General features: G+C 63.1%; 109 protein-coding genes, 2 tRNA genes and 10 pseudogenes (2 of these 121 only partly in view). 73 read left to right on the top strand and 48 right to left on the bottom strand.

From position 1 onward, the window contains the following. Positions 1 to 24: the end of a polyphosphate kinase 1 gene (ppk1, locus tag LY284_RS02230; RefSeq protein ID WP_045450840.1), read on the top strand. 2,040 nt of this gene lie to the left of the window's left edge; 24 of the gene's 2,064 nt are visible here — the last part of the coding sequence; its start codon lies beyond the left edge, outside the window; it ends in the stop codon at positions 22 to 24. 666 nt (positions 25 to 690) lie between these two features. On the opposite strand, the gene phoR is transcribed toward ppk1, so the two are convergent. The 11 genes from phoR to LY284_RS02175 all read right to left on the bottom strand — a co-directional run bounded on the left by phoR (position 691) and on the right by LY284_RS02175 (position 12,926). Continuing rightward, a complete protein-coding gene (phoR, locus tag LY284_RS02225) occupies positions 691 to 2,004 on the bottom strand; it encodes a phosphate regulon sensor histidine kinase PhoR (RefSeq protein WP_014191910.1) in 1,314 nt (437 codons plus the stop codon). A 48-nt stretch (positions 2,005 to 2,052) separates the two neighbouring features. Continuing rightward, positions 2,053 to 2,754, bottom strand: coding sequence for a phosphate regulon transcriptional regulator PhoB (gene phoB / locus LY284_RS02220; protein ID WP_008342029.1), 702 nt, complete (start codon positions 2,752 to 2,754; stop codon positions 2,053 to 2,055). A 50-nt stretch (positions 2,755 to 2,804) separates the two neighbouring features. After that, a complete protein-coding gene (gene phoU, locus LY284_RS02215; RefSeq protein ID WP_014191912.1) occupies positions 2,805 to 3,509 on the bottom strand; it encodes a phosphate signaling complex protein PhoU in 705 nt (234 codons plus the stop codon). A gap of 40 nt (positions 3,510 to 3,549) precedes the next feature. Further along, positions 3,550 to 4,410 (bottom strand): phosphate ABC transporter ATP-binding protein PstB, encoded by an 861-nt coding sequence (gene pstB / locus LY284_RS02210; RefSeq protein ID WP_014191913.1) that lies wholly within the window; start codon positions 4,408 to 4,410, stop codon positions 3,550 to 3,552. A 15-nt stretch (positions 4,411 to 4,425) separates the two neighbouring features. Beyond that, a complete protein-coding gene (gene pstA, locus LY284_RS02205) occupies positions 4,426 to 5,313 on the bottom strand; it encodes a phosphate ABC transporter permease PstA (RefSeq protein ID WP_014191914.1) in 888 nt (295 codons plus the stop codon). Then, positions 5,313 to 6,296, bottom strand: coding sequence for a phosphate ABC transporter permease PstC (gene pstC, locus LY284_RS02200; protein WP_041730542.1), 984 nt, complete (start codon positions 6,294 to 6,296; stop codon positions 5,313 to 5,315). The genes pstA and pstC overlap by 1 nt, the downstream gene beginning before the upstream one ends. A 130-nt stretch (positions 6,297 to 6,426) precedes the next feature. Next, a complete protein-coding gene (pstS, locus tag LY284_RS02195; RefSeq protein ID WP_233384190.1) occupies positions 6,427 to 7,458 on the bottom strand; it encodes a phosphate ABC transporter substrate-binding protein PstS in 1,032 nt (343 codons plus the stop codon). A 209-nt stretch (positions 7,459 to 7,667) separates the two neighbouring features. After that, the gene (gene glmM, locus LY284_RS02190) at positions 7,668 to 9,029 is read right to left on the bottom strand and encodes a phosphoglucosamine mutase (protein ID WP_053568511.1); all 1,362 of its coding nucleotides are present in this window, start codon (positions 9,027 to 9,029) and stop codon (positions 7,668 to 7,670) included. A 120-nt stretch (positions 9,030 to 9,149) separates the two neighbouring features. Further along, entirely contained in the window at positions 9,150 to 10,034 is an 885-nt protein-coding gene (folP, locus tag LY284_RS02185) for a dihydropteroate synthase (RefSeq protein WP_014191918.1), read from the bottom strand. Positions 10,035 to 10,192: 158 nt separating this feature from the next. Further along, positions 10,193 to 12,079 carry an ATP-dependent zinc metalloprotease FtsH gene (gene ftsH / locus LY284_RS02180; protein ID WP_014191919.1) on the bottom strand — a complete coding sequence of 629 codons (1,887 nt, stop codon included), beginning with the start codon at positions 12,077 to 12,079 and terminating at the stop codon, positions 10,193 to 10,195. Positions 12,080 to 12,263: 184 nt separating this feature from the next. Then, complete coding sequence (locus LY284_RS02175; RefSeq protein WP_014191920.1) at positions 12,264 to 12,926, bottom strand: RlmE family RNA methyltransferase; 663 nt, start codon at positions 12,924 to 12,926, stop codon at positions 12,264 to 12,266. A gap of 303 nt (positions 12,927 to 13,229) precedes the next feature. On the opposite strand from LY284_RS02175, the gene LY284_RS02170 reads away from it, so the two are divergent. Then, entirely contained in the window at positions 13,230 to 13,769 is a 540-nt protein-coding gene (locus LY284_RS02170; protein WP_014191921.1) for a YhbY family RNA-binding protein, read from the top strand. Positions 13,770 to 13,840: 71 nt separating this feature from the next. Here LY284_RS02170 and LY284_RS02165 read toward each other — a convergent pair whose 3' ends face one another. The 7 genes from LY284_RS02165 to gloB form a co-directional block, all read right to left on the bottom strand. Then, positions 13,841 to 14,356 (bottom strand): DUF4149 domain-containing protein, encoded by a 516-nt coding sequence (locus tag LY284_RS02165; protein ID WP_014191922.1) that lies wholly within the window; start codon positions 14,354 to 14,356, stop codon positions 13,841 to 13,843. After that, positions 14,356 to 14,832: a transcription elongation factor GreA gene (gene greA / locus LY284_RS02160; protein WP_014191923.1), complete on the bottom strand. Its 477-nt coding sequence runs from the start codon at positions 14,830 to 14,832 to the stop codon at positions 14,356 to 14,358. Before greA ends, LY284_RS02165 begins: the two co-directional genes overlap by 1 nt. Positions 14,833 to 14,944: 112 nt before the next feature. After that, on the bottom strand, positions 14,945 to 18,199 hold the full coding sequence (gene carB / locus LY284_RS02155; protein WP_014191924.1) for a carbamoyl-phosphate synthase large subunit: 3,255 nt from the start codon (positions 18,197 to 18,199) through the stop codon (positions 14,945 to 14,947). Positions 18,200 to 18,235: 36 nt separating this feature from the next. Next, positions 18,236 to 19,378, bottom strand: a complete 1,143-nt coding sequence (gene carA / locus LY284_RS02150) for a glutamine-hydrolyzing carbamoyl-phosphate synthase small subunit (protein ID WP_014191925.1) — start codon at positions 19,376 to 19,378, stop codon at positions 18,236 to 18,238. A gap of 343 nt (positions 19,379 to 19,721) precedes the next feature. Continuing rightward, entirely contained in the window at positions 19,722 to 20,966 is a 1,245-nt protein-coding gene (locus tag LY284_RS02145; RefSeq protein WP_233384187.1) for a nitrate/nitrite transporter, read from the bottom strand. Between the two features lie 126 nt (positions 20,967 to 21,092). Further along, complete coding sequence (locus tag LY284_RS02140) at positions 21,093 to 22,733, bottom strand: transglycosylase SLT domain-containing protein (RefSeq protein ID WP_014191927.1); 1,641 nt, start codon at positions 22,731 to 22,733, stop codon at positions 21,093 to 21,095. Positions 22,734 to 22,893: 160 nt separating this feature from the next. Beyond that, entirely contained in the window at positions 22,894 to 23,730 is an 837-nt protein-coding gene (gene gloB / locus LY284_RS02135) for a hydroxyacylglutathione hydrolase (protein WP_014191928.1), read from the bottom strand. A 39-nt stretch (positions 23,731 to 23,769) separates the two neighbouring features. On the opposite strand from gloB, the gene LY284_RS02130 reads away from it, so the two are divergent. From LY284_RS02130 to LY284_RS02115, 4 genes are all read left to right on the top strand, one after another. Continuing rightward, positions 23,770 to 24,603 carry a class I SAM-dependent methyltransferase gene (locus LY284_RS02130; RefSeq protein WP_014191929.1) on the top strand — a complete coding sequence of 278 codons (834 nt, stop codon included), beginning with the start codon at positions 23,770 to 23,772 and terminating at the stop codon, positions 24,601 to 24,603. Further along, positions 24,603 to 25,064, top strand: coding sequence for a ribonuclease HI (gene rnhA / locus LY284_RS02125; protein WP_014191930.1), 462 nt, complete (start codon positions 24,603 to 24,605; stop codon positions 25,062 to 25,064). Before LY284_RS02130 ends, rnhA begins: the two co-directional genes overlap by 1 nt. 30 nt (positions 25,065 to 25,094) lie before the next feature. Then, complete coding sequence (gene dnaQ / locus LY284_RS02120; protein ID WP_014191931.1) at positions 25,095 to 25,832, top strand: DNA polymerase III subunit epsilon; 738 nt, start codon at positions 25,095 to 25,097, stop codon at positions 25,830 to 25,832. A gap of 68 nt (positions 25,833 to 25,900) precedes the next feature. Next, positions 25,901 to 25,975 (top strand) — tRNA-Val (locus LY284_RS02115). Between the two features lie 106 nt (positions 25,976 to 26,081). Here the strand turns inward: LY284_RS02115 and LY284_RS02110 are convergent. From LY284_RS02110 to LY284_RS02100, 3 genes are all read right to left on the bottom strand, one after another. After that, the gene (locus LY284_RS02110; RefSeq protein WP_041730544.1) at positions 26,082 to 26,555 is read right to left on the bottom strand and encodes a DUF2214 family protein; all 474 of its coding nucleotides are present in this window, start codon (positions 26,553 to 26,555) and stop codon (positions 26,082 to 26,084) included. Positions 26,556 to 26,619: 64 nt separating this feature from the next. Further along, on the bottom strand, positions 26,620 to 27,450 hold the full coding sequence (locus LY284_RS02105) for a hypothetical protein (protein WP_014191933.1): 831 nt from the start codon (positions 27,448 to 27,450) through the stop codon (positions 26,620 to 26,622). Positions 27,451 to 27,670: 220 nt separating this feature from the next. After that, a complete protein-coding gene (locus LY284_RS02100) occupies positions 27,671 to 28,735 on the bottom strand; it encodes a glycosyltransferase family 4 protein (protein WP_014191934.1) in 1,065 nt (354 codons plus the stop codon). 840 nt (positions 28,736 to 29,575) lie between these two features. Between LY284_RS02100 and LY284_RS02095 the strand changes: the two genes are divergently transcribed. Further along, positions 29,576 to 31,456, top strand: a complete 1,881-nt coding sequence (locus tag LY284_RS02095) for an ABC transporter ATP-binding protein (protein WP_014191935.1) — start codon at positions 29,576 to 29,578, stop codon at positions 31,454 to 31,456. A 50-nt stretch (positions 31,457 to 31,506) separates the two neighbouring features. On the opposite strand, the gene otsA is transcribed toward LY284_RS02095, so the two are convergent. Next, a complete protein-coding gene (gene otsA / locus LY284_RS02090) occupies positions 31,507 to 32,886 on the bottom strand; it encodes an alpha,alpha-trehalose-phosphate synthase (UDP-forming) (protein ID WP_014191936.1) in 1,380 nt (459 codons plus the stop codon). Then, entirely contained in the window at positions 32,883 to 33,635 is a 753-nt protein-coding gene (gene otsB / locus LY284_RS02085) for a trehalose-phosphatase (protein ID WP_014191937.1), read from the bottom strand. The genes otsA and otsB overlap by 4 nt, the downstream gene beginning before the upstream one ends. Positions 33,636 to 33,913: 278 nt before the next feature. Here otsB and LY284_RS02080 point away from each other — a divergent pair, with 278 nt between their 5' ends. Together LY284_RS02080 and LY284_RS02075 are read left to right on the top strand one after the other, a co-directional pair. Next, positions 33,914 to 34,552 (top strand): SCO family protein, encoded by a 639-nt coding sequence (locus LY284_RS02080; protein WP_014191938.1) that lies wholly within the window; start codon positions 33,914 to 33,916, stop codon positions 34,550 to 34,552. 2 nt (positions 34,553 to 34,554) lie between these two features. Then, positions 34,555 to 35,421, top strand: a complete 867-nt coding sequence (locus tag LY284_RS02075) for a cytochrome c oxidase assembly protein (protein WP_014191939.1) — start codon at positions 34,555 to 34,557, stop codon at positions 35,419 to 35,421. Here LY284_RS02075 and LY284_RS02070 read toward each other — a convergent pair. Further along, positions 35,416 to 35,910: a GNAT family N-acetyltransferase gene (locus tag LY284_RS02070; protein ID WP_014191940.1), complete on the bottom strand. Its 495-nt coding sequence runs from the start codon at positions 35,908 to 35,910 to the stop codon at positions 35,416 to 35,418. The genes LY284_RS02075 and LY284_RS02070 overlap by 6 nt on opposite strands. 139 nt (positions 35,911 to 36,049) lie before the next feature. Beyond that, a tRNA-Cys gene (locus LY284_RS02065) sits at positions 36,050 to 36,123 on the bottom strand. Between the two features lie 869 nt (positions 36,124 to 36,992). Between LY284_RS02065 and LY284_RS02060 the strand changes: the two genes are divergently transcribed. From LY284_RS02060 to LY284_RS01775, 58 genes and pseudogenes are all read left to right on the top strand, one after another. Then, complete coding sequence (locus LY284_RS02060; protein WP_028690967.1) at positions 36,993 to 37,745, top strand: hypothetical protein; 753 nt, start codon at positions 36,993 to 36,995, stop codon at positions 37,743 to 37,745. A gap of 118 nt (positions 37,746 to 37,863) precedes the next feature. Beyond that, positions 37,864 to 38,076 carry an AlpA family transcriptional regulator gene (locus tag LY284_RS02055; RefSeq protein WP_009459729.1) on the top strand — a complete coding sequence of 71 codons (213 nt, stop codon included), beginning with the start codon at positions 37,864 to 37,866 and terminating at the stop codon, positions 38,074 to 38,076. A gap of 42 nt (positions 38,077 to 38,118) precedes the next feature. Beyond that, complete coding sequence (locus tag LY284_RS02050; RefSeq protein WP_028690966.1) at positions 38,119 to 38,994, top strand: ParA family protein; 876 nt, start codon at positions 38,119 to 38,121, stop codon at positions 38,992 to 38,994. Continuing rightward, positions 38,978 to 39,226 carry a hypothetical protein gene (locus LY284_RS02045; protein WP_019726333.1) on the top strand — a complete coding sequence of 83 codons (249 nt, stop codon included), beginning with the start codon at positions 38,978 to 38,980 and terminating at the stop codon, positions 39,224 to 39,226. Before LY284_RS02050 ends, LY284_RS02045 begins: the two co-directional genes overlap by 17 nt. After that, the gene (locus LY284_RS02040; protein ID WP_028690965.1) at positions 39,219 to 40,877 is read left to right on the top strand and encodes a ParB family protein; all 1,659 of its coding nucleotides are present in this window, start codon (positions 39,219 to 39,221) and stop codon (positions 40,875 to 40,877) included. Before LY284_RS02045 ends, LY284_RS02040 begins: the two co-directional genes overlap by 8 nt. A 15-nt stretch (positions 40,878 to 40,892) precedes the next feature. Continuing rightward, the gene (locus tag LY284_RS02035) at positions 40,893 to 41,453 is read left to right on the top strand and encodes a DUF2857 domain-containing protein (protein WP_023093474.1); all 561 of its coding nucleotides are present in this window, start codon (positions 40,893 to 40,895) and stop codon (positions 41,451 to 41,453) included. Between the two features lie 3 nt (positions 41,454 to 41,456). Continuing rightward, a complete protein-coding gene (locus tag LY284_RS02030; RefSeq protein WP_028690964.1) occupies positions 41,457 to 42,689 on the top strand; it encodes an STY4528 family pathogenicity island replication protein in 1,233 nt (410 codons plus the stop codon). A 318-nt stretch (positions 42,690 to 43,007) separates the two neighbouring features. Further along, positions 43,008 to 43,787 (top strand): PFL_4669 family integrating conjugative element protein, encoded by a 780-nt coding sequence (locus tag LY284_RS02025; RefSeq protein WP_028690963.1) that lies wholly within the window; start codon positions 43,008 to 43,010, stop codon positions 43,785 to 43,787. Continuing rightward, positions 43,784 to 44,311, top strand: a complete 528-nt coding sequence (locus tag LY284_RS02020) for a DUF3158 family protein (protein WP_028690962.1) — start codon at positions 43,784 to 43,786, stop codon at positions 44,309 to 44,311. Before LY284_RS02025 ends, LY284_RS02020 begins: the two co-directional genes overlap by 4 nt. Before the next feature lie 73 nt (positions 44,312 to 44,384). Continuing rightward, positions 44,385 to 44,825 carry a single-stranded DNA-binding protein gene (locus LY284_RS02015; protein ID WP_028690961.1) on the top strand — a complete coding sequence of 147 codons (441 nt, stop codon included), beginning with the start codon at positions 44,385 to 44,387 and terminating at the stop codon, positions 44,823 to 44,825. Positions 44,826 to 45,108: 283 nt separating this feature from the next. Further along, on the top strand, positions 45,109 to 47,121 hold the full coding sequence (locus LY284_RS02010; RefSeq protein ID WP_028690960.1) for a DNA topoisomerase III: 2,013 nt from the start codon (positions 45,109 to 45,111) through the stop codon (positions 47,119 to 47,121). A 519-nt stretch (positions 47,122 to 47,640) separates the two neighbouring features. Further along, entirely contained in the window at positions 47,641 to 49,248 is a 1,608-nt protein-coding gene (locus LY284_RS02005) for a DNA cytosine methyltransferase (protein WP_023103930.1), read from the top strand. A gap of 242 nt (positions 49,249 to 49,490) precedes the next feature. Then, positions 49,491 to 50,048, top strand: coding sequence for a hypothetical protein (locus tag LY284_RS02000; protein ID WP_023103929.1), 558 nt, complete (start codon positions 49,491 to 49,493; stop codon positions 50,046 to 50,048). Between the two features lie 330 nt (positions 50,049 to 50,378). After that, a complete protein-coding gene (locus LY284_RS01995; protein ID WP_003290186.1) occupies positions 50,379 to 50,591 on the top strand; it encodes a hypothetical protein in 213 nt (70 codons plus the stop codon). Between the two features lie 21 nt (positions 50,592 to 50,612). After that, a complete protein-coding gene (locus tag LY284_RS01990) occupies positions 50,613 to 51,005 on the top strand; it encodes a hypothetical protein (protein ID WP_017512401.1) in 393 nt (130 codons plus the stop codon). Between the two features lie 173 nt (positions 51,006 to 51,178). Continuing rightward, positions 51,179 to 51,865, top strand: a complete 687-nt coding sequence (locus LY284_RS01985; protein WP_017512402.1) for a hypothetical protein — start codon at positions 51,179 to 51,181, stop codon at positions 51,863 to 51,865. A gap of 80 nt (positions 51,866 to 51,945) precedes the next feature. Beyond that, entirely contained in the window at positions 51,946 to 52,683 is a 738-nt protein-coding gene (locus LY284_RS01980; protein WP_017512403.1) for a hypothetical protein, read from the top strand. Positions 52,684 to 52,780: 97 nt separating this feature from the next. Beyond that, a complete protein-coding gene (locus tag LY284_RS01975) occupies positions 52,781 to 53,059 on the top strand; it encodes a hypothetical protein (RefSeq protein WP_009459701.1) in 279 nt (92 codons plus the stop codon). A gap of 289 nt (positions 53,060 to 53,348) precedes the next feature. Next, positions 53,349 to 54,161, top strand: a complete 813-nt coding sequence (locus tag LY284_RS01970) for a hypothetical protein (RefSeq protein WP_023103925.1) — start codon at positions 53,349 to 53,351, stop codon at positions 54,159 to 54,161. Between the two features lie 124 nt (positions 54,162 to 54,285). Next, the gene (locus LY284_RS01965) at positions 54,286 to 54,639 is read left to right on the top strand and encodes a DUF3085 domain-containing protein (RefSeq protein ID WP_009459699.1); all 354 of its coding nucleotides are present in this window, start codon (positions 54,286 to 54,288) and stop codon (positions 54,637 to 54,639) included. Positions 54,640 to 55,007: 368 nt separating this feature from the next. Continuing rightward, on the top strand, positions 55,008 to 55,925 hold the full coding sequence (locus tag LY284_RS01960) for a DUF3577 domain-containing protein (RefSeq protein ID WP_023103924.1): 918 nt from the start codon (positions 55,008 to 55,010) through the stop codon (positions 55,923 to 55,925). Between the two features lie 57 nt (positions 55,926 to 55,982). Continuing rightward, positions 55,983 to 56,672, top strand: coding sequence for a DUF3275 family protein (locus tag LY284_RS01955; RefSeq protein WP_023103923.1), 690 nt, complete (start codon positions 55,983 to 55,985; stop codon positions 56,670 to 56,672). 94 nt (positions 56,673 to 56,766) lie between these two features. Continuing rightward, entirely contained in the window at positions 56,767 to 57,090 is a 324-nt protein-coding gene (locus LY284_RS01950) for a hypothetical protein (RefSeq protein ID WP_023103922.1), read from the top strand. A gap of 101 nt (positions 57,091 to 57,191) precedes the next feature. Further along, a complete protein-coding gene (locus tag LY284_RS01945) occupies positions 57,192 to 57,599 on the top strand; it encodes a hypothetical protein (protein WP_153164368.1) in 408 nt (135 codons plus the stop codon). 16 nt (positions 57,600 to 57,615) lie between these two features. After that, positions 57,616 to 57,876 carry a hypothetical protein gene (locus LY284_RS01940; protein WP_023103920.1) on the top strand — a complete coding sequence of 87 codons (261 nt, stop codon included), beginning with the start codon at positions 57,616 to 57,618 and terminating at the stop codon, positions 57,874 to 57,876. A gap of 78 nt (positions 57,877 to 57,954) precedes the next feature. After that, the gene (locus tag LY284_RS01935) at positions 57,955 to 58,602 is read left to right on the top strand and encodes a hypothetical protein (RefSeq protein WP_023103919.1); all 648 of its coding nucleotides are present in this window, start codon (positions 57,955 to 57,957) and stop codon (positions 58,600 to 58,602) included. A gap of 38 nt (positions 58,603 to 58,640) precedes the next feature. Further along, on the top strand, positions 58,641 to 59,774 hold the full coding sequence (locus LY284_RS01930) for a DUF6094 domain-containing protein (RefSeq protein WP_254912518.1): 1,134 nt from the start codon (positions 58,641 to 58,643) through the stop codon (positions 59,772 to 59,774). Between the two features lie 50 nt (positions 59,775 to 59,824). Beyond that, positions 59,825 to 60,097 carry a methyltransferase gene (locus LY284_RS01925; RefSeq protein WP_309243175.1) on the top strand — a complete coding sequence of 91 codons (273 nt, stop codon included), beginning with the start codon at positions 59,825 to 59,827 and terminating at the stop codon, positions 60,095 to 60,097. A 10-nt stretch (positions 60,098 to 60,107) separates the two neighbouring features. After that, positions 60,108 to 60,623, top strand: a complete 516-nt coding sequence (locus tag LY284_RS01920) for a transposase (RefSeq protein WP_080443120.1) — start codon at positions 60,108 to 60,110, stop codon at positions 60,621 to 60,623. After that, on the top strand, positions 60,604 to 60,954 hold the full coding sequence (gene tnpB, locus LY284_RS01915; protein ID WP_012250655.1) for an IS66 family insertion sequence element accessory protein TnpB: 351 nt from the start codon (positions 60,604 to 60,606) through the stop codon (positions 60,952 to 60,954). The genes LY284_RS01920 and tnpB (LY284_RS01915) overlap by 20 nt, the downstream gene beginning before the upstream one ends. Positions 60,955 to 61,050: 96 nt before the next feature. Next, a pseudogene (locus LY284_RS01910) lies at positions 61,051 to 62,635 on the top strand (IS66 family transposase). A gap of 41 nt (positions 62,636 to 62,676) precedes the next feature. Continuing rightward, positions 62,677 to 62,769 (top strand): annotated as a pseudogene (locus tag LY284_RS01905) (methyltransferase); the annotation flags it as partial. A gap of 90 nt (positions 62,770 to 62,859) precedes the next feature. Beyond that, complete coding sequence (locus tag LY284_RS01900) at positions 62,860 to 63,165, top strand: hypothetical protein (RefSeq protein WP_023103916.1); 306 nt, start codon at positions 62,860 to 62,862, stop codon at positions 63,163 to 63,165. A 135-nt stretch (positions 63,166 to 63,300) separates the two neighbouring features. Continuing rightward, positions 63,301 to 65,580, top strand: a complete 2,280-nt coding sequence (locus tag LY284_RS01895; protein WP_028690958.1) for a helicase-related protein — start codon at positions 63,301 to 63,303, stop codon at positions 65,578 to 65,580. 113 nt (positions 65,581 to 65,693) lie between these two features. Next, positions 65,694 to 66,563: a hypothetical protein gene (locus tag LY284_RS01890; protein WP_028690957.1), complete on the top strand. Its 870-nt coding sequence runs from the start codon at positions 65,694 to 65,696 to the stop codon at positions 66,561 to 66,563. A gap of 160 nt (positions 66,564 to 66,723) precedes the next feature. After that, a complete protein-coding gene (locus tag LY284_RS01885; RefSeq protein ID WP_028690956.1) occupies positions 66,724 to 67,323 on the top strand; it encodes a PilL N-terminal domain-containing protein in 600 nt (199 codons plus the stop codon). Continuing rightward, a complete protein-coding gene (locus tag LY284_RS01880; RefSeq protein WP_023103912.1) occupies positions 67,320 to 67,961 on the top strand; it encodes a hypothetical protein in 642 nt (213 codons plus the stop codon). Before LY284_RS01885 ends, LY284_RS01880 begins: the two co-directional genes overlap by 4 nt. 14 nt (positions 67,962 to 67,975) lie before the next feature. After that, the gene (locus LY284_RS01875) at positions 67,976 to 68,701 is read left to right on the top strand and encodes a TIGR03759 family integrating conjugative element protein (RefSeq protein ID WP_042862846.1); all 726 of its coding nucleotides are present in this window, start codon (positions 67,976 to 67,978) and stop codon (positions 68,699 to 68,701) included. Next, positions 68,683 to 69,288, top strand: coding sequence for a transglycosylase SLT domain-containing protein (locus LY284_RS01870; protein WP_028690955.1), 606 nt, complete (start codon positions 68,683 to 68,685; stop codon positions 69,286 to 69,288). Before LY284_RS01875 ends, LY284_RS01870 begins: the two co-directional genes overlap by 19 nt. Next, the gene (locus tag LY284_RS01865) at positions 69,285 to 69,824 is read left to right on the top strand and encodes an integrating conjugative element protein (protein ID WP_017515759.1); all 540 of its coding nucleotides are present in this window, start codon (positions 69,285 to 69,287) and stop codon (positions 69,822 to 69,824) included. The genes LY284_RS01870 and LY284_RS01865 overlap by 4 nt, the downstream gene beginning before the upstream one ends. Before the next feature lie 4 nt (positions 69,825 to 69,828). Continuing rightward, entirely contained in the window at positions 69,829 to 72,018 is a 2,190-nt protein-coding gene (gene traD, locus LY284_RS01860; RefSeq protein WP_023103909.1) for a type IV conjugative transfer system coupling protein TraD, read from the top strand. Further along, positions 72,015 to 72,764 (top strand): TIGR03747 family integrating conjugative element membrane protein, encoded by a 750-nt coding sequence (locus LY284_RS01855; protein WP_023103908.1) that lies wholly within the window; start codon positions 72,015 to 72,017, stop codon positions 72,762 to 72,764. Before traD ends, LY284_RS01855 begins: the two co-directional genes overlap by 4 nt. Before the next feature lie 98 nt (positions 72,765 to 72,862). After that, positions 72,863 to 73,246 (top strand): RAQPRD family integrative conjugative element protein, encoded by a 384-nt coding sequence (locus LY284_RS01850; protein WP_023465080.1) that lies wholly within the window; start codon positions 72,863 to 72,865, stop codon positions 73,244 to 73,246. Then, positions 73,243 to 73,476 (top strand): TIGR03758 family integrating conjugative element protein, encoded by a 234-nt coding sequence (locus LY284_RS01845; RefSeq protein WP_009459672.1) that lies wholly within the window; start codon positions 73,243 to 73,245, stop codon positions 73,474 to 73,476. The genes LY284_RS01850 and LY284_RS01845 overlap by 4 nt, the downstream gene beginning before the upstream one ends. 16 nt (positions 73,477 to 73,492) lie before the next feature. Then, a complete protein-coding gene (locus LY284_RS01840) occupies positions 73,493 to 73,852 on the top strand; it encodes a TIGR03745 family integrating conjugative element membrane protein (RefSeq protein WP_023103906.1) in 360 nt (119 codons plus the stop codon). A gap of 12 nt (positions 73,853 to 73,864) precedes the next feature. Next, the gene (locus tag LY284_RS01835; protein WP_023103905.1) at positions 73,865 to 74,263 is read left to right on the top strand and encodes a TIGR03750 family conjugal transfer protein; all 399 of its coding nucleotides are present in this window, start codon (positions 73,865 to 73,867) and stop codon (positions 74,261 to 74,263) included. Beyond that, positions 74,260 to 74,949, top strand: coding sequence for a PFL_4703 family integrating conjugative element protein (locus LY284_RS01830; RefSeq protein ID WP_023835765.1), 690 nt, complete (start codon positions 74,260 to 74,262; stop codon positions 74,947 to 74,949). The genes LY284_RS01835 and LY284_RS01830 overlap by 4 nt, the downstream gene beginning before the upstream one ends. Continuing rightward, positions 74,946 to 75,872, top strand: coding sequence for a TIGR03749 family integrating conjugative element protein (locus LY284_RS01825; protein ID WP_023103903.1), 927 nt, complete (start codon positions 74,946 to 74,948; stop codon positions 75,870 to 75,872). The genes LY284_RS01830 and LY284_RS01825 overlap by 4 nt, the downstream gene beginning before the upstream one ends. After that, the gene (locus LY284_RS01820; RefSeq protein ID WP_017515583.1) at positions 75,862 to 77,292 is read left to right on the top strand and encodes a TIGR03752 family integrating conjugative element protein; all 1,431 of its coding nucleotides are present in this window, start codon (positions 75,862 to 75,864) and stop codon (positions 77,290 to 77,292) included. Before LY284_RS01825 ends, LY284_RS01820 begins: the two co-directional genes overlap by 11 nt. Further along, positions 77,273 to 77,713, top strand: coding sequence for a TIGR03751 family conjugal transfer lipoprotein (locus LY284_RS01815; RefSeq protein ID WP_023103901.1), 441 nt, complete (start codon positions 77,273 to 77,275; stop codon positions 77,711 to 77,713). Before LY284_RS01820 ends, LY284_RS01815 begins: the two co-directional genes overlap by 20 nt. Continuing rightward, the gene (locus LY284_RS01810; protein ID WP_023103900.1) at positions 77,713 to 80,580 is read left to right on the top strand and encodes a conjugative transfer ATPase; all 2,868 of its coding nucleotides are present in this window, start codon (positions 77,713 to 77,715) and stop codon (positions 80,578 to 80,580) included. The genes LY284_RS01815 and LY284_RS01810 overlap by 1 nt, the downstream gene beginning before the upstream one ends. A gap of 13 nt (positions 80,581 to 80,593) precedes the next feature. Then, a complete protein-coding gene (locus LY284_RS01805) occupies positions 80,594 to 81,358 on the top strand; it encodes a DsbA family protein (protein WP_028690954.1) in 765 nt (254 codons plus the stop codon). A gap of 178 nt (positions 81,359 to 81,536) precedes the next feature. Then, a complete protein-coding gene (gene radC, locus LY284_RS01800; protein WP_023103898.1) occupies positions 81,537 to 82,031 on the top strand; it encodes a DNA repair protein RadC in 495 nt (164 codons plus the stop codon). Positions 82,032 to 82,192: 161 nt separating this feature from the next. Then, the gene (locus LY284_RS01795; protein WP_017514119.1) at positions 82,193 to 82,639 is read left to right on the top strand and encodes a TIGR03757 family integrating conjugative element protein; all 447 of its coding nucleotides are present in this window, start codon (positions 82,193 to 82,195) and stop codon (positions 82,637 to 82,639) included. Next, on the top strand, positions 82,636 to 83,583 hold the full coding sequence (locus LY284_RS01790) for a TIGR03756 family integrating conjugative element protein (protein ID WP_023103897.1): 948 nt from the start codon (positions 82,636 to 82,638) through the stop codon (positions 83,581 to 83,583). The genes LY284_RS01795 and LY284_RS01790 overlap by 4 nt, the downstream gene beginning before the upstream one ends. A 9-nt stretch (positions 83,584 to 83,592) precedes the next feature. Further along, positions 83,593 to 84,987, top strand: coding sequence for an integrating conjugative element protein (locus tag LY284_RS01785; protein WP_023103896.1), 1,395 nt, complete (start codon positions 83,593 to 83,595; stop codon positions 84,985 to 84,987). Then, complete coding sequence (locus LY284_RS01780) at positions 84,984 to 85,340, top strand: hypothetical protein (RefSeq protein WP_017516006.1); 357 nt, start codon at positions 84,984 to 84,986, stop codon at positions 85,338 to 85,340. Before LY284_RS01785 ends, LY284_RS01780 begins: the two co-directional genes overlap by 4 nt. Positions 85,341 to 85,355: 15 nt before the next feature. Then, entirely contained in the window at positions 85,356 to 86,876 is a 1,521-nt protein-coding gene (locus tag LY284_RS01775; protein WP_028698647.1) for a conjugal transfer protein TraG N-terminal domain-containing protein, read from the top strand. Positions 86,877 to 86,908: 32 nt separating this feature from the next. Here LY284_RS01775 and LY284_RS01770 read toward each other — a convergent pair. The 9 genes and pseudogenes from LY284_RS01770 to qac all read right to left on the bottom strand — a co-directional run. After that, a pseudogene (locus LY284_RS01770) lies at positions 86,909 to 89,104 on the bottom strand (Tn3 family transposase); the annotation flags it as partial. Between the two features lie 55 nt (positions 89,105 to 89,159). Further along, positions 89,160 to 89,924 (bottom strand): IS6-like element IS6100 family transposase, encoded by a 765-nt coding sequence (locus tag LY284_RS01765; protein WP_001389365.1) that lies wholly within the window; start codon positions 89,922 to 89,924, stop codon positions 89,160 to 89,162. A gap of 506 nt (positions 89,925 to 90,430) precedes the next feature. Beyond that, entirely contained in the window at positions 90,431 to 90,931 is a 501-nt protein-coding gene (locus tag LY284_RS01755) for a GNAT family N-acetyltransferase (RefSeq protein WP_000376623.1), read from the bottom strand. A gap of 127 nt (positions 90,932 to 91,058) precedes the next feature. Then, complete coding sequence (gene sul1, locus LY284_RS01750) at positions 91,059 to 91,898, bottom strand: sulfonamide-resistant dihydropteroate synthase Sul1 (protein WP_000259032.1); 840 nt, start codon at positions 91,896 to 91,898, stop codon at positions 91,059 to 91,061. Then, a complete protein-coding gene (locus LY284_RS01745; protein ID WP_000679427.1) occupies positions 91,892 to 92,239 on the bottom strand; it encodes a quaternary ammonium compound efflux SMR transporter QacE delta 1 in 348 nt (115 codons plus the stop codon). Before LY284_RS01745 ends, sul1 begins: the two co-directional genes overlap by 7 nt. 116 nt (positions 92,240 to 92,355) lie before the next feature. Further along, a pseudogene (locus LY284_RS01740) lies at positions 92,356 to 93,194 on the bottom strand (AadA family aminoglycoside 3''-O-nucleotidyltransferase). 92 nt (positions 93,195 to 93,286) lie between these two features. After that, on the bottom strand, positions 93,287 to 94,546 hold the full coding sequence (locus LY284_RS01735) for a chloramphenicol efflux MFS transporter CmlA10 (RefSeq protein ID WP_042862943.1): 1,260 nt from the start codon (positions 94,544 to 94,546) through the stop codon (positions 93,287 to 93,289). A gap of 254 nt (positions 94,547 to 94,800) precedes the next feature. After that, on the bottom strand, positions 94,801 to 95,334 hold the full coding sequence (aadB, locus tag LY284_RS01730) for an aminoglycoside nucleotidyltransferase ANT(2'')-Ia (RefSeq protein WP_000381802.1): 534 nt from the start codon (positions 95,332 to 95,334) through the stop codon (positions 94,801 to 94,803). Between the two features lie 73 nt (positions 95,335 to 95,407). After that, entirely contained in the window at positions 95,408 to 95,740 is a 333-nt protein-coding gene (gene qac / locus LY284_RS01725; RefSeq protein ID WP_015059047.1) for a quaternary ammonium compound efflux SMR transporter QacL, read from the bottom strand. A gap of 250 nt (positions 95,741 to 95,990) precedes the next feature. On the opposite strand from qac, the pseudogene intI1 reads away from it, so the two are divergent. After that, positions 95,991 to 96,788: pseudogene (intI1, locus tag LY284_RS01720) on the top strand (class 1 integron integrase IntI1); the annotation flags it as partial. 52 nt (positions 96,789 to 96,840) lie between these two features. Here intI1 and LY284_RS01715 read toward each other — a convergent pair. From LY284_RS01715 to tetR(C), 8 genes and pseudogenes are all read right to left on the bottom strand, one after another. Continuing rightward, complete coding sequence (locus tag LY284_RS01715; RefSeq protein ID WP_001067855.1) at positions 96,841 to 97,545, bottom strand: IS6-like element IS26 family transposase; 705 nt, start codon at positions 97,543 to 97,545, stop codon at positions 96,841 to 96,843. Positions 97,546 to 98,322: 777 nt separating this feature from the next. Further along, a pseudogene (locus LY284_RS01710) lies at positions 98,323 to 98,496 on the bottom strand (IS256 family transposase); the annotation flags it as partial. Between the two features lie 39 nt (positions 98,497 to 98,535). Next, positions 98,536 to 100,122, bottom strand: a complete 1,587-nt coding sequence (locus tag LY284_RS01705) for an IS66 family transposase (protein WP_060734303.1) — start codon at positions 100,120 to 100,122, stop codon at positions 98,536 to 98,538. A gap of 101 nt (positions 100,123 to 100,223) precedes the next feature. Further along, positions 100,224 to 100,568, bottom strand: a complete 345-nt coding sequence (tnpB, locus tag LY284_RS01700) for an IS66 family insertion sequence element accessory protein TnpB (protein WP_233384185.1) — start codon at positions 100,566 to 100,568, stop codon at positions 100,224 to 100,226. After that, positions 100,549 to 101,064 (bottom strand): transposase, encoded by a 516-nt coding sequence (locus tag LY284_RS01695; protein WP_080443120.1) that lies wholly within the window; start codon positions 101,062 to 101,064, stop codon positions 100,549 to 100,551. Before LY284_RS01695 ends, tnpB (LY284_RS01700) begins: the two co-directional genes overlap by 20 nt. A 9-nt stretch (positions 101,065 to 101,073) precedes the next feature. Further along, positions 101,074 to 102,219 (bottom strand): annotated as a pseudogene (locus tag LY284_RS01690) (IS256 family transposase); the annotation flags it as partial. After that, positions 102,140 to 102,364 carry a helix-turn-helix transcriptional regulator gene (locus tag LY284_RS01685; RefSeq protein WP_233387130.1) on the bottom strand — a complete coding sequence of 75 codons (225 nt, stop codon included), beginning with the start codon at positions 102,362 to 102,364 and terminating at the stop codon, positions 102,140 to 102,142. The pseudogene LY284_RS01690 and the gene LY284_RS01685, both read right to left, overlap by 80 nt. A gap of 40 nt (positions 102,365 to 102,404) precedes the next feature. Continuing rightward, entirely contained in the window at positions 102,405 to 103,064 is a 660-nt protein-coding gene (gene tetR(C), locus LY284_RS01680) for a tetracycline resistance transcriptional repressor TetR(C) (protein ID WP_001038045.1), read from the bottom strand. 92 nt (positions 103,065 to 103,156) lie between these two features. Between tetR(C) and tet(C) the strand changes: the two genes are divergently transcribed. Then, on the top strand, positions 103,157 to 104,347 hold the full coding sequence (tet(C), locus tag LY284_RS01675; protein ID WP_001297013.1) for a tetracycline efflux MFS transporter Tet(C): 1,191 nt from the start codon (positions 103,157 to 103,159) through the stop codon (positions 104,345 to 104,347). Between the two features lie 91 nt (positions 104,348 to 104,438). On the opposite strand, the pseudogene LY284_RS39180 reads toward tet(C), so the two are convergent. Further along, a pseudogene (locus LY284_RS39180) lies at positions 104,439 to 104,528 on the bottom strand (type VI secretion protein); the annotation flags it as partial. A gap of 268 nt (positions 104,529 to 104,796) precedes the next feature. On the opposite strand from LY284_RS39180, the gene LY284_RS01665 reads away from it, so the two are divergent. After that, positions 104,797 to 105,075, top strand: a complete 279-nt coding sequence (locus LY284_RS01665) for a tyrosine-type recombinase/integrase (RefSeq protein WP_000015696.1) — start codon at positions 104,797 to 104,799, stop codon at positions 105,073 to 105,075. Between the two features lie 357 nt (positions 105,076 to 105,432). Here the strand turns inward: LY284_RS01665 and LY284_RS01660 are convergent. Beyond that, positions 105,433 to 106,139: pseudogene (locus LY284_RS01660) on the bottom strand (IS6-like element IS26 family transposase). Between the two features lie 64 nt (positions 106,140 to 106,203). On the opposite strand from LY284_RS01660, the pseudogene LY284_RS01655 reads away from it, so the two are divergent. Together LY284_RS01655 and LY284_RS01650 are read left to right on the top strand one after the other, a co-directional pair. Then, positions 106,204 to 106,788 (top strand): annotated as a pseudogene (locus tag LY284_RS01655) (APH(3'') family aminoglycoside O-phosphotransferase); the annotation flags it as partial. Next, positions 106,788 to 107,624, top strand: a complete 837-nt coding sequence (locus tag LY284_RS01650) for an aminoglycoside O-phosphotransferase APH(6)-Id (protein ID WP_000480968.1) — start codon at positions 106,788 to 106,790, stop codon at positions 107,622 to 107,624. The pseudogene LY284_RS01655 and the gene LY284_RS01650, both read left to right, overlap by 1 nt. 123 nt (positions 107,625 to 107,747) lie before the next feature. Here the strand turns inward: LY284_RS01650 and LY284_RS01645 are convergent, their stop codons facing one another. The 3 genes from LY284_RS01645 to LY284_RS01635 form a co-directional block, all read right to left on the bottom strand. Continuing rightward, positions 107,748 to 108,113: a DUF3742 family protein gene (locus LY284_RS01645; protein ID WP_028690953.1), complete on the bottom strand. Its 366-nt coding sequence runs from the start codon at positions 108,111 to 108,113 to the stop codon at positions 107,748 to 107,750. A gap of 84 nt (positions 108,114 to 108,197) precedes the next feature. Beyond that, positions 108,198 to 108,830, bottom strand: a complete 633-nt coding sequence (locus LY284_RS01640; protein WP_028690952.1) for an RES family NAD+ phosphorylase — start codon at positions 108,828 to 108,830, stop codon at positions 108,198 to 108,200. A gap of 12 nt (positions 108,831 to 108,842) precedes the next feature. Further along, on the bottom strand, positions 108,843 to 109,469 hold the full coding sequence (locus LY284_RS01635) for a hypothetical protein (RefSeq protein WP_023657212.1): 627 nt from the start codon (positions 109,467 to 109,469) through the stop codon (positions 108,843 to 108,845). Between the two features lie 319 nt (positions 109,470 to 109,788). On the opposite strand from LY284_RS01635, the gene mobH reads away from it, so the two are divergent. Next, complete coding sequence (mobH, locus tag LY284_RS01630; protein WP_028690951.1) at positions 109,789 to 111,633, top strand: MobH family relaxase; 1,845 nt, start codon at positions 109,789 to 109,791, stop codon at positions 111,631 to 111,633. Positions 111,634 to 111,713: 80 nt separating this feature from the next. Here mobH and LY284_RS01625 read toward each other — a convergent pair whose 3' ends face one another. Beyond that, on the bottom strand, positions 111,714 to 113,659 hold the 3' portion of the coding sequence (locus LY284_RS01625) for an excinuclease ABC subunit UvrA (RefSeq protein ID WP_028690950.1). Its footprint extends 706 nt past the window's final position; the window shows 1,946 of its 2,652 coding nt (coding positions 707-2,652); the start codon falls outside the window, past its right edge; it ends in the stop codon at positions 111,714 to 111,716.

The following is a 113,659-nucleotide window of genomic DNA, read 5'->3' as shown; positions in this document are numbered from 1 at the left end:
TTGTTGGCTAAGTTTTGTTCTTGATTTTTTTTGAATCGCGGGATCCCGTCACTTAGTTTTCTGTTTTGATTCGCTGGATCCCGTAATCGTGGTGGTTTATTAGCACTGCCCCTCCCCGGGGCGGGGGTAACTTTCTTTGCTGCTGCAAAGAAAGTCACCAAAGAAAGCAGCTTTGTCACCGCCCGCGGTCACACGCAGTTTGGCCACTTTTCTCCTCCAAGGCGGCACTCGCCTAAGTGTCGCCCTCACAGGCCCAATCGGGCTTGGATCGCGCACGATCCGTCACATCGCGCCGCTTAACAAACCGGTACAGCCATTTCAAGTTCCAGCCCGCTTCGCGGCCGATGGGTAAATCGGGTACGCGAGTGCATTCGTGTTCGCCGGTTTCCCTCGCATACCCAGCGGCAGCGCGCAGCGCTGTGCCGAAGCTATTTCGTGCTGAACCAGTGCGCTCAAACTTATGGTTTGTCAGATCGTGCGCGATCCAAGCCCGGTTGGGCCTATGGGGGCACTCTTTAGGCGAGGACCGTTCCCCGAGGAGAATAGTGGCCAAACTGCGTGTGACCGCGGGCGGTGACGAAGCTGCTTTCTTTGGTGACTTTCTTTGCAGCAGCAAAGAAAGTTACCCCCGCCCCGGGGAGGGGCAGTGCTAATAGACCAACACGAAAACGGGATCCCGCAAAAAAACAATCAAGCCGCCAACGACTTCCTCAAAGCCGTCCGCGATGCGGGAAATCGAACAACAAAAGTACTCCCCCTCCCAACTTCACTCTTAACATCAAGCTCGGCATTATGCCGCTGCAACACATGCTTGACGATAGCCAGCCCCAACCCGGTCCCCCCGGTATCCCGCGACCGGCTCCGATCCACGCGATAGAACCGCTCCGTCAACCGCGGAATATGCTCCGCAGGAATCCCAAGCCCGCTATCCCGCACGGCAAAAACCGCGCGATCCTTCATGCGCTGCCAAGAAACCTCGATGGCCCCGCCATCCGGCGTATACCGCACCGCGTTAGTCACGAGATTGCCAAGCGCACTCATCACTTCGGTCTCGGCCCCCGCGACGGTCAACGCATCATCGCTTTGAAACGAAATCCGATGCCGCCCGTTCGACAGGTTATTGGCATCGTCTTCCAGATGCCGCATCACCGCGCGCATGTCGAGCAACTCGTCGCCCGGCGGACGCATATCGCCTTCGAGATTCGCGAGCACGAGCAAGTCCCGCACGATGTTCTGCATGCGCGACGCCTGCTGCTCCATCATGTCGAGATAACGCATGCGGTCCGCTTCGTCGAGCGGCAGTTCGCGCATCGTTTCGAGAAAGCCGGACAACACCGTGAGCGGCGTCTTCAACTCATGCGAAACATTGGCGACGAAATCGCGGCGCATCGAGTCCGTGCGCTCCAGTTCGGTGATGTCCTGCGTGAGCAGCAGCTTGCGGTTCTCGCCATACGGAAATACCTGCACCGATACCGTGTACTTGCGATGCACGCCCATGCCGCGCATCACGAGCATCTCTTCGTAATGGTGCGCGTTCAGATAACGCACGAAGTCCGGATTGCGCACGAGATGCGTGATGTGCTGGCGCAAGTCGCGCTTGGCATCGAGCCCGAAGTGCTCCTCGGCGATCGCATTGCACCACTCGATCTGATCGTGATCGTCGAGCATCGCAACGCCGTTCGGCGAGGCCTGGATCGCCTGAATGAAGCGCGCATGCTGTTGCTCGACCTGACGCACTTGCGCGTGCCAGCGCTTCGCGAGCTTGTGCAGACGGTAATAGATTTCGCCCCAGATGCCGAGCGCACTCGGCACCTCGCCATAGACCGGCGCTTCGAGCAGACGCCACAGGCGCTGCATGTGATAGGTAACGAAAAAGCCCTGCACGACGAGCATGAGCACCGCAAAGGCCAGCGCCACGCGCACGCCCGCGAATGCGCCGATCGCCGCGCTGAGCGCGGCGAGCAGCGCGAGGGACACGATGGCACGCGTCCAGATGATGTTCATGTTGTCGGTGTGTCTAGATGACGTTGATGCGGCAAGTCGAAGCGGAACTCACGCGCTCTTCGCAAGCCGGTATCCGCTGCCGCGCACCGTTTCGATCATAGCATCGCAGCCCGCGGGCTTGAGCGCGGCGCGCAGACGCTTGATATGCACATCGACCGTACGCTCTTCGACGAACACGTGATCGCCCCACACCTGATCCAGCAATTGCGTGCGGCTATGGACGCGCTCCGGATGCGTCATGAAGAAATGCAGCAGACGGAATTCGGTCGGGCCGAGATCGAGCTTGATATCGTTGCCCGAATGACTCGCCGCCACACGGTGCGTCGCCGGATCGAGCCGCAAACCGTTGATCGCGACCACGTCTTCGGTGAGCTGCGGCGCGCGGCGGCGCAGAACCGCCTTGATGCGCGCCATCAGTTCCTTCGGCGAGAACGGCTTCGTCACGTAATCGTCCGCGCCGATCTCGAGGCCGAGCACCTTGTCCTGCTCGTCGCCGCGCGCCGTCAGCATGATGATCGGAATATGCTTCGTGCGCTCGTTGTTGCGCAGCTCGCGCGCGAACGCGATGCCCGACTTGCCCGGCAACATCCAGTCGAGCAGGACGAGATCGGGCAGCACGTCGCTGATCAGGTTTTGCGCCTGTTCCGCGTTATAGGCGCGAATCGGGCAATGTCCCGCATGCTGAAGATTCACCGAAATCAATTCGGAGATCGCGGGTTCGTCTTCGACGACGAGGATACTGCTGGGCATCGGCACCTCTTGACCTTTTCCTTGAGTTAAAACGATTGCGCGGCAACGAATCAGCTCAACGCCTCGCGTTCGAGCTGATCGCGCGAGATGTGACGCACGTCCGTGCCCTTCACGATATAGATGATGAACTCGGCGATGTTCTTCGCGTGATCGCCGATGCGCTCCACCGCCTTCGCGATGAACAGATAGTCGAGGCCCGCCGAAATGGTGCGCGGATCTTCCATCATGTACGTCACGAGCTTGCGCACGAAGGCGCGGAATTCATCGTCGATAGCCTTGTCGTCGCGCACGATCTGCGCTGCCGCCACCGTGTCCAGACGCGCGAACGCATCGAGCGCGCGGCGCAGGATCGATACCGCCATCTCGCCCGAAAGCTTGATTTCCGCGATGTTCACCGTGCGGCCCGCGCCGTCTTCGTTGATGCGCTTCACGCGCTTGGCGATCTTCTCGGCTTCGTCGCCGGCGCGCTCCAGATTCGTGATCGTCTTCGAGATCGCCATCAACAGGCGCAGATCGCGTGCAGCCGGCTGACGGCGCGCGATGATGTTGCTGCACTCTTCGTCGATCTCGACTTCCATCGTGTTCAGACGCACTTCGGCCGCGATCACCTGGTCGGCGATGCCGATGTCGAACTCGTTCAACGCCTGCATCGCCGCGATGATCTGCGACTCGACGAGACCGCCCATTTCCAGCACTTTCGACGACACCGCGTTGAGGTCGGCGTCGAACTGGCTCGAAAGATGTTTATCGGACATATTTGCTCCTTAAAGCCTTTTCGTTTCACCCGTCCGGCGATCAGCCGAAGCGGCCCGTGATGTAGTCTTCCGTCTCCTTGCGGGCCGGCTTGATGAAGATCTTTTCGGTGTCGCCGAATTCGATCAATTCACCCAGGTACATATAGGCAGTGTAGTCCGAACAACGCGCCGCCTGCTGCATGTTGTGCGTGACGATCACGACCGTGTAATCGCTCTTCAATTCGGCGATCAGTTCTTCGATGCGGCCCGTCGAGATCGGATCGAGCGCCGAGCACGGCTCGTCGAGCAACAGCACTTCCGGACGGATCGCGATGCCGCGCGCAATGCACAAACGCTGCTGCTGACCGCCCGACAGACCGTAGCCGCTCTGCTGCAGCTTGTCCTTCACTTCGGTCCAGAGCGCGGCTTTCGTGAGCGCCCATTCGACGCGGTCGTCCATTTCCGAGCGCGAAAGCTGCTCGAACATCTTCACGCCGAATGCGATGTTGTCGTAGATCGACATCGGAAACGGCGTCGGCTTCTGGAACACCATGCCGACGCGCGCGCGCAGCAGCGAAATGTCGCGCGTCGTGTCGAGCAGGTTCGCGCCGTCCATCAGGATCTCGCCTTCCGCGCGCTGCTCCGGATAGAGCGCGTACATCTTGTTGAAGGTGCGCAAAAGCGTGGACTTGCCGCAACCCGACGGCCCGATGAAAGCCGTGACCTTCTTCTCGGGAATGCGCAGGTTGATGTTCTTCAGCGCGTGATACTTGTTGTAGAAGAAGTTGAGGTTCTTCACCTCGATCTTCGGCCTGATCGAATCCGCCGGCTGCGAGGCGTGCGTGGGGCGCACGCTGCCGGGAACCGGACCGCGTTCGATCTGCTTTTCCTGGTGGTTGACACCGCTTTCGACCATATTCATGGAATCACTCCACCCTTATTTCTTCGAGAAGATCGCGCGCGCCAGGATATTCAGACCCAGCACACCGAGCGTAATCAGGAACACACCGGCCCACGCGAGCGATTGCCACTGCGGGAACGGACTCATCGCGAACTTGTAGATCGTCACCGGCAGGTTGGCCACCGGCTGATTCATGTCCCACGAGAAAAACTGATTCGACAGCGCCGTGAAGAGGAGCGGCGCGGTTTCGCCGGCAATGCGCGCCACCGCCAGCAGCACGCCCGTCACGATGCCGCCGATCGACGCCTTCAGCGTGATCGACATCACCATCTTCCACTTCGGCGTGCCGAGCGCGAACGCGGCCTCGCGCAGCGCGTTCGGCACGAGCTTCAGCATGTTCTCGGTCGTGCGGATCACGATCGGAATCTGCAGAAGCGCCAGCGCAATCACGCCCGCCCAGCCGGAAAAGCGGCCCATCTTCGCGACGACGAGCGCATACACGAACAGACCGACGACGATCGAAGGCGCCGACAGCAGAATGTCGTTGATGAAACGCGTGACGTTCGCGAGCCAGCGCTTCTGGCCGTATTCGGCGAGATAGACGCCCGCGAGAATGCCGAGCGGTGTGCCGACGAAGGTCGCGAGCACGACGAGCATCAGCGAGCCGACGATCGCGTTGGCGAGACCGCCGCCATCGGTGTTCGGCGGCGGCGTCGATTGCGTGAACAGATCGACCGACAAGCCGCCGATGCCGAGCTTGAGCGTCGTGAAGAGAATCCACACGAGCCAGATGAGACCGAAGGCCATGGCGGCGAGCGACAGCGTCAGCGCGACCGCATTGGTGCCGCGGCGGCGGCTTTGCAGCTTCTGGCGCGTGGCCTGCAGCCGCTTCGGGTCCTGATTGAAGGTAGCGGGACGGCTCATTATTTACGGCCCTCCCCGCGTTCCATGCGAATCAGCATGATCTTCGAAATCGCGAGCACGAAGAACGTGATCACGAAGAGAATGAGGCCGAGTTCCATCAGCGCGGACGTATGCAGGCCCGGGCTCGCTTCCGCGAATTCGTTCGCGAGCGCGGAGGTGATGCTGTTGCCAGGCGAGAACAGCGAGACATTGTCGAGCAGGTTCGTGTTGCCGATGACGAACGTGACGGCCATCGTTTCGCCGAGCGCGCGGCCGAGGCCGAGCATGACGCCGCCGATCACGCCGGCGCGCGTATAGGGCAGCACGATCTTCCACATCACTTCCCACGTCGTGCAGCCGATGCCGTACGCAGATTCCTTCAGCAGCACGGGCGTGACTTCGAACACGTCGCGCATCACGGAGGCGATATACGGGATGATCATGATCGCGAGAATCACGCCCGCGCACAGAATGCCGATGCCGATCGGCGCGCCCTGAAAGAACATGCCGATAACGGGCACGTCGCCGAGCAAATGACCGAGCGGCTTCTCGAAGTATTCCGCGAAGATCGGCGCGAACACGAGCAGGCCCCACATGCCGTACACGATCGACGGAATCGCCGCGAGCAGCTCGATCGCGACGCCGAGCGGACGGCGCAGCCACGCGGGCGAGAGTTCCGTCAGGAACAGCGCGATGCCGAAGCTCACCGGCACGGCGATGATGAGCGCGATGATCGAGGTCGCGATCGTGCCGTAGATCGGCACCAGCGCGCCGAAGCTCTCGCTGGGTGGATCCCACTCCGCGCGCCAGAGAAACGAAAGCCCGAATTTGTGGATGGTCGGCAACGACGCGATGAGCAGCGAAACGATGATGCCGCCAAGCAGAAGCAGCGTGATGACGGCCGCAAGCCGCGTCACGCCGCCGAAAACGATGTCGCCGATACGGCTCGGCGCGCGCTGTGTATGCGCCGCCGGCACCGCCGACGAAAGATTGATGTCCGACATGGGAGCCTTGGTTTCGCTACGTGTCAGACCGCGCGGCGAACCTTGGGGCTCGCCGCGCGGCTTGCTTTCTCTGCTTTGCTGTCCCTCGAATCGATAGCTTAGGACAGTTTGAAACGACTGCTTGCCGCGCTTATTCCGCGACCGACTTGCCCGAAGCGTCCTTCACCTTCGCCTTCCATTGCGTCTTGATTTCGGCAACGACCGAATCCGGCAGCGAGATGTAGTCCAGATCGTTCGCAGCCTGATTGCCGTTCTTGAACGCCCAGTCGAAGAACTTGAGCGTTTCCGAACCTTGCTGCGGCTTCTCTTGCGTCGCGTGCAGCAGGACGAAGGTCGCGCCGACGATCGGCCATGCGTTCTGGCCCGGCTCGTTCGTCAGGATCTGATAGAACGATTTCGACCAGTCCGCGCCCGCCGCAGCGGCCTTGAACGTGTCCGTCTTCGGCTCGACGATCGTGCCGGCCGAGTTCTTCATGCCGACGTAGGTCATCTTGTTCTGCTTCGCGTACGCCCACTCCACGTAGCCGATCGCGCCCGGCAGACGCTGCACGAAGGCCGCGACGCCGTCGTTGCCCTTACCGCCCGTGCCCGTCGGCCAGTTGACGGTCGAGCCTTCGCCGACCTTCGACTTCCACTCCGTGTTGACCTTCGACAGATAGTTCGTCCAGATGAAGCTCGTGCCCGAACCGTCGGCGCGGCGCACCACGGCAATGTCCGTATCCGGCAGCTTGACCTTCGGATTCAGCGCGGCGATCGCCGGGTCGTTCCACTTCTTGATCTTGCCGAGGTAGATGTCGCCGAGCACCTGGCCCGACAGCGTCACTTCACCCGCCTTCACGCCCGGCACGTTGATCACCGGCACCACGCCGCCGACCACCGTCGGGAACTGGAACAGGCCGTCCTTCGCGAGTTCGTCGTCTTTCAGCGGAGCGTCGGAGCCCGCGAAATCCACGGTCTTCGCGATGATCTGCTTGATACCGCCCGACGAGCCGATGCCTTGGTAGTTGACCTTGCCGCCGCCGTTTTTCTGGTAGGCGTCTGCCCACTTGGTGTAGATCGGGGCTGCGAAGGTACTACCCGCGCCGGTGATGTCGGCTGCTTGCGCGGAGATGGCGAACACGGCGCCAATCAGGCCGGCCAGCGCGGTTTGCATCAATTTCATTCTTAACCTCCAGGGTTGTGAGCGTGTGAGACGACACCGCGAAATATAGGAGGAGTCTGTGACAGTAATATGACTAATCGTGAAGCAAACATGTCAGTTTTCTTACGCCCCGAAAGTATGATCACACCGGCTTTGTAAAGCGCCCGATGCAAATAAAAAAGCGGGCCGAAGCCCGCTTTTAGCGAAGTGTCGAGAAATTCAGTAAACGCCTACGAAGTCGCTTCTTTTACGACCTGCGCAATCGTTTCCGCGTACTGAACCGCATCCTTTTGCGCCGACGCTTCCACCATCACGCGCAGGACAGGTTCAGTTCCCGACGCGCGAATCAAGACCCGGCCGTGCGATTGGAGGGAACGCTCGGCTTGCTCGACCGCGCGGCGAATCGCGTCGCTGGCTTTCCAGTCCGCGCCGGCATTCATGCGCACGTTGATCAGCTTCTGCGGGAAAAGGCTCACGCCATCGAGCAGTTGATCGAGCGATTTGCCGCTGCGCTGGATCGCCGCGAGCACTAGAAGCGCCGAGACGATGCCGTCGCCGGTCGAATGACGGTCGAGCGACAGGATGTGGCCGGAGCCTTCCGCGCCCAGTTGCCAGCCGTTCTCGCGCAGCTTTTCGAGCACGTAGCGGTCGCCGACGGCTGCGCGCACGAACTGCACGCCGACCTCTTTCAGCGCCACTTCCACGGCCATGTTGGTCATCAGCGTGCCGACCGCGCCGTCCACCTTGCCGTCGGTCGCGATGCGATCCTTCACCAGCACGTACAGCAACTCGTCGCCGTTATACAGCCGGCCCGTCGAATCGACGATCTGCAGGCGATCGGCGTCGCCGTCCAGCGCGATGCCGATGTCGGCCTTGTGCTCCACCACGGCCCGCACGAGCGCATCGGGCGCGGTCGCGCCGACGCCGTCGTTGATATTGAAGCCGTTCGGCGAGACGCCGATCGACACCACTTCCGCGCCCAGTTCGTGAAAGACGTGCGGCGCGACGTCATAGGCGGCGCCATGCGCGCAATCGACCACGAGCTTCAGGCCGCGCAAGTCGAAATTCGCGGGAAACGTGCTCTTGCAGAACTCGATGTAACGGCCGCCCGCGTCGTCGAGACGCCGTGCCTTGCCGAGTTGCTCGGAAGGCGCGCATTCCATCGGCAGTTCGAGTTGACGTTCGATTTCGAGCTCGACTTCGTCGGGCAGCTTGTTGCCGTCGGCGGAGAAGAATTTGATGCCGTTGTCGTTGTAGGGATTGTGCGACGCGCTGATCACCACGCCCGCCGACAGCCGCAGCGCGCGCGTGAGGTAGGCGACGCCCGGCGTCGGCATCGGGCCGGCGAGCATCACGTCGACGCCCGCCGCCGAGAAGCCCGACTCCAGCGCCGCTTCCAGCATGTAGCCGGACACGCGCGTGTCCTTGCCGATCAGCACCGTCGGCCGATTGCCCTTTTTCTGCAGCGCGCGATCCGCACCCGCGAGCACCTTGCCCGCGGCGTAGCCGAGCCGGAGTACGAAGTCCGGCGTAATCGGCGCGACGCCGACGCGCCCACGGATGCCGTCCGTTCCAAAATATTGACGTGCCATTATTGCTTGCCCTCCTCGCGGGACATATGGCTGCGGTTATCGATCCGCGACATAGTGTTGATGATAGTTATATTGGCGCGCGCGGCCTGCGCCGGAAGACCTCTCCAATGGCGCCAAGGCTCAATGATGCCCATTCGCGGCGGCTTCTTTTGTTGCTTGCCAGACCTTCAGCGCATCGACGGTTTCGGCGACGTCGTGCACGCGGATGATCGCCGCGCCCCGCTCCGCCGCGCAGGCCGCGGCGGCGACGCTCGCCGCGAGCCGCTCGCCCGCGCCGCGTCCGGTGACGGCGCCGAGCATCGATTTGCGCGACATGCCCGCGAGCAGCGGGAAAGCCGCTCCGGCGGGCTGGGTCGCGGCAAGATGCGCGAGCAACTGGTAATTGTGCTCGACGGTCTTGCCGAAACCATAGCCCGGATCGAGACTGATGCGCGCCGCGCTCACGCCGGCCTGCGTAAGTGTGGCCACGCGTTCGGCAAAGAACGCACGGATCTCGGCGACCACATCTTCGTACATCGGCTCGTGCAGTTGCATCGTCTGAGGCTCGCCGAGCATGTGCATCACGCAGAGGCCGCAGTTGCTGTTCTTGACGGCGTCGAGCGCGCCTTCCCGGCGAAAGCCCCAGATGTCGTTGATCATGTCCGCGCCGGCCTCGAGCACGGCGCGCATGACCGCCGGCTTGTACGTATCGACGGAAAGCGGCGCACGGACATCACGCAACGCCTCGACGATTGGCACGACGCGCTCCAGTTCCTCGTCCAGCGGGACGGGCGGCGCGCCGGGACGCGTGGACTCCCCGCCGATATCGATCATGTCGGCGCCGTCGGCGAGCATCTGCTCGGCGCGCGCCAGGGCGGCGTCGCGCGCGATGAACCGGCCGCCATCCGAAAAGGAATCCGGCGTGACGTTGAGGATGCCCATGACGAGCGGGCGTTCGAAGGTCAGCGTGAAGCGGCCGCACTGAAGCGGCGCTGCTGAAAACGGGGATGAGGTCGAGGTGGTCAAGCGAGTCGAACGAATGAAGGAATGGGCTGGAGGGGAGACCGTTTGGCATAGCGAGCACCGTGCGCTACGTGCCGTTCAGCATCTCATTAAAACCGGGCCCTGAATGGAAAATGGGCCGGCGTGCAATGCACACCGGCCCATGAACGAACGCGGAAAACTCAGGCCGTTGCCGGCGCGTTGCCAGGCTTGACCTCGGTACCGCTGCTGCCACCCGAAGGCGTATCGCCCGACGGCGGCGGCATGTTCTTCGGCGGACGCGGCGGACGGTCCGCCATGATGTCGCTGATCTGGTCCGCATCGATGGTTTCCCATTCGAGCAGCGCCTTGGTCATGGCCTCGACCTTGTCGCGGCTGTCTTCCAGCAGCTTGCGGGCGAGTGCATATTGCTCGTCGAGAATGCGGCGGATTTCCGCATCGACCTTCTGCTGCGTGGCTTCGGACACCGACTTCGCGCCCATCTTGCCGAACATGCCGTTCTCTTCGGTGTCGACGTAGACCATCGTGCCGAGGACATCGGACATGCCGTAGCGCGTCACCATGTCCCGCGCCATCTTGGTCGCGCGCTCGAAGTCGTTCGAAGCGCCGGTCGACATCGAGTTCAGGAACACTTCTTCCGCGGCACGGCCGCCGAACAAGATGGCGATTTCCTCCAGCATCTTGTCGCGATAGAGGTTCACGCGATCATGCTCCGGCAATTGCCAAGTGACGCCCAACGCCCAACCGCGCGGCATGATCGTAACCTTGTGCACCGGATCGGCATGCGGGAGCAGCTTCGCCACCACCGCGTGGCCCGACTCGTGGTACGCCGTGTTGCGGCGCTCTTCCTCGCGCATCACAGCGGACTTGCGCTCCGGACCCATGAAGATCTTGTCTTTCGCGTCCTCGAAATCCTGCATTTCGACGATGCGCTTGCCGCGACGCGCCGCGAACAGCGCCGCCTCGTTGACGAGGTTCGCGAGATCTGCGCCGGAGAAGCCCGGCGTGCCGCGCGCGATGACCGATGCGTCCACGTCGTTTGCGATCGGCACCTTGCGCAGGTGCACCTTCATGATGTGCTCGCGGCCGCGGATATCCGGCAGACCGACGTACACCTGACGGTCGAAACGGCCCGGGCGCAGCAGCGCCTTGTCCAGCACGTCCGAACGGTTCGTTGCGGCGATCACGATAACGCCCGAGTTCGCCTCGAAGCCGTCCATCTCGACGAGCATCTGGTTCAGCGTCTGCTCGCGCTCGTCGTTGCCGCCGCCCATGCCCGCACCGCGATGACGGCCGACCGCGTCGATTTCGTCGATGAACACGATACACGGCGCATGCTTCTTCGCCTGCTCGAACATGTCGCGAACACGCGCCGCGCCCACGCCGACGAACATTTCCACGAAGTCCGAACCCGAGATGCTGAAGAACGGCACTTTCGCTTCGCCCGCGATGGCGCGCGCCAGCAGCGTCTTACCGGTACCCGGAGGGCCGACTAGCAGCACCCCGCGCGGAATTCGCCCGCCGAGCTTCTGGAACTTCTGCGGATCGCGCAGGAAGTCGACCAGTTCGGACACTTCTTCCTTGGCTTCGTCGCAGCCCGCGACGTCGGTGAAATTGATTGCGTTGTTGTTTTCGTCGATCAGACGCGCGCGCGACTTCCCGAACGAGAACGCCCCGCCTTTGCCGCCCCCCTGCATCTGCCTCATCATGTAGAACCAGAACCCGATGATCAGGATCGTCGGCCCGAGGTAGTACAGCGCGGAGACGAGCGCATTCGGTTCATCGTCAGCCTTGCCGCTGACCTGAACGCCGTATTTCATCAGATCGCCGACCATCCAGATGTCGCCGGGCGACACGATCTGGTATTTCTGGCCGTCGTTCGGAGTGACCGTGAGATTGCGGCCCTGAACGGTGACGTTCTTGACTTTGCCGTTCTTCGCGTCGTCCATGAACTGCGAATAGGAGACACCTTCTTGGACGCGGGGCTTATCGAACTGCTTGAACACCGTAAACAGCACCAGTGCGATCACGAGCCACACTGCCGCTTTAGAGAACATATTGTTGTTCAAAGCACCACTCCTCACTCATAGACGGGCGCCTACATAAACCTTGCGACGCCACGAAAGCATTCTAATCCAGACCGCTAACCCCTGCCATAAGGTTTAACTACCGCACATATAGCGGCAGAGAGGCCTTTTTCGACATAATCCGCGAAAATATCGCCGATTTACGCCGAATCGCTAGAGCGGGCCGTCAGTTCGGGCGCTTGAGCCGCCGCCCGAGGATAAAAGTCTCCGACGATTTGTCGCGAGAGGCCTTCGGTTTGCGCGGCGCCACCACTTTGAACTGGTGTTTGAACTTCTCGACGATCTGGCTATATCCGCTGCCATGAAAACATTTGACCAGCAGCGCACCCTCCGGTTTCAGATGGTTTTGCGCGAACTCCAGCGCCAGATCGCAGAGATGCTCGATGCGCGCCGCATCGGCACTCGCTACGCCTGAGAGGTTGGGGGCCATGTCCGAAATTACAAGGTCCACCTGCCGTTCTCCGACGATTTCCGCGAGTTGCGCGAGCACCTCGTCCTCGCGGAAGTCACCCTGGATGAAGGTGACGTCGGCGATCGGTTCCATCGGCAGGATGTCGAGCGCGATGATCGTGCCGTCGATGCCGCCCTCGCGCTCCGTATTGCGCTTCGCGCCGTGCGCGAGCTTGTTGCGCGCGTACTGGCTCCAGCTGCCGGGCGTCGAGCCGAGATCGACGATCACCTGCCCCGGCTTGATAAGCTTGTCCTGCTCGTCGATCTCCTTCAGCTTGTAGGCGGCACGCGCGCGGTAGCCTTCGCGCTGCGCCATCTTCACGTAAGGGTCGTTGATGTGGTCATGCAACCACGACTGATTAAAACGGTTCTTTGCCATTCAACTGAGCTCAATTGGCGCGCTCCCGGCGCGCCCGGTGCGTATTTTGCTGCATCGCGCGATGCTTTTAGCGGATAATACGCGTCTTGTTGGCCGGACCGGTCATCGGGCGCTTGCGCGCATCGAAACCCGGCATCCGGCCTGTTCTGTTTCTGGTGGGCGGGCCGCGCGACCGATCGAATCGAAGCGCCGCCGATTACGCGCGAATCCTTGCGCGCTCGCGTAGAGCGAGTTCGATCCGCCTTGCGAGCGCACCGTGCGCACGTCTTGCCGCCCACATTTTAGTCGAGTCCCGAATCTCTCATGCCAGCTCTTAAACTCTCCCCCGCCGAGCGCGCCGACCTGCGCTCCCAGGCCCATGCGCTCAAGCCCGTCGTGCTCGTCGGCGCGGAGGGTCTGACCGATGCCGTGTTCAAAGAGATCAACGTGCACCTGGAAGCGCATCAGCTCATCAAGGTCCGCGTGTTCGGCGACGAACGCGAGGCGCGCGTCGCGATCTACGACGAAATCTGCGATCGCCTGAACGCCGCGCCTATCCAGCATATCGGCAAGCTGCTCGTGATCTGGAGACCCGAAGGCGCCGCGCCGAAGAGCCGCGCCACCCGCACCCGAAGCACCATGCCGCCGAGCGCGGGCGAAGCCGCCGACGAACGTCCGGCCAAGGGCCGCGCGCCGCGCACTGTCAAGGCCGTGAAGATCACGCGCGATGCGCCCGCGTTCAAGAAGCCGAAGAAGCAGACGCTGAAAGTGCTCGGCAACGAGCGCGTGACGGCGGGCGGCAACGTGAAGCGCGCGAAGAAGCGTCAGACCAGCTCGAAGCGCCAGCATCAGGCGGTGAAATAAGCGCACCGCAATAAGCAAACGGCGCGTGCGTTCGCGATGGAACCCACGCGCCGCCGGACGAGCATCGCTACTCAGCTTCGCGCTCGTTTCGCCGCCACCTTGGCCGATTTGCCCTTCGGCACGATCTTGACCGGCGCCGTGCCCGGCAGACGCCACACCAGCGCAATGCCAAACAGGCATTCGATCAGATAGATCGCAGTCGATATGCCGTGCAGAATGCCGAACTCCTTCGCATACGGCGAGCTCGCGAGATCGGTGCCGGCTTCCTGCGCCGCCATGCGCAGCGAATTCATGAACGGCTGCAGGCCGAAATAGCCGATCAGCACGCACACGAGCATCACCGCGACGATCCAGCGCACGCGCTTGTAATCGACGATGCCGCTTCTCACGAAGCGATTGCCGATCAAAATCAGCACCAGCGCGCAAATCACGCCGATGATCGCCTCGATCCGGAAGTACTGCGCCGCCACCGAGCCCGCCGTCGTGCGGTCGAGCATCGAGAAGAGAACCGGCGCGCCAATGAGGCCCAAGGTCAGCAGGCTGCCGACCCAGACCATGCTGACGGTGCGAAAAAGCCGGTGCTCCATCAGACGTAACGAACCGCGATGATTTCGTATTCGCGAGCGCCGCTCGGCGCCTGCACCGATGCCACGTCGCCTTCGGACTTCGCGATCAGCGCGCGCGCGATCGGCGAGCTCACCGAGATGAGACCGTGGTCGAGATCCGCTTCGTCATCGCCGACGATCTGATACGTGACCGTATTGCCCGACGCCAAGTCTTCCAGTTCCACGGTCGCGCCGAACACCACGCGGCCTTCGGCTTCCACCTGCGTCGGATCGATCACTTGCGCAGCAGCCAGCTTCGACTCGATTTCCGCGATGCGGCCCTCGATGAAGCCCTGTTTTTCCTTCGCGGCGTCGTACTCCGCGTTTTCCGAGAGGTCGCCTTGCGCCCGCGCCTCCGCGATCGCGGTGATGACCGCCGGACGCTCCACGGCCTTCAGGCGTTGCAATTCGTCGCGCAGCAACTCCGCGCCGCGCTTCGTCAAAGGAATCGTGCTCATAGACCACTCACAAACAATTTCGTCAAAAAAATTACCGCGGTTAAGCGCATCTCCCTTGACAGGAGACGCCGCTTAACCGCGGCTCGTGATGCTTAGACCGGTAATCGAAGCCTTAGTTTAGGCGAGCATGCAAGCCTTGTAAATCATAGACTTCCAAATCGCGCAGATAGCGCAGCCCTTCCACCGCCGCGCGCGCGCCCGACATGGTCGTGTAGTACGTGACCTTGTTGGCCTGCGCGCTCATGCGGATCGAGCGCGAGTCGGCGATAGCGGCACGCGTTTCGTCGACGGTCGTGAAGACGAGCGCGATCTCGCCGTTCTTGATCATGTCGACGATGTGCGGACGGCCGTCCTTCACCTTGTTGACCGTCTTCACCGGCACGCCCGCCGCCGCGATGGCCGCGGCCGTGCCCTTGGTCGCAACGATCGGATAGCCGAGCTCGTGCAGCATCTGCGCGACTTCCACAGCCTTCGGCTTGTCGGCGTCCATCACGGTCAGGAGCACCGTGCCCGATTCCGGCAGACGCGAACCTGCCGCGAGTTGCGACTTAAACAACGCTTCGCCGAACGTGCGGCCCACGCCCATCACTTCGCCAGTCGAGCGCATTTCCGGTCCAAGCACCGGATCGACCGCCGGGAACTTGACGAACGGGAACACCGCTTCCTTCACGCTGAAGTACGGCGGAATCACTTCCTTCGTGACGCCTTGTGTCTTCAGCTTCTGACCGACCATCGCGCGCGCGGCGATCTTCGCGAGCGGCAGACCGGTCGCCTTCGACACGTACGGCACCGTGCGCGATGCGCGCGGATTCACTTCCAGCACGTAGATGATGTCCTTTTTCGAGCCATCGTTCTGCGGAACTTGCTGGATCGCGAACTGCACGTTCATCAGGCCGATGACGTTCAGCGCCTTCGCCATCGCGGCAGTTTGCCGCTTCAGTTCGTCGACGGTGTCCTTCGACAGCGAGTACGGCGGCAGCGAGCAAGCCGAGTCGCCCGAGTGCACGCCTGCCTGCTCGATGTGCTCCATCACGCCACCGATGAAGACGTCGTCGCCATCGGAGATGCAATCGACGTCGCATTCGATCGCGTCGTTCAGGAAGCGGTCGAGCAGCACCGGCGAGTCGTTCGACACCTTCACGGCCTCGCGCATGTAGCGTTCGAGATCGCGCGGCTCGTGGACGATTTCCATGGCGCGGCCGCCCAGCACGTACGAAGGACGCACGACCAGCGGATAACCGATTTCCTCGGCAAGCTCGAGCGCTTCGTCTTCCGCACGCGCCGTGCGATTCGGCGGCTGGCGCAGATCGAGATCCTTTAGCAGCTTCTGGAAGCGCTCGCGGTCTTCGGCGGCGTCGATCATGTCCGGCGACGTACCGATGATCGGCACACCGTTCGCTTCGAGATCGAGCGCGAGCTTGAGCGGCGTCTGGCCGCCGTACTGCACGATCACGCCAACGGGCTTTTCCAGATCGACGATTTCGAGCACGTCTTCGAGCGTCAGCGATTCGAAGTACAGACGGTCGGACGTGTCGTAGTCGGTCGAGACGGTTTCCGGATTGCAGTTGACCATGATGGTTTCATAGCCGTCCTCGCGCATCGCGAGCGCGGCATGCACGCAGCAGTAGTCAAACTCGATACCCTGTCCGATCCGGTTCGGGCCGCCGCCCAGCACCATGATCTTCTTCTTGTCCGTCGGATTCGCCTCGCACTCTTCCTCGTAGGTCGAGTACATGTATGCCGTCTTCGTCGCGAATTCGGCGGCGCACGTGTCGACGCGCTTATACACCGGACGCACTTTGAGTTCGTGGCGCTTCTTGCGCACGTCGGCCTGATTCGAACCCGTGAGCTTCGCGAGACGGCGATCCGAGAAGCCGCTCTTCTTCAGATACAGCAGTTCGTCGCGCGTCAGGCTCGCGAGCGTGCGGCCTTCCAGCGCCTTTTCCTTCAGGATGATCTGTTCGATCTGCGCGAGGAACCAGGGATCGATCGACGTCTCTTCGAAGATCTCTTCCATCGTGAGGCCGAGACGGAACGCGTCGCCGAGATACCAGATGCGGTCCGGACCCGGCTCGCCGATTTCACGAATGACCTCGTCGCGGCTCGTGGTCTTTTCATCGAGACCGTCGACGCCCACTTCCAGACCGCGCAGCGCCTTCTGGAACGATTCCTGGAACGTGCGGCCCATCGCCATCACTTCGCCGACCGACTTCATTTGCGTCGTCAGGCGCGAATCGGCTTCGCGGAATTTTTCGAACGCGAAGCGCGGCACCTTCGTCACGACGTAGTCGATCGTCGGTTCGAACGATGCAGGCGTTTGTCCGCCGGTAATCTCGTTCTTCAGTTCGTCGAGCGTATAGCCGCAGGCGAGCTTCGCGGCGACCTTGGCGATCGGGAAACCCGTTGCCTTCGAAGCCAAAGCGGAAGAACGCGACACACGCGGATTCATCTCGATGACGACCATGCGGCCATCGTTCGGGTTGATCGCGAACTGCACGTTGGAGCCGCCCGTATCGACGCCGATTTCGCGCAGCACCGCAAGCGATGCGTTACGCAGCACTTGATACTCTTTGTCGGTGAGCGTTTGCGCCGGCGCGACGGTGATCGAGTCGCCAGTATGCACACCCATCGGGTCGAGGTTTTCGATCGAGCAGACGATGATGCAGTTGTCCTTTTTATCGCGGACGACTTCCATCTCGTACTCTTTCCAGCCGAGCAGCGATTCTTCGATCAGCAGTTCGCGCGTGGGCGAAAGATCGAGACCGCGGCGGCAAATCTCCTCGAACTCTTCCTTGTTGTACGCAATGCCGCCGCCCGAGCCGCCCAGTGTGAACGACGGGCGAATGACGGTCGGATACCCGCCGCTGCCGGTGGCTTCCGCGATCTGCGCCTGAACCGCGAGCGCCTCTTCCATCGAATGCGCGATGCCCGACTTGGCCGAGCCGAGGCCGATCTTCGTCATCGCGTCCTTGAACTTCTGGCGGTCTTCCGCCTTGTCGATCGCTTCCGGCGATGCGCCGATCAGCTCGACCTTGTACTTCTCCAGCACGCCGTGATGGAAGAGATCGAGCGCGCAATTGAGCGCGGTCTGTCCGCCCATCGTCGGGAGGATCGCGTCCGGGCGCTCCTTCGCAATGATGCGTTCGACGACTTCCCACGAGATCGGCTCGATGTACGTGACGTCGGCCGTGTTGGGGTCGGTCATGATCGTCGCCGGATTGCTGTTGACGAGGATGACCTTGTAGCCTTCCTCACGCAGCGCCTTACAAGCCTGCGCGCCCGAATAGTCGAACTCGCACGCCTGGCCGATGATGATCGGGCCCGCGCCGATGATGAGGATGCTCTTGATGTCTGTGCGCTTCGGCATAACTGCTCTCGATGAATATGTGCTGTGTTCTGTTCTTTACGCTGCGACCTTTTGCGCTTCCATCAGCTTGATGAAGCGGTCGAACAGATACGCGATGTCGTGCGGGCCGGGCGACGCTTCCGGATGGCCCTGGAAGCAGAACGCGGGCTTGTCCGTGAGCGCGAAGCCTTGCAGCGTGCCGTCGAACAGCGAGACGTGCGTGACCTTCGCGTTGGCAGGCAGCGTCGAGGCATCGACCGCGAAACCGTGGTTCTGCGACGTGATCACGACACGCCCGTCTTCCATGTCCTTCACCGGATGGTTCGCGCCATGGTGGCCTGTTTTCATCTTCATGGTCTTTGCGCCGACGGCGAGGCCCATGATCTGATGGCCGAGACAGATGCCGAAGGTCGGAATGCCGCGCTCGATGAATTCCTTCGTCGCCGCGATCGCGTAATCGCAAGGCTCGGGATCGCCGGGGCCGTTCGACAGGAAGACGCCGTCCGGATTGAGCGCGAGCGCATCGGCGGCCGTCGCTTGCGCCGGCAGCACCGTGACGTGACAGCCGCGCTCGGCCAGCATGCGCAGAATGTTGAACTTGACGCCGTAATCGAACGCGACGACGCGGTACTTCGGCGCTTCCTGCTTGCCGTAGCCGCTACTGAGACGCCATTCGGTCTGCGTCCACTCGTAAGGCTTTTGCGTCGATACGACTTTTGCGAGATCCATGCCGGCGAGGCCGGGGAACGAGCGCGCGAGTTCGAGCGCCTTCGCTTCGTCGTCGGAGCCCGCGAGAATGCAGCCGTTCTGCGCGCCCTTCTCGCGAAGAATGCGCGTGAGCTTGCGCGTGTCGATTCCCGCGATCGCGACGACGCCCTGCGCCTTCAGATAGTCGGCGAGCGTTTGCTCGGAACGGAAGTTGGATGCGAGAACCGGCAGGTCGCGGATGATGAGACCGGCGGCATGGACTTTGGTGGCTTCGACGTCTTCGGCATTCACGCCGTAGTTGCCGATATGCGGATAGGTCAGCGTGACGATCTGCTGCGCGTAGCTCGGATCGGTCAGGATTTCCTGATAGCCGGTGATGGCGGTGTTGAATACCACTTCGCCGATCGTCGAACCGGGCGCGCCGATCGATTGACCACGAAAGACCGTGCCGTCGGCAAGTGCGAGCAGTGCGGGGGAAAATGACGGCAACACGGGAAGCTCCTTGGGGGACACCCTGTTACCGACCTGTCTGTCCGAAATTCAGGCTTGGCTTCCCGCGGCTCAAAAGCACGCGGGTTTCCTTTGCACAGTGCGGCGGCTCGCGAAGCGCGCATCGCGGCTCGAACCGGCACGCGATGAGCGTGGCAACGGAGTCTTCAAGCGGGCGATGGGCGCGTGCGGCGCGCAGCTGATGCGCAGCGAACGACGGTGAATGGGAGGTAGGCGCTAGGGTGCGGGTTGATATGCTCAAACCTTCGAATTATAGCGTTAAAACGCCACATCTGCCAAATTTGGGATTGCTCCGCTTGAGCATCCCCGCGCGGCGGCGCAGCGATTACGACGCCGCGTTTTCCACTTCCGGCTCGCCTCGCTGCAGCGCGCGGCCCGGCAGCATGTACCAGATCGCGCTCGCGACTTGCAGCGCGATCAGCGCCGCCCAGACGGTGATGTGCGCCGACGCCGGAAAGCGCCCCGCTTGCGCCGGCCATAGCGACAGCATCGCGCCGACGCCGACCTGAAAGCCGAAGATCAACAGAAAGATGACGAGCGTCAGCGTCGTGTTCACGCGTCCGGCCATGTGTGTCGGGAAATAGCGCGCCGCGACCGCGTAACTCAGAATGCCGGTGCCGCCGAAAACGCCATACGCCGCGATCAGCACGGCGGGCGGAAGCGGCACGCGCAAGACCATCAACAACTGCGTGACGACGAAAAGCACCATGCCCACGCCGCAGAACGCATACACCGACACGCCGCGCCCCTCCAGGCTGCGCGCCGCCGCGCCGAAGCTGACGGAGCCGAACATCATCGCGAAACCGAGCACGGACACGAGCGCGGACGCGTGACCCGGCGTGAGGTCCATCACATCGGTGAGATAGGGGCGGATCCAGAGCGACTGCATCGCGAAAAACACGCCCTGCGTGACGACGGGAAATGACGCGATTTTCCAGAACGCGGCGCTCTTCATGATGTGCCACGTGCCCTTGAACTGCGTGACGATGTCCGCCTGATGATGCGCGTCCGCCTTGCGCGGGGCGAACAGCGCGATCGCCGCCGCGACGACGAGCGTGAAGACGGCCAGCCCGAAGCACACCTGACGCCACGTCGCGACATGCAGCAGCGACGAGAGCGGCGACCCCACGACGACGCCGCCCAGTCCGCCAACGGCCATCGTCAGTCCGTTGATGAGCGGCAGGCGCCAGACCGGAAAATGCTGCGCCGACGCCTTGAACGCCGCGGCCAGACACACCGACACGCCGACGCCGATCAAGAGCCGCCCCGCCATCAGGCCTGCCAGACCGCTCGATGCGCCGAACACGCCGATGCCCGCCGCCGCGAACACCAGCATGCCCGCGGTCACGCGCGCCGGCCCGAAATGATCGAGCAGCACGCCGACGGGAATTTGCGCCAGCGCAAAGCCGATGAAATACAGCGAGGTGAGCAGGCCGAGATCGGCGGCGGACAGGCCGAGGTCGTGCGTGATGAGCGGCGCGAAGCCGAGATTGACGCCACGGAATACGTACGAGACGAAGTAACCGGCGGCGAACAGGAAAAAGACGCGGAGACGGACAGTGGACGGCATGCGAAACGTACGTTGCTGGGGCGTTTCTTCGATTTTTCTGAAGCGCCAGTTTAACGGGACGATCGACATAAAAACGCCGTCACCTTGGTGACGGCGTGGATTAGCGCGCGGACCGAATGCCTCCGCTTACTTTTTCTTGGTGCTCTTCGTGCTGGTTGCCGGCTTCGCGGTCTTGGCCGCGGCGGGCTTGGCAGCATGCGATGCCGTGGATGCCGACACTTTCGTCACTTTTCCGGAAGAATGGGCAGTCGCCTTGCCGCGCGACGGCTTCGACTCCGGCACGCGCGTGCCGATCCGCGACACGCCGCCGGACGAGCGGCTCGACGCCGCCACCGTCTCGACGCGCACCGGGCCCGGCTCGGCCGGCACCGAACGGCCGTACGGCACATGCAGCACGACGACCTGACCCGGCATGACCATGTCGCCACGCGTGCGATTCCAGGCGCGCACCTGCGCCGGAGACACGTTGTAGCGGTCCGCCAGCGTCGTAACGGCCTGCTTGCGGCGCACGCGGATCACGAGCCTGCGCGTGTCGGGCACGTCGCGCTCGATCGCGAGCGTGGCGTTTTCGGCGACATCGGCGCTGATGTCTTCGTCGTCATCATCCGTGCGCGGCACGACGATCGTCGAGCCGGGCTTCAAGCGCATGCCCGCCGGAATGCGATTGACGGACATGAGCGTATCGGCATCGACGCCAATCTTCTCGGCGATCGCCGCCGGACGCGCGCGCTCCGTCACGGTGTACGTGGTCCACGACGACAGCGCGCCCGAGTAAGACGAGAGATTGCGCTGGAACGATGTTGCGTTGTCGAACGGCAGCAAAACCTGCGGATTGGTCGCGCCGAGAATCACGGGCTTGGAGAACGACGGATTGAGCGAGCGGAATTCTTCCACGCTCATGCCGGCGAGCTTCGCGGCCATCGTCACGTCGATGTCGCGCGCGGTCGTGACCGTCACGAAATAGGGATGGTTCGGAATGTCCGGCAGCGTGAGCCCGTACATTTGCGGGTTGCCGACGATATTCTTGACCGCCTGCAACTTCGGCACGTAATTGCGCGTTTCGTTGGGCATGCGCAGGCTTTCGTAGTCGGTCGGCAGGCCCGCCGCCTCGTTACGCGCGATCGCGCGCTGCACGTTGCCCTCGCCCCAGTTGTACGCGGCGAGCGCGAGATGCCAGTCGCCGAACATGTCGTGCAGGCGCTGGAGGTAGTCGAGCGCGGCGCTCGTCGACGCGAGCACGTCGCGGCGCTCGTCCTTCCACATGTTCTGCTTGAGGTTGTAGTCGCGCCCGGTGCCCGGCATGAACTGCCACATGCCCGCCGCCTTGGCGACCGACAACGCCTGCGGGCTGTACGCCGACTCGATGAACGGCAGCAGCGCCAGCTCGGTCGGCATGTGACGCTGCTCCAGCTCCTCGACGATGTGATACAGGTACTTCTGCGAGCGCGTGGTCATGCGCTCGACGTAATCCGGGCGCTGCGCGTACCAGTTGACCTGCATATCGACGAGGTCGCTCTGCAGATCGGGAATCTGGAAGCCACTGCGAATGCGGTTCCACAGGTCGGACGAACCCGCGAGCGAAGTGACGGGCGTCTTGTCGACGTTGATGGTTTCCTTGGCTGCTGCGGTGCGGCGAATGGTGTCGGCGACTTGTTGCTGCGAGGCGTTGGAATTCGCGGAGGCTGAAATGGGATCGGACACTGTCGGCCCTTGGCTCGCGCAGGCGGCGAGCATCAGGACGGACAGCGCACTAAGAGTTAGTCGCATGGAACGTCTCGGCTTCCACAAAATAATGCTTGGAAATTTGCAGCCGATAGTACGGAACCGCCCTTAAGACGTCAATAAGAATGCGCGCAAAACCCCTGCAAAATCCAGCATCTAACGCCGATTCCCACGTTTCGGATGAAGTTCCACCCATAGTTTCGGGTTAACGGAACTTATCTTTCCAGCCTCGCATCACTCGAAAAGCGTCGAGCCGGTCCGTCACTGGCACGCCAAATTGCGTCGAAAGCGTCGCCTGAATCGAGGGTATATCCGCGCGCAAAAACGGATTCACCGCCTTTTCGTGTCCGATGGTCGTCGGCAGAGTCGGCTTGCCCGCGGACCGCAGCGCCTGTGCGTCGTCGCTCCAGCGAAGCAGCGCCGCGTTGTCCGGCTCGCACGCGCGGGCAAAGCGGATATTCGACAGCGTATATTCGTGCGCGCAGTGAACCTGCGTGCTCTCAGGCAGCGCGGCGAGCGCGTCGAGCGAGCTCAGCATCTGCTGCGCCGTGCCTTCGAAGAGACGGCCGCAGCCGCTCGCGAAGAGCGTGTCGCCGCAAAAAAGATGCGGCGTGCCGCTTCCGTCATCGGCCTGGAAATAGGCGATATGCCCTGCCGTGTGACCGGGCACGTCGATTACGGAAAGTGCCATCGGCGGATGTTCGATCTGCACGCTGTCGCCGCCCGTCACGCGCGTGGTCAGATGTTCGATGCGCTCGCCAGCCGGGCCATAGACGGGAATCCCGCCCTCTGCCTTTCGGCTATCGAGCAGTGCTTTCACGCCGCCGACGTGGTCCTGATGGTGGTGCGTGAGTAAAATAGCGGTCAGCCGCCAGCCGCGTTTGGCGAGATACGCCTCCACAGGCGCCGCATCGCCGGGGTCGACCACGACCGCATCGCGCGAGTCCGAGACGAGCCAGATGTAGTTGTCCTCGAACGCCGGAACCGGCACGTATTCGAGCGCATTTCGAACCAATGCATCCTGAGCAGGCGAATTCTTCATTAGCGAATCCATAGCGATCTTCTATGCGGCAACCCGACCATGTCTGACCGATCGATTATAGACTGGCCCACCTGGACGAGCTCGGCGCCCGGACGCTACGTGCTCGACTGGGAGCAGGCGCAGCTCGATCATGTGGTGTCCGACATCTTCGGCTATCACGCGCTTCAGCTCGGCATGCCGCAGCTCGACGCGTTGCGCGAGAATCGCATGACCGGCCGTGCGCTCGTGCTCGACGCCGAAAGCGCATCGAGCGCGCCCTATGCGCCACCGCGCGCGAGCACGCCCGGCGTGAGCGCGCTGCCCGCCGCGAGCGCGCCGGACGGGCGCAGCACCGTGTGGTGCGATCTGCTCGATCTGCCGTTCGAAGCGCAGAGCGTCGATCTGCTCGTGCTGCCGCACACGCTCGAATTCTCGCCCGATCCGCACCGGCTGCTGCGTGAAGCCGAGCGCGTGCTCGTGCCCGAAGGGCAGTTGATCATCCTCGGCTTCAATTCGCTGAGCCTGTGGGGCGCGCGGCAATCGCTCGGCAAGGTGGCGGGACGGCCGTTCGTGCCGGCCGCGCACGAGATGATCGCCTTCACGCGCATCAAAGACTGGATCAAGCTGCTCGGGTTCGACCTTGAACGCGGGCGCTTCGGCTGTTATCGTCCGCCGCTCGTCGCGGACAAGTGGCTGCAACGCTATCAATTCATGGAAGCCGCCGGCGACCGCTGGTGGCCCATCTTCGGCGCGGCGTACATGATCACCGCGGTGAAGCGCGTGCGCGGCATGCGCCTCATCGGACCGCGCAAGCTGAAGAAACCCGCGCTCGCGCCTGGCCTCGCGCCGGTCGCCGCTCCCCATACGCGCAACGAGACTCGCAACGAGCATTGATGACTCAAGAAACCGAATCGAACAAGGTAATCGACATCTACACGGACGGCGCCTGCAAAGGCAATCCCGGTCCCGGCGGCTGGGGCGCCCTGCTCCGTTTCGGCTCGCTGGAGAAGGAGCTGTTCGGAGGGGAAGCCGCAACCACCAACAACCGCATGGAACTCATGGCGGTCATTTCCGCGCTCGAGGCGTTGAAGCGCCCGTGCCGCGCGATCATCCACACCGATTCGCAATACGTGCAGAAAGGCATCAGCGAATGGATCCACGGCTGGAAGAAAAAGAACTGGATGACCGCCGCGAAAACGCCCGTGAAGAATGCCGATCTGTGGAAGCGGCTCGATGGCCTCGTCGCGCAGCATGAGATCGAATGGCGCTGGGTCAAGGGCCATGCGGGCCACCCGGAAAACGAACGCGCCGATGCGCTCGCCAATCGCGGCGTGACGTCGCTCGCCGACAGCTAATCAACGAACAAGCCAAAGAACACGCCCTCTATGCGCCAACTGATACTGGACACCGAAACCACCGGCCTGAATGCGAGAACGGGCGACCGGATCATCGAAATCGGCTGCGTCGAGCTGGTGAATCGACGTCTTACAGGCAACAACCTGCACCTCTACGTGAACCCGGAGCGCGACAGCGATCCCGGCGCGCTCGCGGTGCACGGCCTCACGACCGAATTCCTCTCCGACAAACCGAAGTTCGCGGAGATCGCCGCGCAGTTGCGCGATTTCATCGCGGACGCGGAGTTGATTATCCATAACGCGCCCTTCGACGTCGGCTTTCTCGACATGGAGTTCGCGCAGCTCGGATTGCCGAAGGTAGCCCAGACGTGCGCCGGCGTGATCGATTCGCTCGCGCAAGCCAAGCAGATGTTCCCCGGCAAGCGCAATTCGCTCGACGCGCTGTGCGACCGCTTCGGCATCAGCAACGCGCATCGCACGCTGCACGGCGCGTTGCTCGACTCGGAACTGCTCGCCGAGGTCTATCTCGCGATGACGCGCGGCCAGGAAAGCCTCGTCATCGACATGCTCGGCGACCAGCCCGCATCGGGCTCGATTTCGACATCGCGCATTGCGCTCGACGATCTCGATCTGCCCGTGATTGTCGCGAGCGCGGAAGAACTCGCCGCGCACGAAGCGGTGCTGACCGATCTGGATAAGGCGCTCAAGGGCACGAGCGTGTGGCGCACCGAACCCGCGCCTGCCGAGGGCGAACCCGTCCCGGCATAATTTTTCGAATTTACTTAATGAAGCACTAGACGGAACGCGAAACGCCTGACATAATCTCGTTTCTCTTCGGGTGGTTAGCTCAGCGGTAGAGCACTGCCTTCACACGGCAGGGGTCACTGGTTCGATCCCAGTACTACCCACCAGAATTCCTGGTGCTGGTAAAGCCAAGACACCGAAGATCAAAAGGGCTCAGGTTTAACGACCTGAGCCCTTTTTCATTTGTATCGTCCGGCGCTATCTTCCGGCGCGCTACGAGGCCCACACGCCCCGCGCCATGCCGCTCGCCGCGATCACCATGACGATGACGAGCGCCGCTTCGAATTCGCTCAGCCACGCAAAGCGCCGCGCGCGCGTCAGATCGATCGGCCCGCCCTGCGCGAGCGCAATCCGCCAGCGGATCAGCGCGAGCATCGGCGAGACTTCGATCAGCAGTATCACGACGAGCGCCGTCATCTTCAGATGAAACAGCGGTTCGTGCAGATAGTACGCGCCGCCCTTCTCGAAGCCGCCGAACGCGCGCATCACACCCGTCACGATCAGCACGATCGCGGTGACGCCCCACACGCTGTCGGATCGGAACACGTCGCGCAGGCGCAGTTCGTTCGCCTGAATGGACTGCGTCGGCTCCAGACGGCGCAAGGCGCGCGCACGCGCCAGCACCGACCCCAGCGCGAAGCCGAAGCCAAGAAGATGGAGCGCGGCGAGCAACCAACGTATCAGCATCCTTTCCTCCCGCAAGAGACAGAAACGACGTGTACGGCAATACCGGCTGACGAAAGCGGGCGATTCAGACCTGACGCAGCGTCGCGTCGAGTGCGCGCGCCGCGTTGCGATCGCCTTCGCTCGCGAGCGGCGCGCGGAACACGGTGGTGCGATTGTGCCCCGCCGCGGCAGGCGAATCCCACAGCAATTCGACTTTCGGCCGGCGCGCAAAGAGGCCGCGCCGGGCTTCGCCGCTCGAACGCATCGCGGGCGCGGCGGGCTCAGTGGCGGGCGTGAGCATGGTGGCCGATGGCGAGACATCCGGCGGCGGCGCCGGCCACTTCACCGACAATTCGCGCGCGTCGTACTGCCCGAGCTTGCGGCTTTCCGCCCAGACAACGGCCGTGCGCGTGACCGGATCGAGCGAAATCGCGTAGCGGCCAATCGCAAAACGGCGCGCGGCGATGTTCGTACGCCAGAGCGCGCGCGGCCGGCAGATCCACATGATGACCGCATAGAGCGCCGGCCCGACGACGAGCCAGCCGTTGGTCTCGGCGAGCGCCTGCGTGAAACGCCGCCAGCCCGAACTCCAGATGAACGCGCCGACAGAAAACATCGCGAAACCGAAGGCCAGCAACGCCAGAAAGCGCAGCGCCTGCCGCAGCCATTGCGGCAGCGGATGCAGCGGACGCTCCGCGCGCGCTTTCGCGCCCGGCAACACGATAAGAAGAAAGATCAGCACGAGGTTCAGGCACGCCCACGGCGACGATGTCATCGCGCGAAGCGAAGACAGGTAGCCCATCTGCGACATCGAGAACGCCCAGCGCGCCGCGAGCACCAGCCCGATGGCCCGCAGGGCGAACACGGTGCCCGCGCCCGGTGCCGGGCTCGCGCTGATTTGCTTGGGTCTCGCCAAAAGAAACACTCCTGTCCACGTACGATGCAAGCCGCTTCGCGCATGGCGAAGCCCGGTCATTATAGGGAGATTACGGATGTCGTCAGAGGTTTCACAACCGTAGCGCGGTCTTGCGCTCCAAAGGCATGCCCGTGTGTGCTATTACGACAACGCCCCGCGGGCCTTGAGGCGCGCGGGGCGTTGTTTTGCCGCCGATGCCGCCCGAGGCGGCAAGTCTTGCTTAGCTGGCGTTGACTTCGCGCAGCACGGTGCGGCGCTTCTGGCGCAGCAGCTCTTCGTAGACGTTGACGTAGTTCGCCGCCATCACCTTCGACGAGAAGCGCTTTTCGAACGCGGCACGCACCTTCGCGCGCGGCAGCGTGTCGAGACGCTTCACCGCGGCGATCGCGCTGAGCTCGTCTTCGACGACGAAGCCCGACACGCCGTTCTCGATGACTTCCGGCACCGAGCCGCGGTTGAACGCGATCACCGGCGTGCCGCAGGCCATCGCTTCGATCATCACCAGACCGAAAGGCTCCGGCCAGTCGATCGGGAACACCAGCGCATGCGCGTTGCCGAGGAACTCACGCTTTTCGGCTTCGCCGATTTCGCCGATGTACTCGACGTGCGGCAGCGCCATCAGCGGCTTGATCGTTTCTTCGTAATAGGCGCGGTCGGCCTTGTCGATCTTGGCGGCGACCTTGAGCTTCATGCCTGCCTGGCCGGCAATACGGATCGCGCGGTCGAGGCCCTTCTCCGGCGAAACGCGGCCGAGGAATGCGAGGTAGCCCGGCTCCACGTTGGGGATCGGCGTGAGCACGTCTTCGGGCAGACCGTGATACACGGTCGACAGCCAGTTCGCCTGTTGCAGCGGCTGACGCTGGTTATCCGAGATCGAGATGACCGGCACGTCGCTGAACGTGTTGAAGATCGGCTGCAGTTCGGGCAGGTCGAGACGGCCGTGCATGGTCGTCAGGAACGGCACCGGCTGGCGCGCGAACAGCGAGAACGGGTAATAGTCGATGTGGAAATGCAGCACGTCGAATTCGTCGGCGCGGCGGCGGACTTCTTCGAGCAGCAGCATGTGCGGGGCCATCACGTCGCGGATGGTCGGGTCGAGGCGCAACGCCTGCGGCCAGAAGGCTTCGAGCTTCGCGGAGGTCTGCGAATCGCCGCTCGCGAAGAGCGTGACGTCGTGTCCAGCATCCACGAGTGCCTCGGTCAGATAAGACACCACGCGTTCCGTGCCGCCGTAAAGCTTCGGCGGAACAGCCTCGTGGAGGGGCGCGATTTGAGCGATTCGCATGTCGTGAAACTCCTAATGAAAGGTCAGGCTAAATACTGCTGTCGTGTTGACGTTGGAGAGCGAATCGCTCGGCTCGGGCGAAGCTTTCCGCGGCGCGGTCGCCGCGGCGCTAAGGCTGATGCTCGAGTGAAAAAGCGGGGTCGCTGATCACCGGTTTGTCGCGCAGGCGTTTGGACAAAGCAAATTAGGTTCCACGTGTCAAAAACGGTCGCGCGCCAGCAATTAACGCGCATCGGCTTTGGCGGTTGACCGGAACTTGCAAAAACCTGTCGATGGCCTAGGGGCAAACCCGGAGTGGATTATGGAGCTTTTTACAGACCGCAGCAGGCAGCCATTTCAACTTATTTACCTTGTTACAAGGGGGAAACACTTTGCAAACCCCTGTTTATTAGGGATGTTCTACATTGGAGCACGGGCTTTCGACACTGCTCGGGCGATGGCACGCACCTCGCGGTAACGAACTGGCCGCAGGAGCCTCGCCGCATCGTCCGGACCGCCGCCTGGCGCGGCACGTGCTTTTCTGCATCGCTGCGGCGGGGCGTGACGTCCGCCGGCGGGCGCGGCATCGCAAAAAGTTTCGCGATGCGATCACTGCGCTTACAATTCGCGCCCGTACCGTGAGCCCCGCGCCCGGTGGCTCTGGCGCTCGGGCAGCCCGAAGTGTGCCGCGGGCGATGTTCGGATGGCCACATGCGCCGAGCGTCATATGCCCGAAGACGCGTTGCCCTCCCCGATACTGGCTACAATTCGGAATGGAGACGGCGCAGCGTCGCCTCGCTTGACGTCAGTCGCGCCGCACCGGGCGGCGCATCGCATGCCGGTTGCCGTACATCGCAGCGCATGGCAGTGCCCGAAGGCGCAACACACGCTCAACCGCTCTACGACCAAAAAAGACCATTGGACCAACTCACCGTCTCCCAGCGTAACGCGCACAACGCGAAGCTTTCGAGCTACGCGCATCGACCGCTCGCGTTCCTGCTGCGCTACATCCGCCGGCACCCCGTCGCCCATGCCATCGTGCTGTTCAGCGTGTTCGCGGCGGTCGGCTGCGCGCTCGCCTCGCAGTACGCGATCAAGCATCTGATCGACGTGCTCGGGCAAGGCCGCGGACATCCCGGCCCGCTCTGGGGCGCGTTCATGATCCTGGTCGGCCTGATCGCCGCCGACAACCTGCTGTGGCGGGTCGGCGGCTGGGTCGGCGCGCACGTGTTCGTGATCGTCACCGGCGACTTGCGCAAAGACCTGTTCTCGTACCTGTCCGGCCATTCGCCGACGTACTTCTCCGAGAAACAGCCCGGCATGCTCGCGAGCCGCATCACGGCGACATCGAACGCGATCTACACCTCGGAAAACGTGATGGCGTGGAACGTCCTGCCGCCGTGCATCGCGGTGCTGGGCGCGATCGTCATGATCGTCTCCGTCAATCCGCTGATGGCGGCGGGCTTGATGGCCGCGTCGCTGATCCTTGCGCTGATCCTCTACCGGCTTGCGAAGCGCGGCTCGGCGCGGCATCACAATTTCGCGTCGAAGGCGGCGTCGGTGGACGGCGAGCTCGTCGACGTGATCGGGAACATGTCGCTCGTGCGCGCGTTCGGCATGACCTTCCGCGAGCAGAAGCGCTTCGGCTCGACCGTGAAGGCCGAAATGGTCGCGCGCCAGCAAAGCCTGCTGTATCTCGAAAAGCTGCGGCTCTTTCACGCGGTCGTGACGGCGATTTTGTCCGCCGGCCTGCTCGGCTGGGCGCTGTGGCTGTGGTCGCAGGGCCGCGCCACTTCCGGCGATATCGTGCTCGTCAGCTCGCTCGGCTTCACGATCCTGCACGGCACGCGCGATCTCGCCGTCGCGCTCGTCGATGTGACGCAACACGTCGCGCGACTCGCTGAAGCCGTGCAGACGCTGCTCGAACCGCACGGCATGCCGGACCGCTCGGATGCGACCGAACTCGTGCCGCAGGGCGGGCGCGTGGATTTCGAGGGCGTCACGTTCGCGTATCCGCGCCGCCGCCCGATTCTCGATAACTTCAACATTCATATCGAGCCGGGCCAGCGCGTGGGCCTGATCGGCAAGTCGGGCGCGGGGAAATCGACGGTGCTCGCGCTTTTGCAGCGCTTTTACGAGACGCAGAAGGGCAGCATCAAGATCGATGGCCAGGATATCGGCGCGATCACGCAGGACAGCCTGCGCCACGCGATCGCGCTCGTGCCGCAGGATATTTCGCTGTTTCACCGCACGGTGTTCGAGAACATCGCCTACGGACGTCCGGAGGCGAGCCGCGAGGAAGTGCTCGCCGCCGCGCGCGAGGCGCGCTGCACCGACTTCATCGAAGCGATGCCGGAAGGCTTCGATACCATCGTCGGCGACCGCGGCGTGAAGCTGTCGGGCGGCCAGCGCCAGCGTATCGCGATTGCGCGGGCAATCCTCAAGAACGCGCCGATTCTCCTGCTCGACGAAGCGACCTCCGCGCTCGATAGCGCATCGGAAGAGGCGATCCAGCAGGCGCTCGACCGGCTGATGGTCGGCCGCACGGTGATCGCGATCGCGCACCGGTTGTCGACGCTCCAGAACTTCGACCGCATCATCGTGATGAGCGCGGGCAAGGTCATCGACGACGGCTCGCCGCAGGCCTTGCGCGAGCGTCCGGGTCTGTATCGTGAATTGCTGGCGAAGCAGCACGGCAAGGTGCCGTCGATCGTCGCGACGCCGCACAAGCAGCCCGCCTGACCGGCTTCGATTGAGAAAAGCCGCTGTTCCTCAAAGGACAGCGGCTTTTTTTACGCCTTCAGATCCCGCATGAAGTTGTCGCGCCAGACCGAGACATTGTTCTCGCGCAACTGCGCCATCATCTCCTCGTAGCGCGCCTTGCGCTCGTTCAAGGGCATCTTGAGCGCGGCGGCGAGCGCGTCAGCCATGTCGTCGATATCGAGCGGATTGACGATCAGCGCCGCCGTCAGTTCGCGCGCCGCGCCCGCGAACTGCGACAGCACGAGCACGCCGGGATCGTCCGGGTCCTGCGCCGACACGTATTCCTTCGCGACGAGATTCATGCCGTCGCGCAACGGCGTGACGAGCCCGACGTGCGCCTCGCGAAACAGCGCCGCGAGCACCTGCCGCTCGTACTGCCGATGGATATAACGGATCGGCGTCCAGTCGAGCTCGGCGTAGCGGCCGTTGATGCGGCCCGATTCCGCTTCGAGCTGAAGCCGGATGTCGCGGTAAGCGTCGACATCGGTGCGCGTGGGCGGCGCGATCTGCAGGAACGACACGTTGTTGCGCTGATGCGAGTCGTGCTCGATCAGCCGCTCGAACGCGCGAAAACGCTCGACGAGCCCTTTCGAATAATCGAGCCGGTCGACGCTCATCACGAGCTTGCGATGATGCAGCGTCGACTTGACGATCTCGACATCGCGCCCGCTTTCGCCATCCTTCGCGAGCGCGGCGATTTCGTCCGGATAGACGCCGATCGGGTACGCGGCGGCGCGCAGCGTGCGGCCGAACGCGCGCACCTCGACCGGCTTCGCGCCGACGCGCTGCAGCGCGCCGCCCGCCTCCGTCTCGATGTATTCGCAGAATGCGCGCAGATCCGGCTCGGTCTGAAAGCCGAGCAGATCGAACGCGCACAGCGCCTCCACCAGTTCGCGATGGCGCGGCACGGCGAGCAGAATCTGCGGCGCGGGAAACGGAATATGCAGAAAGAATCCGATGCGGTTCTTCACCCCCAGCGCGCGCAGCGCCTGCGCGAACGGAATCAGGTGATAGTCGTGCACCCAGATCACGTCGTCGGGTTTGAGCAGTGGCGCGAGCTGCGCGGCGAGCCAGCGGTTCACGCGGCAGTAGCCGTCGTATTCGTGGCGATCGAACTCGATCAGGTCCGGACGATAGTGAAACGCGGGCCAAAGCGTCGCGTTCGAGAAACCGCGGTAGTACTGGTCGTAGTCGCGCCGCACGAGGCCGATGGTCGCGAACGTCACCGGGCCGTGTTCTTCGAGCTTGATGTCTTCGGGCGTGGACATGAGCACGTCGCCGCTCCAGCCGAACCACATGCCGCCGGTTTCCTTGAGCGCGTCGTAGACGCCGACCGCGAGCCCGCCCGCCGCGGGTCCGCCTTCGGAAATCGGCGCGACGCGGTTCGAAACGATGATGAGGCGGCTCACGCGTGCTTCCCGGCCGTGCCCGAAATCACTTGCAGCCAGTCGAGCAGCAACTCGACCGACTCGATGCGCGCCCGCGCGACGGTATCGCCTGCGCCGACTTTCACCGAGAGCCCGTCGAACTCGTTGACGACCGCGAAGCCTTTTTCGTCGGTGAGATCGTCGCCGATGAACACGGGCTTGCGCCCCGTGAACGGCGGCTCGGCCATGTAGGCGCGCACCGCCCGCCCCTTGTCGACGTCCTTCGGCTTGATCTCGTAGACCATCTTTCCCGGCTGGAGCACATACGCGTCGGCGTAATCAGCGACGAGCTTTTCGGTCGCCGCGCGCGCGGCCGGCTCACGGTCCGCCGCGTTGCGATAGTGCAGCGCGAGCGCCGCGCCCTTGATTTCGAGCAGCATGCCCGGATTTGCGCTGACGACCTTCTCGAGCGCGTGCTCCATGCGCAAGAGCCGCTCGTCGTTGAAACCGATGCGCTGCACGTCGCCGTTGGAGTCGCGTCGTTCCGCGCCGTGCATACCCGCCACGGGCAAATCCGCGATCTGCAGGAACGAATCGATATTGTCGATGCCGCGCCCCGACACGACCGCGACCGCGCCGTTGGTCGCGCGCCGCAGCGCCGCGAGGATGTCCGGCACCGAGCGCGGCACGAAAATGCCGTCGGGCGTGGAAGCGAGTTCGACGAGCGTGCCGTCGAAATCGAAGAAAAAGGCGGTCTCGGCAAGAGACAGGGAATCGGGAAGAATTTGCATCGATCTTGGGCCTGTGGTTTGCCTGTGGTTTGCCGGTAAAGCGCGCGCGACAGGGCCGCGAACCGCGCACGACGATTGCGCATCTTACCGCGCGAGGCCTTTCGATTAAGAAAGGTCTTAGCTTACATCCTTATACGGACGTGCTTTCACCGCGCTTGAGCCGTGCGGCATATCGTCTCAAAAATAGTCCGATAACACGATGATGCGCGCGCCACGCCGCCAAAGGCGTGTATTTTGCGACCTCGTCCGTAGCGAATCGTCTTGCGACACCTTCCCCGATGCACGCTTTGTTCCACGCTCTCCCCGCTTTCCTCGCGCGCCCGCGCCGCGTTATCGCCCTCTTCGCGCTGTGCTCGCTCTGCGCGCTCGCTGCCTGCTCGAAGCCGTCCGCGCCGTGGCATCTGACCGACGTATCGGGCCATCTGCCGGATCTGGATTTTTCGCTCGTCGACGACAGCGGCGCGCGCGTCACCGGGCAGTCGTTCGCGGGCCGCACGACGCTCGTCTATTTCGGCTACACGCATTGCCCCGATGTCTGCCCGGAAACGATGGCGCGGCTCATGCAGGTTTTGCAGCGCGTAGGTCCTGACGCGGACAAGACGCGCATCGTATTCATATCGGTCGATCCGGCCCGCGATACGCCCGCGCTCCTGCGTTCCTACGTGCGTGCCTTCGACGATCAGCACGCAGTCGGCCTGACGGGCGACGATCGTGCGATCGAGTCGGTCGCACAGCGTTATCGCGTGGCGTATCAGATGGAAAAGCGCGATCCGGACGGCGCCTACGAAGTCACGCATAGCTCGGCCGTCTATATCTTCGACGCCGCCGGCCACGCGCGCCTGCTCGCCACCGATCGCGATTCCGTCGACGCCATCGCGAGCGATCTGAAGCGCGTGATTCACGCGAAGGACGCCTGACGATGAGCACGCTTCTCTACTGGCTCGATCCGTGGGAGCCGTCGCCGACGGTCGTGATCGCCGTGCTCGCCGCCGGCATCCTGTTCGCGCGCGGCGCACGGCATGCGCGGGTGTCGGTGTCGCGGCGCATCGCGTTCTGGTTCGGGCTCGTCGCGCTGTACGTCGCGCTGCACACGCGGCTCGACTACTTCTTCGAGCACGAGTTCTTCATGCACCGCTTGCAGCATCTCGTGCTGCATCATCTCGGCCCGTTTCTGATTGCGTTGTCGTATCCGGGCGCGGCGCTGCGCGCGGGCGTTCCGTTCGCGTGGCGGCAGCGCTGGCTGCGGCCGGCTGCGCAGACGCGCGTTGCGCGCGTGTTCTTCGATATCGTGTTCAACCCGGTGATCGCGGTCGCCCTGTTCGTCGGGCTGATCTATTTCTGGCTGCTTTCGCCGATCCACTTCAAGGCGATGCTCGATTACCGGCTCTATCGCGTGATGAACTGGAGCATGGTGATCGACGGCTTGCTGTTCTGGTGGCTGATTCTCGACCCGCGCCCGGCCCCGCCCGCGCGGCTTGCGCCCGGCCGGCGGGTTCTCGTCGTGATCGCCGCGATTCCGCCGCAGATCATCCTCGGCGCGTACATCTTCTTCACGCCGCACGAGCTGTATCCGATCTATTCGATCTGCGGCCGCGCGTTCACCTGGATCACGCCGATGCGCGATCAGCAGATCGGCGGCCTGCTGCTGTGGATTCCCGGTTCGATGATGAGCGTCATCGGCGCGCTGATCGCGCTGCGTCACTGGCTGCGGCTGTCGTCGCGCTCGCGGCTGAGAAAGGAACGCGTGAGCGCGACGGTCGCGGTCGCGAAGGCGCCCGCATCATGATTCGATGCCGGGACGGCGCATCCAGACGTGCGCAATGCCGTCCTCGTCATGCACGCCCGACGAGGGCACGAAGCCGAACGCCCCGTAAAAGCGCTGCAGATGCGCTTGCGCGTGCAGGCTGATCGGCTGCTCCGGCCACTGTTCGAGAATGCGCTCGATGGCGCGTTCGAGCATCGCATTGCCGAGCTTCATGCCGCGAAAATTCACTGTGGTCAGCACGCGACCGATGCGCACGTCCTTCTCGCTCTCGTCCGGACAGCCCGGCAACAGCACACGCAGATAGCCCGCGAGCGCCGGGCGTTTTTCACCTTCGCCATAGGCGAAAAGATGCCACGCATCGGCATCGAGCCCGTCGATATCGCCATACACGCAATTCTGCTCGACGACGAACACGGCGCTGCGCGCGGCGAGCATGTCGTAGACCTCGGCGGTCGTCAGATCGTCGAAGCGCTTCCAGCGCCATTCGAGTTGGGAGAGTCGGTCGGTCATGGGAGTCGTGTGCCAGAAGTACGGAGATTATGCCGGTCGGTGAGATGACACGAAATCGCACGAAAGAAATCGCACATGCGTAGCGCACATGAGAACGCGCGCAAAAAGAAAAAGCCCTGACGAATCAGGGCTTTTAACTTGGAGGCGCGGACCGGAGTCGAACCGGTCTAAACGGCTTTGCAGGCCGCTGCATAACCGCTTTGCTACCGCGCCGTTATGCGGTTTTGTGTGTGCCGTCATTCCGACGGCAAACTCACCAAACAAAAAGGGAAGCTTGGCTTCCCCTTTGACTGGAGCGGGAAACGAGACGTGTACTAGGACAGTAAGTCGTTGTTTCCCAATCACTTTCTTCGTTGGGCTGGCCAGCGAAGACCTCAATTGTAGCCTTGTTTTTCGTCCTCGGCAACAAATTCGTCCAAAGAGTTCCACAGACGTCCAAAGAGCTGCACTCAGCACACCAGACCCACGATCGGTACATCGTCGTAGGCAACTCCCTCGAACTCATCATCCACGCCCGGTCGTCTGCCCCGCATCCATCACCGCGAAGACGATCAGGCAGATGGTTCTGGTGATGGCACAGCTCGGATGCCACCTAGGAACGCCTGCACCACAACTCACAGGCGACCTTCTGGTCAAGCTCCTTTGAAAGAACGCGCATGCTGGCCACCGCGTTTCCGCACACGATTCTTTGTCGATATATCAGGATGACGGGGCAAGCATGACAGGCGCCGGTTTGCTGCGTCCGACTGGACATTCGAGGACGATTGCGGCCCCCTCACGCTTCCTGAGACCGCTGGCATATCAGGTCATACCTAGACGGTTTTGCAGAAACCGTAACTTCTCACGACCCTGATAGCGTGAGCGTCGCTGTCGAGCCTACGTCCCGATGCTCGACCTTCTGATCGATGATTTTTGCACATCGAACACACGACGACTACCAGTTGCGCGAACTGGTGAGAAGTATTCAAACCACATGACGAAGCGGCCTTCGGGACCCACTTCCTACACAAGCGACAGGCCGACCATGAGGTCGGCGACAAAGGAGTCGGTCATGTAGTTCTTCTCCTGGAAGGAGACGGAGCATGCACGAGAACAAGAATGATGCACCAACATCAAAGGTGTTCTATCGCCCGATCGAAGCGTCCATCCGCTGGGCCGGGCTGCTGCGATACGAGCAGGTGATCCTGGCTTCGATTTCGTCGCCAAGGCGCCTGCCGCAGTCGTTGGACTGTCCACGTTGTGACGAGCTGCGGCTTTGCACCGAACGCATCTTCGACGGCATCCTCAATGGAGAACTGCCCTTCGGACGGAACGGCATCACGACGCGCGATTCCGCGCTGATCGACTCCCCTGATCTGACGGTGCGCCACGTCGATCTGAAGCGCTGGATGCGCCAGCACTATCCCGAGCAACGACCGTGCTTCCTTTTCTCCCGGAGCGAGCGCATCGCCCATCCCTTCATCTCGGTGGAAACTGGGCAGGCGATGCTAGTCGAGCGCCTGGCCCTGAAGTCCACCTTGGACCAGTACAAACGCCAACTGCATGAGCTGCAGGAAAAGCACGGAGCGCTTCTCAAGCAGATGGCGCCCTCTGCTGGCGCACAGTGCCTGATCAGTGATCGCGCCGAAGCCACCTACCTGAACATCATCGGCAGCATGCTGGACCTGATGCTCGGCCAGTCGCCTTCCGGCGTTCCGTACTCCAGCTTCAAGACGCAGGAGGCGGTGGTCAGCGCGTTGGTCGCCCATCACAGCGGCGCAATGGGGATCGCGGAGCGGACGCTAAACGGCAAGTTCGCCACGGCCAGACGCCGGCTGCGTAGCGCAACAGTCTGAGGTTTTCCATCTTGTATGTGCAATCGCGGAGATTGCATTTGCAATGTCTTTTCCCATCCATGTCTATTGAATGGAGGTCACGCCAACAAACGCCACTGAGCGTTCAGGAGTGACCGCCATGTCGCAAACACCTGCACTGCCCGCAAGCGAGCGCCGCATCCTGCGGCTTGATGAAGTCGAAACCAAGTCGGGTTTCAAACGCGCCCACATCTACAACCTGATGCGCAAAGGCCTGTTCCCGAAGGCGCTGCGCCTGGGCGTGCGCGCGGTCGGTTGGGACTCCATCGAGATCGATCAGTGGATCGCCGAGCGCGTCAACAACCGGGCCTGACCCGTTCTCCAGCGGACTTCCCATCCTCACACGGAGAACGCCATGCAGGTCGTATCCATCATTTCAACCAAAGGTGGCGTCGGCAAGACCACCACGGCCGCGAACCTCGGCGGGCTTGCCGCGGACGCGGGGCTGCGTGTACTGCTGCTCGACCTCGACGTGCAGCCCACCTTGTCCTCGTACTACGAGCTAGGCCACCGCGCACCTGGTGGCATCTACGAGTTGCTGGCCTTCAACGAGCGCGACCTCGGGCTGCTTGTGTCCCGCACGAACATCGAGGGCCTGGACTTGGTGCTCTCCAACGACCACCGAGGCGAGCTGAACACTTTGCTGCTGCACACGCCGGATGGGCGCCTACGGTTGCGCCATCTCTTGCCGGTCCTGGCGCCTCTCTATGACCTGGTGCTGATCGACACCCAAGGTGCGCGCTCGGTGCTGCTGGAGATGGCGGTGCTCGCCTCCAACCTCGCGCTGTCGCCCGTGACCCCGGAAATTCTCGCGGCGCGCGAGCTGCGGCGCGGCACCATGCAGTTGCTCGAAGACATTGCGCCCTACCGGCACCTGGGCATCGAGCCTCCACCTCTGCATCTGCTCATCAATCGCGTCCACCCTGTGTCAGCCAATGCACGGCTGATCCAGCAGGCCCTGCGCGATCTTTTCCAGGACCACGCCGGCATCCGCGTGCTGGCCACCGACGTGCCGGCCATCGAGGCGTATCCGCGTGCAGCTACGCGCGGATTGCCAGTGCATCGGGTCGAATACCGCCAGCCGCCGGGCAGAGTCGCCCTCGCCGCGCTCGACACCATGCGCGGCCTCGCAGACGAACTATTTCCGCAATGGCGGCACCGATTTGCCATGGTGTCCGGCCGTCCGCCACACCCTCTTGATGCCGGGAGGTCCCATGGCGAACGCACATGAGCTAGCCCGAGGCCACAAGCGGCTTCGCGCCCTGATCGAGTTCGCGGTTGGCGAAGGTTGGCACGTCAAACGCACGCCTGGCGGCCACCTCAAGTTCACCAAGCCTGGCTGCGCCGCGATCTACACCAGCTCGACGGCAAGCGACCACCGGGCGACCCTGAATGCCCGTGCGCAAATCCGCCGCGCCGAGCGCGAGGCCCGATACCAAGCGCAGGGAGGCGGCCATGGCTGAGATCACCTCCCAGCAGATGGCTGGCAAGCTGCTCGCGGCCGGGTTCGAGCGCAGCGGCCCGTCAGCCTCGACCTTGAGCGACCCGATCGCCGACACCCCCATGGTCGTGACCCTAGATCAGTTGCGCCCCTACGACCACGATCCCAGGAAAAAACGCAACCCGGCCTACGAGGAAATCAAGGCGTCCATCCGCGAGCGCGGTCTGGACGCAGCGCCGGCCATCACTCGCCGACCAGGTGAGTCCCACTACATCATCCGCAACGGTGGAAATACTCGGCTGGCGATCCTGCGCGAACTATGGTCAGAGACCAAGGACGAGCGGTTTTTCCGTGTATCGTGCCTGTTCCGGCCGTGGCCCAGCCGCGGCGAAGTCGTCATGTTGACCGGCCACTTGGCCGAGAACGAATTGCGCGGGGGCCTCACGTTCATCGAGCGCGCCCTCGGCGTCGAGAAGGCGCGCGAGTTCTACGAGCAAGAAAGCGGCACCACCTTGAGCCAGTCCGAGCTGGCCCGCCGCCTCGCCGCCGATGGCTTCCCGGTACAACAGTCGCACATCAGCCGCATGAACGACGCGGTGCAGTATCTCCTGCCCGCGATCCCCACCGTGCTCTATGGCGGTCTCGGTCGCCATCAGGTCGAACGCCTGTCGGTCATGCGCAAAGCCTGCATGCTCGCGTGGGAGCGCTACGCCAAGGGTCGCCCACTGGTTCAGGACTTCGACGAATTTTTCCAGGAAGTGCTGTCGCAATTCGACGTCCAGGCCGACGAGTTCTCCGCGCAGCGTGTACAGGACGAGCTGATCGGCCAGATGGCCGAGATGCTGGGTGTCGATTACGACGTGCTCGCCCTGGACATGACCGAATCCGAGAGCCGGCAGCGCGCCTTGGTCAGCGACCCAACGCCGCCATCGACGCCGCCTGCGTTGCCGGAGCCGGGAACCATCGCGCGCCCACCTGCCAACACTGCGCCACCCATCGCAGGGGCTGCATCCGCAGCGCCGCCTGCAGGCCGACCTGCGGCAACGCCTTCGACGCGCGAGAGCGACACGGATGCCAGCCAGGCAAGTCCGGCCAACCCTGCGGTGGGTGGCGATCTGCTTCGGGAGCACATCGTCTCGCCGGCACCGACGACCGAACGGCTCCAGTCCATTCAGCGCATGGTCGCCGACCAGTTGGGTGATGCGCTGCCGCTCGACTTCTCGGCGAGTGTCTTGCAGTCCATCCCTGTGCAGGCTGGCGGGCTCTATCCGATCTCCGATGTCTGGTACATCGATCCCGGCGTGGACACAGCCGAGCGCCTGCGCATCCACATCGCACAGTTCGCCCGCGAAATCGCGGGCGAGGCAGACCTGGACGAGTGCATTGATGACCGTGCAGAGGGTATCGGTTTCGTCTGCCGGGCCCGCACCCAAAGCTCGGCACCGCTGGGCCGTGCCGTCCTCGCGCTGTTAGCGTGCCTGGCCGGTCAGCGGCCCGCCGACGTCGGCCTGCACGACGGGCAAATCGTCATCGAACTGCCGGCGCTGCTGCACGGCCAGGGTGATGCGGCCCAGCGATTGAGCGATACCTCGCTGGTCAAGCTGTTCCGGCTGCTGCGGCTGGCCCGGCGCCTGCTCGACCTTGAAGCCGGCGCTGAAGGCGTTGGAATGTGAGCGAGGGAGGCCAGCATGTCCGCACCACACCCACTCAACCAGGCCGTCATCGCCCAGGCCCTCTATGACCTGCGCAATGGGCAACTGCGCCGGTGCAAACTGATGGGGTTTGGCGAGGAAGAACTGGACGCCCTCAAGCATCCCGCGCTGATCAGCGTGCTCGCCAACGCTAACGTCTCCTGGTGCTCGGTGACGGTCAACCGCGAAGTGCTCCGGCGACTGCTCAAGCAGGCGCAGGACGTGGAGAAGGAAATCGCCACGGTCGATCGCATGCTCAGGCTGGGCGCGAGCACCGAGATGGTCAGTCGGTTCTATGGCCTGACCCACCAGGAGGTGGCGCTTCGCCGCGAAATCCTCGGCCTGCCGAAGCGCAAGGGCCGCCACCCCGTGCTGGACGAGAAACAGGACACGGAGCTGTGGCGGCAATGGAAGGCCGTGACCGGCAGCAGGAATGTCGATCTCGAAGACGAAACCTCCATCCTCGACGCTACCATGGACTTGGCCGAAGGCATGTCGCTGCCTCTGTCGGTGGTCTGGGCCTCGATCAAGAGCTGGGTCGATCAGGGATTGGGTTGAGCCATGGCCGTGGACGACACCGCACCACGCCGTGGCCCCGTCGCACTCGCGGATCTGTTCGATGCTGCCCTGAAAGACCTCGCGCCCAAGCCCAGCCCCAGTGCGCCAGCACCCGTGCCTACGCCGACGCCCGCCACGTCAGGCGATGCCTTCCTCTTCAGCGGCAACCGGCACGAGACCGTGCCGCGGCGGCTGTTCCTCGACCGTCGCCTGACGCCGCTGGAGCGCAACGCCTGGCAGGTGTTCCGGCTGATGCTCAACGACGACGGCATGACAGCCTTCCCGACGTATGAGCAGCTTCGACCCTGGCTGGCGTCGATGCCCTGCGCCGGGCAGGCCTCGCATGAAACCGTGGCCCGAGCGTTGACGCTGTTGCGCCTCACCCGATGGTTGAGCCTGGTACGGCGACGGCGTGACCCCAAGACCGGCCGCATCCTCGGCAACCTCTACGTTCTGCACGATGAACCACTGACGCCCTTCGAGGCCATGCAGCTCGACGCCGACTACCTGGCACTGGTCAGCCAGTCCCTCGGCCATTCGGCCAAGGCTGTCCAGATGGTCGGTCTGAACACCCTCAAGGAGATCGCGGAAGATCCGATGCTCTCCGGACGCACACTGCCGTCGCGGCTACAGGTCCTGGCCGAACGCCTCGCCAGCCAAGGCATCACGGCCGCCGAAAGTTATCCACAGGAGGATGCCGCCCACGATTCCGAAGAAGGAGCATCGAGCCTTCTTCGGAATGCGGACGACCCGTCTTCGGAATCCGAAGCAGGGGCGAAACCCGCGCCAGACGCCTCTCTTCGGAATCCGAAGCAGGCCCGTACAGTACGTAGTAGTCGTATTAATGAAGTACGTACTACCGCGCAGGCGCGCGCGCTGGGCGATCTGCAATGGCCCAAGCGCTTCACGGAACTGAAGGCAGAGCAGCAGACAGGTGCCAGGGTGGCATTGCAGCAGGTCGATGCCGCGCTGAGACAGGCCGTGCTGGACGACTGGGCCGCACGATGCAGCAGTCATGGCATCCGCAATCCTGCGGGGTATCTGTTCGGCATCATCCAGCGCGCCATCCATGGCGAGTTCAATGCCTGGGCCAAGAAAGACGCGCCATCGGCACCCGTCCCGCCAAACGAGCGGCCACCAGCAGCACCGCCACCTCAGCCGCAGGGTAAGCCAGTGCCGCCGGAAGTCGCCAAGCAGCACATCGAGCGGCTACGCAATCTGCTCGCCAGCAAGTGAGCCGGCATGCAAGTCGGTGAAAGTAGATGCCCATGGCCGCCAATAGAGCTATCCCCTGGGGATAGTTCCGCTGCTGGGCACAACGCCAAGTTGTCGCAGGCCTGGGATCGACCATCTGCCGCAGCATCGGTGTTGCCTACCCTGATCCCGGCGTGCAGCGTTCGTTGACGCTCCATGGAGCTATCCCCTGGGGATAGCTCGCGCCGCATGCAACCGCCGCGCCCTAAACCGGGGCCCGCCGGGATTCGGATTCTTGACTGACTGCCTTCCGCTTCCTGCCGAAGCTGGCCGCTCCTTTTCCAACAACGAGCGGACACCATGGCAACCAATGAACCTCTGCAACTGAATCTCGGCTCCCTGCGCAGCGCGATGTCGCTGACCCTGCACACCCATCACGCTTCCCGCATCTGGCACGGCCGCGCCGCCGCCGAGGGGCGACCGGGCATCGTCGGCCTGAACGGCTACATCGCCCAGATGAACAAGATGCGGCGGGGCTCGGAGCAGGACGACCCGTACTCGGACTGGTGGATGCTGCGCATCGAGGACAAGCTCGACCAAACCAAGGTCACGCTGCAATCGCTGCGCGAGCAGGTGGACCAGGCGCTGGCGAGCGTGCCACCGGCGCTCAGCCTGGGCGAAAACCTCAACGTGCAGCCGGTCAAGCTCCCGCTCTTCGTCAACGCGCAGCTCGGCTTTGCCGCGGTCTATCTCCTGGCCGACTACGACGACATCGCCCGCAAGCTGATCCTCGCCCACCACACCGCGCTCATCGACCGCAGCACCTTGGAACGCTGGCTCAACGAGGGCGCGCACGCGCTGCGCAGCCTGTTCTCGCTGGCCCAGCAGTATCGCTACTCGGGCTGCACCCGCGACGATTTCGCGGCGAAGAACGCCGCTGCGCGAGTCGCGCTGGAGAAGTACGGCGAACTGCCGCAGGAGGTGCTGGAGGGGACACGCCGCTCGAAGTTTGCGCCACCCGTCGTGCGCCGTGGCCTGCAACAGCGCGGCGACGGTCCTGCCACAGCGCCTCCGCCCAGCGACGAAGCCGCCACCGCAGAGCCGCCCGAAGCGTCAGCCGGCGAGGACGAGCCCGCATGAACGATCTGAACCAACCGACCCGCTACTTCCGGGGCCTGCAACAGGGTGCCTTCATGCGGCTGGAACACGCGGCCTCTCTAAAAGGCCTTTTAAAGCCTTTTAAGGGTAAAGGGGACTTCGAGGCCTGGGCCAGCCAGTGCTTCGCCATGCGCGACGAGTTGATTGCCCTGGCACAGCGACAGGTGCTGGAGCAAGCATGCGGGCACCCCTTCCACCTTCTGCCCATCGAACTGGCCCAACAGACCACTGGCGCAGGAACCGTCTTCTTGCGCTGGCGCAGGCACGACAGGTCGGCCATGGGCGTGGCGCTGTGGCGGGAGCTGATCGCCAGCAGCAGCACACCCGTCAACCTGCTGGCCGACCTGCACGCGATCGAGCTGCAGCGCATCACGTTGAACATGCAGATCAGCCTGCTGCACACCTTGGGCAGGCAGGCGCAGGAATGCGCCAGCAAGGCCGCCGAGGCGGACGACGCCTACCTGCACCGGCTCACGTCCGTTCCTGCCGCAATGCGCGATCGGTGATTGCGCCGGGCATCCCAGCACGCGCCCGGCGCCGACGAGGCACGGGTATTTCAACCACCACGGAGATCACACCATGAGCACGCATTTTTCTGGCGAAGGCAACATCGGCTCGCCACCGGAGTACCGCGAATTCCCCAACGGCAATGACGAACCCAGCCGCTTGCTGCGCCTGAACGTCTATTTCGACAACCCCGTACCCAAGAAGGATGGCACCTTCGAGGACCGCGGCGGCTTCTGGGCGCCGGTGGAAATCTGGCACCGCGACGCCGAGCACTGGAAGGACCTGTACCAGAAAGGTATGCGCGTGCTGGTCATCGGCCGCATGGAGCGCGAGCCTTGGACGGACAACGAAGATCAGCCGCGCGAGACCTGGCAGATCAACGCGCGCAGCGTCGGCATCCTGCCGTACCGCATCGAGTCCGTGGCCCTCAGTCCGAAGCCGCAGGAGGCAGAACCGAAGCCACAGGCTGCCCAGGAATCGACCGCGCCGAAGGAGGCGAAGCGCAGGAAGTGAACCGGCATGGAGGGCGGCCGCCGTAGTGCTTCGCCGCCCTCCATGCACCCCGCAAGCTATCCCCTGGGGATAGCTCCATCAACGTCCATCGACTTCCACGCGCTCCCGCAAATCGCGGCTACTGGTCCGCACACCTGCGGCCACGCGCCATCCCCGCCCGAGCCATTCCATCGGCGTGAAAGCGGTCGCCGGCGCATGCGGCTTGTTTGCTGCTACCCCAGGTGGCGCTCGGCATCCTCGATTCCAGCAACTCCATGAACAACGGGAATCGGGATGGACGGACATGCGGCTGTTCTTGTGCGAGAAGCCCTCCCAGGGCAAAGACATTGGCCGAATTCTCGGTGCCACGCAGCGCGGTGAAGGCTGCCTCAACGGTTCCGGCGTCACCGTCACCTGGTGCATCGGCCATCTCGTCGAAGCGGCAGCCCCCGAGGTCTATGACGCGGCGCTCAAGCGCTGGTCGCTGGAGCAGTTGCCCATCATTCCTCAGCACTGGCGGGTCGAGGTCAAACCTAAAACCGCCACGCAGTTCAAAGTCGTCAAGGCGCTTCTGGCTAAGGCGACCCAGCTTGTCATCGCCACAGATGCCGACCGCGAGGGCGAGTTGATCGCCCGCGAGATCATCGACCTGTGCGGCTACCGCGGTCCCATCGAACGGCTGTGGTTGTCGGCGCTCAACGATGCGTCCATCCGCGCGGCACTCGGCAAGCTCCGGCCATCGGCCGAGACGCTGCCGATGTACTACTCGGCGCTGGCGCGCTCTCGGGCGGATTGGCTCGTCGGCATGAACCTCAGCCGCTTGTTCACGGTGCTGGGACGGCAGGCCGGCTACGACGGCGTGCTGTCGGTAGGCCGCGTCCAGACCCCCACGCTCAAACTGGTCGTGGACCGCGACCGCGAGATCACCGCCTTCGTGTCCGTGCCGTACTGGGCCATCGACGTGTCCCTGTCCGCCGGTGGCCAGACTTTCGCCGCGCAGTGGGTTCCCCCGAAAGCATGCACCGACGACGCCGGCCGCTGCCTGCAGCAGCCCATCGCGCAGCACGCCGCGCAGCAGATCCGCGCCGCGGACAGCGCCCAGGTGGTGGCGGTCGAAACCGAGCGCGTGCGGGAAGGCCCGCCGCTGCCGTTCGACCTGGGGACCTTGCAGGAGGTGTGTTCCAGGCAGCTTGGGCTCGATGTGCAGGAGACCTTAGACATTGCTCAGGCCCTATACGAGACGCACAAGGCCACGACGTACCCGCGCTCCGATTCGGGCTACCTGCCCGAAAGCATGTTCGCCGAGGTGCCAACGGTCCTCGACAGCCTGGTCAAGACCGATCCCTTGCTGCGACCGATCATGGACCAGCTCAACCGCACTCAACGCTCACGCGCCTGGAACGACGCGAAGGTGTCTGCTCACCACGGCATCATCCCGACGCTCGAACCGGCGAACCTCTCGACCATGAGTGAGAAGGAACTGGCAGTGTATCGGCTGATCCGGGCGCATTACCTGGCGCAATTCCTTCCTCACCACGAGTTCGACCGCAATGTGGCGAACCTCTCCTGCGGCCAGCAGACGCTGGCGGCCACCGGCAAGCAGGTCGTCGTCAAGGGGTGGCGCCTGGTGCTGGCCGAACCGCAATCCGAGGAGGATGGCGACCCTGCGGCGCGCAGCCAGGTACTGCCCGCGCTGCGCGAGGGCCTGGCATGTCAGGTGGCCGACGTCGATCTGAAGGCGCTCAAGACGCTGCCCCCTCGGCCCTATACGCAGGGCGAGTTGGTCAAGTCCATGAAGGGCGTCGCCAAACTGGTCTCGGACCCGCGCCTGAAACAGAAGCTCAAGGATACGGTCGGCATCGGCACCGAAGCGACGCGGGCCAACATCATCAGTGGCCTGCTGACGCGGGGCTACCTCGTGAAGAAGGGCCGCGCCATCCGTGCCTCGGATGCGGCCTTCACCCTGATCGACGCGGTGCCCACAGCGATTGCCGACCCAGGGACAACCGCCGTCTGGGAACAGGCGCTGGACATGATCGAAGCTGGACAGCTCACGCTGGACGTATTCATCGGCAAGCAGGCTGCATGGATCTCACAGTTGATCGCGCAGTACGGCAGCACGTCCCTGTCCATCAAGGTTCCCCACGGACCGCCTTGCCCACAGTGCGGCGCACCGACGCGCCAGCGCACCGGCAAGAGCGGCCCATTCTGGTCGTGCAGTCGCTACCCCGACTGCAAAGGCACGCTGCCGGTCGAATCCGGCACGTCCAAGCGTGGTGCCTCGCGCCCGCGCCGCAGCGGCCGCAAAGGCTCCTGACCGACCCCGTTCCCCGTGAACCGTGCCCGCCATCGGCGGCGCGGCCTGTGTTCCGCACGCCCTGCGGGACGCCCAGCGCGCAACGCCTTCTTGTCCGTGTGCGCGTCCCGCTTGGTCATCCCCGGCCGCGGGACCTGAAGGTAGCTTCTCCGCGAACCGCCTCCTGCGCGTTCTGCTGATCTGCATTTCTCCCGCCTCTGCGAAGGGTCCCCCGGTGGCTTGCCAAGCTGCGCGAGCCACCCGGAGACCCTTCGTGGTCAGCGGTATTCGGTGCCGGTGCCCGCCGGCGCAAAAACGGGCTCCCTTTGTGCGCGGATGTGCGCCAGACGATGCCGGCGCGAACCACGACATGCGCCGGGTGTGATTGCTGATGAGCAGACGGTTCTAGCGACGACCGGGCCTGCACCAGCCCACGGGTGGTTCTGTCCTCCCGAGCCGAAGGCCGCAGGGCCTTCGGCGCCTTTCTCCTGCCTATCAACGTCCCGGCCCGCCCCGGGCCACACGAACAGGAGACCCGACATGAACCCGCAACCTTGCACCCTTCGCGGTGCGCCCCAGGCCGCGCCACTGCTGTACGGCAGCGTGTGCAGCGGCATCGAGGCCGTGAGCCTCGCATGGCAACCCCTCGGCCTCAAAGCCGCGTGGTTCGCCGAGATCGAGCCGTTCCCGAGCGCCGTGCTCGCCCACCGTTACCCCCATGTGCCCAACCTGGGCGACATGACCGCGATCGCCCGTCAGGTGCGCGCCGGCACCGTGCCGGCGCCCGACATCCTGGTCGGCGGCACGCCGTGCCAGTCGTTCAGCGTTGCCGGCGCGCGCCAGGGGTTGAACGACCCGCGCGGCGCCTTGACCCTTGCCTATGTGGAGCTTGCAAATGCCATCGACCAAACCCGCCACCAAGACCGCCGCCCGCCGGCAACGCTCGTCTGGGAAAACGTCCCCGGCGTCCTCAACGACCGCAGCAATGCCTTCGGGCATTTCCTGGGCGCACTGGCCGGAGAAAGCCGTGCGCTCCAGCCGCCAGGGGAAAAATGGGCGCACGCTGGTTGTGTGTCTGGACCCCGCCGCCGCATCGCCTGGCGCGTGCTCGACGCTCAATATTTCGGTGTCGCCCAACGCCGCAAGCGCGTGTTTCTTGTGGCATGTGGTGGTGATGACCTCGATCCCTCCGAAGTACTTTTTGAGCGCACAGGCCTGCGCGGGGATTCTTCTGCGGGCCGCGCGCCGTGGCAAGAAGCTGCCCGCGCTGCTGGACCGGGTGCTGCAGCAGCAGGCGGATACGCAGGATTCGCTGGACTGAACCAGCCCTACGGCAAGGTCACGACGACGTTCGGATTCAGCGGCGGCATTGGCCCCGTCGATGTTGCGGCATGCCTGATGGCCGCGGGTCCCAAGCACGACATCCGCACCGAGACGTTCATGGTGCAGTCCATCGCCGGCAGCATCGCCCACACCCTCGACACCGCCAACAACGGCAAGGGCAGCAGCGAGGACGGTACGGGAAAGGGCGTGCCGATCATCGCCTTCACCGCCCAGGGCAGCGGCGCGGACGCCACGATCGACCTGACGCCGACGCTGCGTGCCGGCGGGCATCGCAACAGCCATGCGAACGCAGGCGTCGTGCCCGCCATCGCCTTCGCGCAGAACAACCGCGGCGAAGTGCGCTTCGAGTCGGGCCATGGACAGGTGTCTTGCACCGTCCTGTCCAACGGCAAGCCGGGCTACGGTGTGCCGATGGTGGCCTGCGTTGCCCTGCGGGGACGGACGCAGGGTCTTGCTGCCGAACTGGGCGGAAGCGTTGCGGCGGCGTTGCGTACCAGCGGCGGCGGCGCAGACAAGCCCCATGTCCTGGCCCCCGACTTCGAGGCACATTTCCGCTACGACTGGAATGAATCCGGTGCAGCGGACTGGTCGCAATGGCGGGTGCGGCGGCTGATGCCCATGGAGTGCGAGCGGCTGCAGGGCATGCCCGACGACTACACGCTGATCCCGTATCGCGGCAAGCCTGCCGCAGACGCTCCGCGCTACAAGGCGATTGGCAACTCCATGGCCGTCCCGTGCATGGCTTGGCTGGGCAACCGGCTGGTGCAGTGCCTGCACAAGACGGACTCGACCGCTTCGGATTGATCGACGACGCAGCCTGCCGGCCGCGCCATTCTCCCCCTGCATTGCCGATGTATCGGCAGCAGCCCGCAGCCAGGGTGTCAAGGCTGCCGTGGGTTCCGCCCACGCCACCCACCAGTTCGCTTCGGCATCTCACCGGCGAACGCTGCCCACCGGGGCATCGATGCCTCCTTTCTCCAACCCACGGGATGGTCGCCACGTCCCGTCAGGGGCATGTCGCCACCCGGTCGATTTCAGGACTTCCCATGGACACCATCACCAAGCAAGACCGCATCACGCTGAAGAACCTCAAGGTCGCCGACTTCGCCAGCGAGGAAACGCTGTGCTTCACCGCGACCATCGTGTTCGACGGCACTCCCATCGCCGAGGCCCGCAACGACGGGCATGGCGGCTCGACATTCCTCCGCGCGCTCAACGGCAAGACGACGCTGCTGGCTCAGGCCGAAGCCTTTGCCAAGGGCTTGCCGCCTGCGCCGCTCGATCTAGGCCAGGAGGGTGAAGACCCTCATTACATCGACATGACGCTCGACTTCCTGGTCGATGAACTGGCCGATGCCATGCACGCGGAGCGCAAGGTGCGAGCCGCCTTCAACCGCGACATCGGCAACAAGGTGCTGTTCATCAAGGACGGCAAACTGCTGTTCATCAAAGGCATCAAGCTCAAGGCTATCGCCGACCGCAAGGCGTACTTCGCTTCGCTGCGCACCAGGCAGGCCCAGCCCATCGTCATCCTCGCCGAGCTTCCGCCCGAGCGGGCATTCGACCTGTGGAAGCAGCATGTCCTGGGCGACAAGCCCGATTGACCCAGCGCCACCGCACCCTCCTGACAGCCCCGTACTCGATGCGGGGCTTTTCTTTTCCTGTGCTCATCAATCGGGGCTGGGCCGAATGCCGTTTTCCAACTGACGCGGCGCAGCCCTCGCACGAAGCTGCCTGCATGTTCGCTGATTCGTCAGCACATGCCAGCAGCCAGGGTTCCAGGCTGCCGCGGGTCTCTCCCGCGTCACCCACCAGTCCGCATCGCATCAATTCTGCGGATGAGCGTCCCCGTGACGCTGATGCTTTTTATCAACCGCGTGCGGGAGCTGCCATCCCGTGAGGGACAAGGCCCCGCTTTTCCAAGGAGCCCGTCCATGTCCCAGCAAGCCTCTTTCGGCCAGTTGGCCCTGACCTACTGCGGCAAGTTCCTGCCGCTCGAAGTCTTGCAAAGCGCCGCCGGCCACTACATCGGCACGCGCGATACCGAAGGTCCCGTTTCGCGGGAATCCCGCGAGTACTTCCGCAGCTATGCCGCGGCTCAACGCGCCCTCGAAAGAGGCGGCTGGTCCCAGCTCGCCATTCCCTGATCCAACTGGAGAAATCACGTCATGAACCAGCTACTGCCGCGGGAAGTCGTCGATCAGATCATGCGGGAAGAGCAGCATTTCGCTGCCGCGCCCCAAGCCTTCTTCGAGGCCTGGAAGCGCGGTGTCGAGATTGCTGGTCCCGAGTGGTTCGGCGACGGCACCCGTGAAGGCCTGAACCAGGCCAAGACCAAGTGGGATTTGCGTCCCGACATGCTGCGGCTCAACGATGCCCTCGGCGTCCTGAGCAGCGGCGAACGCATGTTCCTGTCCGCCATGGTCAGCTTCTACAACGCGCGCGAGGGCGGTGCCATGCTCAAGCGCTGCCGCTTCCACGGGCTGTCGGACTTCGACGGTCTCGATCTGGAACGCCGCAAGGTCATCGCCGACCTGCTGGTGAACTACAGCGGTTGGTGAGCCGGTCTCCGGCACGCCACTGTCCTCTCGATCCCCCCGTGAGGGACATGCGCCCATAAGGCCATGTCCCTCAATTTTTCTTCCCCATCGCCCGACGCCAACGGCCTTGGGCTATTCCCTGCGGACGCCATCGTCCGCATGGGCTGGCTCCGCTCTTCTCGAAAGGAGCCAGCATGGCAAACAACTACTACGAAGGCACGGGCGTTCTCGTGCTCAACCGCGTTACTCCCGTCATCAAGGCACTGTTCGGTGCTTTCGCGCTCGACGAAAACCATCCCGGCAATGGGCAGGCCTACATCGCCCAGATCGCCGAAACCAATGATCCACGCTGGACAGATGTGCTGGACGGTCTGGAAAACCTGGCCACACAACTCGGCATCCCCATGCCCGACGACGAAGAGTTGTCGATTCCGCCTCTGCTTGAACGGCTGGCCGCGCACTTCGGTGCTGACCAGGACGGGGAGCTGGAGAACCTGATCGAGCACCACCAATTCGAGGACGGCGCCGACCTGGAAGCCCTGCTTCTGATCGCTACCCGCTTCGATGACGGCCATAACCTGACCGCCATCCAGTTTGAGGGCTGCTGGTATTGCAGCAAGCCAAGGCTATTCGAGTTCGGCGGCAACGGCTGCTACCTGAGCCGTGAGGTCCAGGTCTTCAGAACGTCCTCGCAGGCGCTTCAACTCGGCGATCAACTGCGCAACACCATCCTGGCCGCCGACATCGAAGAGGCCTCAGCGTTGATCGCGCTGGAGGCCGCCAACCTGCTTGCCGGCATCACCGATGAGCAATTTCGCCTAAATGTGCGCCATCGCATCGCCGAACGGCTGGTTCAGACGCCAACGATCAGCGCCGACTGACGCATTTTCCACTTTCAACCAACCGGGTCCAATTCCCGGTGGCGGAGATTGGCCCCAATATTCAAATCTGGAGAGTTCCCATGTCCCAGAAACCCAATCCCTTTCTCCGCGGCTACTGGAATCTGAAAATCGTCCGCACGCTGTGCATCGGCTACGACGACGGAAGCCCGCATGTCTGGCGAATCATCCACGCGAGTCAAAAGCACTTTTCCGACGAGGAACTGATTTCATCCTCGTGCATCGTCACCAGCGATTTCGCCGTGGTCAGGAATGGTCCCGAACCCGTGAGTGCCGAGGTGCTGGCCGAATGCGATACCGCAGAAGGTGTCAGCGGCGAAGGTGTAATCGGTGCCGTGGTCTATGCCATCCATGGCGACGACTTCGACGGTCGCCCCATCCACGTCGGCGACGCCTATTCGGCAGAGGCAGCGCGGGAAGTCGTACAGCGCCTGAGTTTCGAGACCGGCTACTACAGCCGGTGCTGGGAAATCAGCAGCGCACACATCAGCCAAGAAACCGGCCAATACCTCGCCAACCTGGCAGACCTCGCTACGCCGGAGGCATTCCTGTTCATCGCGTTCCGGGTTCCGTACAGCCCGGCGATCGGCATCAAGCTGATCTCCACTCCCTGGACGGACAAGAACCTGGACCACGCCGAGGGCATCAGTGCGGAGCAGCTTCGCCAGGAGCACCGAAGCAAGGGTATGCCGGATGACCTGGCGAACGTCATTGAACTGGCTGGCCAGGCCGACGTGCGCATCCTGATTCTCGACGCCGACGCACCCGTGCTGTTGGGCCTGCCGTTGGCCGAATCCTAGCAGCCGCTCGACGCAACATCCTTCCTCTTTGTTCTCCCCCATACCGGCCCGTCTCCCTCCCGGAGCCGGGCTGGTCCATTTTCATAGGAGCAACCTCATGTTCCCCGACCTCATCTCGCGCACGCCAGACTTCGAGCACCAGCTCGGCGCCTGCGTCAATGCCATGGGCCAGGACGACGCCATCGGCCAGATCCTGGTATTCGAGCGCATGAGCGGCACGCTGCACATGCGCCATATCGCCAGCGCCGACCTGGTGGACACCGACATTGACGACTACGAAATGGTCGTCTTCGACGGTGGCAACACCAGCGGCGATACATGGAAGCATGTCTTCTTCCCACGTCAGCGCGAGCACTACTTCGTGTACGAAGCCTGACCCAACCAAGCCCCTTTTCGAGGGGCTTTTTCTTGTCCGCAGCGCAGGAAAGCGGGTGCGACGCTGTGCGATTTCTTGCAGGCAGGCCGCCCATTCCAGAGCCATCCTTGCTCCATGTTCGTCGGCGTTGCCGACACATGCCCTGGCAGCCGAGACCTTCAAGGCTGCAAGTGCGGGAAACCGTGCTGGTCGTTTCTTCCTATGGACGTACCCCGTCCGTTCACGCCACCCACAAGGGACCTCTCCCTTGCGGGCGGGGAATCCCTTGTTCTTCCTCAAGGAGATTCCCATGGACCGTTCCCTCATCAAATCCATGATGCCTTCGCTTGTCGCGGGCCATGTCCCTCGCAACGTGCGTTCGTTCAAATACCGCGTATTCGATGATCAGCCGCAGTCCTCGACGTTGGGCTTCGCCATTGACCCTCAGCCCTTCAACGGCAAGGTAGTCTCCGCGACCGACGATGCCATCGTCGTCAAGCTCAAGCCTTCCGAGTTCGCCGTGCTCGATCCCAACCTGGTGACCACCGTTCCCAGCGAGGGCGCCAAGGTCCATGTCCAACCCTACGCCCGGCGACGTTTCGACGGGCTTCGCGCGGACACCCCGGAAGTCGTCACCGAGAAGACTTCGGATGGCACGCCTTACACCATCACGAGGCATATCCTTGGCAAAGCACCCGCCAAGCTGCCCATTCCCGAGCCGCAGTGCATGGAGCTGGGCCAACTCATCGAGCAGTTGGAGGAGATGCCCGCGCCCGACGGGTTCCGGTGCATCACCCACATGCTGGTCGATGCAGGTGCCCGCGACTTCGCCTGGGTCGATCCCAAGCCCTCCAGGATCATCGAGACCCCGCCGGCGATCAGCTTCACGGTCTCAACCACCAAGTTCGAGGGTCAGGTGACGATCCTCTACGACCGTGGCGGCGACACCTACGTGGTGGAGCTGCACCGCGACGGTGAGTTGGTCGATAGGCACGACGAGGTGTATTTCGACATGCTCGGTGAAGTGCTGGAGCGGCTCATCGACGACGGGCGCTGGCGCCTGATCGACGTGAGCGTGATCGACGCCAAAGCCTTTCGGCAACGTCAGGCGGTTCCAGCCTGACGTGCCAGACAGGAAGCCTAGCGGCACGACTGATCAGTCCACAGCCTACCGGCGACTGCCCCACAAGCCTTCCATCCGTTTCGGTGGAGGGCTTTTTTCTTCATCCATACAGGAGATTTCAACCATGTCACTGCGATTCAGAGGCTCCGACCTGCGCCCCGTGCTTGCCGAAGCCATCGCCAACCAATGCCGCGTCGCCCTGGCCAAGGACCAGGGCGTGTACTTCCTCGCCGAGCGCGGAGAGCGCCGCCCCGATGGCCGCGTGAAGCTGCTGGCCTATGCCGTCGGCTGCAACCCGGATACCGACCCGTTCGATGACTGGTGGGAACTGGCACGCGCCGAGCTTGGCGGCGACGACTTCGGCGAGTTCTTCGACCCGAAAGACAGCGTTTTCACTCGCATTCTGCAAAGCTCAGATGATCTGGAGCTGTCCGCCACCGCTACGTATCTGTCGCTGGCGGCGGTGGAATCGGCGTAGTCCAAAAATGTCCGCATACCCCTTGAAGCCCCCATTTCGGGGGCTTTCTTTTGGGCGGAACTGGGCAGCCTGGAAAAAATGGGAAGCGCCCGGATGCCGATTGATTGCTGTCGCGCGCGCGAGGCCCGGCCATGCTGACCCCATGCCTGCTGACGTTGTCAGCGACATGCCAAGCAACCATCGGTCTTCAAGGTTGCGTCGCAGTTCCCACTGCGTGACCGAGCCAGCTCGCACCGCATCCATCCGCGAGCGGCCACCAGTCTCTGGTGGCGGATGCTTTCGCCTTATCGACCCACCGCGGGGTTACGCACCTTTCCCCGCATGCGTGGGGCTGGTGTGTCTCCGCTTCTTCCCTATGGAGATTCACCATGAACACCACGTCCAACGAGAAATCGTATTTCGACCTCCACACCTCGGGCATCGGCTACATCCAGCGTGTCCGTGAAGTGCCTGTCCGGGGCGGCCGCCGTGCGCAGCCTTTCCTGGCATGCACCGTTGCCGCGCTGGTCGGCCCCGCCAGGGACCCCAGCTACCGCTACTTCGACGTCAAGGTCTCGGGTGCCGAGGCCAAGAACCTCGTCCAGCGCTACATCGGCGTTGACGATCCCAAGCAGCGCCCGCTGGTGCGCTTCCGCCTCGGCGACCTGTGGGGCGATGCGTACATCCGCGACAAGGGCGAGCGCAAGGGTGAAGCCGCCGCGTCCCTCAAGGCGCGACTGCTCAAGGCCGAGCCGCTTGACCGGGCCGAACTGGCTTCCATCAAGCAGCACGAGCTGATCACCCGCGGCATCGGCTACCTCAGCCGTCCGAAGGACGTCACCCCCAAGGATGGCGATCCGTTCCTGTCGTGCTGCGTCGCGGCTCTGGCCGGGCCTGTCGGTGAACCGGACTATCGGTACTTCGACACCATCGTCGCCACCCCTGAAGCCGAGCACCTGGTTCGCCGGTGCGTGCAGGCCATCGAAGGGGACCGCAAGGTGCTGATCGCCTTCAAGTTGAACGACATGAAGATCGATCCGTACATCCGCACCAAGGGTGAGCGCGCCGGGGAGCCGGGAGCGAGCCTGGAATCGACGCTGATCCACATCGGTCTGATCAAGATCGACGGCACCCAGGTCTATCCGACGAGCCAGGCGCAAGCCGAGGCGTCGCAGGCCGAGGACGCACCCGCGCCCGAAGCCGAGGACGCCGCCGACACCGCTGCCGACCAGCCTATCGAGCCCGCCGAGCGCGAGCCCGCAGGTGAAGTCGAAGAGCAGGAGCCGGCATTGGCTGCTTCGTTCTGATCCGGCATGGCCCCTCACGGGGCCTTGCCTTTTTCCTATTCCTCAAGGAGAAGCATCATGGCAGTCACATCGGCACCCGAGAAATCGGCCACTCCCATCATCGTCCCGGGCCAGCTCGCGCTGCGCACCATTCATGGCCGCAACGGAAAGTTCAATGTTGGCAAGCTCGAATGCCAACTCGGAAAATTCACGATTAAAGACGCGGAGTTGGAGCAATACCCCGAGGGCAAGTATCAAGGGGAGTTCGTCCTTCGCTACATCTTCCTCAAAGGCTATCCGATCAGCGACGGCAGCATGCGTTTCGAGATGCGCGCCAACCTGGACGGTATGACACTTTTCGGCATCGACAAGCTGAGCAAGGCCGAAGCACATAGCTTCGCCCCGCAGGAAGTCGATCCGCTCGATGAAGATCAAGGGACACAGCCTGCGACAACGCCGGCCAAACCCGCCAAGGCATCCAGGTCCGCCAAACCTGCACCCGTGCAGACGTCCGCGGACCCGCTGGTCGATACCACGCCCTTCGGCGTGGACGCGCCGCCTGCTGCGGCTGCTGCCCCCGGCAGCACCGAGGATGGCGACGCCGCGCTGTTCGGCCTGTTGTGGCCGCTGGGCGAGTCTGTGAAGCTGGATTCGACCATCGACCGCCGCGCCCTGCGCGCCCAGATCGCCCGCCTGGGCGAACTGGGCTACGCGCTGGACTTCAAGACGCAGGAGTGGAGCCGCCAGGCCGAACTGCAACCTGCGTGATTGCAGACACCGCATCCGCGGTGTTCTTCATCCACCCGCTGGGGTTCCTTCCCCATGCGGGGGTGGCCTCGGCTTTCTTCTGGAGGTCTCCATCATGTCCACCATCACTTGCGATACACCCCGTTCCGCGCTGGACGAAACCGCGTGGCGCGCCGTTTGCAAGACGGCCGCCGAGCATGCCCAACGTGGTTGCGGCCTGTCCTGGGATCACTGGGTCACGCTTTTCAGCTCGGAGATCGACGCGCAAGCCAGTCGATTGCCGGAAAGCCAGCGCGTTCATGCGCTGGAAATCGCGACCCAGGAATGGGACTACGCAACACCTGCCGAACGGCAGGAAACCCAGGACTGGCTCGCTGAAAACGGCTGCTGTTCGCATGGGATCACGCTGGGTTGCTGCCCGGCCGGTTGCGGTTCCTAGCCCGCACTGCATTCCATCGCCGCACACGCGGCATTCCATCACCCGCTGGGGGTTCTTCCCCACGGGGAGGCCTCTGGCTCTACTTCTTCAGGAGGCCTCTCATGGGCTGGTATTTCTCTCCCCAATCGCGGTCTGAACTGATCGCCGAACTGATCGCACCGCAGGAGACCGAGCGCGCCAGCGTGAAGGTCATCGCCCACACGCTGCGCGGCAACGTCCTCTGGTCCGTCGCGGAAGTGACGGCCAGGGCCGAAGGCGTGCATCGTGATCTCGCGCCGGGCCAGTCCCTGCGCTACATCCGCTGCGATCTTCTGGAGCGCAGCGGCAACCAGTGGGGCTACAAGCCGCTGGACGAGTCCATGCACCCGTACTACTACTCGTGCCCGCTGTCCTATCTGGACCTCGCACCGGAGCAGTCCGCCGACTGGCGTGCAGGCGTTCGCGCCTACCACGCGCGGCGTCGTACAACCACGGTTGCCACGGCACCCGCCGCGGCACTATTGGCCTGAGCCAGGAGGAACCAACATGGACCCGATCCTGGCTGCGCTCCCCGCCTCGCTGTTAAAGCTCGTTGAAGGCAGTTTGTCCAACGACGAAGTTTCCTCCGACGAGGAAATGCTGGCGTACTTCATCGACAACGGCCTCACCGAGGAGCAGGCACGGCAGGCGCTGACCTATCGCGACCAGTACCTCAACAACATCTACCTGGACGGCTTCACGCCGATCACCGCGGTGGACGAGGCGCTTCACTTCAACCCGCACACCCGGCAGTTCGAGCCGGACTGAGCGGTTTTCTTCCACCCCCCCCGGGGCAGTACCTGCCCCGACGGGCGGTGCTGTTCCCGCTCATCCGAGGACACCACCATGCCCGCAAACACTTCTTCCACGCTGTACCGCATCGACGAATGCCCGGACGTGATGGCCGACGCCTGCGTTGGCGATGACCAGGGCAACCTGATCTTCCTGTCCATCTGGGCACGCGACACCGCCGTCCAGCAATTCCTCGCTCGCCTGACCCTCGGGCGCGACGAGCAGGGACTGGACCAGTTCCACGTCATCACCGACCAGGGCGGCAGCGTCCCGGTGTTCATCGGCAACGTCGATCGCCTGGAAAAGCGCATGACCCGCGCCTACCGGCGAACGCTGTTCGGTTCGCTGTCCAACGTGTGGCTGTTCGACCGGCGCTGCGTCAAGCCCGACAAGGCCAACGCCAGCGCATTGGCACTGCTGCCGCGCGACAGCGCCCACCGGCTTGACCGCCTGTGGATGCTGGTGCGGGACACCTGCCCGTTGCCGCTACTCGACCACTGGCGCGAGACCGTGCTGGAACTGCTGCAAAGCCGCGAGATGCTGGCCCGCCTTCCGTTCGCCCTCGGGCCGCTGGAAGGCCATCGGCTCGCCATCGACGTGCCGGCGCTGACCCTGGCGCTGGGCTCCCTGATCCGCAGTGACGCGCTCACCGCCTATCCCTATCCGACCAAGATTTGGACGCCGGAAGCGGTAGCGGCTTGACCCCCTCGGAGGCACGTCTCGGCGTGCTTCCGTCTTTCATCCCCGCCAACCAGGAGACTTCCATGGCCCTCATGTTCCCGCGGCTCGCCCGCAATTTCGCCAAGAACGGGTACTACCCGACCGACGAACCCACGCTCGAAAGAGCCCTCAACGCACTGATGCCCAGCGACGGGCCGATGTGCATCCTTGATCCCTGCGCCGGCGAAGGCGTGGCGATCGCCGAAGCCGCCTATGCCCTCGGGCGTGACCAGGCCAAGGCATTCGCGGTCGAGTTCGACGCGGAGCGGGCACGCCATGCCCGAGGCTTGGTCGATCACTGCCTGCACGCGGACCTGATGGACACGATGGTCTCCAAACAGTCCTTCGGGTTGCTCTGGCTCAACCCGCCGTATGGCGACCTGTCCAAGGACGTCAACGGCAACATCGGCTATCAAGGTCAGGGACGTGCCCGCCTCGAAAAGCTGTTCTATCAGCGTTCGCTGTCGCTGCTGCAGTACGGCGGCATGCTGGTCTTCATCGTCCCCGGCTACGTGCTCGACGCGGAGCTGGTTGGTTGGCTGACACGCCACTACACCGATCTGCGGATCTACCGAGCGGTGGAAACGCAGTTCAAGCAGGTGGTGATCTTTGGCCGAAGGGTGCGCCAGCGCGAGCAGGCCCCCGATGGCGTCAAGGCCGTGCGCAACTTGCTGCTGCAGGTTGGGCTTGGCGAAGTCGAAGCCGAGGAACTGCCGAGCGAATGGCCGTTCCTGCCGTACATCGTCCCCGCCAGTCCGGTCGAGCCGGAGCATTTCTTCCGCGTGACGATGGAGCCGGAGCAGTTCGCCGATGAGGTCGGTCGGCTGCAAGGCCTCTGGCCGTCGCTGGACACGCACCTGGGGGCCGCGCAGCAGTCGCTGCGTCCACCGGCGCGAGCCTTGTCCCACTGGCATCTCGCCCTGGCCTTGGCAGCGGGCGCGATCTCCGGCGTTGTGCGCTCCCAGACGGGGCGCGTGCTCGTCGTCAAAGGTGACACCCACAAGGACAAAACGCTCCAGCGGGAATTCACCGAACGCGAAGACGGCTCCATCGCCGAGACCCGCATCCTCACCGACAAGTTTGTGCCCGTCATCCGCGCGTGGGACATGACGCCTGGCTCCGCGACACGGGGCGAGGTGTTGACCATCCGCTGATCCACCGGACGCGCTGCCGTCCTGCTGTACCACATCGAAGGAGAAACACCATGTTCCCGAATCCGTTCAAGCGGCCAGCGCCGCACAAGCAACCGTTGTTCGCACCGAGTACGTTGAAGTTGAGCGAGAAGGTGCATTGGCTGGCCCGAAGAGGCCTGATCGACCCCTTAGCCTATGTCCAGCGCCATGTGCGCGGGGACTGGGGCGAGATCGATGAGGCCACACGCCAAGCCAACGACGTGGCGATCCAACAGGACAACCTGATGATCTCGCAGTTCAGGATCAGTAAGCGGTCCGTTGTCGGCGTCCTTCCCGCGCGATGAGTGATAGGCGATGCTGGTGTCCACTTCAACTTTCAAGTGGACACTACCCATGGCAGAGGACAGGAATCTGAAGGAGCGGCTGGTAAGGGGCTTTGAGCGTGATGGCAAGCGCCGTTGCTTTGACGAACAGGCCAAGCGTGAGCTGGTGCTGGCCTGTCTGCGACCAGGGGTGTCCGTCGCCGGGATGGCGCTGGAATACGGCCTGAACGCCAACCTGTTGCGTAAATGGATTCGTCAGTATCAAAGCGATGCTACCAGTGAGGGGGCGCCGAACGGCGTGGCCAAGGCAATGCCGACGTTCATCCCGGTTGTTCAGCCGGGACATGCCGATGTTACGGCATGCGAGGCTCATGCGGCACCGGTTGCGCTCGCACGGCAGGCGCAACGCGTCACGCTGCCGTCGCAACTGATTGCCGAACTGCCTAACGGTGTCAAGCTCATCCTTGAATGTGCCGGCGACGATTCAAGCCTGGTGATGACGATGATCGAGACGCTGGGAAGGTGCCATGTTCCGGTTCGACGCTGATCTGAAGGTTTACGTTCACCGCGATGCCGTCGATTTCCGCAAGGGCATTACGGGCCTTTCGACGATCGTGGAGCAGGCACTGGGACTCGATCCGTTCGCACGGGCGGTCTACGTGTTCCGCAACCGGCGTGCCGATCGCCTGAAGCTTCTGCTATGGGAGCGTAACGGGTTCTGGTTGATGCTGCGCCGCCTGGAGGCTGACCGCTTTGCCTGGCCGCGCAGCGAACCAGTACTGGAACTGAGCGTCGAGCAACTGCATTGGCTGCTGGAGGGCATTGATCTGACAGCGATGCGCAAGCACCCGGCGCGATACTATGCACGCGTGAGCTGAGGAGGATGTATCGCTGTCGCGCGAGCGCGGCGCGCGCACAACAATTTGCGCGGTGACGTAAACCCATTTCGCAGCGCAAGCCGGTATGGTTGTGGCATGAACCGCATTTTGATCACCGCCGCAGAACTCGCTGCCCTCATCGCCGAACGCGATGCGATGCTCGCCGAGCGCGACGCGCTGCGTGGCGAACTGCGGGTCACGAAGGTCGAGCGTGATTTGCTCAAGGAACAGCTGAAGGCATTCGAGCGACGGCTGTTCGGGGCGAAGAGCGAAGCACGCAGCGAGGCCCAGCGGGACCTGTTCCTCAATGAAGCGGAAGCGCTGGCTCCGACGACCGCCACGTTACCCGCCCAGGAAGACGACACAGACAGTACGTCGGTGGCAGGCCACAAGCGCGGCAAGCCCGGGCGCAAGCCGCTGGACCCGGCATTGCCACGCAAGGTGATCCGTTACGAGCTCACTGAAGAAGAACGGGTGTGCCAGAACGACGGCAGTGTGCTCGTGGAGATCGGCGTCGAGGTCAGCGAACAGCTGGACATCATCCCGCAGCAGGTTCAGGTGATCCGTCACGAGCGCGTGAAGTACGCATGCCAGCAGTGCGACCAGGGCATGAAGGTGACGCCGGCGCGAGCACGCATCATCCCCAGGGGCCTGTTCACCGAAGCGGCGCTGGCGTGGTTCGTCGTCTCGAAGTATATCGACGGCCTGCCGCTGTACCGGATCGCTGCGCTGCTGCGCCGCTTTGGCGGCGACATCTCGCGAAACACGCTGGCTGCAAGCGTAGTGCGCCTGGGACATTCGGTACAGCCCGTCATCAACCTGATGCGTGATGTGATGCTCGACAGCGAGATCGGGTTCGGCGACGAAACCACCGTGCAGGTTCTCAAGGAGCCAGGGCGCGCACCGCAGACAAAGAGTTACGTCTGGGTCCAGATGAACGGCAGTGGTCCACCCGTGCGCCTGTTTACCTATGCGCCGGGGCGCTCCCAACAGCTTGGTGCGGACGTGTGGGCCGGCATGCGCCATGGCGCCGTGCTGATGACCGACGGGTACAAACCGTATGACACGATCGCGAAGGCTAATGCACTCGTGCATCTTGGTTGCTGGGCGCACTGCAGGAGGTATTTTGTGGAAGCCGAGGCGGCATTGCCCAAAGATGCCCGTGGCCGCCATCAGCCGTCCACCCAGTTTATCTACCTGATCGGCAAGCTCTATGCGGCCGAATCGCATGCCAACAAGAAACCGCACTGGCGAGCGCCTGCGCCGCCGCTATAGCCGTGCGGTGCTCACGAAGATCAGGACCCTGCTCGATGAGTACCTGGAAACAACCGCGCCCACAGGGCTGCTGGGCAAGGCCTTGAACTACACGGCGGGACAGTGGCCCAAGCTGATCCGTTACGTCGAGAATCCGGCATGGCCCGTTGACAATAATTTATGTGAGAACATGATCCGCCCGTTTGTCCTGGGGAGAAAGGCATGGCTTTTTTCGGACACCGTAGGAGGTGCAAAGGCCTCGGCAAACCTGTATTCACTCGTCCAGACCTGCGTCGCGAATCGCATCGATATCTACGCGTATCTTGTCGACCTGTTCAAGGCTCTGCCGCTCGCGAAGACCGCAGAGGATTACGAAGCTCTACTTCCTTGGAGACTGGGCAAGGTCCTTTTAGAAAAAAATCGATAGGTCAAGTTGGCGGGCAGGACGTGCTTCACTGACCGCTTACCAGGATCACGCCGGACCTGGCGCTAATCGTCAAGACCAGCGAGGACCACCAGACCACGGTGATCCAGCTTCCCGAAGAGCGGGACCTGATCTGACGTCCCCACATCGTCATCCTCATTCTCCTGACGGAGCCACTTCACTCCGGCAGGGGTGTCGTGGCTCAATGACTCATCAAGGAGGAGCCCATGGCATCACATCGCATCGAAACCTACTGTCAGAACCTGGCGTTCCCCATCGGGGCGCTTATCTTCAGCAAAGGCATTGACCGCCTGGTCCGCTCGGGTCGCCTCGACCCGATCCCGTACTTCAGGCGCCACACCCGTGGCGACTGGGGCGACGTCAACGTCCAGCAATGGCAGGCCAACAGCACCGCGCTTCAATCAGGCGCATCGCTGGCATCGCACTACGTGATCCATCCGGGGCTGGCCATTCGCATCGTTACCGACGCGGAGCGCCACGCCACCGTCATCGTTCTGCCGTCCGAGGACTGAGCACGGTTCAGCCGCTGGCCACCCAGGCCAGCACCTTCAACCACCGTCGGCCACGCGTCGATTTACTTCCCACCACGGGGCATGCCACTGCCCCGCTGGGGGTGGTGCATGCCCCTTTTTCTTTGGAGCATCACCATGTCCCTCGATCTCGAAACCAATGCCGCTGAAGCCGCGCCCGTACAGGGCGAACTGCTCGACGCGGAATCTTCCCCTCTGACCCTGAGCCTTCAGGATTTCGTCGGCGAGTTCGGCGACGAACTGCTCGACGCCCTCAACAGCGCCAACCCGCCGGTCTATACCGGCCAACCGCAAGCACATCGCCAGCTCATCGTCGCCAGCCTCAAGCGCAAGCTGTTCCAGGCCCAGGCCGAAGTCGTCCACGCCGCCGCGGAGCTGCTGATTGACCGTGGCGAGCGCGCCGCGATCGTCAATGGCGAGATGGGCTGCGGCAAGACGACCGTCGGCATCGCCACGGCCGCTGTGCTCAACGCCGAAGGCTACCGCCGGACCTTGGTTCTCTCGCCCCCGCACCTTGTTTACAAGTGGCGGCGCGAGATCCAGGAGACAGTAGCGGGCGCGAAGGTCTGGGTGCTCAACGGCCCCGATACCTTGGTCAAGCTCATCAAGCTGCGCGAGCAGTTGGGTGTGCAGCCGACCGGCCAGGAGTTCTTTGTCCTGGGGCGCGTCAGGATGCGGATGGGGTTCCACTGGAAGCCTGTCTTCACCCAGCGGCGCACCCGCCACGGCGACGTGGCGGCCTGCCCGGACTGCGGCACGGTCATCACCGACCTCGACGGCGAGCCGGTCAACCCGGTCGCGCTCGAAGCCGAGGAGTACCGCAGGAAGTGCAGCCATTGCGCAGCGCCCCTGTGGACGCTGATCCGCCCACGCAGCCTGTCCGGCAGCGACCAGTCCTCGGCCGTGCTGAAAGCCTTGAAGCGCATCCCGACCATCGGGGCAGTCACCGCGCAGAAGCTGATGCAGAAGTTCGGAGACGGCTTCCTGGCCTCGATGCTCGGCGACAACATCCATGAGTTCATCAACCTCATGGACGGCAACGGCGAGCTGGTGTTTTCCGACCGTCAGGCCACCCGCATGGAACGTGCGATGGCCAACATGGAGTTCGGCTTTGGCGAAGGCGGCTACCAGCCGTCCGAGTTCATCAAACGCTACCTGCCGCAAGGCACGTTCGACCTGCTCATCGCCGATGAGGCGCACGAGTACAAGAACGGCGGCAGTGCCCAAGGCCAGGCCATGGGCGTGCTGGCAGCGAAGGCTCGCAAGACCTTGCTGCTGACTGGCACGCTGATGGGCGGCTACGGGGACGACCTGTTCTACCTGCTGTTCCGAGCCCTTCCGGGGCGGATGATCGAAGACGGCTACCGCCCGACCACGAGCGGCAGCATGACCTCGGCCGCGATGGCGTTCATGCGCGATCACGGGGTCTTGAAGGACATCTACTCCGAGAGCACCGGCACGGCGCACAAGACGGCCAAGGGCACCAAGGTATCGGTGCGCACGGTCAAGGCCCCGGGCTTCGGCCCCAAGGGCGTCTTGCGCTGCATCCTGCCGTTCACGATCTTCCTCAAGCTCAAGGACATCGGCGGCAACATCCTGCCGCCGTATGACGAGGAGTTCCGCGAAGTCGCGATGGACACGGCGCAAGCCGCGGCCTACCGCGATCTGGCGGGTCGGCTGACCGCGGAGCTGAAACAGGCTCTTGCACGACGCGATACGACCTTGCTGGGTGTGGTGCTCAACGTGCTACTGGCCTGGCCAGATTGCTGCTTCCGGTCGGAGACCGTGGTGCATCCGCGCACGCGCAACACCTTGGCGTTCGTCCCGGCTCAGTTCAACGAGTTCGAGATCAGCCCCAAGGAGCGTGAGCTGATCGACATCTGCAAAGAGGAGAAGGCGCAGGGCCGCAAGGTGCTGGCCTACACGGTCTATACCGGCACGCGCGACACGACCAGCCGGTTGAAGGTGCTGCTGGAGCAGGAAGGCTTCAAGGTGGCGGTGCTGCGCGCAAGCGTGGATGCCAGCCGCCGCGAGGACTGGATCGCCGAACAACTGGACCGTGGCATCGATGTGCTCATCACCAACCCCGAGCTGGTTAAAACGGGACTGGACCTGTTGGAGTTTCCGACGATCGTGTTCATGCAGTCGGGCTACAACGTGTACTCGCTGCAGCAGGCGGCACGCCGCTCCTGGCGCATCGGGCAGAAGCAACCCGTGCGCGTGATCTACCTTGGCTACGCCGGCTCCTCGCAGATGACCTGCCTCGAACTGATGGCCAAGAAGATCATGGTCTCGCAGTCCACCTCGGGCGACGTGCCCGAATCAGGGTTGGACGTCCTGAACCAGGATGGTGATTCGGTCGAGGTCGCACTGGCCCGGCAACTGGTCGCCGCCTGATCCCCACGCCAACGCTGGCCTAACGCCGCCGGCTTTCCGCTGTTCCCACCTTGCAGCCACGTCCACGGTCTCCGTGGGCGTGGCTGCGCTTTTTCGATCCCAAGGAGATTTCCATGAACACCAATACCCAAGCAACGACCAAAGTCGTCAGTGCTCGCCTCACGCTGGACGTGACTTACCTGCTCAACGGCGAGGCCGAATCGGAAATGCTGGCACGGCTGCGCAGCATGTGCGAATACGCCATCGATGAGGGTCTGCTGACCGGCGAGACCGCCGCGGAAGTGGATAAGTGGTCGATCGATGTGTCCGAGCAGCCCTCGGAAGCTGAGAGTGACACCCTGGTAACCGAGATCGCCTCCTTCATGCGGCAGCGCATCGAAGACGGCAATCTGAACGCTGAAGACATCCCCGTGCGCCTGGCGCGCTACGGCCTGATGGCTCCCGAGGCATTCGCCGACGAGATGCGCGAGCGCATGGGTATGGCCGACGAAGAACCCGAGAGTCAGGCTGTCATCCCTCCGACCGAGCCTGCTGAAGGCGGCGAGATCGAGATGCAAGTCGCTGTCGCCTGCGTCGATGCTTCCGGCACCCCCAACATGCCGGTCTTCAAGGTCAGAACCACCCAGGAGGAATACGACCAGGGTGCCCACTACCACAAAGCCAAGGATCTGGCCGAAGAAGCCCGGTACGAAGGGCCGTTCGTCTGCTTCGACGCTGCCGAATATGGCCCCATCCTGTCGGCCGCCCGCGAACTGGGTCTTGTCCCGCAGGTCGTCGTGGTCGATATGACCGACGGCCAGATCCACTCCATCCGCTGCGACACCGGCGAGATCAAAGTCGTCTGCTACGACACCAGCGATACCGACGAGTACTCGGTGGCGATGGCGGACCGGCCGCTCGGCGAGAACGGCCAACTCGTGCGCTGCTGGGCGCATGCCCAACTGGCACAGGTCGATCCTGGCCTGAAGCTGGCTCGGGGTTGATTCGGCAGGGTCCGACCTGCGCTCTCATTGGCCCCTTCGGGGGCCTTTTTCTTTGGAGGGAGGCTGTCGGAAAATCGGACGGGGCGTGATTCGCATTGTTTGCTGCCGCGCACGACCCCAGCGGCGATGGTGAGGGCTCGATGTTTCAGGACGCCGAGCTATGTGCCCCTCTCCACCCTGGTTTCACCATCCCGAACGCCGCCTGCTGACGGGATTTCTCGGCCTGCTTTGGTCGGTACTGGCTGGCGGCTGCGCGACAACGACTGCGCCGCACGCACCCGATGCCTTCGAGGAAGTCTCGACCGCGCCCGAACCCGAAGCGCCCGAGTACATCCCCGTTGTGCGCTATGGGCGCTACACGTTGGTCGAGCTGGCCCCCACGGCGGCGCAGCGCGACCTGCTGTTGCAGACCATCGATGTTTCGATGCCGGCGGATGCCCGCGTCACGGTCGGCGATGGGCTGCGGCACGTGCTCAAGCGCAGCGGCTACAGCCTGTGTCAAACGGCACATGCCGTGATCGAGTTGTATGCGCTGCCGCTGCCGGCGGCGCACCTGCATCTCGGTCCCATGACCTTGCGCGACGCGCTGATCACCCTAGCTGGTCCGGCCTGGGAACTGCACGCGGATGACCGCGCACGACAAATTTGCTTCGAGCGGCCCGGCGACAGCATGGCCGTCGAATCCATGCCTGAACCGGCCGCCGCCGATGCGGTGCAGACCTTCCCACTGATGCCCTCCATTCCAGGCGGCCAGCCATGAACACTCCCCAATCCTCGCGGCGCCCGGCTGCCGCCGTGGTGGCGCAAAGCCTGCTCTGGCTCTGGCTGCTCGGTCTCAGCGTCATCGTGGCCCTCGGCTACCAGGCGATGAGCGACCAGGCCGACGAGGAACGGCTCGACTCCCGTTTGCAACGCCTCGAAGCGCAGGCGGTGGCCTTGGCCGAGACCATCGGAACCATCCAGCAGCGTCCGCAGGTCGCAACGGCGGCGGACCTCAAAGACACCCGCCAAATCCTGGAAGCACGCGCTTCCCAAGTTGAGAAGACATTGAGCAGCTACGCAGCAGCCGACGACCTTCAGGCGCTGCGCGCGGAGATCGAGCAGATCAAGACGCGTCAGACCGCCGCGCGTGCAGCAACACCCGCCCAGCCGCGCACATCGAGCAAGCCCGCCGCCAAGCCTGAACCGCCGCCACTGCCGTTCCGCATCGTCGGCGCCGAACTGCGCGCCGGCCAGCTCAGTGTGTCCGTCGCGCCGAGCAGCGGGGACTTCACGCCCGACCAGCTTCAGGTGCTGTTGCCCGGTGATGCGGTCGGTCCATGGCGCTTGCAGGCAATCGATGGCAGCGCTGCGGTGTTCCAAGCCGGCGAACAGATCCGTCGCGTGGCGATTCCCTGATCGGAGCACACGACATGAAGCCGTCGATCATCCTTTCCGCACTCCTACTGGCTTCAGTCCAGTGGCCCGCGTGGGCGCAACAGCCAGCCACAGCTCCAGCCCGCAATGCGCAGAGCCAGGAGCGCCCGCTGGCCGCCCGCGTCCTGGACGACCGAGTAGCAAGCAACTGGGGGCTCCAACCCCTGGAATGGGCGCGTTACCGCGAGCTGATGGATGGGCCGCTGGGCATCTACTCGCCAAACCTGGACCCGCTGTCTGCCCTAGGCATCGAGGCACGCACCGACGAAGAACGGCGGCGCTATGCAGAGCTGCAGGTGCAAGTCGAGGCTCGCCGCGTCGAGAAGCTGCTCGCCTACCAACGTGCCTACGACGAAGCCTGGCAGCGCCTGAACCCCGGCATGCAGCGCGTGAACCTGCCCGACGACGGGCCGGGCACCGGCACCGCGCGCGGCAGCGGTCGCATGGCGGTGTTCGTCAAGGACGGCTGCGCGGCCTGTGGGCAGCTCGTGCAGCGGCTGCAATCCTCGGGTGCCGAGTTCGACCTGTATATGGTGGGCAGCCGCCAGGACGACGCACGCATCCGCGACTGGGCCAAGCGCGCGCAGATCGACCCGGCGCGCGTGCGCAGCGGCAGCATTACCCTCAACCACGACGGCGGCCGCTGGCTGTCGCTGGGCCTGCCCGGTGACTTGCCCGCGGCTGTGCGCGAGGTGAACGGCCAATGGCAGCGCCAGCCGTAGCGGCCACCTCCTTCTCGCAGCTCTTGTGCGCACTGGTGCTCGCTACCGGCCTGTGCGCCTGCGCCGTCCATGCCCAGGAGATTCCGCCACCTGCCTACCAGCTCGCCGCCCAGCAGGCGGGCATCCCCTCGACCGTGCTCTACGCCGTGGCCTTGCAGGAGAGCGGCGTTCGACGCAACGGGCGCATCGTGCCGTGGCCGTGGTCCCTCAATGTCGCCGGCCAGTCGCGCCGCTTCGCCACGCGCGCCGACGCCTGCTCGGGCTTGCAACAGGCAATGCGTACCACGCCCCACACGCGCATCGATGCAGGCCTGGTCCAGATCAACCTCGGCTACCACAAGCATCGCTTCACCAGCGCGTGCGACCTGCTGGACCCGTATCGAAACCTCGCCATCGCCGCTGAAATCCTGAACGAGCAGCACACGTCCGGCGAAGACTGGCTGCTCGCGATCGGCCGCTACCACCGTCCTGCGGGCGGCGAGCCCGCCGCCCGCTACCGGCGCAGCGTGTCGCGCCATCTCGCGCGTGTGCAGGGCGCACATCCAAACGCCGCGGTGCTCGCCGCGCGCCAGGAGACTTCCCCATGACAAAATCCCATCTGGCCCTGCGGGGCCTGCTTGTGCTGCTGGCAGGTCTGCCGCTGGCATCGCGTGCCGGCGATCCGCTGATCGTGGTCGAAGATCGCGGTGGCACGTCGGCGCTGCCGTACTACGAGGCCCTCAACCTCCAGGCGCGCGCCGATGTCCCGGGCCGGCCGCCCATTCCGACGCCACAGGTTCCCGCCACACCCGCGGACGAGGCAGCGATGCTGCCGGTGCGTAGCGCCAAGCTCACGCCCGGCACCGTCGCGCGGCGCGTGATCGAAGCGCCCGGCCTGCGGCCGTTCGTGGTCATCGGCGACGACGACGCCTCCCGGGCCTGGCTGCAGCGCCGCGGCGTCGCTTTGCGCGAACGCGGCGCGGTCGGCCTCGTGGTCAATGTCGAGACCGCGCAGGGCCTGGCACGGTTGCGTGCCCTGGTGCCGGGCGTGCCGCTCGCGCCCGTAGCCGGAGACGACCTGGCCGATCGCCTGGGGCTGCGGCACTACCCGGCGCTGATCACGGCCACCGGCATCGAGCAATGAAGCCATGTCGGGGAAACAGCCGGTCGAGGTTCTGCTACGCCCAGCGGTGGAGCTATACACCGTCGCGGCGTGTGCAGGCGCCGCGTTTCTGTGCCTGGTGGCCCCATGGTCGCTCGCGCTGAGCCCGTCGATGGGCGTCGGCAGCGCGCTGGCTTTCGGCGCTTACGGCGCGATCCGCTATCGCGATGCCCGCGTGATCCTGCGCTACCGACGCAACATCCGCCGCCTGTCGCGCTACGTGATGACGAGCAAGGACGTGCCCGTCAGCCAGCAGCGGCTTTTCATCGGGCGCGGGTTCCTGTGGGAACAAAAACACACCCATAGGCTGATGCAGACGTACCGGCCGGAGTTCCGCCGATACGTCGAGCCGACGCCTGCCTACCGGCTGGCACGGCGACTGGAGGAGCGGCTGGAGTTCGCGCCGTTCCCGCTATCCCGGCTGTCCGCGCTCACGGGCTGGGATGCTCCTTTCAACCCGGTGCGTCCGCTGCCGCCTGTGGGCGGCCTGCCACGCCTGCACGGCATCGAACCGGACGAGGTGGACGTCAGCCTTCCGCTCGGCGAGCGTGTCGGGCACTCGCTGGTGCTGGGCACCACGCGCGTGGGCAAGACGCGACTGGCCGAGTTGTTCGTGACCCAGGACATCCGCCGCAAGAGCGCTGCCGGCGAGCACGAAGTCGTGATCGTCATCGACCCCAAAGGGGATGCGGACCTCTTGAAGCGCATGTATGTCGAGGCCAAGCGCGCCGGCCGTGAAGGCGAGTTTTACATCTTCCACTTGGGCTGGCCGGAGATCAGCGCCCGCTACAACGCGGTGGGCCGATTCGGTCGCATCTCGGAAGTCGCCACCCGTATCGCAGGGCAACTCTCCGGTGAAGGCAATAGCGCGGCCTTCAGGGAGTTCGCGTGGCGCTTCGTCAACATCATTGCTCGTGCCCTGGTGGAACTGGGACAGCGCCCGGACTACATGCTGATCCAGCGGCACGTCATCAACATCGACGCGCTGTTTATCGAGTACGCCCAGCACTACTTCGCCAAGACCGAGCCCAAGGCCTGGGAGGTGATCGTCCAGATCGAGGCCAAGCTCAACGAGAAGAACATCCCGCGCAACATGATCGGGCGAGAGAAGCGCGTGGTTGCGCTGGAGCAGTATCTCTCCCAGGCGCGCAACTACGACCCGGTGCTCGACGGACTGCGCTCGGCAGTTCGGTACGACAAGACCTACTTCGACAAGATCGTCGCGTCATTGCTGCCGTTGTTGGAAAAGCTAACCAGCGGCAAGATCGCGCAGCTCCTGGCACCGAACTATTCCGACCTGGCCGACCCGCGCCCGATCTTCGATTGGATGCAAGTCATCAGGAAGCGCGCCATCGTCTATGTGGGACTGGACGCGCTGTCCGACGCCGAGGTTGCCGCAGCGGTCGGCAACTCCATGTTCTCCGACCTGGTTTCGGTCGCGGGCCATATCTACAAGCACGGAATCGACGATGGCCTGCCAGACGCCTCGGCTGGCGCGCGCGTACCGATCAACGTCCATGCGGATGAATTCAATGAACTCATGGGTGACGAATTCGTGCCGCTTATCAACAAAGGCGGCGGCGCCGGGCTGCAAGTCACCGCGTACACGCAGACCCTCTCGGACATCGAGGCCCGCATCGGCAATCGCGCGAAAGCTGGCCAGGTGATCGGCAACTTCAACAACCTGTTCATGCTGCGCGTGCGCGAGACTGCCACTGCCGAACTGCTGACGCGGCAGTTGCCGAAGGTCGAGGTCTATACCACTACCATCGTCTCCGGGGCAACCGACAGTTCGGACATCCGCGGCGCGACGGATTTCACGTCGAACACCCAGGACCGCATCAGCATGTCCAGCGTGCCGATGATCGAGCCATCGCACGTAGTCGGCCTGCCAAAAGGCCAATGCTTCGCGCTGCTGCAGGGCGGCCAGCTTTGGAAGGTTCGCATGCCGCTGCCGCTACCAGACCCGGATGAAGTGATGCCGACGGACCTGCAACAACTGGCAGGGTACATGCGCCAGAGCTACAGCGAGGCTACGCAGTGGTGGGAGTTCACCAGTTCCCCGGCCTTGCAGGATGCGGCCTTGCCCGATGACCTGCTGGATGATGCTGCTCCAGCCGAGCCTGCTGCGGTGGCCACCGACACCGACCACAGTGGCGACGAGGCCGCGCCGTGAAGGACGCCGCCTCGACCGCGCAGCGGGAGCAGAATCAGCGCCAGGGCCTGATCGTCGGCACCATCACCTTGCCGTTTCGCTTGCTTGGAGTGCTGATCGGCTCGCTGCTGTTCTCGATCGTGGTGGAGTGCGTCGGCATGCACCTGTTCTGGAAGGACCAGGGCTGGCGCCATTCCCAGCAGATGTTGCAGTACGAGCTTGGGCATCTGTCCAACCACTTCACGCGCAGCGTGGTCGTGCAGGAGCCGGGGCGCACGGCGCACGAGTTGGTGGATACAGGCTACGAATGGGTGTTTGTTCGCTCCGGGCTGCTGGCGCGCATGAGCCAGACCGCCGAGCGCGTCCGCGCGCCCAGCCACGAGCAGGCGCGCAACTTCCGCTACTACATCAGCCAAGCCTATGTCTGGGCCGAGAGCTACCTGATCGCCGCGGCCTTCACGACGCTGACCTTCCTAGTGCGCCTGCTGGTCCTGGTGCTCACGCTGCCACTGATCTTCACGGCTGCTTTCGTCGGTCTGATTGACGGTCTGGTGCGACGTGACGTGCGCAGGTTCGGCGCGGGCCGCGAATCCGGGTTCATCTACCACCGCGCGAAAGCCAGCCTTATGCCCCTGGCCGTGCTGCCGTGGATCACGTACCTGGCACTGCCGATCTCGGTGCATCCATTGCTGATCCTGTTGCCGAGCGCCGCCTTGCTGGGACTGGCCGTGAGCCTGACTGCGGGCAGCTTCAAGAAGTACCTCTAGCCGATCAATCCGGTCATCCGCAGGTTCCTATTGTTTGCGGCCTGAAACAGCCCTGATCTCCACGATCTAGCCATTGCTGATCACACAGGAATGGCGCGATGTTGGCTCCGATCTGGCTGCGCGCCGCGCATCGCGGCGTGCCCACTTTTCTCGTGACGGCCCTTGTGTTGGGCCAGTCCTCGATGGCCTTGGCCGAGTCCCCAGCGCAGCGTCAGGAGCTGGTCGCAGCGCTGCGCCAACTCGACGCGCTGGAGCGCACGGTCGCCGACAGCGCCGCGCATGCCCCCATCCAGCCGGGCGAGCGCTACCACTTCGACTACCCGAGGCTGCTGGCTGACCTGGCGCGCGTGCGCGCCGGCATCCAGGCCCATCTCACACCGTCGCGCGCCCAGCCGCGCGACCCGTCCGAATTGGCCGGCGACTACCGCACGGAGCGGGTCGTCCCGCCATCACCGCCGACGACCGCGGAGGGCAAGCCATGAACGGCGCCCAGGTCTCGGCATTTCAAGCCAACAGCGGCATCGCACCTTCAGCGATGGCGACCGTCCTGGTCGGCGTCGTGTTCGCGGTCCTGCTCGTCTGGGGCGTCTGGGCCATGCGAACGGCCTACGTGGGGTGGTCCGAGAGCCGCCTCAACCAGCGCCAGTTCCTCGGCGTCTGCATCCGATTCGTCGCGATGTACCTCGTCCTGACTTTCTTCCTCCTCTCCTGACCTGAAAGGCATGACCATGCAAAACCGCATCCTCAATTCCCGTCTTGCCCAGCGCGCCGCCGTGGCCCTGGGCGCCGCTGCGCTGCCCGTGCTGTCGTTCGCGCAGGGTCTGCCGCAATTGGAGAACCCGACCCGCGGCACGGGCAACGGCATCATGGAAACGATCCGCAACTACGGCTACGACATCATCATGCTCGTAGCCCTGCTGGTGGTGGCGTCGATGTTCATCGGCGTGTGCTACCACGCTTACGGGACCTACGCGGAAATCCACACAGGCCGCAAGACGTGGGGCCAGTTCGGCCTCACGGTCGCCATCGGCGCCGTCCTGCTCGTGATCGGCATCTGGCTGCTCACCGAAGCCACCGGCATCCTGTAAGGCGAGGCCGGTATGTCTGAGCAGCAGCACGTCCGTGCGGACGGGACCGTGACGTTCCTTCCGCACCGGCTCAACCGCCACCCCGTTGTCGTGCGCGGCCTCACCGCCGACGAGCTGTGGATCTGCTGCGGCTTGTCCGGCGCCGCCGGCCTGCTGGTCGGCGCGCCGCTGTCGTGGGTGTTCCGCACGATCGCGCTAGCTCCCACGTTCGTCGTCCTGGGCGTGGCCTTGGGCGTGTTCATCGGCGGCGGCATTCTTCGCCGCCTCAAACGCGGGCGTCCCGACACCTGGCTGTATCGGCAACTGCAATGGCGCATTGCGACACGTCATCCACTGATGGCGGGTTGGGTGGGCGGCCATGTGCTGATCTCGCGTTCCGGCTTCTGGACCACCCGAAGGAGCGCGCGATGAGCCGCTTCAAGAACGAGATCACCCACCTGCAGGCGCACATCAAGACGCTTCGCCTGGGGGCTGGCGCCCTGGTCATCGTCGCCCTGGTCATGGGCGGCGGCTGGTGGAGCGCTCCGCGCGATCTGACCATCCACGTTCCGCCTGACCTGCGCTCCGGCAGTACCAGGAAGTGGTGGGAAGTGCCGCCCGAATCGGTCTATGCGTTCACGTTCTACGTGTTCCAGACGCTCAACCGCTGGCCGACGAATGGCGAAGAGGACTACGCGCGCAACCTCCACACGCTCTCGCCGTATCTCACCCCGTCCTGCCAGGCCTTCCTTCGCGCGGACTACGACTACCGCCGCAGCACGGGCGAGCTGCGCCAGCGCGTGCGCGGGATTTATGAAATCCCCGGCCGCGGCTACGGCGACGACCCTACGGCGCGCGTGCGCGTGGTCTCCGACCGCGACTGGGTGGTGACGCTGGACATCACCGCCGACGAGTACTACGGCGCCGAGCAAGTCAAGCGCGCTCTGGTGCGCTATCCAGTGAAGGTCACGCGGGTGGACGTCGATCCTGCCCGCAACCCGTTCGGCCTGGCGCTCGACTGCTATGAGGGCGCGCCCCAGCGCATCAGCACGCCGGAGCCAACGCGCCCGGCGTCTGGCGGCCTGTCTCCGCAAGCGCCCCAAGGAGAAACCCCATGAAGCATCCTGTACTCACGCTGCTGGGGCTGTTGGCCGTGGCCGCCGCTCCTGCTGTCCAGGCAGTGGAGATCCTGCGCTGGGAACGTATGCCGTTGGCGGTGCCGCTGAAGGTCGGCCACGAGCGCATCGTGTTCATCGACCGCAACGTCCGCGTGGGCGTACCTGCGGGCGTCGGCGAGCGCCTACGGGTGCAGAGCGCGGGCGGCGCGGTGTACCTGCGCGCCAGCGAGCCGATCGAGCCCACGCGGCTGCAATTGCAGGACGCCGACACGGGCGCGCTGATCCTGCTGGACATTGCGGCGGAGCCAGCCAAGGACGGCGAAGCCGAGCTGGAACCAGTGCGCATCGTCGAGGGCAACAGCACCCCGGCGCGCTATGGCGATCAGCCCGGCGATGACAACGAAGCTCCGGCGCGCGCCCAGGACCAGGCCGGCGCGCGAGCGGCGCGACGCGAGACCCCGGTGTCGGTTGTCCTGACGCGCTTTGCCGCACAGAACCTCTACGCGCCGCTACGCACCGTGGAGCCGCTGCCGAGCGTCATGCGGGTGAACCTGCGCCGTGACCTCGACCTCGGCACGCTGATGCCGACGCTGCCCGTGCGCGCGGTCGCGCTCGCGTCATGGCGTCTGGAAGACCAGTGGGTGACCGCCGTGCGCCTGACCAACAGCAGCAGCGGCTGGATCACCCTGGACCCGCGCGTGCTGCAAGGCGATTTCCTCACCGCCACCTTCCAACACGAGGCGCTTGGCCCGCGCGGGACGCCCGAGGACACGACCGTTCTGTACCTGGTGACGCGCGGGCGTGGCCTTGCGCAATCGCTGCTACCAGCGGTCAACCGCTTCGACCCGGCCGTGCATCTCCCGCAACCGGAAGCCGGTTCCCAGGATGGCACCGACCGCAAGGAGGTCCGCCATGCGCAGTAATGGACTCCTGAAGTGGCTGATGATCCCGGTTGCCGTGCTGGTGCTGTTCGTCGCCATCCGGCTGTTCTCGGGAGGCAGCACTTCGGCACCACCGACCGCGGATGCCGGCGCCAAGCTCACGCCAGCGGAAATGAAGGCGCTGGGCATCGAGGGCGATACCCCGCGCGACACCGTGGCGACGCTCGTTGCCCAAGTGAAGCAGTTGCGCACCGAGCTTCAGACCGCGCTCTCGGACAACAAATCCCAGCGCGAAGAAAACCAGCGACTGCGCCAGCGCGAGAACTCCATTGACCAGCGCATCAATTCGGCCCTCGACTCCGAGCGCACCAACCTGCGTCGCGACCAAGAGCAGGCAGCCAGCGCGCGTCAGCAGACCGAAGGGCTGCTGGCCGACCTGCAACGGCGCCTGGACAGTATCGGCGGACGTGGCGGCGGCCATGCCGACCTGCCGGTGGGTCTGGGGCTGCGTGACGGCGACGAGGCCGGCATGGAAGGCGGCGTGCGCTGGGTCGAACCCGACGATGCGAGGAAAGCCGAGGGGCGCAACAGCAGTCGTGGCACGGGTAGCGGCATGAGCTTCCCGACGAGCTTCGGCCCCGCGCAGAGCACGTTGGAAACCACGGCGGAAACCGTGGCGAACGCGGGCGCACGCGCCGCAGGCGTGAAGAGCGCCAAGGCGGTCTATACCGTACCGACCAATTCGACGCTGATGGGGTCGGTGGCGATGACGGCGCTGATCGGCCGCGTGCCGATCGACGGAACCGTCAACGATCCGTACCCCTTCAAGGTGTTGGTCGGATCGGACAACCTGACCGCCAATGGCATCGACATTCCCGACGTGGCCGGTGCCGTGTTCAGCGGCACCGCATCGGGCGACTGGACGCTCTCGTGCGTGCGCGGCCAGGTACGCAGCATCACCTTCGTCTTCCACGACGGCACGATCCGCACCATCCCCGAAGACCGCGACGGCAACCAGCAAAACAACCAGCAGCAGAACTCTCAAAGTGGAGGCCTGGGCTGGATCAGCGACCCATACGGCATTCCCTGCGTCAGCGGGGAGCGGCGCAGCAACGCCCAGCAGTACCTTGGCTCGCAAGCCCTGATTACCGCCGCCGGTGCCGGCGTCGCCTCGCTGATCGACAGCGACAGCGGCCAGATGTCCTACGTCGGCGCCGACGGCTCCATCGGCAGCGTCGGTATCTCGGGCAATGAAGCCGTGGGCCGCATCCTGGCCGGTGGCGTGCGCGACATGGCCGACTGGGTGAACAAGCTGTACGGCCAGGCGTTCGCCGCTGTCTATGTCCAGCCCGGCGCGAAGGTCGCCGTCCACCTCGAAAAGCCGCTCGCCATCGACTTCGATCCCGAAGGCCGCAAGGTCGATCACCGCGCAGGAGAAAGCCATGCTCTCGAACTTGAATAAGGCCCTGGCGCTGGCCCTCGCCGTCGCGGTGCTCGGCGGCTGTGCCACCAGCAAGGAAAAGCTGCTCCCCCACGGCGACAGCACGATGATGGACATCTGGCAGCAGAACGCCGGTGACGGGGGTGGTGGCGCCGGCCAGGTGGCGCGCAGGCAATTGCTCGATGCACGCCAGAGCCTGCGCCGGACGCTGACCGAGGCCGACGTGGAGGCCGCGCCCACCGAGCAGATGCGCTACACGCGCACGGCGCGCAACGAGGTCTATCGCCAGTTCCACCGCCTGCCGAACCCCGATCTTGTCATGTATGTGTACCCGCACCTGGCGGGCACCGATCCCGTGCCGGTTCCGGGCTACACGACGGTCTTTCCCCTGTACCAGCGTGTGCAGTACGCCATGCCGGGCGAGCGCGTGGAGGACTACTGATGCGCTGGAAACTCCCCTGGCCGAAGCTGGCTGCATCCGATGGTGGCAATGACGAGCAGCCGGACGGCTGGCAGCGCCACGTCGAGGCGTTGCGCCAGGCCGGCATTGCCGAACCCGGAGCGACGGTCCAGGGCCGCAGGCCGGCGACCGTGGCGGACGAGCAGGCGATGTACGACGTTGCGCAGTCATTCGCGGAGCTGCTGCCGTGGGTGGAGTTCCTGCCGCCGTCGAAGTCCATGCTGCTGGAGGACGGGCAATCGGTCGCGGCCTTCTACGAACTGGTCCCGCTAGGCACCGAAGGTCGGGAACCGGGCTGGCTCGCTCATGCCCGCGATGCGCTCGAAAACGCGCTCCAGGACTCGTTCGATGAGCTGGATGAGAACCCGTGGGTGCTCCAGCTCTATGCACAGGACGAGCCCAGCTTCGACCAGTACATGCAGACGCTACGCGACTACGTGCAGCCGCGCGCCCGCAGCACGGCCTTCACCGAGTTCTACCTCCGCTTCTTTGGCCACCACCTGCGCGCGGTGGCCAAGCCCGGCGGACTGTTCGAGGATACGGTGGTCACGCGGTTGCGCTGGCGCGGCCAGACGCGGCGCGTGCGCATGGTGGTCTATCGCCGGGCCGCCGGGCAGGCGAACCGCCGCGGCCAGACACCCGAGCAAATGCTGAACATCGTCTGCGATCGCCTCTGCGGCGGCTTGGCGAACGCCGGCATCCAGGCCCGGCGCATGGTCGCGGCCGATGTTCACGACTGGCTGCTGCGTTGGTTCAACCCACGCCCCACGATGCTCGGGCCCGGCGCTGAGGAGCGAGAGCGCTTCTATGCGCTGGCCCGCTATCCCGACGAGGTGGAGGAAGGTGAGATTGAGCTGGCGAGTGGTCGGGACTTCAGTCAACGGCTGTTCTTCGGTCAGCCTCGCTCCGATGCCGAGCACGGCACCTGGTACTTTGACGGTATGCCGCATCGCGTACTGGTCACCGACCGGCTACGCATGCCGCCCGGTACGGGGCACCTGACCGGCGAAACCCGCAAGGGGGACGCTATCAACACGCTTTTCGATCAGATGCCCGAAGACACCACGATGTGTCTGACCATGGTGGCGACGCCCCAGGACATCCTCGAATCGCACCTGAATCACCTGGCGAAGAAGGCTGTCGGCGAAACACTGGCATCGGAACAAACGCTCAAGGATGTGCAGGAGGCACGCTCGCTCATCGGCAGCGCGCACAAGCTCTACCGCGGCACGCTGGCCTTCTATCTGCGCGGACGCGATGAAGCCGAACTTGACAGGCGCGGTCTGGACCTCGCCAACGTGATGCTCAACGCGGGGTTGCAGCCTGTGCGCGAGGACGATGAAGTCGCGCCGCTCAACAGCTACCTGCGCTGGCTACCGTGCTGCTACAACCCTGCGCAAGATCGACGGAACTGGTTCACCCAACTGATGTTCGCCCAGCATGTGGCGAATCTCTCGCCGGCGTGGGGTCGCAGCCAGGGTACGGGTCATCCGGGCAACACGTTCTTCAACCGCGGCGGCGGGCCGATCACGTTTGATCCACTGAACCGCTTGGACAGGCAGATGAACGCCCATCTGTTCCTGTTCGGCCCCACCGGCTCGGGCAAGAGCGCAACGCTCAACAACCTCTTGAACCAGGTCACGGCCATCTACCGGCCGCGGCTGTTCATCGTGGAAGCCGGCAACAGCTTTGGCTTGTTCAGCGACTTCGCAAAGCGCCTGGGTCTGACCGTGAACCGGGTCAAGCTGGCTCCTGGCTCGGGCATCAGCCTGGCGCCGTTCGCCGACGCTCGCCGGCTGATCGAAACGCCCAGCAACGTGCAGACGCTTGATGCCGATGCACTGGATGAAGAATTGCCAGCCGATTCCTCGGTCATGGAGGAGGACGAGCAGCGCGACGTGCTGGGTGAACTGGAGATCACGGCACGGCTGATGATCACAGGCGGCGAGGACAAGGAAGAAGCCCGGATGACGCGGGCCGATCGCTCGCTGATCCGCCAGTGCATCCTCGATGCCGCCGAGCACTGCGTGGCCGAGAAACGCACGGTGCTCACGCGCGACGTGCGCAACGCGCTGCGCACGCGCGGCCAGGACCCGACGCTGCCCGAGATGCGGCGCGTGCGGCTGCTGGAGATGGCGGACGCGATGGACATGTTCTGCCAAGGCACGGACGGCGAGATGTTCGATCGCGATGGCACGCCGTGGCCCGAGGCCGACATCACGCTGGTGGATCTCGCGACCTATGCCCGGGAGGGCTACAACGCGCAGCTCTCCATCGCCTACATCAGCCTGATCAGCACGGTGAACAACATCGCCGAGCGCGACCAGTACCTGGGCCGTCCGATCATCAATGTGACCGACGAAGGCCACATCATCACGAAGAACCCGCTGCTTGCGCCCTACGTTGTAAAAATTACAAAAATGTGGCGCAAGCTAGGGGCCTGGTTCTGGCTGGCTACACAAAATATCGACGATCTGCCGCGTGCCGCGGAGCCCATGCTCAACATGATTGAGTGGTGGATCTGCCTGTCGATGCCGCCCGATGAGGTCGAGAAGATTGCACGCTTCCGCGAACTCTCGCCCGCGCAGAAAGCGCTGATGCTCTCGGCGCGCAAAGAAGCGGGCAAGTTCACCGAGGGCGTCATCCTTTCCAAGAGCATGGAAGTGCTGTTCCGCGCCGTGCCGCCCAGCCTGTACTTGGCGTTGGCGCAGACCGAACCCGAAGAGAAGGCCGAGCGCTACCAGCTCATGCAGCACTACGGCTGCACCGAACTGGAAGCGGCCTTCAAGGTGGCCGAGAAGATCGACCAGGCGCGCGGCATCGAGTCGCCGGCCTTGGAACTGTCGTAAGACGGAGAACGCCATGGAACAGAAACGTCCTTCCATTCCGATGCAGGTCCAGGCGTTCCGCCGCCGCAACGGGCGGCCCCGCTGGCCCTGGGCATTGGCTGCTGTGCTGGTCGCGCTGCTGCTGATCTGGCTTGTGTCAAGGTCGCCCGGCGAATCCCCGCCGCAGCCGCCCACGCCGGTCAGCATGGCACCGGTGGCCGGGCCGCCCTGGCTAATGGGCAACCCCAAAGGCCGTTTCACGCTGACGCTCTATGCCGACCTGGAGTGCCCGTTCTGCCGGGAGTATTTCCCGCAGCTCAAGCGGTGGATCGGCAACAACACCGACGTGGCGCTGCAATGGCACCACCAGCCGCTGGCCGAGCACGAGCCGGCCGCGTCAGCCGAGGCACGCCTAGTGGAATGCGCTGCCGAAGCAGGTGGGCATGTCGCGTTCTGGCAGGCGATCGAATGGGTCTATGCCCACACGCGCAGCGGCGGCCAGGGCTTGCCCGATGGCTTGCGGTACCCCGAATCGACGCCAGCCAGCGAGCAGTGCATGGCAAGCGAAAGGCCCAGTGCGGCTATCCGCGCCCAGGCTGCGGAAGCCACCAAGAGCGGCGTAACCGCCACGCCGTCGCTGCGCCTGCTCGATCGCCAAACGGGCCAGGCCATCCTGCTGCAGGGGCCGATCGAGGGCGATGCCTTGCTGTCAGCCATGGACATGCTGGCGGCTGAGGGTCCGACCAGCACACCCACATCCGAAATGCCTGCCGACGTCGTCGGCGACATGCCCAGGTAGCCCCGGTCTTCAAGGCTACGGCGCAGTCCTCTGCGCTGACCGCGACTCGTTCGCCTTGCATCCTGGCCGCGAACGGTCACCGCAATCGCGGTGATGGATGCATCTTTTCATTCTCATCCCCAGGAGGGCTTGCCCTCGGGGGCGCGCGCCCTCCGATCTCACCGTCTGGAGGTTCGCCATGTCTTTCGCCATCAATGACTCCTGTGTGGAGTCGCTTTCCGCCGTAGCTGCCCAGCACGAAGACTGGATCATCCAGCAGGCCATCGTGCTGCTGGAAAAACGGATCTTCAAAGCTGGACCATGCCTCAGCCAGCCGGCCGCCGTGCGGGACTATCTGCGCGTGAAACTGGTCGCTGAACCCAACGAGATATTCGCCGCTGTGTTCCTGGATAGCATGCACCAGGTGCTGGCCTACGAGCCATTGTTCAGGGGCACGATCAACTCGACTTCTGTTTATCCACGTGTCGTCGTACAGCGTGTGCTGGAGTTGAACGCCGCCGCGGTGATCTTCGCGCACCAGCACCCCTCGGGCATCTCCGAGCCGTCGAGCGCGGATCGTGTGCTGACCCAGCAACTGCAGGCCGCGCTGGCGCTCATCGATGTACGGGTACTGGATCACATCATCGTAGGCCAAGGTTCCCCGTTCTCCTTTGCGGAGTCAGGCCTGCTGTAACGGTCGCATTGCTTCATTGATCCTCGCGGAGGCTTCGGCCTCCGTTTTTTTATGGCCCGGGACAAGCAGGTATGCGGGCAGCCCGCGATGCGCATTGTTTGTTGGGGTGGCATCGGGTTCGCGTTTGACTATGGCCCTGATCAACTTTCGGGGCACGCGACATGCCGGCATCCTTTTCCACGTTCGCGTCGGGCTGGCGAACCCTTGGTCTCGTCGTGGCGCTGCCGGCGTCCCTGGCCGTGTTCAGCCCCGTCACCTTCGCAGCCGACGTACTGGTCGTCACCGACAGCCACCACCCGGTCAAGACCATGGGCGGCGAGCGGCTGATCGAGCTGGACGAAGCCCGCCGGATTGAAGCGGAGCTTTCTGCGGAACTGCCCGCCGCCCCCGAACAGGCGGCGGCCACCGTCAAGCGTCGGCTGAACCAAGGCGGCGCCGACCTACAGCGCCGCATCGCTTCCGCATACCAGGGCGTCACCGACGCATGGAGCCTGGGCATCACCAGCATCCCGGCTGTCGTGGTGGATCAGCGCTACGTGGTCTATGGCGAGCCGGATGTGGCCCGCGCTGTCGCGCGCATCGAGCAGCGTCGGAGGACCCAGCCATGACGAGGCCATTCGACCTTATGCGCCGCATGCGGGCTGGCGTGGCTTCCTTGCTGCTGCTCAGCGCCACGGGTAGCTACGCCTTGAACACCACCGCCATCGTTGCCTCGGTGGCCTCGCCCGATTGCTTGGAGTACCGGGTGGTGGGTATCTGCTACTGGCTCTACTGCACCTGGGGAGGCTGCACGGTGCGCACCTCTGTCAAGGTGCGCCACTACATCCCCGATGCGGTCGTCTCCAGCTACAGCAACACGGGCGAGAACCCGTGGGTCGAAGTCCGGGCGATGAGTACGGCCAACCCGTCCGCCCAAGCGGGCGGCGATGGAACGACGAACGAGGATCACGAAAACAATCTCGCGAAATTCAAGAACGCCGACGTGATCGGCCATCCCGGCGTCGAGGTGTTCAACCAGTTTGTTTCGTCCTCGGGCTACTTCTGCGAGGGCGCGGGAACGGCATTCATGCCGTATCTGCTCAGCACCTTGGACACGCTTGCCTGGCGCTACAACGTGCCCGAGATGGCCTACCCGGAGGCATTGATTCCCGGCATGCGCGAGGTCGGCGCACGCACCACGATGAACCTTTGGGGCAACGTGTATCCCCGCGGCGGCTTCCTGCACCAGACCGACGACCACAAATCGGGAGCCGTGGTGGCCCAGCGTGCGGGCGATGTCGTCACGCGCCGCGGGCAGTTGCACGTGTACCAGCCGCTGCTTGCCAATGCCCGCGATGGCTACTGGCCCGCCAGCGCGCTGATGGAGGGTGATGCCTCGACTGGCAAGTGGCAGGAACTCACGCCCGTCCTGTCCTCGTCCTGCACGGTTTTCCCACGCACCGGCTTCCTGACTCAGGCCCAGCAAGGCGACTACGCCTGGGCGCTGTGGCGGCCGTATGCCTGCTGCGAACGCCGTGGACAGGTGTTCCTTGGCAGCGTTGATTTCCTTTGAGGTGCCGCGATGAAGCGTTCCGACTCTATGCAGTTCTCCCCACCGGCTCGTGGCAAGAGGATCTGTTTGGCGCTTACCGGCGCGTTGGTTCTGGCAAGCGGCGTGGCCTGGGGCCAACTGGGCTACCAGACCAGCGGCAACGTCATCGGCGATGACGTCATGTACTCCATCGGCGGCGGCAGCGCCGTTTCGATGGGCCGCGCAGCCGGCATGCGCTCGCTCGGCGTGGGTGTCGGCTGGAACAGCAATCTGATCTGCGGCGACATGAGCATCCAGACCACGTTGAAGAATCAACTCAACGGTGTCACCAATGGCTTTCAGCAGATCATGTCCTCGGTGATCCAGAGTGCTACGAGTGCTGTGGCGTCCCTGCCGGCGTTGATCATCCAGCGTGCAGATCCAGGCCTCTACAACCTGCTCACCAACGGCGTTCTGCAAGCGCGGCTGGATTTCGACCGCTCGAAGCTGACGTGCCGCGCCATGGCCGAAAAGATGGCCGAAACGGCTGGCGGCCAACTCGGCTGGAGCCAGATGGCAGAGGGGTTGGCGCTGCGTGACGCTGTTTCGAGCACGGATGCCGTCTCGGCCATCGAGCAGGCCGAGACGCGCCGTGGCAACGATGGCGTGCCCTGGGTCGGGGGAAGCAATGCCGGCGGCTCCGGTCAGCCCGCGATCAAGGTGGTCGGTGACGTCACCCGCGCGGGCTACAACCTGGTCAATGGCCGCGGGGTGACCGACACGTCGGCAATCGCTCCGGCCAGTTGCACGAGCCTGTCGTGCCAAACCTGGACCACGCCGCAGGCGGCCATCGAGTGGGCAACACGGGTGCTCGGCGAGAAGGAGCAGCGCACCTGCGACGCCTGCACCAAGACGGAGACGGTGCCCGGCGTCGGGCTGACGCCCCTGATCCAGGAGGAGTACGACGCCAAGCTGCAGGCGCTCCAGGACCTGGTCTCCAAGGCGAAGAACACGACGCCCGAAAACCTGCGGGAGGCCGGCAGCGCGTCGCTGCCCATCACGCGCGGCGTGGTCGAGGCACTGCGCGACGAACCGGACCAGCACCTGCTGTCGCAGCGCCTGGCGTCCGAGGTTGCGCTGGCGTCGGTGCTGGAGAAGGCGCTACTGCTGCAACGCACGCTGCTGACCGGCAAGAAGGAGCCCAACGTGGCGGCCAACCAGCTCGCCGTGGAGGCGGTGAACCACGAGAGCGACACGCTCGATCGCGAGATTCGCAACCTCAAGACCGAGCTGGAGCTGCGCCGGGAGCTGGCGAACAACTCGCCCATGGCGATCATCCAGCGCCACGGCACGCGCGCGGCGGGCTCGCGTGGCATCTACGAAGGCGATCCGGTGCCTGACCGCCTCGATCAGTTGCAGAAGGGCAATCCGGGAGGCCGGCCATGAGCCTGATGCGTGCGGCCTGGCTGCGCCCGCGCTGGCTGTTCAACCGGCGCGCAGCGAAGGCGCTGCTGTGGACGATGGTACTCGCGGCCGTCGCCGTGGGTGCCAACATCGTTGGCATCTACCTCGTCGGAAGTGTCGCGGGCTGGGAGCGTTGGCTGGCGGCAGCAGCGGGCTACTTCCTGGTCTGGCGGCTGTGCCTGTATGGCGCGACGGCCTACGGCTGGGTCTGGATGCGTCGCCGGCTGCTTGCGCGTGAGGACGACGCGCAAGCGCGGCGCCGCCTGGTACGCAGCGAGATCGCCGGCGTCGTTGCCATCGTGGCGCTTGAAGCCAGCCTGTTGATGCAGGGCTGAGGGGAGGTCCGAGCCATGACGCTTTTCACAACCGACTACCTGGAGTACTACCTGACCTTGGTGTCCTGGATCGTCAACAACGGCATCTGGGCGGTACTGGTATCCAGCGGGGTATTCGCACTGCCCTTCGTGGCGATCATCGTGCAGGAATGGCTTAAGGCCCGTGCGGAAGGTGCCGACGAAGGCAACAAGGGCGTGCTCTCGGCCGCACGCATCGAGAACCGGGTGTTCGTCGCCATCGTGGTGGTGATGTTCGCCGGCATCCCCTTCATCGACGTGGACCTCAACACAATTCAGTACGACAGCTCGCGCTCGGCCCAGTGCCAGGTCAACGTGCCGCAGCCCACGGATACCGGCTGGTCCCAGTCCTTCAGCACCATCAACAACCAGAGTGCCAAGGTGCCGGTCTGGTGGGCCTTCATGCACGCGCTCTCGCGCGCCGTCACCAGCGCCTCGGTGGCGGCAATCCCGTGCGGGACAGACCTGCGACAGATGCGCATGGAGATCGACGCTACCCGCATCAATGACCCGGTTCTGGCTCAGGAAGTGGCCGATTTCACACACGACTGCTACGGACCTGCACGCGCTAAATTGTTCATGGCGCGGCCGGAGCTGGACGACGCTCAAATGAACGACGTGACCTGGATCGGTTCGAGGTTTTTCACGGATACCGGCGGCTACTACGACAGCTACCGTTCCAGCACGGCGCGCGAGTCATGGCCCTATGACGACACCCGCGACGCAGGGCTTGCGCAGGTGGCCAGTGGCGGCGGCTACCCGACCTGCAGGCAGTGGTGGGCCGATGGCAGCAACGGCCTGCGGGCACGGCTGCTGGGCCAGGTGGACCCCAGCCTGTTGAATCGCTTGGCGGGCTGGGCCGGGTTCCTGAGCCGTACCGAGGTGGACGATTCGGTGGTCCGTACCATCGCGTCACCGCGACAGCAGAAGCTCAACCAGGGTTCGGTCTATACCGACTACGGCGGCCAGATCGACAAGACCCTGCCGAACATCGTGACGCGGGCCACGGGGGATGTAGGAATGGCGGTCGGGGCACTTGCCGCATTTCCCGCCATGGACGTGGTGCGCCAGGCGCTGCCCATGGTGCTTGCCTTGCTCAAGATGGCACTGGTCATCTGCATCCCGCTCGTACTGGTCGTCGGAACCTATGACCTGAAGACGGTCGTCACCGTCAGCGTCGTGCAATTCGCGCTGTTCTTCACCGATTTCTGGTTCCAACTCGCACGCTGGATCGACAGCACCATCCTCGATGCGCTCTATGGGTGGGGCTTCGGCTGGAACCGGCCACACACTAACTTCGATCCGCTGGTGGGGTTGAACAATGCCTTTGGCGACCTGCTCCTGATGTTCGTCATGGGCACGATGTTCCTGGTCTTGCCGGGCTTTTGGCTTGCGAGCCTTACCTGGGTTGGGATTCGGGCCGGGCACGTCATCCAGGGGCTTTCAGATGGCAGCAAGAGCGCCGGCCAAGCAGGCGGTAAGGGCGCTGGGGCCCTTACCGGAGGTAAGCTGAAGTAGGGGTCGTTTGCGGGAGGGGGCGGAATCCTACGCTAAGGCTTTGGCCAGCGATATTCTCCGGTGAGATTGATGTGTTCCCATCCGAGCGGCGAAACATGGGCCAAGAGATCGGGCGATAGCAGCTTTCCATCGCGTTTCTGGTTTGCAACGACCTCGCCGAGCTTCATGGTGTTCCAGAAGATGATGATGGCGGCGAGCAGATTCATGCCGGCGATGCGGTAATGCTGGCCTTCGGCGGAACGGTCGCGGATTTCACCGCGGCGGTGGAAGCTGATTGCCCGCTTCAGCGCATGATGAGCTTCGCCTTTGTTGAGCCCGATCTGGGCACGCCGTTGGAGTTCGGCATCCAGAATCCAGTCGATCATGAACAGGGTGCGCTCGACGCGACCGACTTCCCGCAGGGCTGTCGCGAGCTCGTTCTGCCGCGGATAGGAGGCGAGTTTCCGCAGAATCTGGCTTGGCGCGACGGTCCCGGCAGCAATGGTGGCGGCGATGCGCAGGATGTCGGGCCAATTGCGCTCGATCATGGCTTGGTTGACCTTTCCGCCGATCAACGCTCGCAGGTGCGCCGGGGCGGCCGACGGATTGAACGCGTAGAGCCGTTTGGATGGCAGGTCGCGGATGCGCGGAGCGAACCGGTAGCCGAGAATGGCACATGCGGCAAAGACGTGATCGGTGAAGCCGCCCGTGTCGGTGAACTGCTCGCGGATATGGCGTCCAGCATCGTTCATCAGCAGGCCATCGAGGATGTAAGGCGCTTCGCTTGCCGTTGCAGGAATCACCTGGGTTGCGAACGGCGCATATTGGTCGGAGACGTGGCTATAGGCTTTCAGGCCCGGGGTATTGCCATATTTCGCGTTGACCAGGTTCATGGCCTCACCTTGCTCTGTAGCGACGAAGAACTGTCCGTCGCTCGAAGCCGACGTGCCCATGCCCCAGAACCGGGCCATGGGTAACGCTGCCTGTGCCTCGACCACCATGGCCAGCGCCCGGTCATAGGCTTCGCCCTCGACATGCCACCGTCCAATGCGGATCAATTCCCAGAAGGTGTGGGTGTTTGTCGCATCCGCCATTTTGCGCAAGCCGAGGTTGATCCCTTCCGCCAAGATAACGTTCATTAGCCCGATCCGGTCAGCGCAGGGTGCTCCTGTGCGCAGATGGGTGAACGCTTCGGTGAAGCCGGTCGCCGCATCCACCTCCAGCAGGAGATCGGTGATGCGCGTGGGCGGGATCTGCTTGTAGAGATCGAGCACCAGATCTTCGGCGCCTGTCGGCGCGGCGGCTTCGAGTTTCTCGATATGCAGAACGCCGTTTTCAATCGACCCGCCCGGGATCGTGCCTGCGCGAGCGGCACGGCCAAGCTCGCGCAACCGCATGTCGAGGCGAGCTTGCCGGTCTGCCAGCCATTCCTCCGGCCGCAATGGCACAGCGAGACGACCGCCTTCCGCGATGGATTGTGCCGGAACGAGTGCGTGTTTCAGATCGCCATAGCGCCGGGACCTAGTAAGCCAGACATCTCCGGAGCGGAACGCATCGCGCAGATGGAACAGCACCGCGATCTCCCATAGGCGAGCGTCGCCAGCCCTCTGGGCCCGAAGGTGGCGATGCCATTTCGAGCTGGGCCGCAAGAAGCTGGTCATCGCGGCATCGTTCAAACCGGTACGAAGGGCCGTCACCGCTTCCAGAAGCGGCAGTGCAACGGGCGCAGCTCGCAGATCGAGCAGGCGCAACATGCGTGGAGCGTATCGGCGGAAGCGGTGATAACCGTCGAGCACATGATTGAGCGGATCGTCGGCCATGGTGGCGGTCAGCCTGGTTGCCATTGCAACAAGGGTTTTTAAGCCGTCCCACCCTGACCCACTCGCGATGACATCGCCCAGCGGCTGGCCATCATCCTGTGCATCGACCAGGGCGCCCCCGATCTCGGCGAAGGATTTCAGGGTGTCACGCACCACCCCCGCTTCGTCTGCGACCTTTGCATGGCAAATACGCTCCGAAGCACGGTAGAGACGGCCGACGATCCGGTCGTGGGTTTCGACCACTGCGTCGGCCAACATCGCCTGCCATTCCGAGACGCAAACAGCCAAGATCGCAAGCCGCCTGTCCTCCGGGAGATCGCGCATGCCGTCGGCATAATACCGTTCACCCTGCCTGCGCAGACGAGTCACCCGATGGGCAGGAACGCCGGCAAGCAGATCCTCGGGGAGATCGATGCGTTGCAGATATTCGGGCTCTGTTGCAAAGATTGGCGGCAGTCAGAGGTAGGCTGTCGCTCTGCGCCGATCAGGCGGCTGCTGCGAAATGGTGGTTGAGCATGCCCATGGCCTCCGTCAGCGCCGAGGGCCCAATGCCAAAAGCTCTCTCCACAAGGCGCACCTCGCCCCTGATGCCGGGCTGCAGGCACCAGGGGCGAGCCTGTCCTTTGCGCAGGGCTCGCATGACTTCGAATCCCTTGATCGTGGCATAGGCCGTGGGGATCGATTTGAAACCGCGCACCGGCTTGATCAGTATCTTGAGCTTTCCGTGATCGGCCTCGATCACGTTATTGAGATACTTCACCTGCCGGTGGGCCGTCTCCCGGTCCAGCTTTCCTTCGCGCTTCAATTCGGTGATCGCTGCACCATAGCTCGGCGCTTTGTCGGTATTGAGCGTGGCAGGCTTTTCCCAGTGCTTCAGGCCTCGCAGGGCCTTGCCCAGGAACCGCTTCGCTGCCTTGGCGCTGCGGGTCGGCGACAGGTAGAAATCGATCGTGTCGCCCCGCTTGTCGACTGCCCGGTACAGGTAGGTCCACTTGCCCCGCACCTTGACGTAGGTTTCATCCAGGCGCCAGCTCGGATCAAAGCCACGCCGCCAGAACCAGCGCAGCCGCTTCTCCATCTCCGGGGCGTAGCACTGGACCCAGCGATAGATCGTCGTATGGTCGACCGAAATGCCGCGTTCCGCCAGCATTTCCTCAAGGTCGCGATAGCTGATCGGATAGCGACAATACCAGCGCACCGCCCACAGGATCACATCACCCTGGAAATGGCGCCACTTGAAATCCGTCATCGTTCCGTCCGTCCAATCTCCGCCAAGCATGCTCAAGCTTCACGATTTTTGCAACAGAGCCCACACGAGTATTGAGCATAGTCGAGATTGGTGCAGATCACTTCTGATATTGAACTGTCAGGAGCTGGCTGCACAACAGCCATTACGCCCAATCAACTGGTGCAGTCGTCTTCTGAAAATGACATTTGGTATCTCTCATAAACGGATGTTTTTGAGAGAACTATCTTCGGCCTTCACACGCACGAAAGGCGGCGAAGCTCCGCCGTTAATCCGTCCGCCGGAGATCTCGCCCAGGCAGGCTGAAGGCCGAGCAAGCCTGACAGGCCCGAAAAGCCCGGCACGGGCGTCGGCGGCGATGACGGCGGCGGCATTATCCAGGGTTGATGATGGAAGTGGAGGATATCGACAACCTCTCGCGCAACCAAGACATCGCGGTCGGACTGCAAGTGATCTTGAAGCCACGGGCCCGTCCCACCCCGACATGGACCTCGATGCCCGAACGGACGTTAGATTTCGAGTTCTAGGCGTTCTGCGATGAAGGTTGGATCCCAGCCGGGATTGAAAGTGTCGACGTGGGTGAATCCGAGCCGCTCGTATAGGCCACGCAGGTTCGGGTGGCAGTCGAGCCGCAGCTTGGCGCACCCCTGCGTTCGCGCGGCATGGCGGCAAGCCTCGATCAGCGCGGAGCTGACACCCCGGCCCGCATGTGTCCGTCGCACCGCGAGCTTGTGCAGATATGCGGCCTCCCCCTTGAGGGCGTCGGGCCAGAACTCGGGATCCTCGGCCGACAAGGTGCAACAGCCGACGATGCCGTCGCTGCAACTCGCGACTAGGAGCTCGGATCTCAGGACGAAGGTCTCCGCGAATGTCCGGTCGATCCGCGCGACGTCCCAGGCGGGCGTTCCCTTGGCGGACATCCACGCCGCAGCGTCGTGCATCAGCCGCACAACCTCGTCGATATCACCCGAGCAGGCGACCCGAACGTTCGGAGGCTCCTCGCTGTCCATTCGCTCCCCTGGCGCGGTATGAACCGCCGCCTCATAGTGCAGTTTGATCCTGACGAGCCCAGCATGTCTGCGCCCACCTTCGCGGAACCTGACCAGGGTCCGCTAGCGGGCGGCCGGAAGGTGAATGCTAGGCATGATCTAACCCTCGGTCTCTGGCGTCGCGACTGCGAAATTTCGCGAGGGTTTCCGAGATGGTGATTGCGCTTCGCAGATCTCCAGGCGCGTGGGTGCGGACGTAGTCAGCGCCATTGCCGATCGCGTGAAGTTCCGCCGCAAGGCTCGCTGGACCCAGATCCTTTACAGGAAGGCCAACGGTGGCGCCCAAGAAGGATTTCCGCGACACCGAGACCAATAGCGGAAGCCCCAACGCCGACTTCAGCTTTTGAAGGTTCGACAGCACGTGCAGCGATGTTTCCGGTGCGGGGCTCAAGAAAAATCCCATCCCCGGATCGAGGATGAGCCGGTCGGCAGCGACCCCGCTCCGTCGCAAGGCGGAAACCCGCGCCTCGAAGAACCGCACAATCTCGTCGAGCGCGTCTTCGGGTCGAAGGTGACCGGTGCGGGTGGCGATGCCATCCCGCTGCGCTGAGTGCATAACCACCAGCCTGCAGTCCGCCTCAGCAATATCGGGATAGAGCGCAGGGTCAGGAAATCCTTGGATATCGTTCAGGTAGCCCACGCCGCGCTTGAGCGCATAGCGCTGGGTTTCCGGTTGGAAGCTGTCGATTGAAACACGGTGCATCTGATCGGACAGGGCGTCTAAGAGCGGCGCAATACGTCTGATCTCATCGGCCGGCGATACAGGCCTCGCGTCCGGATGGCTGGCGGCCGGTCCGACATCCACGACGTCTGATCCGACTCGCAGCATTTCGATCGCCGCGGTGACAGCGCCGGCGGGGTCTAGCCGCCGGCTCTCATCGAAGAAGGAGTCCTCGGTGAGATTCAGAATGCCGAACACCGTCACCATGGCGTCGGCCTCCGCAGCGACTTCCACGATGGGGATCGGGCGAGCAAAAAGGCAGCAATTATGAGCCCCATACCTACAAAGCCCCACGCATCAAGCTTTTGCCCATGAAGCAACCAGGCAATGGCTGTAATTATGACGACGCCGAGTCCCGACCAGACTGCATAAGCAACACCGACAGGGATGGATTTCAGAACCAGAGAAAGAAAATAAAATGCGATGCCATAACCGATTATGACAACGGCGGAAGGGGCAAGCTTAGTAAAGCCCTCGCTAGATTTTAATGCGGATGTTGCGATTACTTCGCCAACTATTGCGATAACAAGAAAAAGCCAGCCTTTCATGATATATCTCCCAATTTGTGTAGGGCTTATTATGCACGCTTAAAAATAATAAAAGCAGACTTGACCTGATAGTTTGGCTGTGAGCAATTATGTGCTTAGTGCATCTAACGCCGGAGTTAAGCCGCCGCGCGTAGCGCGGTCGGCTTGAACGAATTGTTAGACATCATTTACCAACTGACTTGATGATCTCGCCTTTCACAAAGCGAATAAATTCTTCCAAGTGATCTGCGCGTGAGGCCAAGTGATCTTCTTTTTGTCCCAGATAAGCTTGCTTAGCTTCAAGTAAGACGGGCTGATACTGGGCAGGTAGGCGTTTTATTGCCCAGTCGGCAGCGACATCCTTCGGCGCGATTTTGCCGGTTATTGCGCTGTACCAAATGCGGGACAACGTAAGCACTACATTTCGCTCATCGCCGGCCCAGTCGGGCTGCGAGTTCCATAGCTTCAAGGTTTCCCTCAGCGCCTCGAATAGATCCTGTTCAGGAACCGGGTCAAAGAATTCCTCCGCTGCCGGACCTACCAAGGCAACGCTATGTTCTCTTGCTTTTGTAAGCAGGATAGCTAGATCAATGTCGATCATGGCTGGCTCGAAGATACCCGCAAGAATGTCATTGCGCTGCCATTCTCCAAATTGCAGCTCGCGCTTAGCCGGATAACGCCACGGGATGATGTCGTCATGCACGACAAGGGTGACTTCTATAGCGCGGAGCGTCTCGCTCTCGCCAGGGAAAGCCGAAGCCTCCATAAGGTCATTGAGCAATGCTCGCCGCGTCGTTTCATCAAGCTTTACGGCCACAGTAACCAACAAATCAATATCGCTGTATGGCTTCAGGCCGCCATCCACTGCGGAGCCGTACAAATGCACGGCCAGCAACGTTGATTCCAGATGGCGCTCAATGACGCTTAGCACCTCTGATAGTTGGTTCGAAATTTCGATGGTCACCGCTACCCTCATGATGTCTAACGCCTGAGCTCAGCCGACCGAAACCGCGTAGCGGTTTTGGGTCGGCTGCAGCGATTTGTTGGGCGATAGCTTGCCACATTCTCTCAACGATTGGGATTTGACGTACTTTCCGCACTTTGTAGCGCGACCACATCATGCTCCCCCTGGCCGCGAGAGCCCTCCGCTCGGGAAACACAAGACAGACCGAGCACGACTGTTGCAAGGGTCAAACAGTACACGACAACCGGCCAAGCCGTGTTGCGCGGCAACAGCGAAATGATCAACGTTCCGATGCTTCCTAGCAGTACACCGCCCAAGCAGAAGTAAACTGCCGTGACCGTTCCAGCAACATGGTCGAATCCTTGAAGAGCGCCATTGGGTGCCACAGATACCGCTGTGGCGACACCAATACCCACTAGCCACATCGGAGCAATAAAGCCTAACACGGACTGCGAAGCCCATATTTCGGTGATGGCAAGCAATACTGCTCCAGCTATCAGGCATCCCATTCCCATTCGCAAGACACTTGGGCTGCCCCACTTGGGTATCACACGCCCCATAAAACGAGCCGTAAACACCATGGCAATTGCCACTGTGGCGAACAGCAGGCTGAAGCCAAGCTGAGACACACCTTGCCTGCCCATTATTAGTCCGGGCGCAATGGAGAAAAAGACGAAGAAGCTACCCATTCCAGCGGCGTAACACAACGTGTACAACCAGAAGTTCAGGCACTTAACGGGGAGTAGCAGCTGCGACCATTGCAAGCCCGTAACTCGTTGCACCCGGGTTTCTGGCCAGAATCGCCACGCTGCTGCAGATGCAGCGATCATGCCCAAACCTAGAAACGCAAAGATAGCCCGCCACCCAAGCCACATGTCGACGAGCGCTCCGAGCAATGGGCCTACCGCCGGGACCATGGCCAGCATGGATCCGAGTATGCCGTAAATGACGTTACTTTCCTCGCGACCTGCGTAAATGTCACGTACTGTTGCAAACGTGGAAACAAGGCACGCCGAGGCACCACAAGCCTGAAGAATCCGAAGCCCCAGAAAGACTTCAGCCAATGACGTAAAAGCGAGGCCCATTGACGCCACAACGTAGGCGAGGCCACCTCCCAGTAGAACGGGGCGGCGCCCCAGTCGGTCCGATAGCGGTCCAAACAAGAGCTGACCGGCACCGATCATGACCAAGTACGTTGTCAGCGTAAGCTGAACTGTGCTCGCTGTCGTGCCAAGCGCGTTTGGCATAAAAGGCACTGCCGGCAAGTACATGTCCATGCCGAGTGATGCCAGCAAATCGAACGGTGATAACAACAACACCGTGGCGGCAAGGGAGTACCGCCAACTAAAGTTTTTTGAGCGCACGAAACCATCTCCTTGAACGAAGGATTTGGCGGCGCTCTCGTAGAGCAAAAGGATTCATGAGAACGCCGCAACAACCGAAAAATGAAGGTTGCTGCGGCTTACTTGTCTGCGTTCTTGGAAGTGCTCATCTGCTGGCTATCTCATGATTGAATTTGAATCGTAACAACTTTCAAGCAACTCAGCGAGGAGCCTTATTGTGCGCCCAACACCTGAGTTAAGCCGCGCCGCGAAGCGGCGTCGGCTTGGACGAATTGTTAGGCCGCATATCGCGACCTGAAAGCGGCACGCAAGACCTCAACCTTTTCCGCCCCGAGTGAGGTGCATGCGAGCCTGTAGGACTCTATGTGCTTTGTAGGCCAGTCCACTGGTGGTACTTCATCGGCATAGTAAAAGTAATCCCAGATGATCGCCTCCCAGCTGTTACAACGGACTGGCCGCCCGGCGATGACGCCCTCAGCCGCCTCTGGGCACGAGCCCTGCGGAGCCTCCGCGATTTCATACGCTTCGTCTGCCCACCAAGCAGGTTCGCAGTCAAGTAACTCATCCCCGATCTCCGCTAAGAATCCATAGTCCAACTCCTCCATGACGCGCCCGCCGAGCATTTCAACTATTGCCTCGAGCTCGCCGCGCCTCTCGCCGGGAAACGTCAGATCAATATCATCGTGCTTGCGTGTTACACGCCCTAGCCGTGCATCGATCGCCCAGCCCCCACCGATCCAGAGCGGCAGATTTCGCTCATCTGCCGCAGCTAGAATTTTGTGTATCAATGTGACCTGCGTTGTGTCCATGCGGCCTAACACCTGAATTAAGCCGCGCCGCGAAGCGGCGTCGGCTTGAATGAATTGTTAGATGCCAGCCCGATCAATGTGCGCTGACCTTGGATAGCAGATTTAGAACGGCGACGCCACTAACGATAAGTCCCATGCCAACGAACGCCCACAAGTCTAGTTTCTGGCCATGGAAGATCCAAGCGATAGCTGCCACAAGTACGATGCCGAGGCCAGCCCAAACAGCATAAGCAATGCCGACCGGGATGGACTTGATTGCGAGAGAGAGGAAATAGAACGCAAGCCCGTAGCCAGCCACAACTACAACAGAAGGAACTAACTTGGTGAATCCATGGCTGGACTTCAGTGCGGAAGTTGCGACGACCTCACCAAATATTGCAATAGCCAGAAAGAGCCAGTTCTTCACGTGCAATCTCCTCTACGGTATGAAGGATAAATAGTGGTGGCTATGAGTTGCCAAAAACAGTCTTGCGGCTGTCGATTTTCTGTGAGCATACGCAACGCCAAATCTGGCATCTAACTTTGTTTTAGGGCGACTGCCCTGCTGCGTAACATCGTTGCTGCTCCATAACATCAAACATCGACCCACGGCGTAACGCGCTTGCTGCTTGGATGCCCGAGGCATAGACTGTACAAAAAAACAGTCATAACAAGCCATGAAAACCGCCACTGCGCCGTTACCACCGCTGCGTTCGGTCAAGGTTCTGGACCAGTTGCGTGAGCGCATACGCTACTTGCATTACAGTTTACGAACCGAACAGGCTTATGTCCACTGGGTTCGTGCCTTCATCCGTTTCCACGGTGTGCGTCACCCGGCAACCTTGGGCAGCAGCGAAGTCGAGGCATTTCTGTCCTGGCTGGCGAACGAGCGCAAGGTTTCGGTCTCCACGCATCGTCAGGCATTGGCGGCCTTGCTGTTCTTCTACGGCAAGGTGCTGTGCACGGATCTGCCCTGGCTTCAGGAGATCGGAAGACCTCGGCCGTCGCGGCGCTTGCCGGTGGTGCTGACCCCGGATGAAGTGGTTCGCATCCTCGGTTTTCTGGAAGGCGAGCATCGTTTGTTCGCCCAGCTTCTGTATGGAACGGGCATGCGGATCAGTGAGGGTTTGCAACTGCGGGTCAAGGATCTGGATTTCGATCACGGCACGATCATCGTGCGGGAGGGCAAGGGCTCCAAGGATCGGGCCTTGATGTTACCCGAGAGCTTGGCACCCAGCCTGCGCGAGCAGCTGTCGCGTGCACGGGCATGGTGGCTGAAGGACCAGGCCGAGGGCCGCAGCGGCGTTGCGCTTCCCGACGCCCTTGAGCGGAAGTATCCGCGCGCCGGGCATTCCTGGCCGTGGTTCTGGGTTTTTGCGCAGCACACGCATTCGACCGATCCACGGAGCGGTGTCGTGCGTCGCCATCACATGTATGACCAGACCTTTCAGCGCGCCTTCAAACGTGCCGTAGAAGGCACTGTTGCAAAGTTAGCGATGAGGCAGCCTTTTGTCTTATTCAAAGGCCTTACATTTCAAAAACTCTGCTTACCAGGCGCATTTCGCCCAGGGGATCACCATAATAAAATGCTGAGGCCTGGCCTTTGCGTAGTGCACGCATCACCTCAATACCTTTGATGGTGGCGTAAGCCGTCTTCATGGATTTAAATCCCAGCGTGGCGCCGATTATCCGTTTCAGTTTGCCATGATCGCATTCAATCACGTTGTTCCGGTACTTAATCTGTCGGTGTTCAACGTCAGACGGGCACCGGCCTTCGCGTTTGAGCAGAGCAAGCGCGCGACCATAGGCGGGCGCTTTATCCGTGTTGATGAATCGCGGGATCTGCCACTTCTTCACGTTGTTGAGGATTTTACCCAGAAACCGGTATGCAGCTTTGCTGTTACGACGGGAGGAGAGATAAAAATCGACAGTGCGGCCCCGGCTGTCGACGGCCCGGTACAGATACGCCCAGCGGCCATTGACCTTCACGTAGGTTTCATCCATGTGCCACGGGCAAAGATCGGAAGGGTTACGCCAGTACCAGCGCAGCCGTTTTTCCATTTCAGGCGCATAACGCTGAACCCAGCGGTAAATCGTGGAGTGATCGACATTCACTCCGCGTTCAGCCAGCATCTCCTGCAGCTCACGGTAACTGATGCCGTATTTGCAGTACCAGCGTACGGCCCACAGAATGATGTCACGCTGAAAATGCCGGCCTTTGAATGGGTTCATGTGCAGCTCCATCAGCAAAAGGGGATGATAAGTTTATCACCACCGACTATTTGCAACAGTGCCCATAGGCTTCATCAGCGCCTGACTGGCGAGCACGATTCCGGCCCTAGCCGCAGGATCGCGCAGGACGACCTAGTTACGAACCAGGCCGAGTGTTCCTGACATCCATCGGCACCATAGTTCTGCTTATCCGGCACGCGCGCGTCAGGGGTGTGGTGAACTACAAAGCAGACCCGTTGAGGTTATCAGTTCGATGCACAATCAGCAGCGCATAAAATATGCACAAGAACAGGAGCACCCTTCGCATTAAGCTGTGGTGGTAACAAGTAGTGCCGGGCTACCATCAGCGAGCATGATGCGCTCCCACAGCATTCGCCTTGGCAGTATGGAAGTTCCTCGCTCCAGTTCGGGCCGGTATCCACCTCGAGTGACCCCAGCCGCCCCTCATGCCAACCGAGCCCATTAAGCGCAGAGTCGGCCGCAACTATCTCGGGGACGCATAAACACGCAGCGATTTACCAAGGAGTTCGGCTAGGTCAATCCGCAATTCCCTTTGCCTGGCCGGAGATGCCGCGAGCAAACAATGTGTCCGGTCGCTACCAGATGGACTTTGTGGGCGGAGGATTGCACCAGACGCTTCAGCGCAGCGTCGTACGATGAATCGGAAGGCCCGGTAAGCAATTGAAGAACCGCTGACCACCTCCCATCGGGAGTGTCAGGATTTCTGTGTGTGAGGCTGTTGAATCCGTCACTCAATCGTGAGGCGGCTTGGTGATCTTACTGGCCCGATCTGGTAAATCGGTCCTCGTAGAGGATCGCAAATTGGTTCATCGCTGATTTCCAGTGGTTGGCCGCCCGCCCCCAGTCCGCGGTGATGTTGCGCAGCGCCAGCCAGATCAGCTTGGTGGCCGCCTCGTCGCTGGGGAAGTGGCCGCGCGTTTTGATGATCTGTAAGCGGTCAGTGAAGCACGTCCTGCCCGCCAACTTGACCTATCGATTTTTTTCTAAAAGGACCTTGCCCAGTCTCCAAGGAAGTAGAGCTTCGTAATCCTCTGCGGTCTTCGCGAGCGGCAGAGCCTTGAACAGGTCGACAAGATACGCGTAGATATCGATGCGATTCGCGACGCAGGTCTGGACGAGTGAATACAGGTTTGCCGAGGCCTTTGCACCTCCTACGGTGTCCGAAAAAAGCCATGCCTTTCTCCCCAGGACAAACGGGCGGATCATGTTCTCACATAAATTATTGTCAACGGGCCATGCCGGATTCTCGACGTAACGGATCAGCTTGGGCCACTGTCCCGCCGTGTAGTTCAAGGCCTTGCCCAGCAGCCCTGTGGGCGCGGTTGTTTCCAGGTACTCATCGAGCAGGGTCCTGATCTTCGTGAGCACCGCACGGCTATAGCGGCGGCGCAGGCGCGCTCGCCAGTGCGGTTTCTTGTTGGCATGCGATTCGGCCGCATAGAGCTTGCCGATCAGGTAGATAAACTGGGTGGACGGCTGATGGCGGCCACGGGCATCTTTGGGCAATGCCGCCTCGGCTTCCACAAAATACCTCCTGCAGTGCGCCCAGCAACCAAGATGCACGAGTGCATTAGCCTTCGCGATCGTGTCATACGGTTTGTACCCGTCGGTCATCAGCACGGCGCCATGGCGCATGCCGGCCCACACGTCCGCACCAAGCTGTTGGGAGCGCCCCGGCGCATAGGTAAACAGGCGCACGGGTGGACCACTGCCGTTCATCTGGACCCAGACGTAACTCTTTGTCTGCGGTGCGCGCCCTGGCTCCTTGAGAACCTGCACGGTGGTTTCGTCGCCGAACCCGATCTCGCTGTCGAGCATCACATCACGCATCAGGTTGATGACGGGCTGTACCGAATGTCCCAGGCGCACTACGCTTGCAGCCAGCGTGTTTCGCGAGATGTCGCCGCCAAAGCGGCGCAGCAGCGCAGCGATCCGGTACAGCGGCAGGCCGTCGATATACTTCGAGACGACGAACCACGCCAGCGCCGCTTCGGTGAACAGGCCCCTGGGGATGATGCGTGCTCGCGCCGGCGTCACCTTCATGCCCTGGTCGCACTGCTGGCATGCGTACTTCACGCGCTCGTGACGGATCACCTGAACCTGCTGCGGGATGATGTCCAGCTGTTCGCTGACCTCGACGCCGATCTCCACGAGCACACTGCCGTCGTTCTGGCACACCCGTTCTTCTTCAGTGAGCTCGTAACGGATCACCTTGCGTGGCAATGCCGGGTCCAGCGGCTTGCGCCCGGGCTTGCCGCGCTTGTGGCCTGCCACCGACGTACTGTCTGTGTCGTCTTCCTGGGCGGGTAACGTGGCGGTCGTCGGAGCCAGCGCTTCCGCTTCATTGAGGAACAGGTCCCGCTGGGCCTCGCTGCGTGCTTCGCTCTTCGCCCCGAACAGCCGTCGCTCGAATGCCTTCAGCTGTTCCTTGAGCAAATCACGCTCGACCTTCGTGACCCGCAGTTCGCCACGCAGCGCGTCGCGCTCGGCGAGCATCGCATCGCGTTCGGCGATGAGGGCAGCGAGTTCTGCGGCGGTGATCAAAATGCGGTTCATGCCACAACCATACCGGCTTGCGCTGCGAAATGGGTTTACGTCACCGCGCAAATTGTTGTGCGCGCGCCGCGCTCGCGCGACAGCGATACATCCTCCTCAGCTCACGCGTGCATAGTATCGCGCCGGGTGCTGCGCATCGCTGTCAGATCAATGCCCTCCAGCAGCCAATGCAGTTGCTCGACGCTCAGTTCCAGTACTGGTTCGCTGCGCGGCCAGGCAAAGCGGTCAGCCTCCAGGCGGCGCAGCATCAACCAGAACCCGTTACGCTCCCATAGCAGAAGCTTCAGGCGATCGGCACGCCGGTTGCGGAACACGTAGACCGCCCGTGCGAACGGATCGAGTCCCAGTGCCTGCTCCACGATCGTCGAAAGGCCCGTAATGCCCTTGCGGAAATCGACGGCATCGCGGTGAACGTAAACCTTCAGATCAGCGTCGAACCGGAACATGGCACCTTCCCAGCGTCTCGATCATCGTCATCACCAGGCTTGAATCGTCGCCGGCACATTCAAGGATGAGCTTGACACCGTTAGGCAGTTCGGCAATCAGTTGCGACGGCAGCGTGACGCGTTGCGCCTGCCGTGCGAGCGCAACCGGTGCCGCATGAGCCTCGCATGCCGTAACATCGGCATGTCCCGGCTGAACAACCGGGATGAACGTCGGCATTGCCTTGGCCACGCCGTTCGGCGCCCCCTCACTGGTAGCATCGCTTTGATACTGACGAATCCATTTACGCAACAGGTTGGCGTTCAGGCCGTATTCCAGCGCCATCCCGGCGACGGACACCCCTGGTCGCAGACAGGCCAGCACCAGCTCACGCTTGGCCTGTTCGTCAAAGCAACGGCGCTTGCCATCACGCTCAAAGCCCCTTACCAGCCGCTCCTTCAGATTCCTGTCCTCTGCCATGGGTAGTGTCCACTTGAAAGTTGAAGTGGACACCAGCATCGCCTATCACTCATCGCGCGGGAAGGACGCCGACAACGGACCGCTTACGATGATCTTGCGCAGCCGTGCGTTCACGCTCTCGATGGCGTTGGTGGTGTAGATCACGCGCCGCACCTCGGGCGGGAAGGCGAAGAACGGGATGACCTTGTCCCAGGCCCGGCGCCAGGCGCTGACCACGGTCGGGAACCGCTGCCCCCAGGGGCCGGCCGCAAACGCATCCAACTCGGCCTCGGCCGCCTCGGCGCTCACCGCGGTGTAGATGGGTTTGATGGCTGCGGCCAGCGCCTTGCGGTCTTTCCATGACGCAAAGTCCAGGCCACCCCGGATCAGGTGCACGATGCAGGTCTGCAGCGTCGTCGCCGGGAACACTGCGCCCAGCGCCTCTGGCATGCCCTTGAGGCCGTCGGTGACGGCAATCAGGATGTCCTGCACCCCGCGCGTCTTCAGATCGTTGAAGACCTTCATCCAGAACTTCGCCCCCTCGGTGTTCTCGATCCAGATTCCCAGGATGTCGCGCGAGCCGTCAGGCAGTACGCCCAGCGCCAGGTAGACGGCCTTGGAGCGCACCACCGCATCCTCGCGAATCTTGACCCGCAGCGCATCGAAGAACACCACCGGGTACATCGCCTCCAGCGGCCGTGTCTGCCAGGCCGTGACCTCGCCCATCACCTCATCGGTGACACGGCTGATGAGCTCGGGCGAGACGTCCACCGAGTACATCTCAGCCAGGAAACCCTGGATCTCGCGCACCGTCATGCCGCGTGCGTACATGGCGATGATCTTGTCGTCGAAACCCGTAAAGCGCCGCTCGTGCTTGCCAATGAGCTGCGGCTCGAAGCTGCCTTCGCGATCGCGTGGGACATCGATGCGCAGCGCCCCCACATCGGTCAGTACGGTCTTGGTGCTCTTGCCGTTGCGGTGGTTGGCTGATCCGCCTGTGGGCTTGGCTTGGCCGGGCGCATAGCCTAGGTGATGACTCATCTCGGCGCCCAGCGCCCGCTCAAGAATTGACTTCTTGAACTGATCGAACAGCCCTTGGACTTGGCCCGGCGTCATGGGCCCGGTCACCAACTGGTCAAGCAGCTCGGCCGGGATGTGAAATTGCGGCTGTGCCGCCTGGTCCGCCAAAGCGGTGGGTTTGGTCTTGCGTGGCATTCATGCTCCTTGTCGACATGCTATGCCTCACACACAAAATTTCTGACAAGCTCCTCCCATCCGACAATGCAAGGGTGCCCCGCTCCCAGCGCGACACGGTTGCCTGATCCACACCCATTAATTCAGCTAGGTGACTTTGCTTCATATGACGAAGCAACCGCGCCCTCCGCACCTGCCGCCCCCTGTCATTCGTCAACATTCTTCAGCACCTCAATGTCGTTCGTAGTGAGCCTCATTTTTTCAAGACCGCCGATGATGAGAGCCAGGCCTCGCTCGAATGCCGCGTCCGGACCGCCTTCGTAGACGATTTTCATCGCGCTCTGTAGGCGCGCCGGCATCGTAGACGCTGAGGTGGTCAACTGATCTTCGCCCCGCTCCTCGGCGTCTGCCTCGCTAGCTTGCTGCTCAAGAACAGCGCCGACGGTGAAGTAGCTGATTGCCATCAACGCATAGGTCGCGTCACCTGCCGAAAAGCCAGCATCGCAAAGGAAGCGAAGCTGCGCGTCGGCTTTTTCCATCTGCGGCGCGGCTGGCCGCGTCCCGGCATGAATACGCGCGCCATCGCGATAAGCGAGCAACGCCCGTCGAAAACTGCATGCATTGCCCTTCAGGAACGAACGCCAGTCGTCGTCATCCCTTGGCGTCGAATGCGTGTGATTTATCGTCAGCATGGCTTCGGCAAGTGCGTCGAGCAACGCACGCTTGTTCTTGAAATGCCAGTAGAGCGCTGGCTGTTGCACCCCGAGGCGCTCAGCCAGTCGGCGCGTCGTTAGACCTTCCATGCCCACGTCGTTAAGCAGTTCGAGCGCGGTTCGGATCACGGCCTCGCGTTGGAGCTTGTTCATTCGCGAATTCTCATGTTTGACAGCTTATCATCGATAAGCTTTAATGCGGTAGTTTATCACAGTTAAATTGCTAACGCAGTCAGGCACCGTGTATGAAATCTAACAATGCGCTCATCGTCATCCTCGGCACCGTCACCCTGGATGCTGTAGGCATAGGCTTGGTTATGCCGGTACTGCCGGGCCTCTTGCGGGATATCGTCCATTCCGACAGCATCGCCAGTCACTATGGCGTGCTGCTAGCGCTATATGCGTTGATGCAATTTCTATGCGCACCCGTTCTCGGAGCACTGTCCGACCGCTTTGGCCGCCGCCCAGTCCTGCTCGCTTCGCTACTTGGAGCCACTATCGACTACGCGATCATGGCGACCACACCCGTCCTGTGGATCCTCTACGCCGGACGCATCGTGGCCGGCATCACCGGCGCCACAGGTGCGGTTGCTGGCGCCTATATCGCCGACATCACCGATGGGGAAGATCGGGCTCGCCACTTCGGGCTCATGAGCGCTTGTTTCGGCGTGGGTATGGTGGCAGGCCCCGTGGCCGGGGGACTGTTGGGCGCCATCTCCTTGCATGCACCATTCCTTGCGGCGGCGGTGCTCAACGGCCTCAACCTACTACTGGGCTGCTTCCTAATGCAGGAGTCGCATAAGGGAGAGCGTCGACCGATGCCCTTGAGAGCCTTCAACCCAGTCAGCTCCTTCCGGTGGGCGCGGGGCATGACTATCGTCGCCGCACTTATGACTGTCTTCTTTATCATGCAACTCGTAGGACAGGTGCCGGCAGCGCTCTGGGTCATTTTCGGCGAGGACCGCTTTCGCTGGAGCGCGACGATGATCGGCCTGTCGCTTGCGGTATTCGGAATCTTGCACGCCCTCGCTCAAGCCTTCGTCACTGGTCCCGCCACCAAACGTTTCGGCGAGAAGCAGGCCATTATCGCCGGCATGGCGGCCGACGCGCTGGGCTACGTCTTGCTGGCGTTCGCGACGCGAGGCTGGATGGCCTTCCCCATTATGATTCTTCTCGCTTCCGGCGGCATCGGGATGCCCGCGTTGCAGGCCATGCTGTCCAGGCAGGTAGATGACGACCATCAGGGACAGCTTCAAGGATCGCTCGCGGCTCTTACCAGCCTAACTTCGATCATTGGACCGCTGATCGTCACGGCGATTTATGCCGCCTCGGCGAGCACATGGAACGGGTTGGCATGGATTGTAGGCGCCGCCCTATACCTTGTCTGCCTCCCCGCGTTGCGTCGCGGTGCATGGAGCCGGGCCACCTCGACCTGAATGGAAGCCGGCGGCACCTCGCTAACGGATTCACCACTCCAAGAATTGGAGCCAATCAATTCTTGCGGAGAACTGTGAATGCGCAAACCAACCCTTGGCAGAACATATCCATCGCGTCCGCCATCTCCAGCAGCCGCACGCGGCGCATCTCGGGCAGCGTTGGGTCCTGGCCACGGGTGCGCATGATCGTGCTCCTGTCGTTGAGGACCCGGCTAGGCTGGCGGGGTTGCCTTACTGGTTAGCAGAATGAATCACCGATACGCGAGCGAACGTGAAGCGACTGCTGCTGCAAAACGTCTGCGACCTGAGCAACAACATGAATGGTCTTCGGTTTCCGTGTTTCGTAAAGTCTGGAAACGCGGAAGTCCCCTACGTGCTGCTGAAGTTGCCCGCAACAGAGAGTGGAACCAACCGGTGATACCACGATACTATGACTGAGAGTCAACGCCATGAGCGGCCTCATTTCTTATTCTGAGTTACAACAGTCCGCACCGCTGCCGGTAGCTATTGACTATCCGGCTGCACTAGCCCTGCGTCAGATGGCTCTGATCCAAGGCAAACTGCCAAAATATCTGCTGGCACCGGAAGTCAGCGCCCTGCACCATTATGTTCCGGATCTGCATCGCAGGATGCTGCTGGCTACCCTGTGGAACACCTACATCTGTATTAACGAAGCGCTGGCATTGACCCTGAGTGATTTTTCTCTGGTGCCGCCTTATCACTGTTGAAGGCCACCGCTCATCACGCGTTTGCTGACATTGAGCCCTGCCGGCCGATCGGCCTGAGACTCTCAGCACAGGAGACGGCGGGTGACGAGCGTATACTTTTTCGACGCTTGGTTGCGGTCGCGCTAGGCGTGGCCGCCGACGAACCCGCTGGTGTCGCCCTTGCGGAGCAGCGCAAGGCGGACCTTGCCACGACATCCCCTCGCCCGCCGATCGTCTAAATTCGTCGAGGTTAAGAAATTCCCGCTCCGGCGAGGCCATCACCATCACCGGCGTCAGGTAGTGGACATGGCAGCAGCGCACGCAGGGGCACTGTTGCAAAGTTAGCGATGAGGCAGCCTTTTGTCTTATTCAAAGGCCTTACATTTCAAAAACTCTGCTTACCAGGCGCATTTCGCCCAGGGGATCACCATAATAAAATGCTGAGGCCTGGCCTTTGCGTAGTGCACGCATCACCTCAATACCTTTGATGGTGGCGTAAGCCGTCTTCATGGATTTAAATCCCAGCGTGGCGCCGATTATCCGTTTCAGTTTGCCATGATCGCATTCAATCACGTTGTTCCGGTACTTAATCTGTCGGTGTTCAACGTCAGACGGGCACCGGCCTTCGCGTTTGAGCAGAGCAAGCGCGCGACCATAGGCGGGCGCTTTATCCGTGTTGATGAATCGCGGGATCTGCCACTTCTTCTCACGTTGTTGAGGATTTTACCCAGAAACCGGTATGCAGCTTTGCTGTTACGACGGGAGGAGAGATAAAAATCGACAGTGCGGCCCCGGCTGTCGACGGCCCGGTACAGATACGCCCAGCGGCCATTGACCTTCACGTAGGTTTCATCCATGTGCCACGGGCAAAGATCGGAAGGGTTACGCCAGTACCAGCGCAGCCGTTTTTCCATTTCAGGCGCATAACGCTGAACCCAGCGGTAAATCGTGGAGTGATCGACATTCACTCCGCGTTCAGCCAGCATCTCCTGCAGCTCACGGTAACTGATGCCGTATTTGCAGTACCAGCGTACGGCCCACAGAATGATGTCACGCTGAAAATGCCGGCCTTTGAATGGGTTCATGTGCAGCTCCATCAGCAAAAGGGGATGATAAGTTTATCACCACCGACTATTTGCAACAGTGCCGGAACAGGAGGGTGCATGCTTGGTGATAACGGCAATTCCGGGAGTACCGGCGGCTGATCTGTCTGGAGCGGATTTGCTCAAAGCGTGGCCGTCAATGGGGCAGCAACTTGGCGCTGTTCACAGCCTATCGGTTGATCAATGTCCGTTTGAGCGCAGGCTGTCGCGAATGTTCGGACGCGCCGTTGATGTGGTGTCCCGCAATGCCGTCAATCCCGACTTCTTACCGGACGAGGACAAGAGTACGCCGCAGCTCGATCTTTTGGCTCGTGTCGAACGAGAGCTACCGGTGCGGCTCGACCAAGAGCGCACCGATATGGTTGTTTGCCATGGTGATCCCTGCATGCCGAACTTCATGGTGGACCCTAAAACTCTTCAATGCACGGGTCTGATCGACCTTGGGCGGCTCGGAACAGCAGATCGCTATGCCGATTTGGCACTCATGATTGCTAACGCCGAAGAGAACTGGGCAGCGCCAGATGAAGCAGAGCGCGCCTTCGCTGTCCTATTCAATGTATTGGGGATCGAAGCCCCCGACCGCGAACGCCTTGCCTTCTATCTGCGATTGGACCCTCTGACTTGGGGTTGATGTTCATGCCGCCTGTTTTTCCTGCTCATTGGCACGTTTCGCAACCTGTTCTCATTGCGGACACCTTTTCCAGCCTCGTTTGGAAAGTTTCATTGCCAGACGGGACTCCTGCAATCGTCAAGGGATTGAAACCTATAGAAGACATTGCTGATGAACTGCGCGGGGCCGACTATCTGGTATGGCGCAATGGGAGGGGAGCAGTCCGGTTGCTCGGTCGTGAGAACAATCTGATGTTGCTCGAATATGCCGGGGAGCGAATGCTCTCTCACATCGTTGCCGAGCACGGCGACTACCAGGCGACCGAAATTGCAGCGGAACTAATGGCGAAGCTGTATGCCGCATCTGAGGAACCCCTGCCTTCTGCCCTTCTCCCGATCCGGGATCGCTTTGCAGCTTTGTTTCAGCGGGCGCGCGATGATCAAAACGCAGGTTGTCAAACTGACTACGTCCACGCGGCGATTATAGCCGATCAAATGATGAGCAATGCCTCGGAACTGCGTGGGCTACATGGCGATCTGCATCATGAAAACATCATGTTCTCCAGTCGCGGCTGGCTGGTGATAGATCCCGTCGGTCTGGTCGGTGAAGTGGGCTTTGGCGCCGCCAATATGTTCTACGATCCGGCTGACAGAGACGACCTTTGTCTCGATCCTAGACGCATTGCACAGATGGCGGACGCATTCTCTCGTGCGCTGGACGTCGATCCGCGTCGCCTGCTCGACCAGGCGTACGCTTATGGGTGCCTTTCCGCAGCTTGGAACGCGGATGGAGAAGAGGAGCAACGCGATCTAGCTATCGCGGCCGCGATCAAGCAGGTGCGACAGACGTCATACTAGATATCAAGCGACTTCTCCTATCCCCTGGGAACACATCAATCTTACCGGAGAATATCGTTGGCCAAAGCCTTAGCGTAGGATTTCGCCCTCTCCCGCAAACGACCCCAAGTAGCGCGGTGCCGATCAGTCGTCGGTGTACAACTCGTGCGACGTATCGTTGTACAGATTGGGATCGTAGCCGGGTGTCTTGCGCAGTTCGGTGAGGTCGGTGAACGGCCACTCGTCTTCTTCCGATGTATTGGCAGCCGCCGCCCATCCCGCCACCACGACTCCCAGCAACACGAGTGCGAACCAGAAGGCGGCGTAGAGCAGCGCGCCCAGCACAGCCAGCTTGACCACCCACAGCAGCACTGTGGCACCAACCGAAGGCACCCCTTTGGCCACCAACCAATTCGATACCCGCCGTTCGCCACGCGCATAGACGCGCCATCCGCGGCCAAAGGTACGGCCGAGGCGTTCTGCGGTACTGGTGCGGGTCGTCGTGTTCATGGTCGTCTCCTGCTACTGAGGAATGCCTATTCCTGTTTGCTCCACTTCATTCCGTTTCGGGCTTCAATGTGTTTTCTTGCTGCTTCAGGACGCTTCGTCATCCGGTTCCACCGGGCCGGGGTCGGGCTCCACGCCGATGCGGTAGGTGGCAACGAAACGCGGCCAGTCCACATGGTCAACCAGGTCGATGTCCTCGACAACGCTGACCTTCGTTCCCGCACGCTCGAACAGGGCGATGCTCGCGGCGGGATAGTTGTTGCGCGACGGATAGAGCACCCCGTCGAACAGCGGCTGGCCGTCGTCGCCGACCATCGCATGCACCTGAGCGGACACCTGCTGCGTGTGCGTGTAGTCGCGGCTCGCCAACTGCTCCAGATTCAGGCCGAAGTAGCCCGCCATGACGCCCGGCGCCGTGAGGTCGGCCAGGAGCACGTCGTCCAGCACGCCCACGGCGCGGACCATCCGGGCGTGGACCTCCTTCAGGGCGATGGAGCGCTTCGTGTCTTCAAGCCACTGGTGCTTGTGAAACACCGACTCCATCAGCGCCGTGGGCAGGTCGCGCCCCAGGTAGAGCACGCCGTAGGCCCCCGCCGGGTCATCGTAGCGATTCGTGCTGCTGCGACCATAGTACAGCGGGCTGCCCCGATAGACGACGCGGCTCACATGCTGGAGCAGTTCACCGGCATCGATCAGGAACGAAGGCAGCTCGTGGCTCATGGCGATCTCGCTTCAATGCACCTGGACGCCCAGCACGTTGAACACGGCCTCGGCCACGTCATCGATCGTGCCATGCGTCACCGCATCCACCGGCGAGCGCCCACCCAAGCCTTCGAGCGGTTCGGACAGTGCGCGGTAGATCGTCCAGTGATCGATACCCTCGACCTCCTGAAGCACGGTTTGGGTCAACTGCTGTTTCACCGGGTCGAGCTGCCAGTCGGGCAGCTTCTGACCGCGCGGCCCCACGTTCAGCGCCAGCAGCCGACGCGCGAGGATGTCCTTGTAGATCTGCTGGCGCGACTTGTCCGCCAGCTTGGCGAACTCCGCGGGCGGCAGGTTGTGCGGCTGGTTGAAGGTTTCCAGCAGCACGGCGCGGCCTCGCTGGACGTCGGTTTCATTCGGTGCCCAGCGCGTGTCGGCGCGCAGCGCGGCCGCCTTGCGTGCAAGGGCCTGCCCAACGGTCTCCCCCTCCAAGTTGGCGGGCAGTGTCACCGCTTCCACACGCTCGTGGACGAACGCCTGCAACTCGGCCGCGAAAGCCGTGGCATCCCGGATTTCGACGGTATCCGCGAAGCGGCGTACATCTTCCACCGTGACGCGCGGCAGACGGTCGGCAATGAATTCAATGGCAGTGGGCATGGTCATCTCCCGAGTAGGTTTGGGACAGGATTCACTCTAGTCGCCTTTGTCGCGTCTGTCAACTTAGTCGCCTGAGTGAGAACAACCTACCTGGCGGAAGCAGCGTTCCCACAGCATAGGCAGAGGCCAGCGCCGGGTCGCCGTCCAATGCATTCGAGCGGGTTCCACATTGACGCTGGAGCCGCAACCCAGGCCTCGCTATACCGAAACGGTTAAAGGCCAAAGGGCCGAAATGGCAAGGGAATGGGGTGCAAGGGGAAAGGCCCTACCTCGAAAAGGCCAAAAGGCCTCCCGGTCGGCCCGTCATCAGGACACCCACATGCTTTCCCTGTTCCAGCGAAAACGGCCCCCGGTCGCTGCCGCACCGACGCCACCACCCGTCACCGCCCTCCCGAAAGGGCTGCTGCGTCCTGAGTCGGCCGCATCGCTGCTGGCCACCCCACGCCGGCAGAAGCTGCTGGAGCACATCTGGCAGCGTACCTCGCTCTCGCGTAGGCAATTCGCCACCCTGTATCGCACGCCCCTGGAACGCTATGCCGAACTGGTCCAGGCCTTCCCGGCCTCCGAGGCGCATCACCATGCCTACCCGGGCGGCATGCTCGACCACGGCCTGGAGATCGTCGCCTACAGCCTGAAACTGCGGCAGTCCCATCTGCTGCCCATCGGTGCCAGTCCCGAAGACCAGGCGGCCCAGTCCGAAGCCTGGACCGCCGCCGTTGCCTATGCTGCGCTGCTCCACGATATTGGCAAGATCGCCGTCGATCTACACGTCGAACTGGCCGACGGCAGTACTTGGCATCCGTGGCATGGCCCGCTGCACCAGGCGTACCGATTTCGCTACCGTGACGACCGCGAATACCGCCTGCACAGCGCCGCAACAGGCTTGCTCTATCGCCAACTGCTCGACCGCCACGTCCTGGACTGGCTCAGCGACTATCCGGCTCTCTGGGCACCGCTGCTCTATGTGCTGGCCGGTCAGTACGAACATGCCGGTGTACTGGGGGAACTCGTCGTGCAAGCAGACCGGGCGTCGGTGGCCCAGGAGCTGGGCGGCGATCCGGCGCGCGCCATGGCCGCGCCCAAGCACGCACTGCAACGCAAGCTGCTGGACGGGTTGCGCTACCTGCTCAAGGAACAGTTGAAGCTGAACCAGCCGGAAGCCTCCGATGGCTGGCTCACCGAGGATGGTTTGTGGCTGGTGAGCAAGACGGTTTCGGACAAACTGCGCGCACACCTCCTGTCTCAGGGGATCGATGGCATTCCTGCGAACAACACCGCCGTGTTCAATGTGCTGCAGGACCACGGCATGCTGCAGCCCACACCGGACGGCAAGGCGGTCTGGCGCGCGACCGTGACCAGCACGACCGGCTGGTCCCATTCGTTCACCCTGTTGCGTCTCGCTCCCGCGCTGATCTGGGAGTCTGGCGAGCGACCAGCACCTTTCGCGGGCACGGTAGAGATCGACGCGACGCCCGCGGAAAACGACGCCAGCATGTCGGCTCCCGCGCCTACCGTCTCGGTGAACCCAGCGCAGGGAGGTCAAGAGCCTCCGATTTGGGAGGGCGACAGCACCACCATCGTTTCACCGCCCGCAGCCCAGCCCGTGCCCGACGTCATGGAGGATTTGCTCGCGATGGTGGGCTTGGGTGAGTCGGCCGGCGTTGGCCAGGATGCCGAGGAGTTCCTCCACACCCCCGCGCCAGCAACAGCCGCGACGTCCATTCCATCGCCTGCACCTGCACCCGCGCCTACGCCTGGGTCATCGGCAACGAAGCCATCCGGGGAACAGTTCATGGTTTGGCTGAAGCAGGGAATCGCCTCACGACGGCTCATCATCAACGACGCGAAGGCACTCGTGCATACGGTGAATGACACGGCCTACCTGGTCAGCCCGGGTGTGTTCCAACGCTATGCGCAGGAGCATCCCGAAGTGGCCGCACTCGCCAAGCAGGAGAGTCAACAGGATTGGCAGTGGGTGCAGAAGCGCTTCGAGAAGCTGCAGCTACATCGAAAGCAGCCCAATGGCCTGAACATTTGGACCTGTGAAGTCACGGGCCCGAGGAAGTCCCGCCGACTGCATGGCTACCTCCTCGAAGATGGGTCCTTGGCACTCGCCGAAATACCGCCCAACAATCCCTATCTTGCTCTGACTCAGGAAGGATGACGCGATTCGGGCATTGATCGCCACCGTCGTGTGGCGACGATCAATGCCCCGCGAAAACTGGCAACATTTGGCGAACTGAGCTACTCGGCCCGCGCCAACTCCTGTGCAAGGAACGGAGCGGTTCTGCTGCCAGACGTTCGGGCCACCTGCTGAGGGGAGCCCGCCACCACGATGCTGCCGCCGGCAGCGCCTGCACCAGGCCCCACGTCGATCACCCAATCGGCCTGGGCCACCGCGCGCATATCGTGTTCGATCATCACTACGGTATTGCCGGCATCGACCAGGCGCTGCAACTGCACCAGCAGCCGGTCGGCGTCCGACGCATGCAGCCCGGTAGTCGGCTCGTCGAGCACGTACAGGCTTCGGCCGCGCTGGCTGCGCTGAAGCTCGGTCGCCAGCTTGATACGCTGCGCCTCGCCACCGGAAAGCTCGGTGGCCGGTTGCCCCAGGCGCAGGTAGCCCAGTCCGATATCGCGCAGCAGTTGCAGTGGCCTTGCCACAGCGTCTTCACCCGCGAAGAATTCGCTGGCTTCGTCCACGGTCATCTGCAGCACCTCGGCGATGTTGCGCCCGTTCCATTGCACCTTCAGCGTGGCCTCGTTGTAGCGTGCGCCATGGCACGTCGGGCACGGCGCGTACACGCTGGGCATGAACAGCAGTTCCACGCTGACGAAGCCCTCGCCCTCGCAGGTCTCGCAGCGCCCCTTGGCGACGTTGAACGAGAACCGTCCGGCATCGTAGCGGCGGCGTCGCGCATCGGGCGTGGCAGCGAACAGCTTGCGCACATGGTCGAACAGGCCCGTGTAGGTGGCTAGGTTCGACCGCGGCGTGCGCCCGATCGGTTTCTGGTCCACCTGCACCAGACGCTGTACGGCGTCCACGTCGCCCGCCAGATGGCCGCCGGTCGCTTCGATCACTGCCGGCCCTTCGCTGGTGGCGCTTTCGGCTACATCGTCTTCCGGCTCGTGGCCCAGGTGCAGCAGCACCAGCTCCGGCAGGGCCTGCGCGACGAGGCTGGACTTGCCCGAGCCGGAGATGCCGGTGACGGCCGTCAGCACGCCCAGCGGAATGCGTGCGTCCACGCCATGCAGGTTGTGGCGGTGGACGCCCTGCAGCTCCAGCCAGCCGATCGCTTCGCGTGCCCGGCTCCCCGGCGCGGGGATCTCGTCGAACAGGTAACGGGCGGTGCGCGATTCGGCAATCTTGCGCAGGCCATCCGGCTCGCCACTGTAGAGCACGCGGCCGCCACGCTCCCCGGCATCCGGCCCGACATCCACTAGCCATTGCGCGCGGCGCATCAGTTCCAGGTCGTGCTCCACCACGAACACCGAGTTGCCTGCGTCGCGCAGCCGATCGAGTGCGTCGTACAGGGCCTGGCTGTCGGAGGGGTGCAGCCCCGCCGAGGGCTCGTCGAGCACGTACACGACGCCGAACAGCAGGGAACTCAATTGCGTAGCCAGCCGCAGGCGTTGCAACTCGCCAGCCGAAAGCGTCGGCGTGGCCCGGTCCAGCGTCAGGTAGCCCAAGCCCAGCCCGCGCAGTTGGCGCAGGCGTGCCATCACGCCACCGGCCAGGCGCTGCGCGGCGAGGCGCTTTTCTTCCGACAGCGCGGAGGTGCGGCGCACGTCGGGCGATACCGCGTGTACGGCACGACCGGAGGCCGCGCGTTGGGCACGGTCGCGCCGGGTCGCTTCCTTGTCCGTAGCCGCCCCCGCTGCATGGGCGCGGAAATCACCCTGGGCAATGGGTTCGAGCAAGGCCGCCAACTGGTCCAGCGGCATCTGCATGAACGCGCCGATGTCCACGCCGGCGAAGGTGACCGACAACGCCTCGGGCTTGAGCCGCTTGCCGTGGCAGGTGGGGCACGGCTTGCCCTCCATGAACCGGGACACGCGCTTTCTCATCAGCGCGCTCTGGGTGTTGGCAAAGGTGTGCAGCACATACCGGCGAGCACCGGTGAAGGTGCCCATGTAGCTCGGCTCCATCTTGCGCTTGAGCGCGGCGCGGGTCTCGGCGGGCGTGAAGC

Origin of the sequence: Caballeronia sp. PC1 (genome assembly GCF_021353155.1) — a bacterium.
In the GTDB taxonomy this organism is placed as follows: Bacteria; Pseudomonadota; Gammaproteobacteria; order Burkholderiales; family Burkholderiaceae; genus Caballeronia; species Caballeronia cordobensis.
Note: the sequence above shows the minus strand (reverse complement) of the source record. Positions and strands in the feature narration are given on the sequence as shown.

Bases quoted from the DNA above. Each gene is read 5' to 3' on its own strand.
- phoR (WP_014191910.1), bottom strand. From the start codon at position 2,004: ATGAACATCATCTGGACGCGTGCCATCGTGTCCCTCGCGCTGCTCGCC.
- phoB (WP_008342029.1), bottom strand. From the start codon at position 2,754: ATGCCCAGCAGTATCCTCGTCGTCGAAGACGAACCCGCGATCTCCGAA.
- phoU (WP_014191912.1), bottom strand. From the start codon at position 3,509: ATGTCCGATAAACATCTTTCGAGCCAGTTCGACGCCGACCTCAACGCG.
- pstB (WP_014191913.1), bottom strand. From the start codon at position 4,410: ATGAATATGGTCGAAAGCGGTGTCAACCACCAGGAAAAGCAGATCGAA.
- pstA (WP_014191914.1), bottom strand. From the start codon at position 5,313: ATGAGCCGTCCCGCTACCTTCAATCAGGACCCGAAGCGGCTGCAGGCC.
- pstC (WP_041730542.1), bottom strand. From the start codon at position 6,296: ATGTCGGACATCAATCTTTCGTCGGCGGTGCCGGCGGCGCATACACAG.
- pstS (WP_233384190.1), bottom strand. From the start codon at position 7,458: ATGAAATTGATGCAAACCGCGCTGGCCGGCCTGATTGGCGCCGTGTTC.
- glmM (WP_053568511.1), bottom strand. From the start codon at position 9,029: ATGGCACGTCAATATTTTGGAACGGACGGCATCCGTGGGCGCGTCGGC.
- LY284_RS02175 (WP_014191920.1), bottom strand. From the start codon at position 12,926: ATGGCAAAGAACCGTTTTAATCAGTCGTGGTTGCATGACCACATCAAC.
- LY284_RS02170 (WP_014191921.1), top strand. From the start codon at position 13,230: ATGCCAGCTCTTAAACTCTCCCCCGCCGAGCGCGCCGACCTGCGCTCC.
- LY284_RS02165 (WP_014191922.1), bottom strand. From the start codon at position 14,356: ATGGAGCACCGGCTTTTTCGCACCGTCAGCATGGTCTGGGTCGGCAGC.
- greA (WP_014191923.1), bottom strand. From the start codon at position 14,832: ATGAGCACGATTCCTTTGACGAAGCGCGGCGCGGAGTTGCTGCGCGAC.
- carB (WP_014191924.1), bottom strand. From the start codon at position 18,199: ATGCCGAAGCGCACAGACATCAAGAGCATCCTCATCATCGGCGCGGGC.
- LY284_RS02145 (WP_233384187.1), bottom strand. From the start codon at position 20,966: ATGCCGTCCACTGTCCGTCTCCGCGTCTTTTTCCTGTTCGCCGCCGGT.
- LY284_RS02140 (WP_014191927.1), bottom strand. From the start codon at position 22,733: ATGCGACTAACTCTTAGTGCGCTGTCCGTCCTGATGCTCGCCGCCTGC.
- gloB (WP_014191928.1), bottom strand. From the start codon at position 23,730: ATGAAGAATTCGCCTGCTCAGGATGCATTGGTTCGAAATGCGCTCGAA.
- LY284_RS02130 (WP_014191929.1), top strand. From the start codon at position 23,770: ATGTCTGACCGATCGATTATAGACTGGCCCACCTGGACGAGCTCGGCG.
- rnhA (WP_014191930.1), top strand. From the start codon at position 24,603: ATGACTCAAGAAACCGAATCGAACAAGGTAATCGACATCTACACGGAC.
- dnaQ (WP_014191931.1), top strand. From the start codon at position 25,095: ATGCGCCAACTGATACTGGACACCGAAACCACCGGCCTGAATGCGAGA.
- LY284_RS02110 (WP_041730544.1), bottom strand. From the start codon at position 26,555: ATGCTGATACGTTGGTTGCTCGCCGCGCTCCATCTTCTTGGCTTCGGC.
- LY284_RS02100 (WP_014191934.1), bottom strand. From the start codon at position 28,735: ATGCGAATCGCTCAAATCGCGCCCCTCCACGAGGCTGTTCCGCCGAAG.
- LY284_RS02095 (WP_014191935.1), top strand. From the start codon at position 29,576: ATGGCAGTGCCCGAAGGCGCAACACACGCTCAACCGCTCTACGACCAA.
- otsB (WP_014191937.1), bottom strand. From the start codon at position 33,635: ATGCAAATTCTTCCCGATTCCCTGTCTCTTGCCGAGACCGCCTTTTTC.
- LY284_RS02080 (WP_014191938.1), top strand. From the start codon at position 33,914: ATGCACGCTTTGTTCCACGCTCTCCCCGCTTTCCTCGCGCGCCCGCGC.
- LY284_RS02075 (WP_014191939.1), top strand. From the start codon at position 34,555: ATGAGCACGCTTCTCTACTGGCTCGATCCGTGGGAGCCGTCGCCGACG.
- LY284_RS02070 (WP_014191940.1), bottom strand. From the start codon at position 35,910: ATGACCGACCGACTCTCCCAACTCGAATGGCGCTGGAAGCGCTTCGAC.
- LY284_RS02060 (WP_028690967.1), top strand. From the start codon at position 36,993: ATGCACGAGAACAAGAATGATGCACCAACATCAAAGGTGTTCTATCGC.
- LY284_RS02055 (WP_009459729.1), top strand. From the start codon at position 37,864: ATGTCGCAAACACCTGCACTGCCCGCAAGCGAGCGCCGCATCCTGCGG.
- LY284_RS02050 (WP_028690966.1), top strand. From the start codon at position 38,119: ATGCAGGTCGTATCCATCATTTCAACCAAAGGTGGCGTCGGCAAGACC.
- LY284_RS02045 (WP_019726333.1), top strand. From the start codon at position 38,978: ATGGCGAACGCACATGAGCTAGCCCGAGGCCACAAGCGGCTTCGCGCC.
- LY284_RS02040 (WP_028690965.1), top strand. From the start codon at position 39,219: ATGGCTGAGATCACCTCCCAGCAGATGGCTGGCAAGCTGCTCGCGGCC.
- LY284_RS02035 (WP_023093474.1), top strand. From the start codon at position 40,893: ATGTCCGCACCACACCCACTCAACCAGGCCGTCATCGCCCAGGCCCTC.
- LY284_RS02030 (WP_028690964.1), top strand. From the start codon at position 41,457: ATGGCCGTGGACGACACCGCACCACGCCGTGGCCCCGTCGCACTCGCG.
- LY284_RS02025 (WP_028690963.1), top strand. From the start codon at position 43,008: ATGGCAACCAATGAACCTCTGCAACTGAATCTCGGCTCCCTGCGCAGC.
- LY284_RS02020 (WP_028690962.1), top strand. From the start codon at position 43,784: ATGAACGATCTGAACCAACCGACCCGCTACTTCCGGGGCCTGCAACAG.
- LY284_RS02015 (WP_028690961.1), top strand. From the start codon at position 44,385: ATGAGCACGCATTTTTCTGGCGAAGGCAACATCGGCTCGCCACCGGAG.
- LY284_RS02010 (WP_028690960.1), top strand. From the start codon at position 45,109: ATGCGGCTGTTCTTGTGCGAGAAGCCCTCCCAGGGCAAAGACATTGGC.
- LY284_RS02005 (WP_023103930.1), top strand. From the start codon at position 47,641: ATGAACCCGCAACCTTGCACCCTTCGCGGTGCGCCCCAGGCCGCGCCA.
- LY284_RS02000 (WP_023103929.1), top strand. From the start codon at position 49,491: ATGGACACCATCACCAAGCAAGACCGCATCACGCTGAAGAACCTCAAG.
- LY284_RS01995 (WP_003290186.1), top strand. From the start codon at position 50,379: ATGTCCCAGCAAGCCTCTTTCGGCCAGTTGGCCCTGACCTACTGCGGC.
- LY284_RS01990 (WP_017512401.1), top strand. From the start codon at position 50,613: ATGAACCAGCTACTGCCGCGGGAAGTCGTCGATCAGATCATGCGGGAA.
- LY284_RS01985 (WP_017512402.1), top strand. From the start codon at position 51,179: ATGGCAAACAACTACTACGAAGGCACGGGCGTTCTCGTGCTCAACCGC.
- LY284_RS01980 (WP_017512403.1), top strand. From the start codon at position 51,946: ATGTCCCAGAAACCCAATCCCTTTCTCCGCGGCTACTGGAATCTGAAA.
- LY284_RS01975 (WP_009459701.1), top strand. From the start codon at position 52,781: ATGTTCCCCGACCTCATCTCGCGCACGCCAGACTTCGAGCACCAGCTC.
- LY284_RS01970 (WP_023103925.1), top strand. From the start codon at position 53,349: ATGGACCGTTCCCTCATCAAATCCATGATGCCTTCGCTTGTCGCGGGC.
- LY284_RS01965 (WP_009459699.1), top strand. From the start codon at position 54,286: ATGTCACTGCGATTCAGAGGCTCCGACCTGCGCCCCGTGCTTGCCGAA.
- LY284_RS01960 (WP_023103924.1), top strand. From the start codon at position 55,008: ATGAACACCACGTCCAACGAGAAATCGTATTTCGACCTCCACACCTCG.
- LY284_RS01955 (WP_023103923.1), top strand. From the start codon at position 55,983: ATGGCAGTCACATCGGCACCCGAGAAATCGGCCACTCCCATCATCGTC.
- LY284_RS01950 (WP_023103922.1), top strand. From the start codon at position 56,767: ATGTCCACCATCACTTGCGATACACCCCGTTCCGCGCTGGACGAAACC.
- LY284_RS01945 (WP_153164368.1), top strand. From the start codon at position 57,192: ATGGGCTGGTATTTCTCTCCCCAATCGCGGTCTGAACTGATCGCCGAA.
- LY284_RS01940 (WP_023103920.1), top strand. From the start codon at position 57,616: ATGGACCCGATCCTGGCTGCGCTCCCCGCCTCGCTGTTAAAGCTCGTT.
- LY284_RS01935 (WP_023103919.1), top strand. From the start codon at position 57,955: ATGCCCGCAAACACTTCTTCCACGCTGTACCGCATCGACGAATGCCCG.
- LY284_RS01925 (WP_309243175.1), top strand. From the start codon at position 59,825: ATGTTCCCGAATCCGTTCAAGCGGCCAGCGCCGCACAAGCAACCGTTG.
- LY284_RS01920 (WP_080443120.1), top strand. From the start codon at position 60,108: ATGCTGGTGTCCACTTCAACTTTCAAGTGGACACTACCCATGGCAGAG.
- tnpB (WP_012250655.1), top strand. From the start codon at position 60,604: ATGTTCCGGTTCGACGCTGATCTGAAGGTTTACGTTCACCGCGATGCC.
- LY284_RS01900 (WP_023103916.1), top strand. From the start codon at position 62,860: ATGGCATCACATCGCATCGAAACCTACTGTCAGAACCTGGCGTTCCCC.
- LY284_RS01895 (WP_028690958.1), top strand. From the start codon at position 63,301: ATGTCCCTCGATCTCGAAACCAATGCCGCTGAAGCCGCGCCCGTACAG.
- LY284_RS01890 (WP_028690957.1), top strand. From the start codon at position 65,694: ATGAACACCAATACCCAAGCAACGACCAAAGTCGTCAGTGCTCGCCTC.
- LY284_RS01885 (WP_028690956.1), top strand. From the start codon at position 66,724: ATGTGCCCCTCTCCACCCTGGTTTCACCATCCCGAACGCCGCCTGCTG.
- LY284_RS01880 (WP_023103912.1), top strand. From the start codon at position 67,320: ATGAACACTCCCCAATCCTCGCGGCGCCCGGCTGCCGCCGTGGTGGCG.
- LY284_RS01875 (WP_042862846.1), top strand. From the start codon at position 67,976: ATGAAGCCGTCGATCATCCTTTCCGCACTCCTACTGGCTTCAGTCCAG.
- LY284_RS01870 (WP_028690955.1), top strand. From the start codon at position 68,683: ATGGCAGCGCCAGCCGTAGCGGCCACCTCCTTCTCGCAGCTCTTGTGC.
- LY284_RS01865 (WP_017515759.1), top strand. From the start codon at position 69,285: ATGACAAAATCCCATCTGGCCCTGCGGGGCCTGCTTGTGCTGCTGGCA.
- traD (WP_023103909.1), top strand. From the start codon at position 69,829: ATGTCGGGGAAACAGCCGGTCGAGGTTCTGCTACGCCCAGCGGTGGAG.
- LY284_RS01850 (WP_023465080.1), top strand. From the start codon at position 72,863: ATGTTGGCTCCGATCTGGCTGCGCGCCGCGCATCGCGGCGTGCCCACT.
- LY284_RS01845 (WP_009459672.1), top strand. From the start codon at position 73,243: ATGAACGGCGCCCAGGTCTCGGCATTTCAAGCCAACAGCGGCATCGCA.
- LY284_RS01840 (WP_023103906.1), top strand. From the start codon at position 73,493: ATGCAAAACCGCATCCTCAATTCCCGTCTTGCCCAGCGCGCCGCCGTG.
- LY284_RS01835 (WP_023103905.1), top strand. From the start codon at position 73,865: ATGTCTGAGCAGCAGCACGTCCGTGCGGACGGGACCGTGACGTTCCTT.
- LY284_RS01830 (WP_023835765.1), top strand. From the start codon at position 74,260: ATGAGCCGCTTCAAGAACGAGATCACCCACCTGCAGGCGCACATCAAG.
- LY284_RS01825 (WP_023103903.1), top strand. From the start codon at position 74,946: ATGAAGCATCCTGTACTCACGCTGCTGGGGCTGTTGGCCGTGGCCGCC.
- LY284_RS01820 (WP_017515583.1), top strand. From the start codon at position 75,862: ATGCGCAGTAATGGACTCCTGAAGTGGCTGATGATCCCGGTTGCCGTG.
- LY284_RS01815 (WP_023103901.1), top strand. From the start codon at position 77,273: ATGCTCTCGAACTTGAATAAGGCCCTGGCGCTGGCCCTCGCCGTCGCG.
- LY284_RS01810 (WP_023103900.1), top strand. From the start codon at position 77,713: ATGCGCTGGAAACTCCCCTGGCCGAAGCTGGCTGCATCCGATGGTGGC.
- LY284_RS01805 (WP_028690954.1), top strand. From the start codon at position 80,594: ATGGAACAGAAACGTCCTTCCATTCCGATGCAGGTCCAGGCGTTCCGC.
- radC (WP_023103898.1), top strand. From the start codon at position 81,537: ATGTCTTTCGCCATCAATGACTCCTGTGTGGAGTCGCTTTCCGCCGTA.
- LY284_RS01795 (WP_017514119.1), top strand. From the start codon at position 82,193: ATGCCGGCATCCTTTTCCACGTTCGCGTCGGGCTGGCGAACCCTTGGT.
- LY284_RS01790 (WP_023103897.1), top strand. From the start codon at position 82,636: ATGACGAGGCCATTCGACCTTATGCGCCGCATGCGGGCTGGCGTGGCT.
- LY284_RS01785 (WP_023103896.1), top strand. From the start codon at position 83,593: ATGAAGCGTTCCGACTCTATGCAGTTCTCCCCACCGGCTCGTGGCAAG.
- LY284_RS01780 (WP_017516006.1), top strand. From the start codon at position 84,984: ATGAGCCTGATGCGTGCGGCCTGGCTGCGCCCGCGCTGGCTGTTCAAC.
- LY284_RS01775 (WP_028698647.1), top strand. From the start codon at position 85,356: ATGACGCTTTTCACAACCGACTACCTGGAGTACTACCTGACCTTGGTG.
- LY284_RS01765 (WP_001389365.1), bottom strand. From the start codon at position 89,924: ATGACGGATTTCAAGTGGCGCCATTTCCAGGGTGATGTGATCCTGTGG.
- LY284_RS01755 (WP_000376623.1), bottom strand. From the start codon at position 90,931: ATGGACAGCGAGGAGCCTCCGAACGTTCGGGTCGCCTGCTCGGGTGAT.
- sul1 (WP_000259032.1), bottom strand. From the start codon at position 91,898: ATGGTGACGGTGTTCGGCATTCTGAATCTCACCGAGGACTCCTTCTTC.
- LY284_RS01745 (WP_000679427.1), bottom strand. From the start codon at position 92,239: ATGAAAGGCTGGCTTTTTCTTGTTATCGCAATAGTTGGCGAAGTAATC.
- aadB (WP_000381802.1), bottom strand. From the start codon at position 95,334: ATGGACACAACGCAGGTCACATTGATACACAAAATTCTAGCTGCGGCA.
- LY284_RS01715 (WP_001067855.1), bottom strand. From the start codon at position 97,545: ATGAACCCATTCAAAGGCCGGCATTTTCAGCGTGACATCATTCTGTGG.
- LY284_RS01705 (WP_060734303.1), bottom strand. From the start codon at position 100,122: ATGAACCGCATTTTGATCACCGCCGCAGAACTCGCTGCCCTCATCGCC.
- tnpB (WP_233384185.1), bottom strand. From the start codon at position 100,568: ATGTTCCGGTTCGACGCTGATCTGAAGGTTTACGTTCACCGCGATGCC.
- LY284_RS01695 (WP_080443120.1), bottom strand. From the start codon at position 101,064: ATGCTGGTGTCCACTTCAACTTTCAAGTGGACACTACCCATGGCAGAG.
- LY284_RS01685 (WP_233387130.1), bottom strand. From the start codon at position 102,364: ATGAAGCAAAGTCACCTAGCTGAATTAATGGGTGTGGATCAGGCAACC.
- LY284_RS01665 (WP_000015696.1), top strand. From the start codon at position 104,797: ATGAGCGGCCTCATTTCTTATTCTGAGTTACAACAGTCCGCACCGCTG.
- LY284_RS01650 (WP_000480968.1), top strand. From the start codon at position 106,788: ATGTTCATGCCGCCTGTTTTTCCTGCTCATTGGCACGTTTCGCAACCT.
- LY284_RS01645 (WP_028690953.1), bottom strand. From the start codon at position 108,113: ATGAACACGACGACCCGCACCAGTACCGCAGAACGCCTCGGCCGTACC.
- LY284_RS01640 (WP_028690952.1), bottom strand. From the start codon at position 108,830: ATGAGCCACGAGCTGCCTTCGTTCCTGATCGATGCCGGTGAACTGCTC.
- LY284_RS01635 (WP_023657212.1), bottom strand. From the start codon at position 109,469: ATGCCCACTGCCATTGAATTCATTGCCGACCGTCTGCCGCGCGTCACG.
- mobH (WP_028690951.1), top strand. From the start codon at position 109,789: ATGCTTTCCCTGTTCCAGCGAAAACGGCCCCCGGTCGCTGCCGCACCG.